General features: G+C 66.6%; 89 protein-coding genes, 1 tRNA gene and 1 pseudogene (1 of these 91 cut by a window edge). 39 read left to right on the plus strand and 52 right to left on the minus strand.

What is annotated here, in order from left to right; translation table 11 throughout:
* The 4 genes in view from ACXIZN_RS41335 to ACXIZN_RS41350 are tightly spaced (at most 55 nt apart) and all read left to right on the plus strand, a layout consistent with a single transcriptional unit that may run on beyond the window.
* Window positions 1-912 carry the end of a type IV secretory system conjugative DNA transfer family protein gene (locus ACXIZN_RS41335; protein ID WP_457960732.1) on the plus strand. The gene continues 918 nt to the left of window position 1, outside the view, so only the last 912 of its 1,830 coding nucleotides appear in the window; its start codon lies beyond the left edge, outside the window; the stop codon is at window positions 910-912.
* Window positions 909-1,574: a hypothetical protein gene (locus ACXIZN_RS41340; RefSeq protein ID WP_457960168.1), complete on the plus strand. Its 666-nt coding sequence runs from the start codon at window positions 909-911 to the stop codon at window positions 1,572-1,574. The genes ACXIZN_RS41335 and ACXIZN_RS41340 overlap by 4 nt, the downstream gene beginning before the upstream one ends.
* 55 nt (window positions 1,575-1,629) lie before the next feature.
* On the plus strand, window positions 1,630-2,091 hold the full coding sequence (locus ACXIZN_RS41345; protein ID WP_457960169.1) for a hypothetical protein: 462 nt from the start codon (window positions 1,630-1,632) through the stop codon (window positions 2,089-2,091).
* Window positions 2,069-2,467, plus strand: coding sequence for a hypothetical protein (locus ACXIZN_RS41350; RefSeq protein WP_457960170.1), 399 nt, complete (start codon window positions 2,069-2,071; stop codon window positions 2,465-2,467). Before ACXIZN_RS41345 ends, ACXIZN_RS41350 begins: the two co-directional genes overlap by 23 nt.
* 132 nt (window positions 2,468-2,599) lie before the next feature.
* On the opposite strand, the gene mobF is transcribed toward ACXIZN_RS41350, so the two are convergent.
* Genes mobF through ACXIZN_RS41365 form a run of 3 tightly spaced genes read right to left on the minus strand, consistent with a single transcriptional unit; the run spans window position 2,600 to window position 9,658 of the window.
* Window positions 2,600-8,158 carry a MobF family relaxase gene (mobF, locus tag ACXIZN_RS41355; protein WP_457960171.1) on the minus strand — a complete coding sequence of 1,853 codons (5,559 nt, stop codon included), beginning with the start codon at window positions 8,156-8,158 and terminating at the stop codon, window positions 2,600-2,602.
* A complete protein-coding gene (locus tag ACXIZN_RS41360; RefSeq protein ID WP_457960172.1) occupies window positions 8,067-8,276 on the minus strand; it encodes a hypothetical protein in 210 nt (69 codons plus the stop codon). Before ACXIZN_RS41360 ends, mobF begins: the two co-directional genes overlap by 92 nt.
* 59 nt (window positions 8,277-8,335) lie before the next feature.
* Window positions 8,336-9,658, minus strand: a complete 1,323-nt coding sequence (locus tag ACXIZN_RS41365; RefSeq protein WP_457960173.1) for a hypothetical protein — start codon at window positions 9,656-9,658, stop codon at window positions 8,336-8,338.
* An 829-nt stretch (window positions 9,659-10,487) separates the two neighbouring features.
* Here ACXIZN_RS41365 and ACXIZN_RS41370 point away from each other — a divergent pair.
* Window positions 10,488-11,138: a hypothetical protein gene (locus tag ACXIZN_RS41370; protein ID WP_457960174.1), complete on the plus strand. Its 651-nt coding sequence runs from the start codon at window positions 10,488-10,490 to the stop codon at window positions 11,136-11,138.
* Window positions 11,139-11,229: 91 nt separating this feature from the next.
* Here ACXIZN_RS41370 and ACXIZN_RS41375 read toward each other — a convergent pair whose 3' ends face one another.
* The 10 genes from ACXIZN_RS41375 to ACXIZN_RS41420 all read right to left on the minus strand — a co-directional run bounded on the left by ACXIZN_RS41375 (window position 11,230) and on the right by ACXIZN_RS41420 (window position 20,490).
* Window positions 11,230-11,688 (minus strand): hypothetical protein, encoded by a 459-nt coding sequence (locus tag ACXIZN_RS41375; RefSeq protein WP_457960175.1) that lies wholly within the window; start codon window positions 11,686-11,688, stop codon window positions 11,230-11,232.
* Window positions 11,689-11,776: 88 nt separating this feature from the next.
* Complete coding sequence (locus ACXIZN_RS41380; RefSeq protein WP_457960176.1) at window positions 11,777-12,868, minus strand: DNA-processing protein DprA; 1,092 nt, start codon at window positions 12,866-12,868, stop codon at window positions 11,777-11,779.
* 94 nt (window positions 12,869-12,962) lie between these two features.
* Window positions 12,963-13,949 carry a DUF4192 domain-containing protein gene (locus ACXIZN_RS41385; RefSeq protein ID WP_457960177.1) on the minus strand — a complete coding sequence of 329 codons (987 nt, stop codon included), beginning with the start codon at window positions 13,947-13,949 and terminating at the stop codon, window positions 12,963-12,965.
* 718 nt (window positions 13,950-14,667) lie between these two features.
* Window positions 14,668-15,483, minus strand: coding sequence for a hypothetical protein (locus ACXIZN_RS41390; protein WP_457960178.1), 816 nt, complete (start codon window positions 15,481-15,483; stop codon window positions 14,668-14,670).
* Window positions 15,477-16,775, minus strand: a complete 1,299-nt coding sequence (locus tag ACXIZN_RS41395) for a hypothetical protein (protein ID WP_457960179.1) — start codon at window positions 16,773-16,775, stop codon at window positions 15,477-15,479. The genes ACXIZN_RS41390 and ACXIZN_RS41395 overlap by 7 nt, the downstream gene beginning before the upstream one ends.
* 207 nt (window positions 16,776-16,982) lie before the next feature.
* Entirely contained in the window at window positions 16,983-17,726 is a 744-nt protein-coding gene (locus ACXIZN_RS41400) for a hypothetical protein (protein ID WP_457960180.1), read from the minus strand.
* Window positions 17,727-17,814: 88 nt separating this feature from the next.
* Entirely contained in the window at window positions 17,815-18,255 is a 441-nt protein-coding gene (locus ACXIZN_RS41405; RefSeq protein WP_457960181.1) for a hypothetical protein, read from the minus strand.
* A gap of 2 nt (window positions 18,256-18,257) precedes the next feature.
* Window positions 18,258-18,659, minus strand: a complete 402-nt coding sequence (locus ACXIZN_RS41410) for a hypothetical protein (RefSeq protein WP_457960182.1) — start codon at window positions 18,657-18,659, stop codon at window positions 18,258-18,260.
* A gap of 356 nt (window positions 18,660-19,015) precedes the next feature.
* Entirely contained in the window at window positions 19,016-19,981 is a 966-nt protein-coding gene (locus tag ACXIZN_RS41415) for a bifunctional DNA primase/polymerase (RefSeq protein ID WP_457960183.1), read from the minus strand.
* Window positions 19,978-20,490: a PP2C family protein-serine/threonine phosphatase gene (locus ACXIZN_RS41420; protein WP_457960184.1), complete on the minus strand. Its 513-nt coding sequence runs from the start codon at window positions 20,488-20,490 to the stop codon at window positions 19,978-19,980. The genes ACXIZN_RS41415 and ACXIZN_RS41420 overlap by 4 nt, the downstream gene beginning before the upstream one ends.
* Window positions 20,491-20,586: 96 nt before the next feature.
* Between ACXIZN_RS41420 and ACXIZN_RS41425 the strand changes: the two genes are divergently transcribed.
* A complete protein-coding gene (locus ACXIZN_RS41425) occupies window positions 20,587-20,769 on the plus strand; it encodes a hypothetical protein (protein WP_457960185.1) in 183 nt (60 codons plus the stop codon).
* 260 nt (window positions 20,770-21,029) lie between these two features.
* Here ACXIZN_RS41425 and ACXIZN_RS41430 read toward each other — a convergent pair whose 3' ends face one another.
* The 14 genes and pseudogenes from ACXIZN_RS41430 to ACXIZN_RS41495 all read right to left on the minus strand — a co-directional run bounded on the left by ACXIZN_RS41430 (window position 21,030) and on the right by ACXIZN_RS41495 (window position 37,801).
* A complete protein-coding gene (locus ACXIZN_RS41430) occupies window positions 21,030-22,931 on the minus strand; it encodes a hypothetical protein (RefSeq protein ID WP_457960186.1) in 1,902 nt (633 codons plus the stop codon).
* A 433-nt stretch (window positions 22,932-23,364) separates the two neighbouring features.
* A pseudogene (locus ACXIZN_RS41435) lies at window positions 23,365-24,126 on the minus strand (deazapurine DNA modification protein DpdA family protein); the annotation flags it as partial.
* A 1,190-nt stretch (window positions 24,127-25,316) separates the two neighbouring features.
* Complete coding sequence (locus ACXIZN_RS41440) at window positions 25,317-28,088, minus strand: tetratricopeptide repeat protein (protein ID WP_457960187.1); 2,772 nt, start codon at window positions 28,086-28,088, stop codon at window positions 25,317-25,319.
* A gap of 365 nt (window positions 28,089-28,453) precedes the next feature.
* Window positions 28,454-28,783, minus strand: coding sequence for a trypco2 family protein (locus tag ACXIZN_RS41445; RefSeq protein ID WP_457960188.1), 330 nt, complete (start codon window positions 28,781-28,783; stop codon window positions 28,454-28,456).
* 344 nt (window positions 28,784-29,127) lie between these two features.
* Window positions 29,128-30,300 carry a site-specific integrase gene (locus ACXIZN_RS41450; RefSeq protein ID WP_457960189.1) on the minus strand — a complete coding sequence of 391 codons (1,173 nt, stop codon included), beginning with the start codon at window positions 30,298-30,300 and terminating at the stop codon, window positions 29,128-29,130.
* Window positions 30,301-30,422: 122 nt separating this feature from the next.
* Window positions 30,423-30,926, minus strand: coding sequence for a VUT family protein (locus tag ACXIZN_RS41455; protein WP_457960190.1), 504 nt, complete (start codon window positions 30,924-30,926; stop codon window positions 30,423-30,425).
* A gap of 299 nt (window positions 30,927-31,225) precedes the next feature.
* Window positions 31,226-31,870, minus strand: a complete 645-nt coding sequence (locus ACXIZN_RS41460) for a hypothetical protein (RefSeq protein WP_457960191.1) — start codon at window positions 31,868-31,870, stop codon at window positions 31,226-31,228.
* A 193-nt stretch (window positions 31,871-32,063) separates the two neighbouring features.
* Complete coding sequence (locus ACXIZN_RS41465; protein ID WP_457960192.1) at window positions 32,064-32,684, minus strand: hypothetical protein; 621 nt, start codon at window positions 32,682-32,684, stop codon at window positions 32,064-32,066.
* 29 nt (window positions 32,685-32,713) lie between these two features.
* A complete protein-coding gene (locus ACXIZN_RS41470) occupies window positions 32,714-32,929 on the minus strand; it encodes a hypothetical protein (RefSeq protein ID WP_457960193.1) in 216 nt (71 codons plus the stop codon).
* A gap of 62 nt (window positions 32,930-32,991) precedes the next feature.
* Complete coding sequence (locus ACXIZN_RS41475; protein ID WP_457960733.1) at window positions 32,992-33,732, minus strand: GP88 family protein; 741 nt, start codon at window positions 33,730-33,732, stop codon at window positions 32,992-32,994.
* Window positions 33,733-34,613: 881 nt separating this feature from the next.
* Window positions 34,614-35,177: a hypothetical protein gene (locus ACXIZN_RS41480; RefSeq protein WP_457960194.1), complete on the minus strand. Its 564-nt coding sequence runs from the start codon at window positions 35,175-35,177 to the stop codon at window positions 34,614-34,616.
* Complete coding sequence (locus ACXIZN_RS41485) at window positions 35,174-36,094, minus strand: DNA-processing protein DprA (protein WP_457960195.1); 921 nt, start codon at window positions 36,092-36,094, stop codon at window positions 35,174-35,176. Before ACXIZN_RS41485 ends, ACXIZN_RS41480 begins: the two co-directional genes overlap by 4 nt.
* Before the next feature lie 139 nt (window positions 36,095-36,233).
* Window positions 36,234-37,412, minus strand: a complete 1,179-nt coding sequence (locus ACXIZN_RS41490) for a hypothetical protein (protein WP_457960196.1) — start codon at window positions 37,410-37,412, stop codon at window positions 36,234-36,236.
* On the minus strand, window positions 37,409-37,801 hold the full coding sequence (locus tag ACXIZN_RS41495) for a response regulator transcription factor (protein WP_457960197.1): 393 nt from the start codon (window positions 37,799-37,801) through the stop codon (window positions 37,409-37,411). Before ACXIZN_RS41495 ends, ACXIZN_RS41490 begins: the two co-directional genes overlap by 4 nt.
* A 975-nt stretch (window positions 37,802-38,776) precedes the next feature.
* On the opposite strand from ACXIZN_RS41495, the gene ACXIZN_RS41500 reads away from it, so the two are divergent.
* On the plus strand, window positions 38,777-39,184 hold the full coding sequence (locus ACXIZN_RS41500) for a hypothetical protein (protein WP_457960198.1): 408 nt from the start codon (window positions 38,777-38,779) through the stop codon (window positions 39,182-39,184).
* 796 nt (window positions 39,185-39,980) lie between these two features.
* On the opposite strand, the gene ACXIZN_RS41505 is transcribed toward ACXIZN_RS41500, so the two are convergent.
* The 9 genes from ACXIZN_RS41505 to ACXIZN_RS41545 form a co-directional block, all read right to left on the minus strand.
* Complete coding sequence (locus tag ACXIZN_RS41505) at window positions 39,981-40,628, minus strand: HAD family hydrolase (RefSeq protein ID WP_457960199.1); 648 nt, start codon at window positions 40,626-40,628, stop codon at window positions 39,981-39,983.
* Window positions 40,622-41,443, minus strand: coding sequence for a trypsin-like serine protease (locus tag ACXIZN_RS41510; protein WP_457960200.1), 822 nt, complete (start codon window positions 41,441-41,443; stop codon window positions 40,622-40,624). The genes ACXIZN_RS41505 and ACXIZN_RS41510 overlap by 7 nt, the downstream gene beginning before the upstream one ends.
* A 106-nt stretch (window positions 41,444-41,549) precedes the next feature.
* Complete coding sequence (locus ACXIZN_RS41515; RefSeq protein WP_457960201.1) at window positions 41,550-42,626, minus strand: S1 family peptidase; 1,077 nt, start codon at window positions 42,624-42,626, stop codon at window positions 41,550-41,552.
* Window positions 42,627-42,844: 218 nt separating this feature from the next.
* On the minus strand, window positions 42,845-43,324 hold the full coding sequence (locus ACXIZN_RS41520) for a hypothetical protein (RefSeq protein ID WP_457960202.1): 480 nt from the start codon (window positions 43,322-43,324) through the stop codon (window positions 42,845-42,847).
* Entirely contained in the window at window positions 43,291-44,178 is an 888-nt protein-coding gene (locus tag ACXIZN_RS41525; protein ID WP_457960203.1) for an SAM-dependent methyltransferase, read from the minus strand. The genes ACXIZN_RS41520 and ACXIZN_RS41525 overlap by 34 nt, the downstream gene beginning before the upstream one ends.
* Window positions 44,175-45,083 (minus strand): SAM-dependent methyltransferase, encoded by a 909-nt coding sequence (locus ACXIZN_RS41530; RefSeq protein WP_457960204.1) that lies wholly within the window; start codon window positions 45,081-45,083, stop codon window positions 44,175-44,177. Before ACXIZN_RS41530 ends, ACXIZN_RS41525 begins: the two co-directional genes overlap by 4 nt.
* Window positions 45,084-45,167: 84 nt before the next feature.
* The gene (locus tag ACXIZN_RS41535) at window positions 45,168-46,175 is read right to left on the minus strand and encodes an ABC transporter substrate-binding protein (protein WP_457960205.1); all 1,008 of its coding nucleotides are present in this window, start codon (window positions 46,173-46,175) and stop codon (window positions 45,168-45,170) included.
* 98 nt (window positions 46,176-46,273) lie between these two features.
* Window positions 46,274-46,906: a hypothetical protein gene (locus ACXIZN_RS41540; RefSeq protein ID WP_457960206.1), complete on the minus strand. Its 633-nt coding sequence runs from the start codon at window positions 46,904-46,906 to the stop codon at window positions 46,274-46,276.
* A gap of 64 nt (window positions 46,907-46,970) precedes the next feature.
* Window positions 46,971-47,816, minus strand: coding sequence for an SAM-dependent methyltransferase (locus tag ACXIZN_RS41545; protein WP_457960207.1), 846 nt, complete (start codon window positions 47,814-47,816; stop codon window positions 46,971-46,973).
* A gap of 427 nt (window positions 47,817-48,243) precedes the next feature.
* Here ACXIZN_RS41545 and ACXIZN_RS41550 point away from each other — a divergent pair, with 427 nt between their 5' ends.
* Complete coding sequence (locus ACXIZN_RS41550; RefSeq protein ID WP_457960208.1) at window positions 48,244-48,885, plus strand: HAD family hydrolase; 642 nt, start codon at window positions 48,244-48,246, stop codon at window positions 48,883-48,885.
* Here the strand turns inward: ACXIZN_RS41550 and ACXIZN_RS41555 are convergent, their stop codons facing one another.
* Window positions 48,886-50,244: a helix-turn-helix domain-containing protein gene (locus ACXIZN_RS41555; protein WP_457960209.1), complete on the minus strand. Its 1,359-nt coding sequence runs from the start codon at window positions 50,242-50,244 to the stop codon at window positions 48,886-48,888.
* A 561-nt stretch (window positions 50,245-50,805) separates the two neighbouring features.
* On the opposite strand from ACXIZN_RS41555, the gene ACXIZN_RS41560 reads away from it, so the two are divergent.
* From ACXIZN_RS41560 to ACXIZN_RS41585, 6 genes are all read left to right on the plus strand, one after another.
* Window positions 50,806-51,168 (plus strand): hypothetical protein, encoded by a 363-nt coding sequence (locus ACXIZN_RS41560; RefSeq protein WP_457960210.1) that lies wholly within the window; start codon window positions 50,806-50,808, stop codon window positions 51,166-51,168.
* 68 nt (window positions 51,169-51,236) lie between these two features.
* Window positions 51,237-51,587 carry a hypothetical protein gene (locus ACXIZN_RS41565; RefSeq protein ID WP_457960211.1) on the plus strand — a complete coding sequence of 117 codons (351 nt, stop codon included), beginning with the start codon at window positions 51,237-51,239 and terminating at the stop codon, window positions 51,585-51,587.
* The gene (locus ACXIZN_RS41570; protein WP_457960212.1) at window positions 51,584-52,222 is read left to right on the plus strand and encodes a DUF3558 family protein; all 639 of its coding nucleotides are present in this window, start codon (window positions 51,584-51,586) and stop codon (window positions 52,220-52,222) included. The genes ACXIZN_RS41565 and ACXIZN_RS41570 overlap by 4 nt, the downstream gene beginning before the upstream one ends.
* A gap of 143 nt (window positions 52,223-52,365) precedes the next feature.
* The gene (locus ACXIZN_RS41575) at window positions 52,366-53,079 is read left to right on the plus strand and encodes a hypothetical protein (protein ID WP_457960213.1); all 714 of its coding nucleotides are present in this window, start codon (window positions 52,366-52,368) and stop codon (window positions 53,077-53,079) included.
* Window positions 53,080-53,153: 74 nt separating this feature from the next.
* Window positions 53,154-53,318 carry a hypothetical protein gene (locus tag ACXIZN_RS41580; protein WP_457960214.1) on the plus strand — a complete coding sequence of 55 codons (165 nt, stop codon included), beginning with the start codon at window positions 53,154-53,156 and terminating at the stop codon, window positions 53,316-53,318.
* Between the two features lie 50 nt (window positions 53,319-53,368).
* Entirely contained in the window at window positions 53,369-55,234 is a 1,866-nt protein-coding gene (locus ACXIZN_RS41585; RefSeq protein WP_457960215.1) for a S9 family peptidase, read from the plus strand.
* Between the two features lie 335 nt (window positions 55,235-55,569).
* Here the strand turns inward: ACXIZN_RS41585 and ACXIZN_RS41590 are convergent, their stop codons facing one another.
* Together ACXIZN_RS41590 and ACXIZN_RS41595 are read right to left on the minus strand one after the other, a co-directional pair.
* Window positions 55,570-56,373, minus strand: coding sequence for a hypothetical protein (locus ACXIZN_RS41590; protein WP_457960216.1), 804 nt, complete (start codon window positions 56,371-56,373; stop codon window positions 55,570-55,572).
* The gene (locus ACXIZN_RS41595) at window positions 56,367-57,242 is read right to left on the minus strand and encodes a hypothetical protein (RefSeq protein WP_457960217.1); all 876 of its coding nucleotides are present in this window, start codon (window positions 57,240-57,242) and stop codon (window positions 56,367-56,369) included. The genes ACXIZN_RS41590 and ACXIZN_RS41595 overlap by 7 nt, the downstream gene beginning before the upstream one ends.
* Before the next feature lie 493 nt (window positions 57,243-57,735).
* Here ACXIZN_RS41595 and ACXIZN_RS41600 point away from each other — a divergent pair, with 493 nt between their 5' ends.
* From ACXIZN_RS41600 to ACXIZN_RS41610, 3 genes are all read left to right on the plus strand, one after another.
* On the plus strand, window positions 57,736-58,200 hold the full coding sequence (locus ACXIZN_RS41600; RefSeq protein WP_457960218.1) for a DUF4254 domain-containing protein: 465 nt from the start codon (window positions 57,736-57,738) through the stop codon (window positions 58,198-58,200).
* A 321-nt stretch (window positions 58,201-58,521) separates the two neighbouring features.
* Window positions 58,522-58,836: a hypothetical protein gene (locus tag ACXIZN_RS41605; protein WP_457960219.1), complete on the plus strand. Its 315-nt coding sequence runs from the start codon at window positions 58,522-58,524 to the stop codon at window positions 58,834-58,836.
* A gap of 163 nt (window positions 58,837-58,999) precedes the next feature.
* Window positions 59,000-59,317: a hypothetical protein gene (locus ACXIZN_RS41610; RefSeq protein ID WP_457960220.1), complete on the plus strand. Its 318-nt coding sequence runs from the start codon at window positions 59,000-59,002 to the stop codon at window positions 59,315-59,317.
* Between the two features lie 51 nt (window positions 59,318-59,368).
* Here ACXIZN_RS41610 and ACXIZN_RS41615 read toward each other — a convergent pair whose 3' ends face one another.
* Complete coding sequence (locus ACXIZN_RS41615) at window positions 59,369-59,605, minus strand: hypothetical protein (protein ID WP_457960221.1); 237 nt, start codon at window positions 59,603-59,605, stop codon at window positions 59,369-59,371.
* Window positions 59,606-59,850: 245 nt separating this feature from the next.
* On the opposite strand from ACXIZN_RS41615, the gene ACXIZN_RS41620 reads away from it, so the two are divergent.
* Both ACXIZN_RS41620 and ACXIZN_RS41625 read left to right on the plus strand, forming a co-directional pair.
* Window positions 59,851-60,789, plus strand: a complete 939-nt coding sequence (locus tag ACXIZN_RS41620; protein ID WP_457960222.1) for an ATP-dependent DNA ligase — start codon at window positions 59,851-59,853, stop codon at window positions 60,787-60,789.
* Window positions 60,790-61,260: 471 nt separating this feature from the next.
* Window positions 61,261-61,755, plus strand: coding sequence for a hypothetical protein (locus ACXIZN_RS41625; protein WP_457960223.1), 495 nt, complete (start codon window positions 61,261-61,263; stop codon window positions 61,753-61,755).
* A gap of 333 nt (window positions 61,756-62,088) precedes the next feature.
* Here the strand turns inward: ACXIZN_RS41625 and ACXIZN_RS41630 are convergent, their stop codons facing one another.
* Window positions 62,089-63,147, minus strand: coding sequence for a LysR family transcriptional regulator (locus ACXIZN_RS41630; RefSeq protein WP_457960224.1), 1,059 nt, complete (start codon window positions 63,145-63,147; stop codon window positions 62,089-62,091).
* Window positions 63,148-63,369: 222 nt separating this feature from the next.
* Between ACXIZN_RS41630 and ACXIZN_RS41635 the strand changes: the two genes are divergently transcribed.
* The 4 genes from ACXIZN_RS41635 to ACXIZN_RS41650 all read left to right on the plus strand — a co-directional run bounded on the left by ACXIZN_RS41635 (window position 63,370) and on the right by ACXIZN_RS41650 (window position 66,541).
* Window positions 63,370-64,488: a radical SAM/SPASM domain-containing protein gene (locus ACXIZN_RS41635; protein ID WP_457960225.1), complete on the plus strand. Its 1,119-nt coding sequence runs from the start codon at window positions 63,370-63,372 to the stop codon at window positions 64,486-64,488.
* Entirely contained in the window at window positions 64,485-65,141 is a 657-nt protein-coding gene (tmk, locus tag ACXIZN_RS41640) for a dTMP kinase (protein WP_457960226.1), read from the plus strand. Before ACXIZN_RS41635 ends, tmk begins: the two co-directional genes overlap by 4 nt.
* Window positions 65,132-65,971, plus strand: a complete 840-nt coding sequence (locus tag ACXIZN_RS41645; RefSeq protein WP_457960227.1) for an exodeoxyribonuclease III — start codon at window positions 65,132-65,134, stop codon at window positions 65,969-65,971. Before tmk ends, ACXIZN_RS41645 begins: the two co-directional genes overlap by 10 nt.
* A 72-nt stretch (window positions 65,972-66,043) precedes the next feature.
* Window positions 66,044-66,541, plus strand: coding sequence for an NUDIX hydrolase (locus tag ACXIZN_RS41650; protein WP_457960228.1), 498 nt, complete (start codon window positions 66,044-66,046; stop codon window positions 66,539-66,541).
* A 46-nt stretch (window positions 66,542-66,587) separates the two neighbouring features.
* Here ACXIZN_RS41650 and ACXIZN_RS41655 read toward each other — a convergent pair whose 3' ends face one another.
* Entirely contained in the window at window positions 66,588-66,827 is a 240-nt protein-coding gene (locus ACXIZN_RS41655; RefSeq protein ID WP_457960229.1) for a hypothetical protein, read from the minus strand.
* A 395-nt stretch (window positions 66,828-67,222) separates the two neighbouring features.
* Here ACXIZN_RS41655 and ACXIZN_RS41660 point away from each other — a divergent pair, with 395 nt between their 5' ends.
* On the plus strand, window positions 67,223-67,744 hold the full coding sequence (locus ACXIZN_RS41660) for an ATP-dependent DNA ligase (protein ID WP_457960230.1): 522 nt from the start codon (window positions 67,223-67,225) through the stop codon (window positions 67,742-67,744).
* 193 nt (window positions 67,745-67,937) lie between these two features.
* Here ACXIZN_RS41660 and ACXIZN_RS41665 read toward each other — a convergent pair whose 3' ends face one another.
* Entirely contained in the window at window positions 67,938-69,200 is a 1,263-nt protein-coding gene (locus ACXIZN_RS41665; protein WP_457960231.1) for a hypothetical protein, read from the minus strand.
* 119 nt (window positions 69,201-69,319) lie between these two features.
* On the opposite strand from ACXIZN_RS41665, the gene ACXIZN_RS41670 reads away from it, so the two are divergent.
* On the plus strand, window positions 69,320-69,709 hold the full coding sequence (locus ACXIZN_RS41670; protein ID WP_457960232.1) for a hypothetical protein: 390 nt from the start codon (window positions 69,320-69,322) through the stop codon (window positions 69,707-69,709).
* Between the two features lie 1,132 nt (window positions 69,710-70,841).
* Here the strand turns inward: ACXIZN_RS41670 and ACXIZN_RS41675 are convergent.
* Entirely contained in the window at window positions 70,842-70,988 is a 147-nt protein-coding gene (locus ACXIZN_RS41675; RefSeq protein WP_457960233.1) for a hypothetical protein, read from the minus strand.
* 1,513 nt (window positions 70,989-72,501) lie between these two features.
* Here ACXIZN_RS41675 and ACXIZN_RS41680 point away from each other — a divergent pair.
* Window positions 72,502-73,179: a pentapeptide repeat-containing protein gene (locus ACXIZN_RS41680; protein ID WP_457960234.1), complete on the plus strand. Its 678-nt coding sequence runs from the start codon at window positions 72,502-72,504 to the stop codon at window positions 73,177-73,179.
* A gap of 346 nt (window positions 73,180-73,525) precedes the next feature.
* Here ACXIZN_RS41680 and ACXIZN_RS41685 read toward each other — a convergent pair whose 3' ends face one another.
* The 3 genes from ACXIZN_RS41685 to ACXIZN_RS41695 all read right to left on the minus strand — a co-directional run bounded on the left by ACXIZN_RS41685 (window position 73,526) and on the right by ACXIZN_RS41695 (window position 75,891).
* Window positions 73,526-74,662: an AAA family ATPase gene (locus ACXIZN_RS41685; RefSeq protein ID WP_457960235.1), complete on the minus strand. Its 1,137-nt coding sequence runs from the start codon at window positions 74,660-74,662 to the stop codon at window positions 73,526-73,528.
* Between the two features lie 305 nt (window positions 74,663-74,967).
* Window positions 74,968-75,336 carry a hypothetical protein gene (locus ACXIZN_RS41690; RefSeq protein WP_457960236.1) on the minus strand — a complete coding sequence of 123 codons (369 nt, stop codon included), beginning with the start codon at window positions 75,334-75,336 and terminating at the stop codon, window positions 74,968-74,970.
* A 363-nt stretch (window positions 75,337-75,699) separates the two neighbouring features.
* The gene (locus ACXIZN_RS41695; protein ID WP_457960237.1) at window positions 75,700-75,891 is read right to left on the minus strand and encodes a hypothetical protein; all 192 of its coding nucleotides are present in this window, start codon (window positions 75,889-75,891) and stop codon (window positions 75,700-75,702) included.
* A gap of 237 nt (window positions 75,892-76,128) precedes the next feature.
* On the opposite strand from ACXIZN_RS41695, the gene ACXIZN_RS41700 reads away from it, so the two are divergent.
* From ACXIZN_RS41700 to ACXIZN_RS41720, 5 genes are all read left to right on the plus strand, one after another.
* Entirely contained in the window at window positions 76,129-79,452 is a 3,324-nt protein-coding gene (locus ACXIZN_RS41700) for an error-prone DNA polymerase (RefSeq protein WP_457960238.1), read from the plus strand.
* The gene (locus tag ACXIZN_RS41705) at window positions 79,449-80,066 is read left to right on the plus strand and encodes a hypothetical protein (protein WP_457960239.1); all 618 of its coding nucleotides are present in this window, start codon (window positions 79,449-79,451) and stop codon (window positions 80,064-80,066) included. The genes ACXIZN_RS41700 and ACXIZN_RS41705 overlap by 4 nt, the downstream gene beginning before the upstream one ends.
* An 806-nt stretch (window positions 80,067-80,872) precedes the next feature.
* Window positions 80,873-81,094 carry a hypothetical protein gene (locus ACXIZN_RS41710; protein ID WP_457960240.1) on the plus strand — a complete coding sequence of 74 codons (222 nt, stop codon included), beginning with the start codon at window positions 80,873-80,875 and terminating at the stop codon, window positions 81,092-81,094.
* Between the two features lie 220 nt (window positions 81,095-81,314).
* Window positions 81,315-82,013, plus strand: a complete 699-nt coding sequence (locus ACXIZN_RS41715; RefSeq protein WP_457960241.1) for a LuxR C-terminal-related transcriptional regulator — start codon at window positions 81,315-81,317, stop codon at window positions 82,011-82,013.
* A 425-nt stretch (window positions 82,014-82,438) separates the two neighbouring features.
* Window positions 82,439-83,056, plus strand: coding sequence for a hypothetical protein (locus tag ACXIZN_RS41720; protein ID WP_457960242.1), 618 nt, complete (start codon window positions 82,439-82,441; stop codon window positions 83,054-83,056).
* Between the two features lie 8 nt (window positions 83,057-83,064).
* Here the strand turns inward: ACXIZN_RS41720 and ACXIZN_RS41725 are convergent, their stop codons facing one another.
* From ACXIZN_RS41725 to ACXIZN_RS41735, 3 genes are all read right to left on the minus strand, one after another.
* A complete protein-coding gene (locus tag ACXIZN_RS41725; RefSeq protein ID WP_457960243.1) occupies window positions 83,065-83,355 on the minus strand; it encodes a hypothetical protein in 291 nt (96 codons plus the stop codon).
* Between the two features lie 371 nt (window positions 83,356-83,726).
* Window positions 83,727-85,529, minus strand: a complete 1,803-nt coding sequence (locus tag ACXIZN_RS41730; protein ID WP_457960244.1) for a tyrosine-type recombinase/integrase — start codon at window positions 85,527-85,529, stop codon at window positions 83,727-83,729.
* A gap of 82 nt (window positions 85,530-85,611) precedes the next feature.
* Window positions 85,612-85,684, minus strand: a tRNA-Arg gene (locus ACXIZN_RS41735).
* 166 nt (window positions 85,685-85,850) lie between these two features.
* Here ACXIZN_RS41735 and ACXIZN_RS41740 point away from each other — a divergent pair.
* Together ACXIZN_RS41740 and ACXIZN_RS41745 are read left to right on the plus strand one after the other, a co-directional pair.
* Window positions 85,851-86,975, plus strand: coding sequence for an epoxide hydrolase family protein (locus tag ACXIZN_RS41740; RefSeq protein WP_457960245.1), 1,125 nt, complete (start codon window positions 85,851-85,853; stop codon window positions 86,973-86,975).
* A gap of 151 nt (window positions 86,976-87,126) precedes the next feature.
* Window positions 87,127-88,044, plus strand: a complete 918-nt coding sequence (locus tag ACXIZN_RS41745; protein ID WP_457960246.1) for a cation diffusion facilitator family transporter — start codon at window positions 87,127-87,129, stop codon at window positions 88,042-88,044.
* A 268-nt stretch (window positions 88,045-88,312) separates the two neighbouring features.
* On the opposite strand, the gene ACXIZN_RS41750 is transcribed toward ACXIZN_RS41745, so the two are convergent.
* Both ACXIZN_RS41750 and ACXIZN_RS41755 read right to left on the minus strand, forming a co-directional pair.
* The gene (locus tag ACXIZN_RS41750; protein ID WP_457960734.1) at window positions 88,313-89,014 is read right to left on the minus strand and encodes a DUF305 domain-containing protein; all 702 of its coding nucleotides are present in this window, start codon (window positions 89,012-89,014) and stop codon (window positions 88,313-88,315) included.
* Between the two features lie 8 nt (window positions 89,015-89,022).
* Window positions 89,023-89,823, minus strand: coding sequence for a DUF3105 domain-containing protein (locus tag ACXIZN_RS41755; protein ID WP_457960735.1), 801 nt, complete (start codon window positions 89,821-89,823; stop codon window positions 89,023-89,025).
* 203 nt (window positions 89,824-90,026) lie between these two features.
* On the opposite strand from ACXIZN_RS41755, the gene argS reads away from it, so the two are divergent.
* The 6 genes from argS to rho all read left to right on the plus strand — a co-directional run bounded on the left by argS (window position 90,027) and on the right by rho (window position 98,783).
* Window positions 90,027-91,682, plus strand: coding sequence for an arginine--tRNA ligase (gene argS, locus ACXIZN_RS41760; RefSeq protein WP_457960247.1), 1,656 nt, complete (start codon window positions 90,027-90,029; stop codon window positions 91,680-91,682).
* Between the two features lie 6 nt (window positions 91,683-91,688).
* Window positions 91,689-93,122 carry a diaminopimelate decarboxylase gene (gene lysA, locus ACXIZN_RS41765; RefSeq protein WP_192743244.1) on the plus strand — a complete coding sequence of 478 codons (1,434 nt, stop codon included), beginning with the start codon at window positions 91,689-91,691 and terminating at the stop codon, window positions 93,120-93,122.
* A 3-nt stretch (window positions 93,123-93,125) separates the two neighbouring features.
* The gene (locus ACXIZN_RS41770; protein ID WP_378438368.1) at window positions 93,126-94,436 is read left to right on the plus strand and encodes a homoserine dehydrogenase; all 1,311 of its coding nucleotides are present in this window, start codon (window positions 93,126-93,128) and stop codon (window positions 94,434-94,436) included.
* Window positions 94,433-95,494, plus strand: a complete 1,062-nt coding sequence (thrC, locus tag ACXIZN_RS41775; RefSeq protein ID WP_126732636.1) for a threonine synthase — start codon at window positions 94,433-94,435, stop codon at window positions 95,492-95,494. Before ACXIZN_RS41770 ends, thrC begins: the two co-directional genes overlap by 4 nt.
* On the plus strand, window positions 95,491-96,372 hold the full coding sequence (gene thrB, locus ACXIZN_RS41780) for a homoserine kinase (protein ID WP_457960248.1): 882 nt from the start codon (window positions 95,491-95,493) through the stop codon (window positions 96,370-96,372). Before thrC ends, thrB begins: the two co-directional genes overlap by 4 nt.
* Window positions 96,373-96,791: 419 nt before the next feature.
* Window positions 96,792-98,783, plus strand: coding sequence for a transcription termination factor Rho (rho, locus tag ACXIZN_RS41785; RefSeq protein ID WP_457960249.1), 1,992 nt, complete (start codon window positions 96,792-96,794; stop codon window positions 98,781-98,783).
* The last annotated feature ends 208 nt before the right edge of the window (window positions 98,784-98,991 follow it).

The raw sequence follows: 98,991 nt of genomic DNA on the forward strand, positions 1-98,991 counted from the left end.
GCTGACCAAGAGCCGGTCGAGCTCCTCAGCGCCCGATATCCGAACTTCGCCTACAACCTCGCCTCGGAGATCGGCATGGTCGCCGAGACCTCCGACGCAGTCTGGATGTCGGTACGCCGTGCCCTGGAACCCTTCATGAATCCCGCGATCCGAGACTTCGCCACGCCACCGCCCGGCGAAGAGCTCGACATCCGCGACTTCCTCCTGCGCAAAGGGTCCATGTTCGTCATCGCAGGCGAACACCAAGCACCGCAGGCCCGGCCAGTGCTGACCGCGATGGGAGAGCAAGTCGTCACCACCGCCCAGGACCTCGCCCTCGAGCAAGACCGCCGACGACTCGAACCGGCCGCCACCATGATCTTCGACGAACTCTTCGACGGAACACCGGTACCGCGGCTACCTGGCCTGATCGCCGACACGTCCGGACGCGGCGTGCTCATCCACTGGTCCGCACAGTCCCGCTCCCAGCTCGACGAACTCTACGGCGAACACGGCCGACGGCAGCTGATCGACAACACCCTCACCTTGACGATTTTCGACAGCATCAAAGACGACAAGACCCTGGAATGGCTCTCCACCCTCGCGGGACACCATCGGCGCAAGACCTACCAGCAACACAGTGACGGCTGGCTCGGCGCCGGCCGCACCGCCACCGGCACGGAAGACGCCTTGACCTACCGGCCCGGCGCTATCCGCACCCTCGACAAGGGCCGCGTCCTGATCATCCACTCCAACCTCCGCCCCATCCTCGGCCGCACAGTCGACGTATCCCGCCGACAGGACTGGGACCAGCTCAAGGCCGACGTCGACACCATCCGGTCCGGCAACGCACAAATCACCACCGACGGCTACACCTACGACCGGGCGCAGCAACTTCGTGCCGCCACCACCGCGATCGGCGGCTCGCGATGAGCAACGACGACATCCCCCAACCCCCGCGGCGACAACCGGACGACCACCACGACCAGCAGGAACCGGCGGCAGGCACCACACCCGAACAACAGATCGCGGTCCTGCGTGCCGCGGTCAGCGACCTACGGCGGCAGGTCGCGCAGCAGCACGACCTGGCCAAGGATCTCGCGATACAGCTGCAAAGGCTCGTCGCGGAGGACGAGTCAGACCCGGACCAAAGAAGGAACCGGCCGGCTCCCTGGGTGCCATTCGAACCCCCGGGCCGCACCGAACCTGATTCAGGAGCCCGCGACCCGCTGGTCGGCATCGCCCTCTTCGTCGAGTACTACAACAACACCTACGTCGGCCTCCCCGGCTCGCGCGCCGTTGCCATCCCGGACTGCTGGCTGAGTCACCCCGGACTCCTGGCCGAGGTCGCCACGCTCGCCTACTTCTGGCGCGCGGCGAACACCGGCCCCAGAGCCAACGTCAAGGACGCCCAGTACTGGCACCACACGTTCCGGCCCGGCTTCGCCGCTCGCCTGACCAGTGAATGGACACACGCTCACTGCCGCGCCAGCAGCCACAAAGACGCCGGCGCACCCGCCCGACCCGATCGCTACTCCGCGCCCGGAAGCAATCCCAACGACGCAGCGGAAGCGCAGGCAACCCCGACCCCGTAGCCGCAGCCCGGCCGCAACCAGACAAACCACCGATAGCGAGAGAGAGGAATAGGCCGTGGCATACCCGAACAACCGTGTCGCCCTCACGCCACGAGACACGACCGCAAACCCGCATCAGGAGATCGTCGTCGGATGGGACCGAGGAATGCAAACCTACTTCGCCCAAGTTTTCAACGGCCTTAACGAATACGGCGAAGACAACATGCTGGTCGACATCGGCAACCGGGTCGGCGAGATCACCTATCCCGGCGCCGTCATCGACGCCGTCCGACCGTACGCAGACATCCCCGACGATCTCGGACGAACGCTGGCCGCGCAACGAGAAGCCGACACCTCAACGTACCGCCAGCTGCGTGGGGAAGCCGGGCATGTCGCACGCGCCGCAGATCTCGCGGGGATCGATATCACGGTCGCGCTGACCACCGCCTCCCAATCAGACCCTCGCATACAGGCCTTCGACGCGACCGAGGACGACGTGGACGGAGGTGAGCATCTTGGACGCGGAATGGGTTACTGACACCGGTAATCGATACGTGCGGTACCAAGCAGACGACGCGATCGATGAGTTCGAAGCACTGACCACCGCTGGCATCGCTGCCCCCGTTGCCCGGCAGCAAGTGGCGATCGATAGCCCCATGACCTATGACGGCAGAACGATCGCCGAACACGCCATCGACCAATACACCAGCCTGCTCGACCAGAATTTCGGTGCAGACGAAGCTCAGGAACACGCTGCGAACGTCACCAGCTACGCGGTCACAGACTTCGACGACGACGCTCACCTGCACAGTTCTACGGCCGAGATCTCCGAGGATGACATCGTCGCCGATCTCGACGATCCCCTGAACTCCGGAAACATCGAAGACCTCGGCCGTGGGCTCGGCTACACCTGATCACTCGGGACCTCGCGAACCAATCATCGTTTCCGTGTCCACAAAGGGCGCTCGAAGAACGTGCAGGGCGGGCCCGGCGCGCTGAGGGGGAGGGTGCGCACCGGGCCCGCGAGGGTGAGGGTACAGCGGCTGTCAGAAGCCCATGCCGTGTCGTAGGTCCGCGGCCTCGGTGTGAGCCGCGTCCATGTCCTCGTCGTAGTGCTGATCGCGCTCGTCGTCGAGCCTGCCCCGGTCGGCTGCCGATGCGTCGCTGAGCGCGGCTGCCTCGACGCCGTCGAGGGTGTCTCGCGCGGCCTCGACGCTGAGCAACGCGTCGGACTGCTGGTCTTCGGGATCGTGCGGTATGGCCATGATGCTCCTCCATGTGTCAGTGACGGTTTTCCAGGCCTGGGCTCTGGTGCCCGGACGACCGGGTTGAGAGCCCAGGGGCATGTGCGGGTCGTTGCTCGTGACATGGAAGTTCTCGCGGTAGGCGGCGGCGAGACCGATGGCCGCATCCCAGCGCTCGGCCGCGGCTACGTCGCCGGGCCGCTGCCCGATGTGCTCAGCCCACGAGGGACGCTGCCGAAGCACCTGTTCACGGAGTTGGTGGACTCGCTCGGTGATCTCGGCGTTGAGTGCGTCGAGGCGTTCGATCCGGCTGGCGGGTTCGCTGGTGTGGCCGTGGTCGGCGACGGCCTGCCAGGGCAACGGGAGATGGTGGCCATCGCCCGCGTCGAACCGCTTCGCTAGGACGGCGACCAGCGCTTCCCCTATGTCCCGTGGCTCGACGCTGCGGGTGAGCGGGGCGGTCGCAGCGACCTGTTCTGTGGCTTCTGCCAGCGCCGTATCGGCAACCAGGCCGCGGAGTCCGCCGCCGGCCGCGTGCCGCCACACGATGCCCCATCGCTCGTCGTCGACGTCGGCGTCCGGAAGCCGCTCGGCGACGATGGTCCGCCACAGCCGGACCTGTTCGTCGCCCGGGACGCCGATCAGGGCAGGTGGGTCGTGGGCGGCGACATGAGCGGAGACGCGCTTCGCGAGCACGGCCGCTGGGTCATCCGCCCAGCCGAAACCGGTGTTGTCGGTGACGGCGCGGACGAGACGCTCGGCTTGCCAGCCGAGATCCTGAGCTCGAGATAGGGCGGCGAGTGCGGCAGGTTCTGCGCCGGCGTTGATCGCGCCCGGGACGTAGCGGGCGAGGATGTCCAGGTAGCGGTCCTCGTCGCCGTCGCGAGCGTGCATGTCGTACTTACGCACCAGGACGTCCAGCGTCTCGATCACGTAGCTGTTCTCGACGGGCTCGAACTCGGTGACTGCTTCCTCAACCTCGACGGATTCGTCCGCAACCCGAGCGCCTTGGCCAGGAGCGGTGGTGGTCGTTCCCTGGGCCAGGGCATCCCATCGGGAGGTCAACGCGTGCCACGCATGAGCGCGGGCACCGTGGCTGTCGGGCGCGGGGCCAAGCGGCTCGATGGGGTCGGCACTGGTGATTCGGAAGGTTTCGCGGTAGCCCGCGGCGAGGCCTACCAGTTCGTCCCATTCTTCCGCGGTGATCGGGTTGTCGGGACGTGGTCCGAGTTGTGCTGTCCACGGCGGTGGTGTGCGGATGGCGGCGGCACGGAGTTCGTCGACGCGGCCCGCGATTGCGGTGTTCGTCTCGGCGAGATACTGGGCATGCCCGGGGACGTGGCGGACGTGCGCGAAGTCCGGTCGCGCTAGCCACGGCACAGCGGGCCGATGGGCTTCGCCGAGCTCTGCGCGGCGCTCCAGTTCGCTGGTCAGGACCGCGTCCGCATACAGGTGATCGGGCATGGGATCCGGCCCGGACGGGCGGCCAGCGAGGTGGTGTGCGACCAGCGTTACTGCCGCGTCGATGTCGAATCCGGCCGCCAGCGCGCCGGTGGCGCGTTGCCAGACCCGCGTCCACTGAGGCTCTTCGACAGCGACGTGAGGAGCGATCGCGTCGATGATGACGCGCCATCGCGCGATGTCCTCGCTCGCGGCCGGCGCCAGCGGGTGCGGCGGCGACTGTTGTTCGACCCGTGTGGCGATGCGCTTCTGAAGTACCGCGCCCGGGTCATCGACCTTGTGCAGTGGACCACCACGTAACGACTCCCGCACCAGCGGGTCTGGTTGCCAGCCGAGATCGTGCGCGTTGCGCAGTGTCTGGATCAGGGCGGCTTCGCTGTCCAGATCGACGGTCGTCGGCGCATGCCGGGCGAGCACGGCGCGATAGCGGTCGTCGTCGCGATAGGTGGCGGTGTAGTTGTAGCGGAGCACGAGCGTGCCCAGCGAGACCTCGACGTCCTGCGCCTCGCGCAGTGTCTCGGTGGCCGAGACCTCGGCCCCGGAGTGGTTCAGGACGCCGGTCAGCACGGATTCCGGCGTTTGCACCTGCGGGGTCTCTTGATGCTGATCGATCACGTGATGGACCGTGATCACGTACATGAAGTTCTGCAACATCGCGCGGGTGATGCCGGGATAGAACTGCTCTCGGGTCATCGTCGGAGGGACCAGCAGGTGCGCGTTTCCGGTACTGGTCATGCCCTGTACACGGTTCACTGTCGCCGCGTACGCCAATTCGACGTGGGCTTTCACGTAGTTGGAGGGGAGGGTGATCGTCCCCTTGTGAGATCGATGGGTGACCGTGATGCGCCCGTCGCGGTGCACGGATTTCACGGTCCACACGTCGCCGTTCTTCACGAAGTCCTGGCCGCCGTACAGGCTCAGCAGGCGTTGGTTGTGCCGAGTGACGACCCAGTCGCCGACACCGGCGGTCGTGGTGTCGTGCAGGTCGACCTCGCGACCGCGGACGATGGCGCCGCGCCGAAGCCGGACGTCACGCGCTTCGGTGTTCAGCGCGACGGTGTCCTCGTTGGTCGGGACGATCAGCAGCGACTGCACGCCACGGTCGAGGTCAGCCCGCCAGTTGGCGTGCGCGGCGTCGCGCATGGTCTCCAGCGAACCGTCGAAAACCCGGTTGGTCTCGAAGTAGTAGTTGAGTCCCTTCGGGTTGGCGTTGCGGATTTGGAGCGACGCGGCCGCTTGGTCAAGACGGTCCTCGCCTTGGAAACGCACGATCTCCCGGAATCGCACGGCACCGACGTCGTGCGCGATCAGCCGGATCGCGCCACCGGCTTCCACGGCGGCGAGCTGTGCGTCGTCACCGATCAACCGGACATCGGCGCCGCGTCGTAGCGCGTACTTGACGACCGCGTGCAGCGTGTGCGTGCCCGCCATGGCCGCCTCATCGATGATGACCAGATCCCCGGCGGCGATCGGGAACGCGCGCTCGACGAACCCGAACCGTTGCGCCGTGGTCAGCTGGTGCAGCGTGTGTGGCCGGGCGCCGATCGAGGCACCAAGTTCTTGAGCTGCGCGCGCGGACGGGCCGAAGGCGTACACGCGGTGGCCTGTCCGACGCCACGCCGTGGCGAGCACCTTCATAGCGGTGGTCTTCCCGGCGCCGGCCGGAGCCAGCGCCAGCTGCAGACGGCGACCAGAGCGGGCGAACTCGGTCACCATCCGCCGTTGTCCGGCGTTGAGCTTCTGCCCCGCCATCGCCTTGTCGACGGTGTCGGAGCGCAGACGGTGACCGCCGCGGCGACGGGCCCAGGCGACCAGGTCTGCCTCGGCGGCGAGCGTGGCGGTGGTGGTGTAGCGCGGTGACCGATGCTCGACGAAGACCGATTCGCCGTCCCGGCGGCGCAACGACATCGGTTCCGAGACCGCGACAGGTCCGGTCAGCGCGAGAGTGTCCGGCTCTGCCAGCACCGCGGCGACCACGTCGTCGACGAGCTGTTCACGCGTCGCGGTCGGCACCGTGAGATGCGCGGACTGCCGGTGCGCCTCGGCAGCGAGGTTCCACCACGAGAAGTGGCTGTAGTGGTCGGAGACGACCTGGCGGGTGACCCGGGCTAGCCTCGCGACGTCGACCGGCGACGATTCCTTGGTGCCGGTCAGGAACACTCGTCGCCCGAGGACGTCCAGGATGCTCGGCGGAACGATGGTGATCGCGTGTTCGCGCCAGACGCGCAGGTGCTCCGCCAGTGTCCGGGGAGGCTGCTTCCCGGGGCGATTGTCGTACTGCGCGGCCCGGTCGATCGCGAAGATCTCTTTCGGTTTCGGTTCGCGGCCGTGGGCTTTGGTGAACTCCACGATCCGCTTCGCGCGCGCCGCTTCGAATTGCTTGTGTCGCTGAGAGAACGCCTTCACCAGCGACACAGGGATTCCGGCGAGCTGCCACACTGGCCGGGTCATGTCGACGCCGTGCGCGCCGCGCTGCGTCCAGGACGCGCCCTGTTCGCGGAACAGGTCGCGCACGCGGCTGTCGAAGTACTCGCTCGCGGTGACGGTGGCCGCCAGGATGGTGCGACCATCCAGCGCTGTCCACTCGCCGTCGTCGCTGCGCTGTACCTTTGAGGAGATCAGCGCATGGATGTGCAGGTGCGGGTCCGAAGCGCGGGAATCCCAATGCTCGAACAGCGCGGCGGTGATGCCGTTGACGTCCACCTGCGCCTCGCCCAGGTTGCCCCGGCGCGTGAACGCCGCGTGGCGCTCCACATAGGACAGCGTGTCGCGGGCCGCCTGACGCACGATGGCGACGATCAGATCGCGCTCGATGGGCTTGGCGTTGGCCCAGGCGAGGGACACCGATTTGTCTGGCGCGAACACCATCTCGTATCCGGACACCGCGCTCTTCAAGCTGCGCTTCTGTTCAGCGAGCCACTTCTGAAGCTCCTTCTCATCCTCGGGGTCGGCGCCATCGTGCGCCTTCGTATACGCGGCAGTCTGAACGGCGTGACGTAGCTCGACGCGCTTCGCCGCGGGAATCGGTGCCCCAACGGGACGACCGTTCTCGTGGTTGTAGTCCTTGTAGGCCTGCGAGACCTGGCTTCGCATGTGGTCAAGCTCGGAGTACTGCGGGAACCGGCGGCCCAGCCGGGTCGCCCGCAGCGCCTCTTCCGCTGTGGCCCCATCGGCGATCTTCTCGTTCTCGATGGCATCGGCGTGCGGATGCCGGCCCTCGCCGAACAGCGCGTTCATCTGCGCAGCAGTGACTTCGCCGGACAGTCCTAATCGGTCTGCTCCGGCGCCGAACCATTCGCCTGCCGGGTAACCACGGGAGAGGTAGTAATCACTCAACAGCTCGCCGGACTCGAGCTCCCGGTCGCGATCGGCGCACGCGACCGAGTTCGTGAGGTACTCATGACCACCAGGGCTCAGCTTGCGTAAGCCCATCACCACCTTCGAGCGTACGCGCGAAATCCGAGGATGCCCACCCGGTTCAGATGATCTGCAAGACGTGCTGTGTGCGGTAGGGGGCCTGCTGGGTGGTGAGGTGGTGGCGGTGGGGGTGTGGTCGGCGGTGGCGGGGCGGAGTGGTGGTGTAGTGCGGAGGTGGCGTGCGGTAGGTGAGCGGGCTGGTAGGTGAGTGGGCGTGGTCGGTGAGCGGGGCCACGTCGCGCGCTGGCCGCGCGGCGGGTTTGCCTCGGCGCCGCCTGCCGGAGTGAAGCGTAGGCCGGTGGCGCCGAGGCAAACCCTGGTGACCAACACAAATAAGCGGCCCCCGTCAGCCTGTGGCTGACGGGGGCCGCTTAGCGTCGTTGCTGGTGGTCTACTGCTGGGTGAGGTGGGCGGCTTCGCGTCGGATGGTGTCGGCGGTGACCACTTCGGACACCTGTCCCTGGACGGTGGACCACTGGCCATGTCGGGTGAGTAGTTCGCGGAGATAGGTGGCGACTGCTGCGGGCTCTTTGGTCGGGATGTGCTCGGCGTCGGTGAGCTGCTGGTCTATGTCGGCAAGTACTTCGGTAAGTGAACGCACGGGTTCGGCTCCTGCCGGGTGGGGCCTGGCACCCGTGCGGATGCCAGGCCGTTCGGGGGTCAGGCTGCGGCGAGTGCTGGCGCGGTGCGCGGGCGGGCCTGGAGGCTGCGCAGGACGTCCACCGCGTCGAGTCCGTACAGGGTGTCAATGATCGCGTTGCCGGGGTTCGGGCGCTGGGCGGCGATCGCGACTTCACACCGAATGACGTCGAGCGGAACGCGGTCCCGGTCCTGGCATTCCTGGCATCGGTCGTCGTTGCTGTCGAGGGTGTGCGTCTCGCGGGTGGGGCGTTCGAGATTGCACGCTGAACACTGGGCGTTCGGCCGGATGGGACGCAACGCCATGCGGTCGTAATCGTGATCGGTCACGCGGTGGCCGGTGAGGTCGTCGACTCCGTCCCGGCTGTCGTCAAGGTCGCGTGCCCGCTGCCGTTCTTCCTCGTACCGGTCGGCGGTGCCTTCGTTCTTGCGGACCACTCCGGCGCTCGGGATCGCGCGCACAACGGCGCGGTAGTGCTCGTCGTACTGCTGTTCCAATTCGCCGACAACGGTCTTTGCCTGTGCGCGTTGTTCGGCGGCCTGCCGCTTCCGTTTGGTCGCCTTGGCTTCCGGCGGTGCTGGGGCTGAGGTGGTGTGCTGCTCGGGCGCTGGGCGCTCGGCTGCTTCGGCGTCGCGTCGGCAGTTCTCGGAACAGTAGTTCATGTCTTCGGGCAATTGGCCGTCACAGTTGCCGCACCGGTGCGCCTCGTCGGGCGTCTGGGCTTCGATCCGTGCGTGTCGCTTGGCGGCGCGGGCGCGCGCGATCTCCGCGCGTGCCTTGCTGGCGTACACGCACGCCATGAACAGCGTCCGGTTCTGCTCGTCAAGCTTCGGCCACACCCGGTAGCCGGTTTGGATGGCCTCGACTACTGCGGGGTGGTCCGCGCTCGGGTTCGACAGCAGGGCGGAGCACGCCATGTACGCCTCACGGTGTGCGCCTTGGGTTACGGCGTTGAGCCAGCGCAACGCGGTTGCGGCGTCTTTGACGCGTGGCGGAGTCGCGCGCAGCATGACGGTAATGTCATTCGGCTCCGTCGCCGTGATCGCGTTCCGGGAATCTGTCGAGTAGACGCACGCGCTGTAGAGCTTCCGCTCTAGCTCGCCGTAGCTGTCCCACTCGGCGTGTGCGGTGCGCACTCCGGCCAGAATGTCGGCGCTGATCTGGGCGTTTGTCTTGAGTGCTGCGGCGCACGCGGTGAGGATGGCGGGCGGTTGCTCGGAGCTGCTGACGAAGATGCGTTGTAGCTCGGTCAGCGCGGAACGGACGCGCGGAGGTTGGGACTGCAACGCGGTGACGATTTTTTCCACGCTCGCGCGGTGTGTTTCATGAATGGTCGAAACCATGATGAGTGATCCTTAACTGTGTTTTTTGTGGCGCTCGGGCTTGGCGTCCCGATTGCCTTACATGATCGATGCTAGTCGGTGTTTTCGCAGGTCACAAGGCTAACGCGGGTTTCTCGGGTACTCTTTTTCGGTGAATTATTGGAACGTTTTTCGGTGACTATCAGTAGGTTGTGGCTCGAATATTGGCCCCGTTTGGGTCGGGTTTGTGTCCGTGTTTCTGCTGGTGGATTTGCCGTGTTTCGGTAGAGGTGACCGGGTGCTGAGTGGGTGGTGGGTGGCCCCGGCGCACCTGGGGGCAGGCCTCCGGCCTGCCCCTTAATGCCTGTCCAAGGGAGCAAGGGGACCCGAATACAAGGGTGGGGCCTCAAGATGTTTTTTGACCACGCTTTTCGGTCAAAAAACATCTTGGGGTGCCCTTGTATTTGGGGCAGCGACCGGCACAATGCCGGGGCCACCCACCACCCGCGGACGGGACATCCGAAGTGAACCGAGCCACCGTCAGATGCCGACCGCGCGGCCGGATGCTGGCCGGACCAGAAAGCTGGTCGGCTCATCCCGCTGGAGCAGCGACGGCTATCCTGGCCTGAGCGCTCCGTAGGCTGACTGTGCCTTTTGGCGGAGCGTCAGCGGGTCTGCCGCGGCCTTGGCGGACCACCGCATGCGGTGGGAGCCCTCCGGGGCTGTCGCGGTGGTCCCGCGCCCGACGTGACGAGGAGCGTCCGCGCAGAACTCGCCACGACTGTGCCCGCTCCGCGTCGTCGTCGCGCCGATGGTCGTGACGGTAACCTCGGACTCATGACCGCAGCCCTCCCCAGCGGGGAGGTTCGGCATGGCCGAGAACACGGCGAGGCCACGGCGGCGGCGATCCACGGCGGCGCTGGAGCGTCTGGAGTCGGCACGCCGGCGACGCGTGGAACAACTGGAACGCGACCGGGCCAACGAGCGCCGTATCGACGAGGCACTGGGGCCGTTCGCGGAAGCGGCGGCCGCGGTGGAGAGCATCGAACGCAAGCGGGACGGCCGGATCTCCGCGCTGGAGGAGCAGCTGGACCGCAGGCTCGCTGAGCTGGACCGGCAGAAAGAAGTCAAGACCGGCGAACACCATCGACGGTGCGACGAAGTCCGCGCGGACGCGGAGATGGAGATCGCCGAATGGCGTCGGGTAATGAGCGCCTCGGTGCGGCAGATCCGCGCGGCCGAGGTGACGCTCAACGCGACAGCGACGCTGCTGGGCCTGCCAGTCAAAGCCGTTACAGCTCTTCTGCGCGATAGCGCCGACGACGAAGCGGAGGCGACGGCTCTGACGAGCACGGCCCCGGAGAGGAGTTCCGGACGAGTGGGTGCGTCCGGCGTAGACGGTGGGACGCCGGTGAACGCTGCTGGTCCGGCCAGCGAACTACTGGATCGGTCAGTGCCCGATCTGGGTGGCAAGGGAGTCGGCCCTGACGGGCATACCGCCGACCAGGAGATGTCGGACTAGCGATGGATGTGTGGATGCCGCCGGTGGCGGGGCCACGGTGTCAGGGGTGGTGGTCAGCACTTCCAGGTGCGCCACCACCCCTGACTGTCGGTCAGGCGACTGTGGTGTGCTGTCGCGCGCGGCTCTGGGCGGCGCGGCGGGCGGCCTGTTCGAGCGTGCGCCGCTTGCGCCAGCGGTAGTGGACGGCGATTGCGGCGAGCCCGCAGCCGAGGATGAACCCGATCGCCCACCGGCTTGGCTCGGGGCCGCTGGTGAGCTCCTCGATGCGGCCGATGAAGAAAAATCCGGGCATCGTGATCAGCCCGGCGATGACGAAGCGCCGGTAGCGGTGGGTCATTCTCGGGCGGATCGTGTTGCGGGTGCCGTAGGCGACCAGGATTCCGGCGAGCGCGCCGAGGACGAGCGCGCCGGGCAGGGCTGCCAGCAGGGCCGGATTGGTGAAGACGGCCGCGAGCATGGCGGCGTAGCCCAGGGGGACCACGCCGCAGAACACTCCGGCGCCGGCGGCGAGGGTCAGGCCCGAGAACGTGATCCCGTAGCGTGTGCTCATCAACCGAGCGTAAAGCACCCGGAGCACGCTTGAGGGTGATCTTCCGGCCGGTACGCGCCGAGTTGAACGCGTAGTTCGGTCTTGCCGGTCAGGCACGGTGTGCTTCATAGCGAGCCCATCGTCTGGGGGGCGGCAGCGCTTCGACCGGATATTCGCCGGGGCGGAGCCACAGTTCATTCCAGCCGTCGACGGGGCCGCGTCCAGCGTGACGCAGCAGGTACACGGCGAGGTAGCCGAGCGCCCGGCGGTCCGAGGGGAGAGTGAAGTCGGGATCGGGTTCGAGCTGGCGCCACAGCCGTCGTGGATTGTCCGGGATCGAACCGGTGGCCACGAAGCCGTAGGACTCGTCGTCGCCGCCGGAGTAGAAGCGAGCGGCGATCGTGCGAACGAAAGCGTCGCTGGCTCGGTCCTCGAGGCCGGTCGGCGATTCGATGGCAGTGCGCAGGGCGGCTTGGATCAGGCTGGCGTCGTCCATGCGGGCCCTCCGGGGCGGTGAGAAGGGGATGACACGAGGCGAGACCGGTGGGCCAGCCGGTACGGCTGGCCCACCGGCCTCCGGGGCGGGTCGTGGGCCGCCNATGGAGCGCAACAGGGTCTCGTGCGCCATCGGGTACACGACGTCGACTCCGCAGGCGAGCACGGCGATCGTCGTACCGTCCGCACTCAGCGCGCCCCGGTGGGCCGCGCCGTCGATGCCGTACGCCGCCCCCGAGAACACCGGGATCCCCCGGCTCGCCAGGTGGTAGCCCACCTCGGCTGCGTTGTGCTCGCCATAGCTGGTTGCCGCGCGGGCACCGACGATCGCGATCGCCTGGTCCACGGCCTCGTCGAGCCTCGCGGGGCCGCGTACCCATAGCGCCAGCGGCGGAGTCAAACGGGCGTTGTCACGGCCGGAGGCGGTCACGACGGACCGCAGGGAACTAGTCGGCCATTCGTCGTCCTCAGGTGTGACGAGCCTGGCCTCGGTGGCCGCGGCCCGCTCCAGGTCGCGCTCGGCGTCGTCGTAGTCCCGGCGTCCGTTGGTCTCCTCGAGCACAGCCAGCGGACATTCCGCGCGCTTGACTCGTTCGGCAGCCTCGACCACGCCGTACTCTGTGACGAACTCGACCAAGGCCGGGGCCGGAGGTTCGGCGACACGCAGCAGGTACGCCCGCGCGATCTGGCCATCTTCGAAGGTCATTGCACACCTTTCTGGCTATAGGGCGGGAGGTCACTGCTGCGCTGGAGGTGTCGTCTTGGGCGCTGTGAGGTGGGAGCGTGCCTCGACGGCACCATCACCGATCACTGATTTCAGCTGGTGCGGCGGCGGCTGGACTTCGACGATGTGCCGGAGGAGTGTGAGCAGTGGCAGACGCGCGGTGCCAGCGTCGGCGGCGAATCTGGCGGTGGGGCCGCCGTCGAGAACATAGGCGTGGAGGCCGGCCACCGCGGCGAGGTGGCTCGCGCATGGTTCGGGAGCGAATCGCCAGAGGTAGGTCGTGAGCGCGATGCATCCACGCAGATGACCGGTCGAACTGGCGCTGAACATTGGCGCTGCGGAAGGGCTCGACGCTGAAGGTGGCGATCAGGTCGGAGATCTCACGATCTTGTACCGGCAGGTCGCCGTTCACGGCCGCTGTGATCGCGGAGTCTGCGCGGTCGAGTCGATCACTTGCGGCATCCGGCAGTGCTCGATCGGCCCGGGCCTGCGCAACCGCGGATTGGACTTGCGGCTCCAGCCGCGCCCTGTCTTCAGGTGGGGCAGGGGTGAACACAGCGGCGAGTTCATCGCGAGAGCGCGCTGTCACGAACCCTTCGGAGACCATTGTGGCGGCGACGGCGGTGGTGCAGGGATCAGGCAGCACGCCTGTTCGCTCACTGGACAGGTAGGAGTGCCACGGGGCGCCTTCGATGAAATCGGGGATATGACCGACTTCGCTGACGCGGAAGCCGAGCTGCTCGATCGCGCGCGTGAGCGCGAGTATCTCCGTTCGATAGGGCAGGGGCGAGTCTGGGGCCGGAGAGTTCGGGCAGACGACGAGGCCGATGGCGGCATGTACCGGAAGATCCATCGCGCGGCGAGTGAGTGCATGCGCGAGCGCGGCGGGATCGCGGCCGAGTTGATCGAGGTCAACCCTAGCGACCAGTCGACTGCGGATGGTTCGATCCGGACCGTTGCAGAAAAAGATAAGCACAAATGACCTGTGCGGTACGTATCCGAGTAAGGGCGGGATCGCTGCGAACACATCGCTCGTCGAGGCCAACCTGACTGTACGGGGCATGGAACGGTCCTTCCAGGACAAGGTAAGGCGGTGAACGGGTCTCGCCGTCACCGCAGCGGTATGTCAGCGGTTCGCGCGACCGACACCGGAGTGCGCTGGCTCTCCTGCCGGGCGGCTGTCGTTTCCATGTTCAGATAGGACGTATTCGCCGTGGTGTCGTGAGCAGGTAGGAGGCAGCGGGGTTGCCGTAGAGCGTGGTCACGTCGTAGCGACTGAGCCAGACTGCGAACCATTTCTCGGCGGCGGAACCGAGCCTGGTGGCGGAGTCAGCTCCGGCGACCATGTGAGGATCCAAGGCGCGCGGACTGGACCTGTAGTGGTCGAGACGTCCTGCGACCATGGGGCACGCGGAGGATGTGTAGGCCGCACACACAGGGTGCAGTGCGGGTTCAGTGCTCGCGCGCAGGGGCAGGTCGGACTCGCGAAGAAGGAGAACGAGAGGCCGTGTGAGAGCACGGCCGCAGACTCCGCACAGCCGGTACCGGATCGCCCGCAGGGTCAGGTCCGCGCTGACGGTGCCGAAAAGATAGCGGCCGCTGGCGGACTGAGGTGTGGTCCAGGGGACCACGAGGCCGGCGTGAAGGGGGCGGTGAGCTAGCGCGGCAGGCCTCGGGGGCAGATTGGCACTGTCGCCATAGGACGGTGGCATGACTATCTTCCCCGCTTTCCAGGCCAGTGAAACAGCCTCGGAAAGCGTAGAGATCAGTTACCGGCGTGGTCAGATGGTGACGTACCCGTCAGGGAGCGGACAGGGGCACAGGCGAATATCTGAGCCGCATTCACCGCATCGAACCGCCAAAAGCAGGCGGTAGCAGCCACGGCCGCAGTCGTTCGCGTCGGCCCCGCAGACAGGACAGAAGTTGCAGGCGAGGCAGACGCCGTCCTCGGGATCGAGGGCGTCGGCGACACCGCAGTATGCGCAGCCTTCATCAAGGCCCCACCAAGCGGCATACTCTGACGATCGGTAGGAGCGGTGGTACGTGAAGTCGTGGTTGGAATACCAGCTGCCGTCGCTCCATAGTCCAGTGTGCTCGTTGAATATGTAGCTGTTCCTGCGATAGCGGGTATTGGTGGTGAGAATGACGACCTTGTTGGACGGGCCGAGCCAGTGTTCGATGAGTTTGCGAGTGCCGGGCCGGTCGAATGAGGAGAACCGCTTGCTGGGGAAGATGTCGTCCGCAGCGATGCGCGTGTCCGAGCGGCTGTCGCCCTTGCCGGGTTGCGCTGTGGTGGGAAGAACTCCGTTGTGGGCCAGAACCGTCTGTGGATCCGCCCCTACGGGGAACGGGTGAGTGTTGGACTCGGAGATTGAGCCGTGAGTGGCGAATCGGCTATGGAACAGTGCTGGGCCTTCACGATGGAGGCGCCGGAGGCTGGCGAACTCGTCGATGACAGTCGACGCACGCATGCCGCGGCCGGAAATGATGTGCGTGTCAGCGACGATCGCGTAGCCGTGGCCATGGTCGTTGACAGTCGCTCCGTTGCGGAGAGCGTCGATGTCGGGCTGAATCCCTCCGGGAAGGTACGTCAGCATGCACACGCGAGGCTCCCCAGTTCGTGGGTCAGCGGAGAGTACTTCTGTTGTGTGAGTAGCCATTGCGTGAAACTGTCCCAGTTCCAGGCCTCGCGATACGTGAGGTCGGCGATGGTCAGATCGCGCGTGTAGCTGACGGAGGCGTCCGCGAACGCGAGCGCGGCCTGGACCTGCCCCGGATCGAGACTGGAGGCGAAGATGCGCAGTTCGAGTGTGTCTTTCGGCTGCGCGTTGATCGCGAGATCTCGGCGTGACCAACGCTCTCCCTTGCAAGTTTCTTTGACTTTGAAGCGCTCGTCGGTGTCGAACTCGGCGTAGCCGGAGCGGCGCCTGGCGAGTGCCTGGACATCAGAGTCGTTGCGGTAGATGAACTTCATCCATCGATACACGTGGCAAGGGCCCGCGAAGGCCGCGCGGCTGATGTGGACGTGCATGCCGATGCCGTCTCCGGTGCAGCCTTTGGTGCCCAGGTCGTGGAGAAGCCCCCAGGGAAAGGACTCAAGGGCCCACCGGTAGGACATCGGGTGTGTCACGAGTTCGAAGCCGTAGGGGATGGATCCGTCCGCCTTGAGGTAGCCGAGGCCGCCCAGTGTGTCGGTCGCGCGGTCGACGCAGTCTGAGAGCGCGCCGCGAGGGACGTTGATCTCCAGTTCCAAGCCGAGGTAGCGTGGGCCGATGCCGTGAAAGAACGGGTCCGGTTTGTAGCAGTAGTCGTGAATTGCGTCGCGCCCGGCGGCGTCAGTGTGATAGTTGCAGTGTGAACCCTGGTTGATGAGTGTGTCGCAGGACAGGCATTCGTAATAGTCCCGGTTGAGGGCACAGGAACGGCAGTAACGCTCCGTGGCGTTGTTGTCGTCGGTAGCTGTGCTGTATTCATCGAACAGATTGCATTCATTGCACAACTGGTAGTAGTCCACGCAGCGGAAACACAGCTCGCGCTCGTCGGTTGCGAGCGACGCGGTCTCGTCGGTGCGGAGAGTGCGGCAGTGGTCACAGGTGAACTCGGGCGGCCGCAAGGCGGAGTGAACGCTGCACATGTCGCCATGGTCGATGAGCGTCGGGCACTCATCGCAGGGATAGAGGTCGAGGGAGTTGGTGCACACGGCACACAGATCGCCGTGGTCGTCCGATGGCAACGCGGCAGCGGTTGGCAGGTCGCAATAGTCGCACGGCGGCATGGCTTCGACACACGAGGCGCAAGCCTGTTGCCCGGCGGCGGTGAGCTGTGTCTCGGTGGTGGGACTGCTGCAAAGTCCGCATGGCAGGGGGTGGAGATCGACGGTGATCGTCAATGTTCTTCCCTTCAATCAGACGAAAAACGCCCTCGCGGGACGAGTCCGCGAGGGCAGGCGTGAGTGGTGCAAGAGACGTTGGCGTGTGAAATGTGGTTGCCGCGCGCCAGTTATGCGGGCATAACGACTTCGTGCCGGCCGCACGCGGCTAGCTGCGGTCCGATCGGTATTCGCGATCTGTGGGAGAGCCCGAACTTTCGGCCGGCCCTATGCGGTTTCCCACACCCAACCTCGCCATCCGATGGCGTACCGACCGTCGGCACCGGGTTCGACGCGGTCGGGACGGTACCCCTCTAGGGCGGCGGCATTGCTCTCGACGACAATGAGGGTGTCACCTTCCCAATACGTGCGGCTGTACGCGTCATCGAGTGTCAAATGGGCGTAGTTCAGCCAAGCGGCGACGATCTTCGCGATCTCCGGCCGGAAGTACGGTACTGCGGCCTGGTTCCAGGGTTCGTCGTCCACGATCGCGGGGAACGCGACTTTAGCGTTCGCGAGCGTGACGAGGACCTCTCCCGGTGCGGGACGCAGATGCGACGGCTTGTGGAGCTTTCGGTGGATTGACTTGGTCACCGCGGCGGTCGCCGTCGGGACGGACAGCTGCAGGAACCAGGTCGTGTCGCCGTGGAGTCCGTAGAGGCCGTTCTCGTCCGGCCAGACTTTGAGCGCGCGCTCCCACCGAGTTCCTGTCGTGTGGAGTGTGAGGACCTGGTCGTTCGGGCGGTTGTAGTCGCAGGGACCCAGTTGCAGCTGCATTCCTAGCGCGGGATTGTCGAGCATCCAGCGCTGTATGGCTGGGAGGACTTCGGCGCGTAGGTGCACGCGAGCGCCGAAGCGTGAGCTCCTCAGCGGGGTGTCGTCGATGAGGGCGGGGAAGCCGGGGTGGTCATCGGGATCGACACCTTCGGTGACGAATTCGATGTAGTGTTCTCCGGGAAGTGCTTGCAGCATCGTGTTCTCCAGGAGTTCGCGGACGAATGCCTGAGTGCAGTAAATGTGGTGATCGGTTGTGCTGAACCGGTTCGTGCCGGGAGCCGTGTCAGGTATCGAGGCCGGTGTTGAGTGCTTCGCGAGCGAGTTGAGCGATCGTCCTCGGCAGAGGGCGCGTGGTGCTCACGCGCCAGGCGGGAATCAGTCCGTTGATAGCGACGGACCATCGACCGCAGGACGTGGCATTGTGTGCGGACTCGCTGCGATAGATGACGATCAGGTCGTTCCCGCGCTGCGATCGCGCTCGTGCGGTGATTCTCAACTCGATGAAGGCGCGGCTTCGCTGGTGAGTGAGTTCTTGATAGAGCAGTGAAATCGGTTCCGCTCGGAGTTCGTGGCACAGCTCGCTGAGGATTCCTCGGGCGACTGCCCATGCGGCGGGGTCAGCGACGTTCCATTCACGCGGGATGTTGCTGTCGACGGAAGCCGATAGGTTGTAGTGCGGGCAAAAGCTGAGAGGTGCGGGTCCGCTGTTGTTGTGTTCGCTCATGGTCAGGCTGTCCTCGCTTTGAGGACTTCGGCGAGCGCTTTGGTCAGTAGTGAGCGGGCTTCGTGGCGGAGCATCGTCTGTGTGGCTGGCCGGTAGTGGTCGAGGCCGCCGTAGAGCGGTCCGCACGCGGAGAGCACGGCGGCCTCGGTGCACTGTCCGGTCACGGTGAGATCGGGGTAGGCGGCGTCGACGACGCGGAAGGCGTCGGTAATTCCGTGAATGTGCACGGACCGGTGGACTTGAGCGATCAGTGCGGCCTTGAAGGCAGTGGTGAGTTGGGGAGGTTCTTTGACTTGAGGGGAAAAGCGGCTGAGCGGGACCGCGTTCAGTTCAGCGATGATCAGGCGGCAAGCCCGTTCGAACGCGTCGTCGTCCGCTGCGCCTGCGAGTGTCGCTGTGGTCACGATCGATCCTCCGGTGTCGGTGCGGGTGAACACCGCCCGGCAGCACACCTGGCCCCGGGCGCGCGTCGGGATCCCAACCGCGAGGTCGGCGGGATGTGGGGCGCCCGGGGCCAGGTGTGCTTTGATGCGGCTATGTCACCCGCGCGGCGTCGGAGGAACAGCCGCTCTCCAGATTTTGCTGTTGACCCGGCTGTGGAGTGCCGGCGGTCCTGCTGCTCCTAACCGTCCATGTGGATGGGTTCGTAGGTTCCCGCAGGACATGGGCTGGGTTGTGTGGGTGACGCGTGCGCAGAGTTGCCGCACGACGCCATTGGGCGTGATAGAGGCTTGCGGCCGAGGTCAGTCCCGGGTGGGAGTCAGTGGTGCGTGGTGTAGGGGCGGTCGCTGAGTACGCGGCGGGTGCGGCGGCCTTTGGCGATGCCATCGCGGATGGTGGTGGTGAGTTCGTCCCAGCTGAAGTCGGCGACGCCGAGGTGGTGGCGGGCTGCTTCGGTGAGGTGGTGGGTGATCGCGGGCTCGGTGATCCAGCCGTTGGCGAGGAGTTCACCGAGCGCGGCCGCTGCGGCGTAGAGGGCGATGTGGCGCTGTCCCTCTTCAGCGGTCGCGACGTTGCGCGACTCGGCGGCGACGGCGGCGTTGACGTAGGCGACCACTCGCCTGCTGGTTGTCGGGTGCAGCGGTGCGGATAGCGGACGCGGCGGTGGCGGCGGTGGTGTGAGTGCCGCGACGAGCCAGTCGGGCAGTTCGGCGATGGGCAGATCGCGGACGATGACGTAGGGGACCCCGGTGCTGCCGATGGAGCCGGGAGCAGTGACCGCCGCCCCGGGGCCGCGGGTGTCGGCACGCCAGCCGAGGCCGCGTCCGCGGTCACCGATCGTGCTCCTGAGCGTGGTGCCCGGCGGGCGACGGAAATACCAGTGCACACCGCCGCGTGGAGTGGCGACCACGAGGGTGTCGGTGGGAATGCGTTCGCGGGCGCGTGCGGCGAGCAGAGCGATGACGTCGGAACCGTGTGCGACGCCGAGGTTCGCCCAGGAGGCGGGGACTGGCCCGTGCGCCGCGTCGAGGTCGAGCACCAGCAGGCCGGAGGGGCCGCAGGCGATCCCGACGTTGCTGTCGGGGAAACGGCCCCACCAGCGGTTGACCGTTTCGGGGTCCAGTGTCGCGCGCTGTTCCCACCGTTTGATGGCCGGTCGTTTGCTCCTCGGTGCTTGAGGAAAGACCCGCCAGCCGCGTCGGATGGCGTCCAGCGCGGAGTCGTGAAGGGACGTGATGGTGGGAACTACGGTAAGGCCTGGGGTTGACGCGGATACCGCGGTCACGGGTAGATGTCCTGTGGTGCGGGGTCGATGACCATGGCTGTGGCGTTGCCGGTGCCGCCGAAGTACTTGGCGGCGAGGGTGAGTCGGTGCGCGCAGGCACGTGGATCAGTGAAGGTCCGCGCTGCGCGGGTGATGGAACGCAGCGGGACCGGTTGGTGGACGCCGTCGGTCGTGAGGATGAGTCGCGCGCGCGGCGAGTAGGTGGTGGTGTGTCCAATGGTCGTGACGGAGGCGGTGGCGACCGAGCTGGTAACGATGTGATCGGCTCGGCGCGCGACGGACTCGAGCTCTTCAGGCCGTCCCTGGTAGGAGGCGGCCAGGGCAGTGCGCAGTTCCTGACCTCGAGTGTGGTCGACGGTCAGCTGTATGCACTGGTCTGTTTCGGCGCGGTACTCGTAGGCGCGGCAGTCACCGACCCAGGCCACGTCCCAGCCAGTTCCTTCCGCGCTTGGCATGGGCGAGGCGACAACCATGACGGTGTCCTCTTCGTCGGACAGGCCGGCGAGCATGACTGTAGCGGAGAGGAGACCGGCGATGGCGCCGCAGCGGGCTGCGACTCGTGCGGCGGCCGCCGCTGCCGTTGACGCAGCCTCGGTGGCTAGCGGATGATCACCGATTCCATCGGCTACCGCCCAGGCGTGGTCTTCGCTGTCGAGGGAGACATCCACTGCGATCGCATCGGCTTGGTGGCGACGGCTGTTGATGCGGGATGCCCAGCCGGGATAGAAAGCGTTGGTGTTGGCGGTGCGGCGGTGCCGCCGAGCCAGGACGCGGGCGTCGTGCAGTGATTCGGCACAATCGGTCCAGCCGCAACGGCAGACCGCGTGCGCCCAGCGGGGGCCTGCCGGTAGCTCGGTGTGCGGCCAATGCGGATGATGGTGAGCGGGGAACACGGACGTCGGATGGGCCTGCGTTGGCGACGTTGTTCGAAGGATGTGCATCAACGACTCCGTTCTACGGATTGGCGGAATTTGTACACCTGGCCCACGTTGAGCCACGCCAAGCGGGGTGTGGACGCGACGTGCGCCCACACCCCGCGGAAATGCCGTTAAGCGACGACCTCGTTGCCTGTGGCCTCCGAGTCCTCCGTGGAGGAGTCCACAGAGGAATCGGGGACGCTGCGAGAGAGTTCGATGGTCGACGGGTCGAAATCCTCGTCGTCGGAGTCGTCGTCTTCGATTGTGTGATCGTCGTCGCCACCGGCGGGGCCGGCGGACTCGGAATTCTCGCCATCGTCGGCGGCCTCGGACGCCGGGTCGGGTCCGAGCTTCTCCGCGATGACGTCTTCCACACGCTGGGGCTCCAGCACCCTGGATTCGATCGAGGAGGGTTCGTAGCCCCAGCCCACCAGTGCACTCAGGTATTCCTGGTTCTCCGGATACGGTGTGCGCCACGCGTCGCGATGCAGATCTTCTTCCATCGCGCACAGGGTGAGGAACACGTCGAAGCGAGTTGCCTTCGCGGTGCTCGCCGTTTTGATGCGCTCGGCCAGCGACCTTTGACCGGTCTCCGAGGTTTTCAGCAACTTGTTCGCCAGCAGGTGCTTGCGTTCCATCGTGCGGCGCAGAGCTCGGCCGCCTTTCAGCTTCTGCGTCGCGAGGAACACTTGGGCTCCCTTGGGAACCGTGGACTTGGCGACGAACGCCGCGAGCCACTCGCGCCGCTTCTCACCGGAGCTGTCCCACTCCTGGTTGCTGTCCCGAACCCAGCGGTGCTTGATCGAGTTGGCGCGCCGCTGCCACTCGGCGGCGGCGTGGGCCTTGTGGGCCGCCTCGAAGGCCGCCGCGGCAGACTCGTCCGGATCGTCGTCTTCCTCGTCGTCGGTGGCGTACGGGGTGAAGTCGGAACGGCCGGCGGGAGCGTTCGACAGGGCATGATCGTGTTCCAGGAAGTCGGCGCAGCCGTACTCCGCGGTCATGACGGTGTGCCCGTCCTGATAGTCCTCGTGCAGCCAGGCGGCGTGTCCCGGGCAGCTGCTGTGCTCCGCGACGGTGATCGTGCTGCCGGGCTCGCTGTCAGGGGTCTGGCGCAGACGGTCCAGCGACCGCGCCGGCCCGGTGTCGGCGTCGATCGTGTCGTCGAGAATCGTGACGCCCGCGTCGGTCAGTTCCCGGGTGAGCTGCTCGGTCAGGGCCTGCAAGCGCTCGGCTTCGGCGTGCTTGCGGCGCTGGACGTCGGCGAAGACCCGGAAGTTGTTCGGTTCGGCGACGGCGAGCCGGATGAGTTCCTTCGCCGTGGCGAGGTCTCCCCGGCCGTCGAACTCAGCGACGACGGCGGCCTGGTCGAGCGTCAGGTCGTACCGGTCGGTCGCGGCGCGTGCCAGGTCACTGGCACCGGCCTGGAGGACGTTCTCCACGTATTTCTTGCCGCCCTTGCCGCGGCCGAGTTTCCGGGCGATCTGGGTGGGCTGGAGGTCGAACGCTGCCAGCTGCTGGAAGGCGTTGTACCGGTCGCCGAGGGTCAGTCCCTCCCGGAGGTCGTTCTCGTTGAGCTGACCGACGATCCGCTCGATGGTGGCCGTGCGCTCGTCATCGGACGGCGGCGCCTGCATCCAGACGGGCACGTCACACTTCGCTTTGCGGGCGTTGAGCACGCGACGCTGGCCCATCGTGATCGTCACGGTGCCGTCATCGGCGCGATAGCCCTTGACAGGCATGTGAACGCCCCACTGCTTCATGTCCTGCACCGTCGTGGGATCGGTGTTGGCGTTCTGGGTCCGGACGTTGACACCGATGACGACCTCGGCCGGATCACACCTGACGATGGTGTCGTACTCGGCTTCCCACTCCGCGCGTCGCGCACGCAGCTCGGTGTCCTCCAGGGCCTCGGCGGAGGTGGACTTATCGGCGTCGCCGGGGTCGCCGGTGCGGGAATCGTCGGAAGTGTCCAGGGGCTCGATGATCTGGCTGTTGTCGTCGCGCTGGGCCGGGATTTCCACAGTGCTGGTCACTGAGGCTCCTTCACAGAAATCGGCCGGTGGCCGCTCGCGGCGGCCACCGGTCCTCCGCCCGCGTGGATCTGACCTCATCCGTCTTGATGAGTCTCGGAACGCGGGTGTCCCGGTCGGGACGCACTCGATCCAGCGGTGCCGCCTGCGACGGGAGGAAGCCCGCCTCTCCGCGACAGGTGTGCTTCGTCGCTGAGCACGGGCTTCCTCCCGTGCCAGGCGCCGCTAGAGTGCGGCGTTCCGACCGGGAGCCGGCGTGCCGGACACATCGGCCCGGCCCGCTTGCTTCTCGTTCTTGCTGGTCGCCACCGTGGGCGACCTGTTCCCGACCTTCGTGCGCGTGGCACTAGCCGGGCGGCGCACTGGTGCGTCGAGGCGCCCGGCAGCGGTGCTTTCCGGGCAGCAGGCCGCTCAGAGACGGGTGTGGAGGCGCTGGTCAGTTGCCTGCGGTAGCTCGACGACTTCGAGAACGGCCAGGCTCGCAGCTGTGGTCGGTCGGCTCTAAGATCGTCTGGATCTTCTGGTACCAATCCAGCGCAAAGCGGAGACAGTTGGACTCCGTGCGGTGGCTTGGACCGCATCCGGGGACGTAGCGGCCGCGTCGGCTCCACGCCATCGAGTCCGAGCTGGTGAGTGCACCGGCGTACTGGTTGAGCCCGGCGGTCTTGATGCCGAAGCCGTGCAATTTGAGTCGGCGCGCCGCAAAGGTACGCACGATGTGTTCGACGTCGGCACTGCTCTGGCGGCGGCACACCGAACCGATCCCCACGAGCGGCTCGGCGGCCAGCGCGATCCCGGCACATTCGTAGAGGTCGGCACATCGTTGGTAGTCCGACGAGGTCCAGCCTTGCAGCGTGGGAAGCCAGGGGACATCGGGTGCCAATTCGCGGAGCCGGACGAAGTTGCGCACCGTGCGACGCTGGTGGTCGTGGACGGTCAGGCCGGTCCGCTGGAGGATGTGCGGCTCGCACATCCAGTCTTGGGCCGCGGCCCAGTTGAGGTTGCCGATCTCGTCGGCGTAGCGGCGGACAGCCCGAATGTAGCCCTTCTCGTCGGCTTGCCAGCGCCCGTGGAGTTGCAGCTCGGTGAATCCGCCGGAGTCGAGTGCCCATTCGGTGACGGCTCGGGGCAGCGTGCGGCGGTGGCCAAGCCGACGGTGTGACACCAGCAGCGGGATCTCCGGTAAGCGCGTGAGCCAGACGGGCTGGTACGCGCTTTAGTGAGCGCGCGACATGTCCAGCGGATTCGTGTCGCTGCGAACCCGCGTACTGGCCTGCAGCGAGCTCCACTGGTGTTCGGCGCCGAGTGTCGCGAATGGAACGTCCCATGTGTGATGGAGGTCACGCAGTCTTCGTGGTCGTCGGGGGCGAGGACTTTGGTGCAGTCGGCAGTGCGGTGGTTGGGGTTGTCGGTCGGATGCGCCCGCGTTTCTCGGCGACAACCGACCGCACGCGGTTCGGTACGGAGGCTTGTGATCGTGGGTCTGGTCTGATCGGTCCCGATTCCCGCTTGCTAGCCCAGCGCACACCCCCCTTCCTTGATCCACGCCGCCACCCTTGGCTGTAGCGAAAGCACAGGTCCACGTGGTGCCGTTGCCACCTGTTGCGAGATCACCACATTGCCAGTCGGTGGGCCATTAGCGGCAGCTGGTCCGCCGACAGACGTTATTCCAGGGTCTATCGTGGAGGCCGATCACGACGACGGTCTTTGAACGCACGCTCATGCCGGTGAGCGGATTTCGATCTGGTCGACGGTTAAGGTCGACTGATGGGCTGCCGACAACTTTGACCGTGTGGGCAGCGCGAGGGTGAAGCGACGGAAGGCGGAACTCGCCTTCGCGACGTCGCTGAACGCGCTGGTTTCAAGACTGGATTACTGGCTACACGCCGATGACGACGGTATTCTCTCGCTCCTGGTGGCCCTTGATTCGTCGAGGGCCACGCCGTTCTCGCGACACTCTGCGCCCTGCCGCGGCTGCCGCGGCATCTGCGTTGGCTGGAGTCCGTCATGCGTCAACTGGGACGACAGGGTACAGGCCGAGGAGGCTTTGATCGACCTGTCGGAGCCTGGCGGTCTGGTTTGCCCGCCGAACGGGTAATCGGTCGAGGATCTGGCCCGCCGCGCTGCGCAATGGTTCGCCATGCGGAAGAAGAGACGGTGGGCCGACGACCCCGGTTCGTGAGCAGCGCTCTGTCGTCACCACTCCTGCGGTGCCCCCTCGCACCGATTGTGACGCTGTCGCATCCACAAGAGAGAAATGCTCCATTGTGATCGCGAGCCCATTACGGATACTCTGCTTCAACCTGCCGGTGCGATCGTCGCGGAATGTGTTGGGACAGCTGTCCGATCCTTCGCTCATTCCGGACCACCTGATGACCGCGGTAGAACCTAAAGGTTGTTCAGCCAGTCAACAACGCGGAGGGATTCCTCAAGTTTTTTCTGGTGCGCTGCTGGGCGCTGCCTGGCCAACCGGCGCCGGATGTCGACAGCCTCGCCGATCGCGATCAACCCCTCTGCGCGCCGGTCCAACGCACCTAACACAAGCGAGAGGCTGTGTAAACTGCTGCCGAGACCGGGCGGAGAATTATCCGAGCGTTGGTCGGCCAACCTGCGCTGGATATCGACCGCTTCGCTGATCGCAGTCAATGCCTCCTCGTTCCGCCCTAGAGCACACAGTCGGTTTGAAAGATCGATCAGGCCGTAGGCCAGGTCGCGCAGGAAGGTGTCGGGGCGCTTCTCGGCTAACTGGCGGTTGATGTCAATGGCTTCGTTGATCGCGGGCAGCGCCTCATCGATCCGCCCTACATCGCTTAGCCGTTTCGAGAAGTTTTTCAAACCCTCGGCGAGGTCAGTCAAGAAAGTGTCCGGGCGCTGTTCTGTCAACCGACGGTACATCTCAACGGCTTCGCTGCTCGCAGCCAGCGCCTCGTCAAGCCGACCCAAGTGGCCCAAGTCAATCGAGAGGTTATCCAACGTTAGGGCGAGGTCGGGCAGGAATGTGTCCGGGCGTTCCTTGGTCAACTGCCGGTACAGCTCGACTGCTTCCCGGCGCACGGTCAGCACTTCCTCGTGTCGATTCACATCACTCAGTCGATTTGAAAGGTGGTTCAAACTGTCGGCTAGGTCGGGCTGGAAAGTGTCCGGGCACTGTTCCGCTAAGTGGCGTTGGATGGTGACGGCTTCTCTGCTCGCGTATACCCCTTCCTTTCGATGCCCCGCGCCACCCAAGTGAATCGAGAGGTTGATCAAACTGTTGGCGAGGTTAGTCAAGAAGGTTTCCGGGCGCTTTTCCGCCAACTGCCGGTACAGCTCAACGGCTTCACTGCTTGCAGTCAGCGACTCCTCGCGGCGTCCAATATTTCGCAGCCTGATTGAGAGGTTATTCAAACTTTTGGCAAGGTGGTTGCCGTCTTGATGAGAATCCCCGACGAGCGCTTGCCTGTATTTGCCGACCAGCGTTTGTTCGATGCTGACCGCAGTATCTGCAAGCATTTCGGTCCGCTGTGGTAGCGCGTCGGATAGGCGCTGTAGAATGGTGATGTTAGCGGCTGGATCCTTCGCTAGTTGGTCGAGTGCTCGTAGCAGGGGGCGAGGCTGCTCGATTCGGGGGGCCGCGCGCAGCGCCGACACTAGCAATGCGGGATGGCGCAGGCACAACGCAGTAATCATGTCACCGACCCGAGAGTCCAGCGTGCTATGTGCTGCGGCTCGGGTGGCCACTGTCAGCAGCTGTTCCGCCTCTGGTTCGGTAGCCTGTGCGGCAACGACTTCGACGATGCACGGTCTGGTGGTGTCCAGAAGCAGACGTCCTATTAGCCGTTCCGCGAGCCGGTCTGGTGCTAGTCCCGCAAATCCGCCCTTCTCTCCTCCGGGGTAGAGGTGTAGCAGCCACCCGCGCACCGCGTCCCGGCGATCGAGGGGAAGGTCGGCGACGGCGGGCACCCGTGCCAGGACCCCGGTGAGCTCGTCGGTATTAGTTGGACCGAGTAAAGTTACAGCGGCAACCACGTCCGCGAGTGTTGCCAGACCCACGCCAAGTTGGTGGGCCTGGGCGGTGACGGCCCAATAGCCGCGTTCATGATCGAGTAACCGGTCTTCCGGCCCCTGTTTCCGAGGTTCATCGGCCGGTCCAGTCGTGGGGGCGGCATTGTCGAGCAGGTCAGCCAACGCGGTCATTTGGACGGCCAGCACAGTCTGTCCGCCCGTGTTCGGCGCAGGCCTGCTGGCCAGAGTGGCTGCCGTGGCTTCCCATGAGCTGTGTTCGTGGCTGGAGGCACGGCTCAGCGCGGCGGCGAAAGCCGTCACTGCGGCCCGATAGCTGTCCTGCATGTTGGTAGCGGGGTCATCCAGCACTGGCAACGGCACTACCCGGGCCGCGTCGATCAGGTCCCGCACCGTGTCACCCGCAGCGGCCAGGGTATCGGTCCACCAGGCACCGGCGGTGCGGGCGAGCAACAGTAGCTTCACTGGCGCCGAACTGTCCCGCCGGGCCAGGACGTCGGCGATCGCGGCGAGCTGGGTTGTACGGCTCTCGGCGTAGTCAACCACTACCAGCGCTGGAACGCGCACGTCCGCCAGGACCGGCAACTGCTCCGCCGGGATGCGCGGGTCGAGCCATAGGGTTGTCCAACCTTCCCGGGTGAGGTATTCGTCGAACTGGTGGGCTAGACGGGTCTTGCCCTGTCCAGCCTGCCCGTGTAGTAGCCATACCCCCACGCCCGGCATCCGCACCCAGTCGCAGAGATCGACGAGCAGGTCTTCCCTGCCATGGAAGGGGACCACCGCGCGCCGCGCCGGCAGCAAGCCCGCCGGAGATAGTGCAGGCCTGCCGGTCAGTGCCCTGGTCTGCGCGTCGGCCAGTGGCCACAACTCGATCGCTGCACACCTGGGCTCCGTGGCGTCGGTGTGTGCATGGATGGTGGCGACGAAGCTCGGGTTGCGCAGCAATAGCGACACCGGCACCGCCTCAAGCGCCGCGTGGCTTCGGTCGGCCGGGTCGGTGGTGACAACGCCGGCGAGTAGGCCGTCGCAGAGCATTGCCGCGCCCGACATCCCACCCCATGGCGAGGTACCCTCAGGCGGAAAGCTTGTCAGTTTCATTACATAGCGGTTGCCGACCAGCCGGTCACCGGGATTGAGAGTCCCCGACAGCTGCTCCACGTCGATCGGCCGGTCCGGTCGCTGTACGAGGTTCGGTAGGCCCCAGCTCTCACACGCGATCCCTGGGCGATGCGTGACCGAACGCCCCCACACGACCACGCCGGCCGGTAGCGGCTCCCAGCCAGGGTCGTCTACCACTACCAGCGCCGCGTCATCCTCACCGCCCGGGGTGCCGCACCATGCCACGGTGGCAGTGAACATACCCGCCCTTCCTGGCCGGAACACCGTCACCGACGCACCGGCCTCGACCACGACGTGCGCGGAGGTCAGCAACAACCGGGGCGCCACCACGTACCCCGACCCCGGGCCACCCGGTCCGGTGACTGCGCCGACCCTCTCCCACACCACCCCTCACGCCCCTGTTTTCAACGTTCGCTGATTCCGGTCACGTCACCCGGACCAGCCCGCCGACCTTCATCACCCGTGACCAGCAGATCACCACCACCGGGCTGGCGCGGGTTGAGTGTCATCTTCACCTTGTGAGTCCGCCCCAGCGCCACCCCACCTTCGCCATCGGCGGAGACCACCCACGCCTTGAACCCGGTTTTCATCTTCGCGTCCCGGCGCAACTCCACCGCGAACTCCAACTCGATCGGTCCAACCACGAACTCCACCCCGGCACCAACACCCTGCGCCGCCGCCAGCAACAGCTCATCCCGCACCGACGCGACCGCATCCGCCAACTCAATCTCCATTGCTACACAGTCGCACCGCATATCAACCGCTGCAACCACGCCATCCGGCAGACACGGCCCGCCAGAGCCGAGCATTCGCTCATACCCCCACGTTGCCAGGCGCGGGGTTACAGACAGCGGTTGAAGTGGAACCGGTTATCGCGCTGGCGATTGGCGAGGGCTGCATTCTCGAACCCTCAATGGGGTCCAGCAACGGGCAAGCGGCGTGTGGAGCGTCCGGTGCGAAGCGGAGGGCGCACGACCTGGAGGCACGTCGAGTAGCGGCCCGACTTGATCACGGGGAACGCCATGGTGCGGTCGAAACTCAGCGACATTTGCTCACTGCAGGTGATCAACATGTGCGTTCAGAATTCACGCACAAGTGCGGTAGAAATTCGCGGACATACTCCGGGACGGAGCTGGAGCAGTTCCTCGTGCTGTGCGGCGGGTTGAGAGATCGCGCTGGTCTGTTCCGCTTTGAGCTCGCCGACCTGCAGCGTCAGCTCGCTGATACGGGCCTTGAGGCGGACGTTCTCGTCTTTGAGCCGGGTGATCTGGGCTTCGCGCGGGTCTGGTCGGTGATGGTTGTCGCGCAGGCGGGCACCGACTCCGTCAGCTCCGGTCACCACCAGCGGCGGCCCCAGCTTCGGGTCCGGGTGCCACGAGGAGCCCGCTGCCGCCAGCGGTCGCTCGAGCGCGATGTAGCGGTGCAGCGCGGACAATGCCTCGTAGGACACCCATGTTGTCCTCTGCTTGCGGCCCTTGGCGATCGCCGCCGCAACCGGCAACGGAATCGGCACCATCGTCGGATCCGGCGGCAACGAAGGCACCTCATGGACGAGCAGATAAGTGAACTCCTGACGCCTCAAGCCGCTACTGAGCACCAACTGCGCCACCGCTGTGTTGCGGCCTGGCTCGAGCCCCCGGAACCCAGGGTCTGCTGTCCCGTCGGGCCGTAGACCTTCCAGCGCTTGGACGAACAGCTCAGCGAAGTCCGGTTCGAGGTGCTTGACCGTCACGTGCGCCTTCGGCGCACGGACCTTGGCCAGATTCCGTTCGACCCGTCGGGGCATGTCCCGGACCACGCGCAGCGCGGTCGCGTAGCTGAACGGTTCGGCCAATGTCAGTCCTTCAAGGACTGCCCAGCGATAGAAGGCCGCCACCACGCCGACGTGCAGGTTCCAGGTCGCCGGCGCGAACCGCGCCGCCAGCTCGCCGGTGAACCTGTGTTCCGCGTAGGAACTCAACGCGCCACGCAGACGCGGCCGGCCTTCGAACACACCCACCCCGCGGTCAGCCAGGAATTCCATCCATGCGCGCAACGCTCGCGCATAGACCTCCCAGCTGTTAGGCGAATGCACCCCGGCCGACGGTAGTTCCCGCAGCCACCGATTCACGGTCACTGTCGGACGCTGATCGACGCCGTCCTCGAACTGAAGGTCCTCGTCGATCAGGATCGGCATGCCATCGGGCAGGACAGGACGATGCTCCAGGCTCCACGTCTCCCAGCCCGAGGACGAATAAAAGATCAACTTCATGGGCGGAGAAGCTAGAACCGCGACATGCCCTGCCGCAAACGACAAGCACTGGCCGAAGCCCAGCTCCAGCCTCAATGCGAGACACGCAGATTGTGCCGACACAAGAGCGCCCAGGTAGAACTTCACGGCGGCGCCGGTCTGCGGTGCGTGAGGGAGAGCAGCGTGACCGCGAGGACGGTGGTGACGACTTTCCCGACGAGCTGGTCCAACGAACCGAAGGCCAGCGGGAGGAACACCAGGGTGTCGACAAGGAGGCCAAGCACGTTCGAGAGGCCAACGGCGGCGAGTTGGCTTCGCCGCCGAAGCGGGGTGTAGACGGCGAGGTCGGCGAGCTCGGACAGGGCGAAGGCGGCAGCGCTTGCTAGCGCGACGCGTGGTTCCGCGATCAGGCCGGATACAGCCGCGCCGCTGGCGACGGCGAACAGTGCGGTCCGGGAACCGGCTGCGTCCTGCAGCAGGTCTCGCATGGTGAAGATGAGCCCGGTAAGTAGCGCGCCGGCGGGAAGAAGCAGTCCAGCGATCGTCACTGCGGGCCAGAGGGAGGTGGTCCAGTTCGCGGCAGCGATCGTCATCGTGTACCCGGCGAACAGGATCGTTCCGGTGAGCGAAAACCGATCGCTGCTCACGGCGTTCTCGAAGCGAAGTCGATGTCAGTCGTGGCCGCAAAGGAGAGCGCTGAACGGTGGCGCGGGGCGACGCGCGAAGCGGGAACGAGGTGCGCGCACGCAGTGGGCTGCAGGCGGGGGACCGGCGGGGGTGGGGAGACCGGAGCCGGAGGGCTACGCGATGGTGGGTGCCGTGGCGTGGTCACAGGCAACCTGCGCGGCTTGCTCGGCGAGCAGATCAGCGAGGGCTAATGCGATGTCGGGGCGAGTGTCGNTGCAGGCGGGGGACCGGCGGGGGTGGGGAGACCGGAGCCGGAGGGCTACGCGATGGTGGGTGCCGTGGCGTGGTCACAGGCAACCTGCGCGGCTTGCTCGGCGAGCAGATCAGCGAGGGCTAATGCGATGTCGGGGCGAGTGTCGATGCTCCACCGGACGACGTGTTCGCCTTGGCGCCACAACGGCTGAATGACTTGAGCTGTAGCGAACAGCGGCTGTCCGAACTTTCCAATCCCGGCGGACTTCGCTTCCGGTTTGACGTCTGTGCCTAGCTTGATCGCGACCGATTCGAGGACACTGTGCAGGTCGGTGGCGTCGCGGCGGCGGCGGTCGGCGAGGTCGCGCGCGTCGCCGAAGAACTGGATCACCTTCGGCACGAGCCGCCGTCGCAGGTCCTTTCCTACGTCCTGCGGGAGCCGTGTCGGGGACACGGTGACGAGGGGGCGGGCAGCGCCTTTGGGTTGGTGAGGGCTGAGGTCGGTGGACAGCCAGGTCTCGAACACGAGCCTCTCCCCGCCGGTACGTTGCTCGAGCGCGATGGCGACGAAGCCGCCTTCAGGGCCGGTTAGCGTGGCGACCTCACCGGTGCTGTGCGGAGGCGAGATCTGCCACGGTGGCCCCAGCGCGTCGGCGACAGCGCGCAGGTATTCGCTGAGTTCTGGGACGGCGCTCCCTTTTCGATGGCTCATTGATCCTTCTTCAATCGTGGAGGCAGCGATGCGGCTGCTTCGTGAGGGCATTGGTTGATGTGTCGTGATCTTGAGGTCAAGGCCGCGGCAGGCTTCCGTCCCTGTGCACGGGCGACACGATGCGTTGCACTTTCCCTGCGACCGCGGCGCTGGAGCGTGGACGTAGACGTGGCAGGCCTGTAGTTCGGGACGGTTAGGGAAGTTCGGCCGCCGAGGTTGCCGACGTGCGAGGAATGTCGGCGCTCCGGGATAGTGCGTAGATCGTCTCGGCGAGGCTGAACGCCAGTTCTTTGGTCGTGTGAAGCGTCCACTCGACCTCGGAGTTGGACCGGACGCGGATCCGGCCGCCGATCGGCGGGGAGTGGCGCCCTCCTCCGAAATCCATCGCATCCTGATCGTGCTCGAAGTGGTGGACGTCGGGCAGGATGCCGACCAACGTCTTGATCGTGTGCGACTTCTCGGCTTCACGGAGTTCGTGGCGCACCTTCGCCGCGGCCGCGAAGACCAAGCCTTCGCGGTATGCGGGTAGGAGGCGCCGGGTGATGTCGCCCGCGATCCGTGCGGCGGCCTTGTCCCGGCTGACGGTGATGAGGTGACGAGGTTCGTTGTATCGCTGAAACTGGTAGTCGAGCGATCCGTAGACCTCGAGTCGGTCTCGTGTTGCAGTCGTGGTTCCTGGTCGGATATGGATCTTCTCGCCGTCGGTTCCGTACAGGTAGGCGTCGGTCCCGTTGTCGCGAACACCGTTTCCTGTCTGCCAGTCGCCTTCGAGGTGTCGCGCGATCTCTCGAGCAAAGTGGCGCATGCCGTTCATGGATTCTCCTGCCGTGTCAGGGATTTGGGTCATGAAGTGAGGAAGGTGGCGACGAGGCTCGCGACTCCTTCCTCGTCGCGTGTGACGGTTAGGAGGTGCGTCGATCCCTTCCGGAGCGTGCATACGTATTGGCCGTTGTCCAGGACGATGTCGAGATCGAAGAGGCCGCCGGAGGTGAGGTTCTGACGGGTCCAGGTGCCGCGCTTGCGGGTGAACCCGTTGGCGCGCAGAACAAGGTCGAGCATGGTGGGAACTCCAAACGGGAGTCAGAGTGGCCATCGCGGCAGAGGGCTACGGGCCGATTCAACTAGGCGTTGGTGTCGGCGGAGGCCGCGGTGCTACTGGCCCGTGCGCGACGCTCGGCGCGCGCGGCCTCGACGCTGGCCTGCCAGTGGCTCCAACGGCGACCGGCCTGCTTGGCCTTGAAATGAGCGATGTTATTGGCCGGGATTCCGACCGGTGCTGGTCCGATGACGGCGAGTAGGTCCGAGTGGGACTGCGAATGCCACCCCGCGTCATCGATGGCGGCCTCGTCGGCGAACACATCGGCGACACGGTCGACGGCGGGATCTAGTGTGTGGTCCTGGGTGCCGCCGTAGGAATACACCCACCAGAAGTTTCTGGGTGGGCGTGGCTCGACGAGATCCCGGAACATCGCTACTTCCTTGGTGTAGGCGTAGAAGCGAGTTTCGGGCCGGGCCGCCATAACTTCGAGCCAGGCTGCGAGGTAGGCGCGGGAGAAGAAGTCGCCGCTGTCGTGGATCCTCACCCAAGCGCCGGTGAACTTGTTGTGGGACAGCTCTTCCTGCATCGCTGTCGTCCAGCCGGGAAGATCGTCCAGAACCAGCATGAGGTTCTTCTGATGGCGCGCTTTGACGTTCGGGAAGAGGTAGGTTCCGTTGCGGGCGTAGCACGCCTGTGCGCATACGCCGGCTGATGGGCAGGTGTTGTAGTTCCGCCCGTCGGGTAGTTTTCCCGCGAAGGCGGGAAGTGACCAGTTCCAGATTCCGAGCTTCTTCAGTTCGCTGTTCTGCCGCAGCAACGTCATCATGACCTCCGTCCTCATGCGACTCGATGCATGGGGAGGCCACACCAAGATCCTTCAACTCCACCGTACACCGATCTCGCGGGGTGATGGACGCTGTTTGCGCCTGCGGGTGCTTAGCCTTCGCCCAACGGTGCAGTGCTGTGCGCGATGCTGGCGATCTGGTCACCTGCGAGGTCGAATAGGGCAGCGGTGGTGTTCTCGCCTAGCTCCTGGATCAGTCGGGCTATGCGGGGGCGCACAAGATCCAGGGGGCGCTGATGGTCGGTGCGCAGATGGATGACCACGGTTGGCTTTGCGGGGCCCGGCACCTTTGAGCGCGCGTGCGAGCCAGGTGGGAGCGTGGAGGTCCTTGGCGGCGGCCGCCTCGTCGGAGTCGACGTCGATGCCGAACTCGGCGAACCAAGAGTTGAGTATTTCCATGACGTCCCCGCCGCTCCAGCCAGTCCCCTTGTCGAGCCGCTTGAGGCGCGCGAACAAGTCCAGGACGGCGGCAGAAACAGCGAGTCCGCCGATATCGGGCGACACGGAGCCCGACCTCGCGGCGGACGTCGGGTTGCCTTCGGCCTGGTCGGCGTGGAGCCCGGCGAGTTCATCGTAGATCGGGGTGGAGAGGTCTTCGCCTGGAGTGGTCACGTCGCGCTCGTGGTACGTCATGCGGCTATTCCATTCCGGGTTGGTGGGGTCAAGCTGGCAATAGGTGAGGTTGTAGGTGACGACGGTTGTGGGGTGCTCGGTTAAGGCCGTGAATCTGGGCGGGAGCGAAACTCCGCGGCGGCCGATTCCTGTACGGCATCGGCGAGCTGGACGGGAGGAGCGTGGCTGTGAGTCGCCGCCGGAACCGGGACCTGAAGCATGGGCCGGTTGAGGAGAGTGCACGGCCGTTAGGCGTGGCGCGGCAGGAGGCGGGGGATCTGGCCGTGTCGCTCCTCGTACGCTGCGAGGCGCGCGACCGCGGCCTCCCAGTCGTTAGCGCGTTCGGACTGGTGCACTTCGACGAAGGCGTAGGACAGTTCGTTGCGGAGCTCCGGGCACACGGTGCGCGCTAGGTGCATGCACCGCCGGTGCATGGCGCCGCCAGCCGCGACCTCACCCTGCAGGACGGCAATCCAAGCGTTTGAGGCGGAGGCGAGGCAGCAGCCGCACACCTGACACAGCCAGCGCTGTTCGGCTTCGTCGAGCCGGCCCGAGTTGAGTGCGGCCCACGCGACGCGATCACCGATGATGGGAGCCAGCCACGGAACCGGGCGGCCGTCGACGACCTGCCGAGGCCAGCCGCGGGCAGACTGGCCCTTCTCGCTCACAACGTATCCCGCCGAGATCCCGTCGCACGAGCATCCTTCGGTGAGGCAGTACACGTATTTCGTGTCGTAGAGCTCGGCGTCGTATTGGAGTGTCAGCGGGCCATGATATTCAGGACAGGCCGGGAACGGCGCCTTGAGGGTCATGATTCCGGCGTCTTGTCCGGCGTGGGGCGCTCGCGTCGAGTCAGCGCAGGAACACACTTGAGAATATCTTCGGCGTCGGTGATCAGCGTGGCCCGCCCCGTGCGGATCAGGTAGTGAGACTGATTGAACGTCGAGGTGTTGACGGGGCCGGGAAACGCCAGAATAGGACGACCGATGATCTCGGCCTGCTCGACCACACGCATGACACCATCGCTGGATCCGGGCTCGATGATGACGCATGCGCTGGTCAAGGCGACCAAGAGCCGGTAGTGGGCGTCGGCATGCGATGTTGGGGAAATCGTCAGTGGGTTGTGCTCGCTGACGACCAGAGTGTCGGGAGACCGGCCAAGGACGAGGGTTTCGTGGTGGGCGGGGTAGTCATTGCGGATCCCGCTCCCCAGCACGGCGACCGAGGCTGCCCGGGCGTTGTGAGCTCCGCGGAGCGCCAGGCTGGCGATACCGGAGATGCCGCCGCTCCAAACGTTGATTCCGTGCCTGGACAGGCCTGCGGCGATGTCCATCGCGTAGATCTCGCCGTAGGTGGTCGGGCGGCGGGTGCCGACGATCGCGACCGAACGCTGGGCAAGTTCGTTCAAGCGTCCGGTGCCGTTGACCCAGAGTGCGAGCGGCGGGCAGAAGGTGTTGACCCTACTTTGCTTTGTCGGCCATTCGTCGTCGAGCGGGGTGACAAGGCGGTGGCCGTGCAGCGCGGCGGCCGCGACGGCGTCGTGTGCGGCGCTGTCGTGGTCGCCTGGCCGCTGCTCGGCCAGCACCGTCAGGGGCGCGCGGTCGGCGGAGATCTGCCGGACAGCTTCGATGGCGCCGACCTCCCTGACGAATATGGCCGTAGCGTTCGCGGGCGGCGCCGCCGATGAGAGTAGGTATGCGTAGGCATGCTGGAGTGTCGCGGGACGCATGGTGTGCTCCTATCGAGAAATGGTGTGAGTGGGGTCGGCATATGCAGCGACAGCGTGGCGGTGAGTGGATGGGCGGCGCGAGCTATCGCGGTGAAGCTGGGCGGCCGGTGAGCGCCGAGCATCGGTGCCCGTGGGAGGTTCAGGGCAGGTCGAATAAGGTCTCTCCGGTGAACGCCGCCCAGTGCTTGGCAAAGTTTCGGCGTTCCTTGTCCGCGGTTCCGGCGAGAGTCGCGCCGATGAAGTGTTCGGTGCGCGGATAGGGGCCGTCTGTAGCTTGCCGGCGGATCCATACCCGGCCGGTTTCCTCGGGGACACCGACGTTGTCGCGTATCCATGCGAGTGCATCGTTGCGGGTCCCGGTGAATCTCACGCGCGTTGAGCGCCAGCCAGGCCCCTTCTTGTTCGGGTCCGCCGCTTGCGGGAAGAACAGACGTCGGACTTCGTAGACACTCCACTGTGAACGGTCGAGCTGTCGCTCGAACCGCGTCAAAGCGACGACGTTGTCGTCTTCGACGAGGCGGTCGTAGAGACTGTGGCGGCCGAACATGCGGCTGCGGGGATTGAAGAACAGCGCGCGAAACTCGGTGAGCAGTGCCTCGACCGCCTTGTCGGGGAAGAGTCGCATCCGGTCTTTGAGGTCGGGAAGTGAGGCTTGTGAGCCGGCGAAGGGGCAGAACGAGCATGCGGACTTTTTCCACGTGACACGGAAGGCCTTGTGCAGGCGGGCGAGGCATCGGGAGCGGGACCAGTCCCAGTCGATGAGCGGATGGAACGGCTTGCGTGTCTGGGTGGCGTAGACGTCGTCCTTGTCGGCGCGGCCGGTTTCGTCGCGGTTGTAGCCGATCGCATGCCGGTACTCGCGGTCGGGAAAGGCGGTGAGAATGAAGCGGTCGAGCACGAAGCCCTTGAATTGGAGCGAACAGCGGCGGTCTGATAGTTGGGGAGTGATGCCGTTGACCGCGTTGTGTTGCGCCAGCGTCCACGGGCCCTTGCTGTGCATGGTTCTGGGACTTCGTGTGTCGTCTAGGATTTCAATGCCGTCAGACTCAAGCGGGCCGCGGCGCGACAACTGAATCAGGCGGACACCTCGGTCGCGCAGCAGCGGCAAGATGTAGCGTTCGGAGTCGCGGAGCGTGTCATTGAACTCCGAGCCGACAACGGCGTGCAGCACCACCAAGTTCGCCGGATCAGTACCGTGGTCTTCAGGGTTCGAAAGTATTTCGGTCAGGTAGGCGGAACTTTCCACCCCTGCTCCCCATGACACGATGTCGGGCGGCGGGTCGACAGCGGGTAGCGGAAACAGCGTCGCGGCTGTCATAGCCGACGCTGGCTTCGTGGACGGGGCGGCTGTGTTGTGTCCGATGTGGCCGTGCGTTGTCTGGCAGGCCGATCGCTCGGTGGCGGCGAATCTGCGGCGGGATGTCCGGGCGGAATCTGCACCGTGAGGTTTGGTGCGGGGGGTGTCAACGGGGACGTGGCTTGCTCGTCTGTTGAGTGAAGCCCCTGGAAGATTCCAACGTGATAGGCGATCGCGACGGCGTGGGTCCGGTTGCTGGCCTTGAGCTTGTACAGAATGCTCTTCATGTGAGTGCGGATGGTCTCGGTGGAGCGAAAGGTCTTGTCGGCGATCTCACGATTCCCAAGGCCTCGCGCGACGTGCTGGAGGACTTCCAATTCGGTTGGTGAAAGGGGCATTCTGTTCCGCATCGTTCGGCCCTTCGCTGGAGGGGCTGGCTGGTCGTCGCGGCGCGGTGCGACGACCAGCCAGCCGAGCCGGGGCGCGGCACGTTGGGGGGACGTGCGCGGCTCGGGACCCGGCTCATTCGGGTGGCTTCAGCAAGCGATCCCGGTTCGTAGGGACGGAGTGTGACGAGCAGTCCCTGTCTCCCAGGCGCTGTCTGGATCAGGAACGAGGCGACTGCCGATCATCATTGAAAATTGCGTTGTCTCGTCAGAGGATCGGACCGTGCATTTGGAAGGCAGCACGGCGCTGCAACACTTAGGAGACCGCCTTGGGGGTGTGCGAGGTGGACAACGCGGTCTCGAAGCAGGCCCACCTGCGGCGGCCTGCCGACGTAAAGGGCTGAGACTCCCTGGCCGGCCGCCGCGGGTGGGTCTGCTTGAATGCCGTGTCCACCTCGTACACGCACGAGGCGTGAATCCCACTCGTCAATTCACTACTCGCAGGCCCGGTGCGCTGGAAAGGTTCCTAGGTTGTTGCGCACGAAGCTGGCGCAGACCGAACGGGTTTAGCTCTGCTACGCCGTTCGGCTCGGGGGCAGTCTGCTGAGACTCTGCTGACAGGTCGCGGCGCCGGGAAGGCTTCAGCGCCGAGGCGGCAACCTAGCGCACGCGTGGCAGTCACCGATGTACACAGAGTGATAGTCAAGATATCGTCTGAAAAAGTTGACGATATGGCGTGTTGTCGGCACACTGGGCTTAGAGGGTCGTTACGGAGTTACCCGTTCGGGACGGTGCTCCAGGCCTTCGAAGCGGCGCCTCCTCTACCCCCTGGTGGGCGCCGTAGTCCGGGAGGCGGTTCCAGGGGAGGGCGCCGTCTCCCGGACTCCCTCATGTCATTTCATTTGGTGTCGGTGCGGCGCGTGACTCGACAAGCGGTACTTGTCTGGTTTGTGTCGTCGGTCCTCCCTGTAATCAGTCGTCTCTTTGGGAGGAAGGGCTATGGGCAACGGTTTTCGTGATCTGGGTGCTGCGCGGATCCTCGCGACGGTCTCGGCGGTGGGTGCGCTGGCGTGCGGAGTTACGTCGCTCGCCGCGCCAGGTGCCGCGGCGGCGGAGCAGCCTGTCGTGTCGGCGGCGGCATCGGATTCCTCGGTAGCCGTCGACGTGACGGCGTCGAGTTCTCTGGCTGTCAAGGCGAAGGGCGCTGGTGCGCAGTCGCGTTACCAGTGCATCGCGCGGGACAACACGCCACTGTGGTACCACGGTGCGATCTTGAGTTGGTCCAACGCCGGACAGGGGCTATATGACTTGATGGACTTCGGTGGGCAGCGGATTTGGGCCAGGCTCTGGGGCGGTGGCGGGACGTCATACCAGATCGACCGATGGAACGTGGGCTGGTGCGGCTGAGGCGAACTCCAGACCTTTCGGGTTAGGAAGCTGCCGTTGATGAGTGTCTGGCGCCCCGCCACGTGAATGGCGGGGCGCCAGAGACTCATTGGAGCTATGGCTGCCAGCGGACGCGAAATTAAGCTGGGGCTGCTCCAGAACGGGCGTCGCTGGAGCGACAGGCAAGCCGAAGCCGAGGCCAACCGCGCGCACTGGCGCCCACGGCTCGCGTCAGGTACCTGACCTGGGACGACATGCCGAACCGGCCCGGCCGCGTCTGCCCGACCGCCGACGCGCCGTCCCTACCGGTCCGTGCCTGACCTGCCGACGCGAACAACGGCGCCACACCGACCAGGTCTGAGGCGCCGCCGCCGAACGCGGCTACGGCCGAGACTGGAAGAAGAACCGGGCCGCCTACCTCGCGAACATTGGCTGTGTGCGCAGTGCCGGGCCGGTCCCGGTCGGTGGCGGGTGGCCACAAACGGACTCTCCCGTACTGCCTCCCGCTCGACAGCCTGCTGTCGCCGGTGGTATCCGGGCATAGGGCAGGTGGGTTGGGATCGTTCACGCTGTGCTCCTTTCCCTGCCGCAGAAGCGGAGTTGGTGCCACAGCAGCGGGAGTTCGGGCATGGCGGTGTCGGCCGGATGAGGTGTTGTCGTGCACGTCAAGGTCGACGGGATGCCGGCTGCGCGACGTCGCGGACCCGGCTGTGGCCGCGAGGTGTTCGCAGTCGGCGGCGGAGGAAGATCACGACCGATAGGGTCATGGCCACGATGGCCGGGAGGTGTCCGGGGCGGGCCGGCCGGTGCCTGGTGCTCACGCGGCCTCACCCGCCATCGCGGCGATCGCGGTGGCGGCGCCGCCGAGGTCGGGGACCGACGTGGCGCGGGGAACCTGACGAAGATCGGCGGGCAGGGTTTCCCGGGTGGTGACTAGGATCGCGGCTGCGCAGTCGGCGGTGAGTGCGCCGCGGATGTCGTCGTCGACGCGATCACCGATATGCACGATCTCGCGGACACTGATGCCGTGCGTGGCGGCGATGGTGTTCCAGCCGTGGGGTTGGGGTTTGCGGGAGCCGAGCTGGTAGCTGGCGAACACTCCGTCCAGATACTGTCCACAGTGGAGTCGGAGGTCGTCGAGCCGTCGTGGTCCGGCGATACAGGACACGTTCGTCAGCGCGACCACGGGCGCGATCGCGGCCAGGCGAGGCAAGGCGGCGAGTGTGCCGGGGTAGGGCGTGAAACCTCCGGTGTGCCAGGTTTCGGGCCAGGCGTGCTCGGGGATGAGCAGAAGTTCGCGCACGTGCCGGGCGATCCCGGGAGTTAGCTCGGGGGTGACGTGGAGGAGGGTGCGGTCGACCTCGGCGGCGTACGTGGGCGCCTCGGCGATCTCGCGGAGTAGGTCGGCGGTGCCGGGCCGGTCGAACTCGCCGAGTGTGTGTCCGACGTCGACGGTGATCAGCACGGGGTCACCAGGCCGGAGGTGGTGGCGGTGGTCCATGCCAGGTGCGCGGTGATGTCGGTGAGGATCATCGGGACGGCGAACGACAGTTCTTCGACTGGTCCGCGGGAGATGAGGCCGACTACCTCAGGCTCACCGGCGTCCGTGGTGTCCGGCACCCGCAGGACTGGTTGTCCGGAGAATCCCGGTCCGAGGACAGAGCCGGTCGGGAGCGCGGCGGCGAGTTCGCCGTGGCTGAGGCCGAGGTTGAGGCCGCTGCGGGGGTCGACGATCGCGGTGTCGATCTGAGTGAGGGTCCCGTCTCCGTCGTTGCCGCCGCGCCAGCCGAAGGTGCGCACGGCCTGGCCTACTTGGGCGGGGGTCGTCGCGATCTTGATCGGTGGCAGGTCGACGGGTTCGGCGAGCCCGACGAGGCAGATGTCGCCGACGGCGCCGGGCAACCGTCCCAACCGGTGGGGCCGGAACGGGCCGGGAGTGGGTGCGTTGATGCGGCGTGTGGTGCCGGAGTGGAGGTCGCGCCCGCCGATTCGGGCGTAGAAGTTCTTCTCCGCCAGCGGGGGTTCGTCCCGTTTGCGGCGGATGTCGCTGAAGATGTGCGCACAGGTCAGGATCCAGCGATCCGAGATCAGGACACCGCCGCCGCTGAGACGGTCGCTGTGGCCAGGCCGGTTGGGGCAGTCGTAGTAGAAGGCGACCGACCAGGGGACCTCGTCAGTGGCGGGGCCGAGGTCGGGCTGGCGGGCGAGCGTGTCGAGTGCCGCTTGGTAGAAGCGTGCGCTGTCGCCGCCGGGGGTGGCCTTCTGGAAAAGCTTGAGCACGAGAAGTCCTTGTGATGGGTTGGACGTTGGGCTGTCGAGGGAGAGAAAAGCGGGTGGTGCGGATCGGTGACAGCGGGACTGAGCTGCCACCGATCCGCTGTAGTGCTTATCGCGCGAGCGTCAGATCCGCCTGCGTGACCTGGGTGTGCGGGTCACGCTTGTGCATGGCGCGGATCATCCAGAGCAGGAACCGCGGTTCGGCGACCTTGGTGTAGATCGTGGAGCTGACGCAGGATTGCGTGTGCGACCGCGACCCGAGCCCGATCAGGACCCAGTCCCGCCCCTGCCGCTGCAGGGCGCCGCCACCGGAATCACCGGCACACGCGGTCCCGCCGCCCGGGGAGGTGCCCAGGCAGGTCTCGCCACGGCCGATGCCCGCTTCGGCGCAGTCGCCGTTCGGGGCGATCGGGACGTCGAGCTGCCGCAGCCACCGGGGTGCCGGGGCACCCCAGTGAGACGGGTCCGGGTCGGTCATGCCCCACCCGATGATCCGGGCCGGTTTCCCGGCCCTCGGAGCACCGAGCTTCGCCGGCTTGACCATCCATCCCGGGACCGGCTGATCCAGCTGAATCAACGCGATATCCCAGATGTAGCCGCCCGCGTCCGGCATACCCCACTCCCAGCCCTGCGGAAGCGAGATCGACGCGACGCGGCGGACGGCGCCACCGGAATGCCGGTCGGTCGAGCCGATCCGCAGCGTGTACTGGGACGGATCCTGCGGTTCCGCCTGCGTCCCCACTCCGGCCCGCCGCGGGGCCGGCGCCTGCTGGAACGCCCGCCACGCCAGCTCGCCTGCCTTGTCCGCGCGCTTCGGCGCGGGCGGCTGGATGGACAGGCAGTGCGACGCGGTGAGCACGTACCGCGGGTGGATGAGCGCACCGTTGCAGGTGTGCCAGTCTTTCCAGCCGTTCTTCAGCAGCTGGATCGACCCGGCGCCGGCGTAGGCTTCCGGCGCGCGTTCGCCACCGACGATCATCGGCGACACATCGTTGCCTCCGGGGTCGGTGGCGGCCGGGCTGGTGGTGCTGGCGGGCGCGGCGATCGCCGCACCGTGGTTCCCGCCGTCGGCGGCAGCGACCGGCGCGCCACCGAGACCGAGGCCAGCGGCGAGGAACGCCGCCAGGGCGGCCACGGCGACGCGGAACCCGCCACGGCGGCGGGCTCTCGTTCGTAGTTCTGTCACTATTTCCCTTCTCGAGTTGCTTCCTGACGCTCTCCGCGGGCTTGCGGGGAGCGCGCCTGTGGGCCACCGGGAACACCGGTGGGCGCGGTGGGACCGACGTCATCGCAGCGTCGGAGATGTCGATCAGCTCGACACGACGCGTCCGGTAGGCGTGATCCCGTCGCGGTCGTGGCGCTGCTTCCGGCCACGTCGTTTCGACGTCCCGCGGTAGCCATGTCTCAGCCGTGGTCGTCGCCCGTGCTGTGGGTTGCCGGATTCGGAACGGCTACGGGGCTTGGTCCGTTGACGCGGGGTGGACTGGCGGTGCGGGCGGCGTCGACGAGCTGCCGATACAGATCCGGCTCGGAACCGACGCGTGGAGTCTGCGCCACGAACGTCACCGGTTCACCGACCTCGGAACGGGCCACGACGATCCGGACCGCCTGCTCGGTGTCTGCGGCCACGAACAGGTGCTCGCTCGGACCGCAACGGTGCGCGATCCGGCGATCCAACAGACCGGACAACCACGCGCCGGCGTCCTCGCGGTCCAGCACCACGGCATCGGTGACCTCAGTCAAACTGCAGCCGTTCACTTCCATCGCGGCGTGGTCGACAAGATCTGCGAGCAGGCCGTGCGGCTCGGACACTTGGCTGTCGACGGACGTGGTCCCCGCCGCTAAGGCGGTCACGACGAGGCCCGCGTCGCGATCGCGCACCACACCGGCAGTTCCGGTCCCGCCAAATCCGCGGGCGGAGGCCCAGCCCACCGCGAGACTGGCGCGACGCCGGGGAACTCGACATCCCAACCCGTGCCGTCGAACCAGCCTTCGATCTCAGCGGGGGTTCGCAGGGTCAACTCCGGTTCGGGTGTCGCTCTCAGGTGCCTGGCGAGGTCATCGAGCGCGGCGGCCGCCGCGCTCCCCGCGGGGGCGGCACCCAGCGCGCTCACGCCGAGCACGCTGCCCTCGGCAAGCTCGTGGTCGTAGGCGCGGATGAGGTCGCCGCCGTCACCGGGCCAGTGCGACGGGTCGCCGACCATCGTCAGGCACACCGGCTTACCGAGGTCCAGAGCCCAGCCGTCGCGGTCGTGCATCGTGTGCAGCGGCCGGTGGACGTCGTGGACCGGGGCCAGGATTGTCGCGGCGCGGTGCTGCTCGCGGAGTGCGCCCTTCTGCTGGGCGCACGGGATAGTCTCCCGGGCGACCAGGATCGTGGTGGGTGACGCGGTGTGGGCTTTGGCCATGCTGTGCGGGGTCGCTTGGTCCGGGCCCAGGGGCAGCTCGGCGCGTAAGACGACGAACTGCGTGATCCCCTTGACCTCGGCCGCATGGGAAATGACCTCCTTGAGGAACAGTCGCTGCGCGAACACGCTCCAGCCATATCCCGGGACGTCGGCATCGATCCATGCGGCCAGCTCCCGGTCGGCGACGAAGGTCCCGTCGGATCGTGTGCCCAGCAGCCGGTCGAGGAGGGCACCGTTGACGCGCGCGACGGTCGGGTTGTCGGCCTCGGCTTCCTCATTAGGGACGGTTCCCTTCGGGGTGAGGAAGTACGGGTCAGGCGGTGCGGTCATGCCGGGTTCTCCTGGATACGGGCTGGTTCGCTGCGTCGGGGACTGCGACGGGGATGTCCCTTGCGGGGCGGGCGGCGGGCCACCACCGTGAGCAACTGCGGAGATGCGCGCCCGGCGGGCAGGGCCGGGCCCGCGCCCCGAGCGGACAGGCACTCGACGCCGCCGAACCGGAGGAGCTCCCACGCATGTGGAACGGTGAAAAGCTGCTCCAGCTCTGCGGCGCCGCGCAGTACCAGCGGCGAGTCCAGGCAGCTGGTGAACGCGATCTCCACGGGCAGCGCCGGCCTCCCTGCGCCGGTTGCCGGGGCCGGGGACGAGATCTGAGTGACCGCCACCCAGCTGCCCGCGGGCAGGACGTTCCACAGCTGGGACAGAACCACCTCCGGGTCACGGGTGTGCTGGAGCGCGGGGGAGAGCAGCACACAGATCGGCTCGTCGAGCGTGATGTCCCTGTTCAACGCGGCTGTGCGCAGACACATCTCGATGTCGGGATAAGACGATGTGCAGTCGACGCGTGGGAGGTCCTGGCAGATCGTGAGCAACCACGTACGGACGGCGCGTTCGATGTCATCGACCAGATACAGCACCCGACAGCCCGCGTCGGCCGGGAGTGCTTCGTGTACCGGCCGCCACGGCGGCAGGTCCGGATCGACGACGACGAACTGCCGCAACCCACCAGCACGGTGAGCCTGGTCGGCGAGCTGGTCCCGGAACTCGTATTCGGCTGCGATCGTCGCCTCGATGCCGGGCATGCACGCGCGGAGCCGCCACGCCGCCGACAAAGCACCGAGGTCATCCCACCGGCCCCCGAGCGCGGCGCGCACCCCTGCACGGGTCACGATCCACTGTGGACCGTCCAGGGCGGACACGGCGGCGGTGTCGGGGTCACGAGGGTGTTCTGGCATCGTGGTGCGCTTTCCTGCTCGTAGACGTCGAATACGGGCGGCACGTGCGCGGTGCACACCCTCAGGCAGAACGGGGAAGGTGGGTTACCGGTTCGGCGGAGGTGCGATGATCAGATCAGCCATCCTGACCGGATGGCCGATCACGCCCTGCGTGTGCATCAGATCGGCCCACCGCTGCAATTGCGGCGCGGACGACGCGAGCGGATACAGCGGCATGGTCATCGTCTGGGCGTCGGCTGGGTCGACTTTCAAGTCCGTGACCGCGATGTCCCGGACGAGCCCTGGATTGGTGGTGGCTTCGGCCGCTGCCCGGCGCAGAACCGTCTGGAACGCGGCGATCTCCGCCGGATGCTGGCGTGCCCAGTCTCCGGTGGCAACATAGCTCCCGGTCGAGATCGCTTGCTCGAAGCCACCTCCGGCGACCGGGTCGATCAGCGGCATCAGGCCCAGCTTGGTGGCTTTGCCGATGTAGGGCTCGGTCAGCAGGGCGGCGTCGACCTCGTTGCGGGCGAGCAGCCCTGCCATGTCGGGGAATTTCGCCGTCGTCCACTTCACCGTCGAGGCATCGACGCGGTGGGTGGCCATCACGGTCCTGGTGAGCATGTGGCTCACCCCGTTGTTGCCGTTGTGCGCGATCCGCCGCCCGGCCAGCTCCGCCACAGAGCGCACCGAACCGTCGTTACGGACCATGATCCACATGTGTTTCGGTCCGGCCATCGCCGCTTCGGCGACGATCCGCAGGTCCAGGCCGGAATTCGCGACAGCGGTGATGATCGCGACGTCGCCCGCGTAGGCCAGGTTGACCTCCCCGGCGTTCAGCTTCGTGATACCGACTTGTCCGCTATCCGCGTCCACGAGGCTGACGGAGAGCCCGGCCTCGGTGAAATAGCCTCGTGCGATCGCATGCCGCAGGGGACCGGTGTCCAGCACCTGCATCGCGGTTACCTTCACCGCCCCGATCCGGCCAGGAGCTGGATCAGAGTCTCCTCCGAGTGCGCCGCACGCGGACGTCGACAGCAGGACTGCCGCGCCCAGCAGGGAGCCGAGGACTGTGGAGAAGCGCTTATGCCGCAAGCGAGATGATCTCATCATGGTGTCTCCGACATGGAACGAATGGGGAACGGGGACGGGGCGGAAGAACAGCCGAAACAGAGCCGGCGGCGAAGAACAACTGGGTGTGTGGCGGCGGCTCAGTGGTGCTGACGCTGCCGGAACGGGATTCTGCGGTGATGCTCGTGCTTCCTCAGCAAGCCGCGGAGGGCATCAGGACACCCACTGCGAGGCTGCAGACCCGGCGAGCTCAGCTGATCGCTGTGGAGCCCAGCTTCGGTGAGCAGCAGCCAAAGCACTGCGGCGCGGGAAGCTTCCGGGTCGCGGTCCTGGTGGGCGGAGGCGAGCATGCAATGCCACAGAAAGGTCGCTTCGGGATCCATGACCCAACCCCGGATTAGACTCTTGCGGGCCAAGTTCACGCGCTGCAGTGCTGTCCAGGCCACCGTGTACGCCGGCCTCTCGAGTTCGGCGAGCATGTCACCGACCGGCAGATCTCTCGACAGTGTCGCGCGGACCGCTAGGCCACACGGCTCGGCCTGCCGGGCGACCTCCACACCATCGGCGACGTCGAGCCGATCACCACGAATCTTCACCGCGCACTCGAGGACGAGCTCGGCCACCAGCGCGACCGCGACCGCACGTCTGTCCCGATGAGACTGACGCGTGAACACGTGGTCACGGCGATCTTCCCCGACGGCCGACAGCACCAGCGCAGGCAGAGACTTCGGGCCCTCGTAATTCAAAAGCGCCGTGGAATCCGTTGTGTTCAAGGTGTTCCTCCCCTACGAGTGAGAGAGCCGGTCGGGGCGGCCTCTCCGAAATGTGGGTGGGTGACTACGCGATCGGCCAGGACCGTCCCTTGTGCGCGACGCCGGCGAGGTTGAACCGATCGCTCGCAACCCGCTGACGGAACGGGCCGGGCGGATACCACTCCGGACACGGAACAGGTACGCGGTCGTCGGTCAACGCGTGAGGAACAACCAGAGGAAGGTCGCCGAACAACGCCTCGATGTCTGTCTGCGGAAGAAACGGGCGAGTCCCCAGACCGCGAGCCTCGAGTTCCTTGCCCGCCCGCCGCGCCGCCTCGGCGTCATCAGGGTCCTCAGGCGCGCACAGATGCGTCAGCGCCAGAAACGAACCGTCCGGAAGCCCGTCGATCTGTCCAGCCATGATGTCCTGCGCTGTCCGCCCCGTGCCGTCAGGAACGAACGGCAAGGTCGCGCAGTGCAGCAGCGCCACCGGCTCCCGCGGGTAGAGAGGGACGTGCGCTTCCTCATACAGCCGCCGGAAAAGGTCGGGATCGAACATGTCGGCGTCGACAACACGGACAACGGAATTGGCCGAGTTGGTGGACGTGTCGTACTGGGACAGTGCATGGGCGACGATGACCGGTTCAGATTCAACATAAACAACGACAGCATCAGGGTTGGCCCGGTGAATACGCTTGTGCAGCGGGTCCCCGTCCACCGCCCACTGGTCAGCTCCGCAGACAACGAACGTTCGGACCGGTGTACGCCGGAGCATCATCTCGCAGACCCGTACCTGAAACCGACGGTCTTCCTGAAACAGGCGCCTCGCCGTAGCCGCCCCGTCCGGCAGCGTCGCACGGACCGCATTTGCAGCCTGCCGGTCCTCCTCGTAGTGGTCCTTGCCGCCCACCAGCGCGTCGATCAACCGCACACGACTGGGCCCCTGGTGAAGCGCCAACAGCTCTGACGGCATCTGCCGCGGTATGGCGACGTCGGAAGCCACATGCATCAACCCCTCAAAATGTGATGGGGTGATCTTGGTAAGGGGACAGGCCGGGGACCAGGAAGGTCAACCGGGCGGTGACCGGAAGCAACCGGAAGGTCAGATAGGTTGACCTGCGGAAATAGCGGCTTTCGTTCGGTGAACTCTCGACGGACCACCCATCCGGCGTAGCCTCTGGATTAGGCGGCTTGCTCCCTGAATGACGGCTATGGGCATCGTGGGCCTTTGGGTGTCAACGTGCCCGATAGGGTCGAGCAAGATATGGGTGACCCCACGGGCTGCTGCGCGGTGAGGAGTTCAGGACGGATGGCGAGCCCGGTAGTCAGTGGTGGACGATCAGAGAGGTAGAAGCTGCGTGATCCGCTCCGTGGTGTTCGACGTCGGCGAAACTCTCATCAAGGACGACCGGGAGTGGGGGGCGTGGGCGGATTGGCTGGGCGTGCCGTTGAACACGTTGTCCGGCCTTGTGGGCGCGGTCACGGCGTCTGGTCGCAACAACGCTGAGGCGTTTGAACTCATTCGCCCCGGCTTCGATCTGGCGGCCGAGCGTCAGCTGCGGGAAGAATCCGGTGTTGGAGAGCGGATCGAAGAAACAGATCTCTACCCCGACGTACGGCAGGCACTCGAAGCCCTAAGAGCGGCGGGCTACTGGCTGGGGATCGCGGGCAACCAAACCGACCGTGCCGCCGGGCTGCTTCGTCGACTTACCCTGCCCGTCGACGCCATCGCCACGTCCGGTGAGTGGGGAGTCGCGAAACCGGACGCCGAGTTCTTCAAGAAGATCGTCGAGCTCGCCCCGGGGGAGCCGCACGAGATCCTCTACGTCGGCGATCATCGGGACAACGACGTGGTACCCGCCCGCGCTGCAGGTCTGCGATCTGGGCTGATCCGCCGCGGCCCGTGGGGATACTTGTGGGCTGATGACCCAATCGTACGCAAGAACGCTGACTGGGTGATCGACTCGCTCGTCGAACTCCCTGGTCTGCTCGCTTCCTGACTACGATCTGAAGGCGCTTCGGTCCTGCGGCTTTACCAGCCCGGCCGCGAAGCCTCGGAAGGCATCACGCAAGTTGCCGTGGGTCGTGAGTTCGAGGTGATCGACTACGTCGATGACCTGCGGATGTTCGCGAACGTGCTCAGGTGCGATGCGCCTCGCCTCCCTGAACGCCCTCAGTACCCGTTCGGACTGATCGGCGAGGTGGAACGCGCGTCCTAGATCGATGTAGAAGTGCGAGCGGCGCTCCGCGGGCATCGTGGTCGGCGGTGTCCAGCCGCTGGCGAGTCGTAAGGCGGCGCCGACGTCGCCGAGTTCGACGGCGAGTGCTAACTGATGGATACGTACCGACGGCGGCCCGAACGCTGTTCCCAGGTGGACGCCCTCGTTCACTAGCTGCGCTACCTGCTGCGCCTCCTGGATGTGGTCGCGTGCTCGTAGCGCACCCCCCGCCCGCGCGGCCATAACGGCCGCGCGCATGTGCAGCGTGCCGTATGTTGCCGCGGCGGTTTCAGACGCACTAGCGCGGATCTTGTCGGCCGCCACCGTCAGCATGCGAGCACCAGCGTCCAAGTCCTGCGAGGCGAAGTAGACCTCGCCCCGGACATACGCGGCACTTCCAACGAGTAGCTCGTCTCCGGACAGCTGAGCCGCATCTCGCATCAAATCGATAATCCGCGCCGAGAGGTCGTAGTACCCGAATTTGTCGGCGATGGCATCAGCCGCCCGATAGGCGCGCGTGAGCAGCGCGGCATACTGCTGTTCAAGCCCAGCAGGGGCAGAGAGGATTGCTCTGTGCAGTTCGGGCAGGAGGTCGTTGACGTCGGCCGCAAGAACGGCGTAGTCCGATTGCAGCCGCCGCCCCACGACCGCTCGAACCGCCAGCGTCAGCTCGGGAAACGAACGAACAGGTCCATCGTCGGGAAGATCCCGAGTGTCCAGAACACGACGAAGCTGCGGTATATCCGAATGCACCACACTGGGGGCGCGGCTCCCGTGCCGTGTCACATCTTCTCGTCGACCCACGACGAACTCAGCACCGTTTATCAGGTCATGGGCAGCGTCGAGTCGATCCTGCGTTGACGGCGCGTCGCTGGCCGTAGGTTCAATGCCGACCCGGTCATCATCGTGTCGGTCTATTGTGTTCTCGGTGGCCGGCTCCAGATACAGAGTGAGCTGGCGGCGAGTAATGCGAAGTTCCTCGGCGAAGCGCCGGTGAAGGTCAGGTTTGCCCGGCTTGTAGGTGCCGTTCTCCCAGTTACGGACCGTCTTCACATCGACGCCCAGGGCCGCAGCCAGGCTTTCCTGCGTGTGACCTGCTGCATCACGGGCAGTAACCAACCCGGGGCGGGGGAGTTTCACGAGGCACCTCTCGGCCACTTGTGACCTGCATTGTCGCTGGTCAACGGTACCAAACTTCCGGTTCGCTTTCGGTTACGGCTGACCGGACGCCCTGGTGCGGGTCAGCTGTCGCACCGCAAGATCAAGTGTCTGTCGGAGGTGTTTCCCGCAGTTCTACATCGTGCAGGCCGACGCCTTCGCTGCTCAGCGGTGACCGGCGGAATCGATTAGGTCGGCTTGTGAAGGAAGCACAATGAAAGCCTCGCGATGCTTAGGACGTCACGTTCCGGGGAAGAGATTTCAGGTAGCTCACCAGTGCTCATGCCGCAACAGCGATCTGTTGAGCCAGAACGCGGAGGAAGGGTTCGACGGACCCCGCCTTCGCCGGTGGAATGGCCTGTCGGTACCTGTGGTGTATCAGCGGCTGAGTCGAGCGTCGTCCACGTGCTTGATCTTGATGCGTGGTACCAAAGTCAGATCCTTATTCCGCTTTGTCTGTCGGCGTCTGTTCGTGCAGACCACGTCCACAGGGGGCGTCGAGGCGCACCGTCATTTCGCGTACGACCATCCCCTGTGGACTGTGTGCGCTGCCTGGGTGAGGCCTCAGAAGCCGCCACCACCTGGTTTCCGTTCGTCACCTCAGACAGCTCATCGTCTGCAAATCCCCGGATCTGGTGGTCGTTGGTGCGCGTTGATCGGCCGCTGCTGGCCTATCAACAGGTCGTTCGAGCGAACAAGCTGAGGTGCGCCGAGCATGCTGTGTCCAACGACGACGCCCAGGCGGTGATGACGCGGTCGTCGACGGTCATGTCATTGATCAACGCCGAAGGCGACGTGCTGTCGCACAGCGGAGACCTGGTCGACTGCGGATCCGAAGAAGGAAGCCTCGCGACTCTGGTCCGCTGCGTCATGACAGGCGTTTTAACGATTGCAGAGGGGATTTAGCATGCGCGGGCCCGCAGCGCGGTCCGGTCATTTTCAGATAGTGACCTACGAACTACGGCGAGGATCCTGTGCGGGCTGAACCGGCCTACAGGATGATCCGTCAGGGTCGGGCGGAGACGATCGGTGACCTCGTCATCGAGTCGCACGGCAACGGCGCCCCAGACGCCGACTGGTTCGGGCCGGGGGAGGGCAGCGCGGCGTTTGTGCGCTGGATACCACGTTATGAGCGGTCGCCGGACCGGATGTGGGCGGTCCTGGAGTGGCGAGCGCACCGGATTCCCGTCGTCGATATCGCGGTGCTTGTCGGTGTGCCGGAGGCGAGAGTGCGGTCGTGGCTACGACGAAACGTGCGTGAGGCGCGGAAGGAACGGGAAACGGCCGCGCTGATGCCGCGGTCGACGAGGGGAGAGACGACTTGACGGGCACCGTGTTGCGGCTACGGACCGCGGCCGGGGCGAGCGTGATGCTGCTGATCGCGACGGTCGTGGTCGGATGCAGCCCAGCCCCGGTGAGCCCCCCGTCACCGACGACAACCCGGACGATCGGGTTGACGACCCGGGTCCCGCCGTACGCGGGAGCGCCTCCGGTGCGTGATCCGTTGCCGGTCACGGCGGTGTCGGGCTCGCCGTGCACGACAGCTCTCACACCCGGACAGGTTCGGCAGGTGCTGGGTGTCGAGGTCGCGGGGAAGATCGACCGTGCGGAGTCGCCGGGCCCGACGTGCCTGTGGGAGAACCCGGTGACCGGAATGATCATCAGGGTCGCTTATGCGACGAAGCGTCGCCAGGGTCTGAGTGCGGTCTATCCGTCACGGCCTGCGGGTGAGGGGTGGATGTGGCGGGAACAGCGGATAGCGGGATTCCCGGCGGTCGCCACGACCTCAGAGCAACGCTCGTTCTGCACGGTCATCGTCGGCCTGGCCGACGACGTGGCAGTGGAGGTCTCGATGGCCGCCCGCGACGGCGACGAGGTTGAGGGCCGCGATATGTGCACACTGACGGGACAGACGGCCGAGCTGGTCGTGGCCACGGCGCGGACGCGGGCGGGCCGGTGACCGCCCCCTCCACACCCACCGGTCACCACGTCGTGGGGGCGGGGCGGCGGCCGGCGGTGATGGCGGATCACCCAGGGTGGCGGCGTGATGGCCAGGGCCGGTTGCGGCGGCTTCTGCGGTCACCGGACGCGGTGTGGCTTGCCGTGGCCACCCCATCCCCATGCGGTGGTCACGAGATCGACGTCGAGCTCGTCGACGGACCGCCCGGCGCCGCACCGCGGGTCGACGTCGTCGACCCTGCCATGCTCACCGACACTGGCTCCCGGCTGCGTGAGGTCCTGCTCGCGACGGGCCCGGTGACGCGAGTCCGGTCAAGGGATCTGTGGGACGCGCTTGCCGGAGCGGTCTTCCGGTCCACGACGCCCGTAGAACAGGCACGTGGGTTGTACCGGGACGCCGCGAAAGGGCTGGGCGAGTGTTATGACACCCGCCTGGGGCGGGAGCATCTTTTTCCCGAGCCCGCACAGGTTCTCGACCTGTCCGACGACGTGTTCGACGTGTACGGGCTGGCGCTGGTCCGCGATCGGCTGCGCACCGCGGCGTCGACCGTTCGCGCGCTGCAGTCCGGTTGGCAGCGGCTGTCGTGGGATGTTCTCTTCACCTGCCTCGCGCAGCTGCCGCGGGACGGCTCGCTGATCGCGGGTGCCGCCGTCGCCGACCTGTCCGGGGATTTCCGTTTCGTTGTCAGCAGCGACTTCCTGGTGAGAAATCGAGTCCACAGGCTGGATCCCGCGTCGTCCTGGCCCCAGGACGCGTTGCGGTTCAGCCTCCGGTGGCAGGCGATGACCGGCATCCAGAGATCGGACTGGACTCTGCTGGTCCTCGCCGACCCGGTCCGCCACGCCACCGAACCGTGACAGCACGTCCCGGCCCTGGCGACGCGGTTGCGGTGGCCGCGCCAGGCGCACGGAACCACCTGATGATGAGCGGAGTGACCATTGTGGACATTGTTGATGTTGGTCGTGCCGGTGCGCTGGACCGCTGCCTGGCCGAGGAAACGGCGGTGATGATCCGCCGCCGCAGCGGGCCGAACGTTCCGCCTCGTCCGGAGACCAGGGGACGGGCAGTGGCTGTTCTGCGTGCCAGCGCGAGCTGACCTGCACGCGACGCAAACCCAAGTATCCAAAAGTAAGGAGAACTCGTAGCGTGACTAGTACGGCCCAGCACCCGAAGACAGGTGCAGGACGCGTCATTCCGCGTGTCGATCTGTTCGGCAACCCGGAACACATAACGCCGTCGATCTCGCCAGATGGCCGGTGGCTGGCGTGGGTCGCGCCCCACGAGGGCGTGCTCAACGTGTGGGTGAGGCACGTCGACACCGACGATGATGCCCGGCCAGTTACGGCCGATCGCGACCGAGGTATCCGCGAGTACGCGTGGGCGCCGGACAGCGACCACATCCTCTACCTGCGGGATCAGGGCGGTGACGAAAACTCGCACCTCTACACCGTGTCGGTGCGCAGCGGCGATGTCCGAGACCTGACACCGTTCGACGGTGTCAAAGCAGTGCTGCTTGCCCAGGACCTCCAGATCACCGACCGAGTGCTGATCGGACTCAACGACACCAATCCCCAGCTGCACGACGTCTACGAGCTGCATTTGGAGACCGGCGACTTAGTCAAGGTGCTCGACAACCCGGGGCTTCTCGGTTTCGTGGCCGACAGCCAGCTGAACGTGCGGGCCGGCGTCCGGCCGAACCAGGATGGCGGCCGGACGATCATGGTGCGCGAGGTCGACGGCGAGTGGCGCCCCGTGCTGACGGTCGACCCGATCGACGCTCCGAGCACCGAGCCGCTCGGGTTCGACCGAGACGGTCGCCAACTGCTTGTGAAGACGTCAATGGACGTCAACGCCACACGGCTGGTCTGGATCGACGTGGAGTCCGGCTCGCACGAGGTCGTCGCCGAGGACCCGACCTACGACGTAGGTTCAGTCTTTACCGACGACTCGACGAAACGGCCGGTCCTGGTGTCGTTCCAGCGTGAACGCTTGCGCACGCAGGCCCTTGTCCCCGAGATCCAGCGTGATCTGGACACGCTGGCCGTTCTGGATGACGGAGACCTTCACGTCGTATCCGCTGACCGCGCGAACACCATCTGGGTCGTGTCCTACGTCCATGCCGACGGACCGACCGCCAGCTACATGTACGACCGGGCCACCCGCCGAGCAGAATTTCTGTTCCATGACCGCCCCTGTCTCGCTACCAGGCTGAAGGATGTCGAGCCGTTCTCTTTCACTGCTCGCGATGGCCTGGAGATCCACGGGTACCTGACGTTCCCGGCCGGGAACGCCGAGAAGCTCCCGGCCGTGCTCCTGGTGCACGGTGGACCGCGTTGGCGGGACACGTGGCGGCTGAATCCGGAAGCCCAGTGGCTGGCCGATCGTGGCTACCTCTGCATTCAGGTCAACTTCCGCGGCTCGACCGGCTACGGCAAGGCGTTCACCGCCGCCGGTAACCGCGAATGGGGCGGCAAGATGCACGACGACCTCCTGGACGCCATCACGTACGCGGTTGAGTCCGGGTATGCAGACCCGGACAGGATCGGAATCTACGGCGGCTCCTACGGCGGGTACGCGGCCCTGGCCGCCGCGGCGATCACCCCTGAGGTATTTCGCTGCGCCATCTCCCTATGCGGGCCGAGCAACCTCGAGACGCTCCTGCGTGCGATACCGTCCGACTGGACCCCGATGATCGCCGAGATGTACACGGCGGTGGGCAACCCGGACACCGAGCCCGAATTCCTGTGGGAGCGATCGCCGCTCTCGCGGGTCGACCGTATGACAATCCCGTTGTTGATCGTGCAGGGTGCCAACGACCCCCGGGTCCCGCAAGCTGAGAGCGACCAGATCGTCGCTGCGCTGCGGGACAAGGGCCTACCTCCCGAGTATTTGCTGTTCGACGACGAAGGCCACGGGCTGGAGAAGCCCGCAAACAGGCTGGCGTTCTATGCCAGGGCGGAGCGGTTCCTGGGCCAGCATCTCGGCGGCCAGTACGAACCCGAAGCCGGGTAGTCCGTGCGGCGGTGCATACAGTCCCGGATCGGTACGGGACTGTATGCCCGCACGCGCGGCGCAGCGGTGCCCGCCAGCAGATGGGCCGCCGAATACCGCATGGGTGACGGCCAGGCCACTTCCCGCGTGCGGGCTAGCGACGTTCTCGGTGACGATCCCGACGGCAGGCGCCGAGTCCGCGCTGACTTCACGACCTGCTGCCACCGAACACAGGCAGCGGTCGCCAGGTCGTACGGGTGGCGGACTGGCGGCCGGACGGGCCGTTCCAGGATCGGTATTCGCCAGCGATCGCGCCCCTGCTGTGGGGCGGCGGCTGGCGTCGGCGACCTCTGTGGCTATTCGAACCGTACTGTGACAAGGGTTTTGTCGTCGTGGCGTTTCGCCCGCGGCAGGGCCCGCGCGTCTGGGTCGATGTCGTGTTCCCAGCTGTGGCAGCGGGTCAGGATGTCATGAAGGCCTGATGCCGTCATGGTGTTGATGGCAGGCCAGTCGGTGATTCCCAGCTGGGTCATGGGTGTGTAGGCGCCGTCGGTGGCCACGACCGCCCACGGAAGTTCCTGGACGGGGATAGTGGCGCGGATGGCCTCATAGGACGCTGCCGGGTCGGCTTCGGCGATCCAGTAGCCGCCGGGCCGGTTCCGGTGCTGCGCTTGCCGGCGCTGCAATGCGGCCAGCAAGGCCTGGTGGGTGTTGTCGAACCCGGTGCCGTGGGTGAGGCGTTGGCGGTACTGCCGGCGTTCGGGGATATCGAGGCGGTCGAGGCGTGGATCGGTGATCGTCTGTCCGGGCAGGATCAGGAGGTTGTCGCCGAGCATGACCACGTCGACGTGTTCTCCGTGGCGGCGCAGGATGGTCACCGTGCTGGACGGGGACGCACCCGGAGTCAGGTTCAGCTGTCGGGTGGTGGCGGCGATCGCGTCGGCGAGGGCGTCGGCCAGATCCATACCGGCGTGGTGATCAAGGAGATCGCGCAGGTGCGTGCCCAGGGTTTCGGCATACCTGGAGGGGCTGACTGGGACGGGTGCGTAGGCGCTGGCGCCGTCGAGCACGATGACCGCGTCTCGCGTGGTGAACACCTTGTCATCGCTGTCGTGGAACGGCGGAAGCTGGGCCGCTGCGGCGGAGATAGAGGTCACCATGCGAACGGGCCGGCGACGAGTTCGCTGGTGGTGATGTTCGTGCCGTCGTGGGTACAGCCGATGATCGCGGAGAACGGCGTGGCGCCGGTGGTCGAGAACAGTGCGGGCAGGTTGGCCGCGAGGTAGTGGGCGGCGCCGAGGGAACCGATGCTGTGGATCCCCGCGATGTGGACGATGGCATGGCCGTTGATGATCTGCCTGGCGAGATAGGCGATGTCGGCCTGGCGTGGCTCGGGTTGGTCCGCGGGTGAGCCACGACGGGTACTGCTCCCGGTCTCCTCGATCCACCACCGGCCGCCGTCCTCGATCATGGCCAGCGCGGGGTCGCGTTCGAGCAGGCGTGCGGCGACTGGAGCCGATTTCGGCCCGCACACCACGATCGTGTCCGCGTCGGGCAGCTCACGGTGGCCGGGTTCGATCGCGACCCGGTCGACCTCGAGATCCAGCCCTTCGAGCAGCGTCGCGAGGGTGTTGGCGGTGGCGGCGTCCTCCGCGGCGATCATGGGCCGCTCCCGGTCGGTGCTCAGATGCCGGAGCGGGTACGCCACCCGGACGGTGTCCGATCCGAAGAACACCCGGTGTTTGGCGGGATCATTGGCCAGTTGCGACACCCGGCCAGGGGTCAGGCGAAGTTCTTTGGCGACCGCGTCATTGCCGCGCGCGGCGACCGCTTCGGCCATGCTCCGCCGGCGGAGGCGAGTGGACTTCGTTCCGACTGCCTGGCACACCCCGAACAGTTCCTGGGCCAGACGCGTCCTCCAGACCGGATCATCCAGGCCCTTTGCCGCGGCCATCGCGTCAGCACCGGCCGCCCGGAAGCGGGCGACGATCTCCGCCACGCGGGCCTCGTAGTCGAAGTCTTCGCTCACCCGACGGAGTTTAGCCCCTCTTGACGACGGCGCCCAAGTGCGCTTAATCTCGGTTTATACCCCCCTAAAATCGCAGCTCATTTAGCTAAAGCTCGACTGATTTAGCAGGGGGTAAACTTATCGAGTGAAGGAGGGAGGGGCGAGTGTCGCCACGGGAGGCTCCTCGGCGCCCCCTCCGTGGCAGCCAGGTGCTCCGTGCCGGATCGACGCGACGTGACGCTGTGCTGTGCGGGCGCCCCGACGCCCCGGCCAGCGGTGGCGGCCGCCTCCGTCGGCGTCTTCCCCCGTCCGGCGCGGAGCACCGTCCCCTCCGGGTATCCGTTGAGGAGCTGTTGTCTCATGCACCACGCCACACCTCTCGGATCGCCGCCTGTCGCGGCGATCGGCACGCTGTCCTCCGGACGTTGCGCGCGGTGAGCCGGCCATGACCACTCCCGCACTCTCGGCAGATTCGCAGTCCCGTGTCCCGTGTGTGCCTGCGGGACACACGGTTGTGCTGGCTTTTCAGGTCTGTGGCGGGAGCGGGGATCCGGTGCTGGCGGCCGCGCGCGAGCTCGCGGTCCTGACTCTCGCTCGCGCCGACACCACTTGCGCGCTCGATGACCCGGTGGCCGATGACAGAAGCATCGCCGCGGCCGCGCGCAAGCAACGTCGCCTGGATCGCGAGATCGCGCGGCAGACCGCCCGGATCGACGACTACGTCACAGGCACCGTGCACGCCTGCCGTAGAGGTGCCCTCCACACCGAAACCATCGGCGCGCTGATCGCCCGGCTGGCGACGACGTGGCAGCACTGGCAGCAGCTGGCTTCCCTGCCCGTCCAGGACGAGCGCGTCCGCGCCGCGTCCGCCGCGCTGGCCGAGCTCATCGACGCCTACGACGACCTGATCCGCGACATCCACACCGGACGCCGCTCCCTGCCCCGGCGCCAGAACCCGGCCTCGGACCGGAGGGAGTGACCGCATGGACGACACCGTGGGCGACCCCTCGGCGTACGCGACACCGCCCGTGCTCTTCGTGTGCGTAGCGCAATCCAGCCCGATCGGCCGTCACCGGCTTCCGATTGAGCGACTCACCGAGCACCTCCCGACACCAGGGCAAGCCAGACAGTGCTCGTTCTGCTGGCCGCCGTCCTTCTGGCCGTGCGAACCGTTCGACATGGCCATTCACCAGATTGAGAACGCGGGCTTAAGGCCCGCTGACTTGGTCCCGGGCGGGCTGCACCGGCGGCTCTGGCCCTCCTCACCGCCACCTCGGCCCCCTCGCCCCACGGAGACCTCATGAACTACGCCCTCACCCACGTCTTCGCCGACGAGGTCGGGAAACGCCTCGACGACTACGAGGCCGCCGCCGACCGAGGTGATCCAGCGTCCCTGGCACAGCTGGCCCGCGGAGTTCCGCTCCTGACAGGTGCACTACGCACAATGCTGCACCAGCACCAGGTCGACAGCCACGGCGACTGCGCGGCATGCCCCCGGCCTCCGTGGAGGCGCCGAACCCGATGCCGGTTTCCGCGTGACCTCGCCGTTCTGCTCGCTGACCTGGACACCCTCGGCAACACCACGGGAAGGCACGCGCTGCGCGAGCGACTGTGAGCGACCGCCGTAGCTTTCTCCTGCGTTCGATGCCTGTTTCCTTGGCTGGTCTACATGACGACGTGTCCGGACAAGGCTCCCGTACAACGTCGGCCGTTCCTCTGGCGTGGGCCCTGGCCGTATTTCCCTGGTACACCAGGGAAATACGTTCGGATTCCTCGACGTGTCGCTGTGCCGGGCGTGCTCGAAGGCCGTGGTCCTGGCGCTCGACGTGGCGACGGACCGGCGGCAGCTGGGCGTCGGGCGGGTTCTTGTCTCCGCGGCCCGCAAGCGGTGCGAGGCCTACACGGTCATGATGGCGGCCCACCAGCCCGACCCTGTTGCACGGCTGTTCTGGGCCCGGGTGGGGCTCCTGGGCGCGATCGGCCCGAAGGCGTGCAGGCACCAGTGGGACGCCGGGATCGACGGCGGCGATGACTGGGAGTTCGCGGCCTACCGCGCGAACTCGAATGATCCAGTGTGCATCACCCGGCCGGACTGAGTCGAGGTAGTCCGCGGCGCCGCGCGAACGGGGGATGGACTTCCAGCCGGGTCAGGCCGCTTTTCGGCTCCAGGACCATGCGGCGCGGAGTGCGGCGATCAGGGCTTCGTCGTCGGCGTAGCTGGGGGCTTCACCGACGGGGAGCCAGACCTCGCTGACAAGGCGATCGCCGTGGTGATGGAGAAGCGCGACGCCGGGGTGGGTGAGCGTTTCGGCGCGGCCGTTGACGTCGTCGACCGCCACCGTCTTGTTCAGCAACCGCACCTGGACAATTCGATCAGACCGCACAGGCCACACCTCCCTGGTTCATCGTCCCGGTTATGTCGCATCCCGGCGTGCGTATGTAACAGGCTGCCGCCTGGCCCTGGGCGGGATACCGCTGTGGCCACCAGGCCGGGTTACGAAATCGGGCGCTTTTAGGCCGTTCGGGCTACCGTGGCCGGACCGGCGGAAAGGGTGCCCGGAGCGGACCAGAGCGGGCACCGGCGGGGCTCGCGGGAGGTCGACATGCGTCCTCGATGGACGGCCTAGTGATGGCTGTGCTCCGGCCACCGGTCTCGCTGCCGCTGGCTCAAGCGGTGCGAGACGTTCCGACCTCCCAGCCCGGCCGAGAGTGGCTGTACCAAGCGAAATTCGACGGCTGGCGCTCGCTGCTTTTCGCCGCTGACGGCGTCCTGCAGTCGCGTCGGGACAACGACCTGGCCGACAGGTTTCCGGAGATCGTCGACGCCGGCGCGCAGCTCGGTGACGTCGTGCTGGACGGCGAGATCGTGGCTCTGCGCGAGGGACGGCTGGACTTCGGCGCGTTAACCTCCGCCCCGGGCACCCGCGGCGTCGAGGGCATCGGCATCTACTTCGTGGCCTTCGACCTGCTCGCCGACGAACGCACCGACTACCGGACTACACCGTGCCGCGAACGATGGGACCGGCTGCAACGCCGGTTCGCCGGTGTCGAACCGCCGTTGCAGCTGGTGCCGAGCACGACAGACCGGGACGCGGCGATGGCGTGGATGCGCCCGGAGGCGAGTCAGGTGGGCATTGAGGGGATCGTCGCCAAGCGCGCGGACTCGCCGTACCGGCCCGGTCGGACGGGATCGTCGTGGGTGAAGATCCGGACGATGGTCGTCGTTGACGCGGTCGTGGTGGGCGTAACCGGTTCACCGGAGCGGCCCGACGAGCTGGTCCTGGCCCGCCCCGACGACACCGGCGAGCTACGCACGATCGGACTGTCCCAGCCGATCACCCCGGCGATGGCGCGTCAGGTCGGCGAGCACGTCACGCTGACCGGGGAACCAGCCCGGAAAGTCTCGTCCGGGGCGTTCGGCCGCGGCCGAACCGAATTCCGACCGGTGCGGCCCGAGCTGGTCGTGGAAGTCGCGATCGAGGCGTCGGTGGCGACGTTCAGCAGCCGGTTGCGGCCGAGAGTGCACCGGATACGGGCCGATCTCGCGGTTGAGGACCTGAACGGCTGAGAAGTCGAGCCGGTGCGCCCCGTGATCCACGCTGCATCACCTCGGTCATGCTCGCTCTGGTTTCGCGCAGTGAGGGCATGGGGCTCTTGGTGCGAGCGCGCGAGACCGGTTTGACCGCACTGCTCTCTTCCGAGACTCACGACCGCGGCGCAGGCGGTCGCCGCCGAACACCTCGGCGCGGCCGCTAATCTCTCAGCCGCCATGCCTTCGCTCGTTCCAGGGACGCCTACGACGGCTCGCCGATATCGTTGACCGGCTCGTCGCGCCGAGTGTGGGCCGTAACGACCTTACAGCGATCGGCGACGCTCGGTAACAGCATCGCGAGTGCTGACCGCCCTGTGCCTGAGAGGAACAATCTTGCCTGACCCTCAGCCCTCCGACAAAGGCGAGCCCGATCCGCCCGGCGCCCCTCAACGGGGACGAGCTGCAAAACGGCGCCTATTTGGCGCTTTGGATCGCCTTCGCGGAGTCGTGATTCTCCTGTTCGCCGTCACTGTATCTCTTGTGGTAGCTGAATCAGCCCGACCTCATGACGGTGGTACTTCGAGTGTGGCCCCGATTTTCTTCTCTATTTCTGGTGTGGTCTTCGTTGCGATGGGGTCTGCTTTCCTCGTCTGGGTTAGGCGCCGAGAATCCCCGCCCCGGGAAGTGACCTTTCGTGACCGGGTCAAAGCGGTCAAGAGTCACCTCGAATCCTCTGGAAACCTGCTGCGTGAGCTTGAGGACGACTTGGCCACCCGTACAGCGATCCTTGAGCAGCGCCAGGCAGAAGCGGACCGGTACGAGAAGCTGGCATCTCTCAACGAAGCGCAGGCGAAGGCCGTCGAGGATCTAGTCGGCAGGCAGTTCGAGCGCCAGGACAAGGCCAGCGCGATCTATTGGTGGTCCGGGATCGCGATCGCGTTCGTGCTGGGCCTCGTTGTCAACTGGATCAGCGGGCCTCTGTGGGCATGGATCACCCGATAGCGTCCCGTTGAGTGGTCTCGACGGGGCGACCTGAACAGCTAAGAAGCCGGGCGTCGATGGGCAAGTGATCCACGCTGCATCATCGGGATGCTGGTCGCGCTTCGTTCGGCACGCCAAAACCGGGGGCAGCGCAGCGCCCTGAGTAGGATCACGGTCATGGGTACCTGCGAGTTGGCGAGGTCCGGCGTGGGCGCCGGTCTGCCGGCGGTCGCTGCCGTACTTTTGCGCCCGCATATCAGCTGCACTATTTGGATTCCTCGCGCGCCTCAATTGAGCGGCAAGGACGCGAGTCCCGGTCGCTGAGAGCTGCGCCCGACATGCAGTCCGGGCAGGTTAGTCGGGCAGTGCTGCGGGCACGGCACGGGCGGGAGAGGCGTCGCGGAAAGCGTTCCACAACTGGTTGAGTGGATGGTCGCCGGCGTAGCGGTCGCGTTCGCCTTGGCGGGCGAAGATGCCGGTCACGATCTCCAGTTGAGGCTGGTAGTCATCAGCGAGGTCGATTTTGCGAAGGCCTTGGCCTGGGAGGCGGCCTTCGAGGGCGGCGTCGGCGACGCGGTCGGTGGTGAGCAGGCATCCGTGCAGCAGCTGGCTGGTGAGCAGGTTGAGGCCGTAGTTGAGGGAGTCGATGTCGGCGATGACGCACAGGGTGCCTCGGTAGCCGGGGCCGTACCAGCGGCTGAGGAACTGGCTGAGCAGTCCGGCGGTGGGGGCGAGCAGCGGCAACCCGGGGAGTCTGTCGGCGGTGACGGGGGTCGAGGGCAGTTCGCGGGTGGTGAGGTTGGTGAGCAGGGCGACGCGTTCGCGGTGCCATTCCAAAAAGTCATAGTCCAGTGTGGGCGGCCGGCCGGGTTCGGCGGCGAGGCTGCCGCACACCAAGTCCACTTTCTTGCCGTCGAGTTTGCGCCATAAGTCGCGTGTGCGGACGTGTTCGATGTTGAGTTGCACGCCGCGGCGTTCGAAGTCGTCCCGCAGGGTGGGCCATACGGCGCCGAGGAACTGCACGGTGAACTCGGTGGTGCCGAAGGTGATGGTGGAGCCGACCCGGCGTCGGGCGTGGTGCAGGCTGTCGGTCCACGACAGCAGGGTCTTCCGCGCGAGCGCGACGGCTTCCTCGCCGGAGGGGGTGAACAAGAAGTCCTTGCCTCTGCCCTGCTTGACCACCAACGCTTCGCCGACGAGGCGGGTCGCGGCCTTGTTGAGGGTGTCGAGCTGTTTCTGCACGGCGGATTGCTCGCGGCCCAGCACGCGGGCGGCGCGGGCCGCGGTGCCGGTGGTGTGCACGACGGCCAGGGTGCGCAGCTGGTCCAGGCTGACGTTGAGCAATTCCGGCGGGCTCCCGAGCAGGGTGGCCAAGATGCTCTCCGCCTCGACATCGTCGGCGGTCTCCGACACCTGCGCCTCCTCGCTTCGCGCTGCCTGTGCCCGCACAGCCTGGCATGGAAGTTGTCCGTGCGGACAGCTGAATTGTCACTGCGCGCATTTCACGCTGAACTATTCCAACTGTTCGGGCGAACAACTTGAGTTGAGTTAATGTTCGGACGAACATTAATGGCGGGGCCCACCCGGGCGCTCCCGCCGGTGCCAGCCGGCGTCCGACACGCGGAGGTCCAGCTGGTGATCGCGCGCAGTATCGCTACCGACGAGGTCGCCTCGTCTTGTTACTTCCGCACTACAGTCGAAGCCCCGTACCGCAAGGCGCTGGTCCAGATCAACGAGGACTGCAACCTGCGCTGCGCCCACTGCTTCGTGTCCGCGACCCGGGTCGGCAAGCAGATGCCGCTGGACGAGGTGGTGGAGAAGGTGATCCCGCGCCTGGCCGCGAGCCAGGTCCGCCGTGTCACCCTCACCGGCGGAGAACCCACGATCCACCCCGACTTCCTGGACATCGTGCGCGCGTTCCGGGCGGCAGGGATGGACGTTGGGATCTGCACCAACGCCACAACGCTCACTACGGTCCAAATCGCGGAGCTGGTGGAGCTCGGCGTGCACTGCAACGTGTCGCTGGACGGGTTCGCCGCCGAGTCGCACGGCAAGTTCCGGGGCGACCGGGGCAGCTTCGCCGTCACCGTGGCCACCGTGGAGAAGCTCGGCCTGGCCGGCATCCTGCAGGGCCTGCTGTGCACCCCGAACACCTTGGCCCAGAACGGGGAATACAGCCGGTTGTGCGCGTTCGCCCGTGCCAACGGCGCCCGCTACGTGCTGCTCAACCCACTGGGCAGCATGGGACGCGGCGTGAAATCGAAGGCCAAGCTGGCCAAGACCACGCTGCACATGCAGGAGATCTTCGAACGGACCGCGCCGTTCGACGGACCGGATCTGGACATCGCCCACATCCGATTCCCCAACACCGAAGCCCGACCGCTGGCAGGATGCGAAGCCGGAACGATCATCTACGTATTCACCCCTGGCGAGGTCACCGTCTGCCCGTACCTGGTGTTCGCCGCCCGCACCCCGCAAGCACGCCACACCGACACGGAGTTCATCGTCGGCAACATCTTCAGCGACCCCGACATCGCGCAGCGGCTGGAGGACTACCGCTTCCACGATCGCTATCAGGTCGGCACGAATCCCACCTGCACGGCGTGTTCGCTCAGCTCCGGTTGCGGCAAGGGATGCCCGGCCGCAGTGGTCGCCGCCGGTGGCCGCATCGGTGACGTCGATGCCGAGCAGTGCCCGGTCGTCGACGGCGATCAGGCCGGGGGACGACGGCTGCTGCCGCTGATGCCTGCATGACCGGCCCGATGCCGAACGAGGTGGATCGCCTGCCGGGCACGCTGATCACCCTGGATGGGCCCGGGGGAGTCGGGAAGTCCACCACCGCGCGCCTGGTCACCGAGACGCTGGGCACGTCAGGGCTGGCGGTGCACGCGACCACCCAGCCGTCCCGGGCGCCACTGGGGGAACTTGCCCGGCACGGCACCGACACCTACCGGGGCATGGCGCTGGCCTGCCTGTGCGCCGCCGACCGGCACCACCAGCTCGCTACCGAGATCCTCCCCGCTCTGCGCGAGGGCGGGGTCGTCGTCTGCGACCGCTACGTCGCGTCGTCCCTGGTGCTTCAAGGGCTCGACGGGCTGCCCGCCGAACTGGTGTGGCGGCTCAACCACGGTGTCTACCGTCCAGACCTATCGGTCATCCTCACCGGAGACGCCAGCGTGATCGACGTCCGGCTGCGGGCACGTGGCGGGCACAGCCGCTTCGAGCGCGCCGAGGACAACAGCATCCGGGAGAGCATGCTCTACGGCCACGCCCTGACCGAGCTGCAGCGCCGCGGCTGGCCGGTCACCACACTGGAAGCCACCACCGACCCGCCCGACGCCATCGCCGCCGCGGTGGTATCCCTCATCCAGTACGTCCTGACCGAGAAGAGCGCGGCATGCCTTTGAGCCTGATCACCGTTAACGTCGGCGCTCCCTCGCTGGAGCGCGCCCACCGCCAGCTGCGCTGGCTGGCCGCCCGCCCCGAGGACCTCTTCGTGCTGACCGAAACGAAAGCCACCGCGGGCAGTCAGTTCCTCGCCGAGGCTTTCACCGCCGCCGGCTACGCGGTCGCCTTTCCCGAGCACGCGCCCGGCGAGCTCGGCGTCATGATCGTCAGCAAGCTCGCCGCCGCACCGGACCCGCTCGGAGCGGCCATGGACTACCTGCCCGCTCGCGCCGCCGGGGTCATCGTCGACACCACCGACGGTCCGCTGCGCGTCATCGGCGCCTACGTGCCCTCCCGCGACGCCACCGCCGAGAAAACCGAGCGCAAGAAGACCTGGATCCAGGCCTTCGACCGCGCCCTGGCCGCTACCGCGTGCGATGCGCCGCTGGTGCTGCTCGGTGATCTCAACGTGCTCGAGCCCGACCACACCCCGGCGCACCGGGGCCAGTTCGCGCCGTTCGAGTACTCCTTCTACACCGGACTCACCGAGTGGCATGGGTTGGTCGACCTGTTCCGCTGCCTGCATCCCGGCACGGTCGAGCACAGCTGGGCCCGCCGAGCGGAACTGGGCTACCGCTACGACCACGCCCACGCCTCCGGCCTCCTGGCCGAGCGGCTCACCGACTGCGACTACGTCCACGAAACCAGGGCAGTCGCCGAGGACGGCACCCGGCTCACCGATCATTCAGGACTCGCCGTGCGGCTAGCACTGACCGCCACCGGCGCGCTGCTAACGTCGGATCCCGCCACGGCGGCCAGCGCTGCCGAGCCGGAACCCACCCTTTTCTGACCCACACCGGCCGGTTCGCGGCCGGCTGCCGGACCAACTCCGTCAGCCGAGAACGCGAGGACCAGCCGCAGAATGTCCATCCCGACCACTACCGCCACACCCCGCATCGGCGCCCGCGTCCTTCTCCTGGACCCCGCCGATCGCGTGCTGCTCATCCACGCCCTCGACCCGGCCGACCTTGACCACCATTGGTGGGAACTGCCCGGCGGCCGCCCCGAAGAAGGCGAGGACCTTCCGGCCGCGGCCCGCCGCGAGGTCGAAGAGGAGACCGGGATCGTACTCGCCGACCTCGGCCGCGAGCTGTGGCAGCGCGAGTCCCGGTTCCGGTATCAGGGCCGCGACCACCACCGCATCGAGCACGTCTTCCTCGGCCGCACCACCGTGACTACGCCGCAGGTCGCGCTTCAGCCCACCGAGAACGAGAAAGCCGGGCTGATCGAACGCCGGTGGTGGTCAGCGGGGGAGCTGCGGCAGTGCCGCGACAAACTCCTACCCGCCGAGCTACCCGTGTTGCTCGACGACCTGCTCGCAGGCCGATTCAGCCCCACACCGCTGCACCTCGTCGGCTAGCGGGCCACCGAATCATCGGCGAAGGCCCGGGCAGGCACACGAGGCCTCAGGCCGCTGATCTGCTCCAGTGCCAAGCGGTGCGCAGGGCGGCGGTCAAGGCCTCGTCATCAGCGTGGGTGGGCTCGGTGGAGCCGACCGGCAGCCAGACCTCGCCGACCGGCCGTCCGCCACGACGGCGGGTGATCGCGATACCGGGATAGCTCAGGTCGTGGGTCCAGCCCTCGCGGTCGTCGATGACCGCCGTCCGCCGCGCCCAGGTCACGTGGACCTCACGTTCGGATCTCACCCACGCCCCCTCCTCGATGTGTTCCCTGTGGTGTCGCACCGTGCCCCGCGCGTGTAACAGGCCACGGCAACAGAAGCGCCACGATTCTCGTGGCCAGTCCAGGCCCAGCTTGCGGAATCCGGCGGCATTGTGCCGTTCGGGTTACGCTGCGTCGCAGAGGCAGGGGGTAGCGAGCGGGTCGCTCGTCGGGAGGCCGCCATGACACACGACATCGCCGTTGCGCGGCGGCCTGCGACTGGGGTGCGGCCACGACCACCGTGCCGACACCGGGCCGCGCGGCCCGGGGCGCTCCCCGAAACGGCTGAGGAGCTCGGCGGCGCGAGCGCGCCGTGGGCTCAAATCGGCGGACTCGTCGACGGCCGAACCTCGCGTCGTGCGTGCGGGGCGGAGTGGTGATGGCTGCGCTGCGGCCACCGGTCCCGGTGATGGAGGCGCGAGCGCAGCGCAAGGTGCCGGCCTCGACACCAGCACGGACCTACGGCTTCGAGCCGAAGTGGGACGGGTACCGCTGCCTGCTCTTCAGCGCGTCCGGATATCTCCAGTCCCGGCGGGAGACCGACCTCACCGCGCGCTTCCCGGAGATCGTGCAAGCCGCGGGACAACTCGGCGACCTCGTTCTGGATGGCGAGCTCGTGGCCCTGCGCGAGGGCAGGCTCGACTTCGGCGCGTTGACCTCCGGGCCACGTACGCGCGCCGCCGAGGGCATTGGGATCTACTACGTGGCCTTCGACCTGCTCTCTGTGGACCGCCGGGACCTGAGACGCCAGCCGTACCAGGAGCGCCGCGAGCAGCTGATCGCCGCGCTCGTCGGCGTCCGGCCGCCGCTGCAGCTCACCCCCGCCACCACCGATCGCGACGCCGCGATGGACTGGATGACCCTCGACGCCGCCCGGGTAGGGGTCGAGGGCGTGTTCTAGACAGGGTTTCGTGTTGACCGTTGACCGGTTGCCGTTGGCGAAGTTCGTGCACGAGGTGGCCGCCGTCGTGTTGGGGGAAGCGGTGCACGATCGGCACTTCAACGAGCCCACCATGCCAGAGCGCCGGGGCATGGCGACTCCCAAGACGCCGTGCGAGCCAGCGTCCGCCAGCTGAACAGCTGGCACCGAACGATCATGTAGAGCCTTCTAGATCCTGCAACATCAATCGACGAGCCCGGTCGGTCTTCGCGGGGAGTAGCGCCGAGTGGGTGGTTGACATGGCGACGAACGCCCGTCGAAGCCATTCGAGGAGCTCTTCAGCAGCGTCTTCGATCTCTCTGCGGCCTTTCACCTCGCCGCCGTGCACGAGCTTCGACCGCATTTGATAGATCTTCTTGGCTCGCTTCGCGATCTTTGCGCGCTCGACGTGGTCGTCCGGCGCCAGCAGCCATGCCATGGCGAATGCGAGCTGGACTGTGAGCTGATCGTGGTTCTGGGAACCGAACAGAGCCTCCCAGGCGATGGCCGCGTCGATCAGCCTGTCCTCGGGCGGCTTGCCGTACACGAGTGCGGCCGACACCCACCGCTTCACCGCCACTTCGGCGGAGGTCAGCAGCGGCGAAACCAACGGGAGCAACCGGCGTGCCTCCTCGGCGACAGCCGGAGTCACCACGACATCGAAGATCGGAGATTCTTTGCGCCAGTGCAGATCGGGGTTGTCCCCGCCGCCGGATCCGCCGCCCTGGAAAAAGTACGGTGTCGTCCGGTTCCACACGATATGTGGTGCTCGCAGGCGATGCCGCGCGTTACGGGTCTCGGCGAGCAGGAGCAATGTGGCCAGCAGGTCCGACGCCAGCGGGGCAGTGTGCGGGTTCGGCAAAGTGCCGCTAGGCAGTTCGTCGGTGACGCTCCACCTTGCTTCGCCTGCCACCACCGCACAGAGGTCGTTCCCGCGAGAACTCCACGTGTGCCCGGCCGCCTCGAAGGCACGCACCTCCTCGGGCTGTAGTCGGCGTACGACGGCCACACCGAGGTCGGCGGTTTCGAGGCCCTCTTGCAGCGCGAGCCCCCGCAGTCCCAGGTAAGCGGTGAACTGGGATCGTCCGGTGGTGAGGGCGGCACGAAGCCCGTCGAGGGCCTGCGTGACGCCCTGGTGCACGGCTTCGCGGTCGGAACGTCCCTTTGCGGCCGCCAGGAGTACACCGTCATTGAGGAGGCGGTTTACCAGCCAGGCGCCGTCCTCGGTGCGGGTGGAATAGCCGCCCAGGTCATGCTGGACGTTGAGGGCCGCACCCGCCATCAGCCGGCCAAGCGCTGGGCTCGCCGCTGTCGCGGCGGCGGCGAACGCCGAGTAAGACTTGCTCGCCCGGATCGCCGCATGTCGCTCTCCAGGCCAGGTCGAATCGGTCGCTTGGGCTCGGGCCTTCTCGTCGCTCAGCGCGAGAAGAGGTGCCATGAGGGGGCCTTGTTCCACGCTCCGCATCTTCGCGCAACCTGCCCGGCTTCGCCCACGAAGCGCTCCGGCGCTGAGAATGGCTCGCTTACCCCACCGAGGTTTGCTGCTGAGGTCAGGGTTTGAGTTCGTCCACGGAGTGGGTCAAGGTCCGCTCGATGGCGGTCGTCGACGCTGTCGTGGTGGGAGTGACCGGCCGGGCGGCCCAGCCGCAGGAGCTGGTGCTGGCCCGGCCTGACACCTCCGGAGCCCTGCGCCCGATCGGCCTGTCCCTGCCGATCCGCTCCGCGACCCGGACCGAGATCGGGGAGCAGATGAGGCCGATCGGCGAGCCGCCGCAACAGCTGTCCGGCGGGGCATTCGGACGCGGGCGGACAGAGTTCCGCCCGGTCCACCCGGAGGTGATCGTCGAGGTGGAGGCCGAAACAGCGGTCGCCATCTTCGCCAACCGGCTCAGGCCGAGAGTGCATCGCGTCCGGACCGACCTCACCGTCGAGGACCTCGAACCATAGCGCCCCCTCCGTCGCGATCCCAGCGAGACGCCAACACCGGCACCGGGCGCAGCTAAAAAGAATTCCTCAGAAAATAACTCCTATTCCATTCATATTCAGCCTCGCCTGCGAATATATTTTTAATCCGCTTCTTGTTCGTCCGCGCTTACATTTGTTCATCAAGTTGTTACATTTCTCCGTTTGCGTCCCGGGAAAATAGTGCAGCCTATAATGCCAGCTCAGGGCCCACTTTGCGCATTCATGGATCGCGCCCCCGCGACTTGCTTCATGCGCTATGGTTCCTGTCCTTGACGCTGATCCGGCATCATTTTTACCAAAGAAAGGAATGCAATATGACTGAAACTTTTAACGAGGAAACCGGGCGGGAGTGCCCTGCTGTCAGGTACTGCTTCCGATGCCAGAACTACACCGAAACCGTGCCCAACGGAGGAATGTGGGAATGCAAGGACTGCGGAGCACACCGGCGCACCCGGCGAGCACGACAAATCCGCAACAGGCACCAGCGGTAGCCCGCAACGTCCCCTCGCGCGCTCCACCGGCGCGAGGGGAATCTCGTTCCGGTGGCGCGGACCTCTGCGTCGCCGGGACGAAGGCTTTCGCCGCCAGGAGGGTTCACCGAGCGTTCGTCACGGTTCCTGCCCGGGCGGAGGCGGCCGCATCTCGCCGACACACCGCCGGATCGGCATCCGGGAGCAGCCGTCGTTGCAGTTCTGCTGTACCCAGCTTGATCTGGTCGCGACCGCACGAACGGTGGGACCCAGCTAGGCAGGGAGTCCGGAATAGCTGCGCGCCACAACGGATGACACCGCAGCAGCGGGATGGTAGGGGCGGACGTCGCGCGAACTCACTCGGCCCGCGCGGTCATTCACCACTCCGACAGACGAGGCCCAACATCTGCAGCGAGGTCAATCGGCAACCACACCGCCGACGCGCGCTATACAACGTATGTCCGCGTCCTGGTGCCACGATGTTTCTCCCGTCGCTGTGGAACACCGGAGCGACGGGAAAACGGGTGGGACGGCGGGAATTCGACCGCTCGACCGGTCGTGGAGGTGGCGTGTAGGGGCCGGCGCCCCAGAGATTCCGGCTGCCGGCTGACCGTGCGTTCGGACTGAGATCTTCGCAGCCCGGCTCAACCTGCTTGGCCTTTGATCTGGTGGAACAGGTTGATGACCCGCTCGACCAGCGTCAAAACGAAGGCGATGTGCGCAAGGACTGCTGCGACGCGCAGCCTCGTCGTCTTCGTGGCCTTCTTCCGATTTTCTCTCCGGTGCGCCATGGACTTCTCCGTGATTCAGGTCTGCTCGCACAGACCGTGACCCCGGGGTTCCCCGGGGCTCGCGGGCGTGGTGCCCGGAGTTGACGGGGAGAAGCCCAGCCGCACAGCCAGGTTATCGCCGCTCTCCTGCCTCGCGCCACCGTGAGAGCACAACCGTCTGGGTGAACGTTGACTGTGATTGCTGGCTCCGGACGTACACGTCGACGTGTCGGATCATGCGAACTCCAGGCGTTCGGCGGCGGCCCGGGTCGCCTCCTCGCTGCCGTGCCGGCCATATCGCTGCTGCGTCGGTTCGTCAACGAGGTGCCACTGCGCTCTGGCGCCGATGCGTTCCGGGCTTTCCGGAGCGCAGGAACGGGAACAGGGCAGGCAAGTCGATCGTGGCGCGTGTGACCAGGGCGGCCGGGTTGGGACCGGCCCACTGATGCAGCGCCCCAGGTGGGGCGCCGTGACTGGCAGGGGTGGGCGTCCACGCCCCTCGCCTGGGGACAGCGCGGACGAACGACGTGGTGGTGACGCTGATCCACCAGGTCACCTCAGCCGGGCGGGTGTCAGCAGAATCGGGTGATCGGACCGCCGAAGCGGGCGAGGTGGGTGTCGGTGGGCCTGGTCCAGAATCCGGTGGGAGGCCTGTGCCCGGCATAGAGCACCAACCAGGGGGTGACCGGGCCGTCGACGTCGGGGTCGTGGCCGAGCAGTAGCGCGTGCAGGCCGCGAGGGGATCGGATCCCGGGGTGCGTTTACGCTCTACCAACTACTCGCTGATAGCTACGACACAGAGACTCCTGACTGGCTGTCCTTTGGCTAGCCGGTCGCCCCGTCAATGAGAACGCCGACGCAATCGCCGCAGTGGATTCAGCTGATCGTCTATTCGAGCAGGGACAGTTGGAGCAACTGCGCGAGCGTGCCGACAACAACGATTGGGCTGCCGCTGAGCGGTTGGCGCTGCTGCTGGCGGGCTTGCCGGGCGGAAGCAGGCAGGTGCAAGGTCACCGCGGAACGCAGGAGCAGAGACGACCCGTGCACATGACACGCGATATTGCCTGTTGAGAGGGCCTATCGCCGCCTTCCATCAGCTGCGCCTGCGGCCCATGGGAGAGAGGTCAGCTATCGGCGCTTCAAGACGTTGCAGCCTGTAGCGCCAGCCGCACAGGGAACGACTACAGTGCATGTCGCCTAAACCTGCACGCAACCGATCGATCGTCGCTCTCGTCGCAGCGGGTGCGTCGACGGCAATGATTGCTATTACTAATCGAGATCAGCTTGTCGAAATTAGTAAATCTTTCGCATATAAGGCGGCAATGGGGGTAAGATGGGAGATAGCTGGCCCAATCATACTTCTTGGCTTCGCATTAGCATTGTTGGTGTTTCCGAAAAATCTTGGCAGAAGCAGACCTAGTTCACCCAAGCGCATGTCAACCCGCATGCTGACCAGAGAAGCTACGCTCGGCGCAAAGCTGCGAAGGCTCCATTCGCCTTCGCTCAAACGGGAATTGGTCAACATGTTGCGTCGATGACTGCGGTTGGTGCACTAATATTCACTGGACTTTCGTTTGGTGCAACCCAGGATCAGTTAGATATCGCCCAGCAGGTGCGGGTCGCAGATCGTTTTACTAAATCAATCAGCCAGATCGGCGACAAGTCTGCAGACGTGCGCCTGGGGGGAATATACGGACTGGAGCGAATCATGCGAGATGCACCCCAGGATCAACCGACAGTGCTAGACGTCCTGATTGCCTTCATTCGAAGCCATGCGGCCATGAGCACTAGCAAGATGCCGGCATCAGATTGCCTGCCGGGTCCGGTTGGTGCGGACGTTCAGACTGCCCTGGATATCATTGGTCGCCGAAACAAAGACCACGATTTCAGAGATATTGGCAATTCCGACTATCGGGAGGGAGTGCGTATCGAGCTTAGTGACCTATGTCTTCCCGGTGCAGAAATAGAGGGAGAATTCAATTTTGTTCAGTTTCAAGGGGCTAATCTTAAGGGGGCAAAGTTCCGCGGCGCTAAGCTGCGGGCTGCACAGTTTGACAATTCGATACTAGTGGAAGTCAGCTTCAAGTTGTCAGACCTGATGTATTCATCGTTTCGCGATGCCGATTTAAGTAGCGCAGACCTCAATGGCGTAATGCGCGTCGCGAACCCCGATCTTACCGGAGCGAATCTGACCGGCGCCACAGGGCGCTGAAGCTGATTGCTCGCAAGCCTTTCGCGTCGCGTTACTCAACCTCAAGCACGCAGGCAATTACTTCAAATGGCACGAGTTCGCAAGTTCTGCAACTCGCGTCCTCTGGCACGCATAGTGAGCATTATGCGTGTTATACAGGCCTAAAGAATCTGAGTATATGCCACTGTGGACCAGTGAGTGGTGCCTGCTTCCGATCTCAGTCAGCATATGACCGAGTGCTAATAATGGCTGTTCCGGCGAGTGTCAAAAGCTTTAGGTGAAGCTTTTGTGAGGTTACGCTATGAAAGTCTGTGCTACTCGGGGCGTGAGGAGTGGCGTCGGGACCACGGGGTACTGCCTGAAGGGCTCAGGGCCAGGGGTCGAGAACGCTGCTCAGCGATCCTGGGTGGCCGCCGAGGATGTTCTTCTCCCATAGTTCGCCAAGTGAGTACTCGGCTAGCCAGTTCTGGAGGTTGGCGGTGTTCGGCCGGATGAACGCCGAATTGCCGTCGCGGAGTCCGGCGATGACTACATCCTCAGCTGAGAACTGGTTCAGCAGCGTCACCGACTGCGTCGCGATCAGGACCTGGCTGCGTGTCGAGGCCACCTTCAGTAGATCCGCGAGTTGGCCGACAGCTACCGGGTGAAGCCCGAGCTCCGGTTCGTCGATGATGGCAAGCCTCGGTAACTCCGGCTGGAGCAACAAGGTGGCTAGGCAAGCGAAACGGAGAGTCCCGTCGGACAGCTGGTTTCCGGGGTAGATGGTATCTGATGCCACATCTCGCCACTGGAGCGAGATCCGGCCGTTTTTGTCTGGTTGGAGAACGAAGTCGCCGAAGAGCGGTGCGATTAACCGGACCGCGCCGATGATCCTTCGGTACGCGGCTTTGTCCTCCCGGCGGCCGCTGTCCCGGATTCGCAACAGAACTGCCGCGATGTTCCCGGCGTCCGCGTGCAAGGTGAGGTTGTCCGCTGTGGGGGTCGGCCGCTTGACTGGTGCGTCGAAGCTGGTGTCGTGAAAGTGGTACGTGCGGCAACCGCGGAGCAGGGTCGCGATCTGTTCGGCCGCAGAGGCGACGGGTGGGTCATCGGAGGTGAGCGTGAGGCGGCTTTCCCGATGCCCTCGACCAAGCGATGTCGTCCACGGGCGCTGCTTGCCACTGCCGTGGTACGAGATCACCTCGTCGTCGAAGAGCATCTCCTCGTTCGAGTCTGCCGTGAGGCACACCTGGTAGTTCTGTAGCGGAGTCTCCAGCGTCAGAGTGATCCGCTGCGTGTTTGCTCCCCCGTTGATCAGGGCGGAGGCGCCGCCGTTGAGTCCTACGAACAGGTTCAGCATGCCGTCGCCAATGTTACCCAGCAGATCGAAGGCTTTGATGAAGTTGCTCTTGCCCGAACCGTTCGCGCCCACAAGTACGTTCAGTGCGCCGAGTTCGACGCGCGCTGAACGAATCGAGGTGAAGCCCTCGATCTCGATCGACGTTAACTGCTGGGGCCCGGCCACATCTCGACTCTACGTCGTAGACCACGACGACGCCTGGCCCAGGTAACGACCGATGCCGTGGAGCCACGGCGGCATGTGACGATCTCGGCGACGAGGCGGGTTCTGTACAGCGACACGGCTAGCCTGCTCCGTCGGCATGCCAGAGGCCAACGCGCTTCTGGGGCAGGCTCGTGCGGTGGTGCGACGAGTTGACACAACGCGCAGGCGTATAGTGCTCGTCGTTCCCCGCTCCAGCGGGGCTGGAAAGAATCCCGGCTTCCTGGATCGGAACTATGAAACGTCAAACCTTCAGCAAGTTCATGGACTCAGTGGGCGTTGAGCCTGATGAGTACCAGCAGGCCTTCGACGCGGCCCGTCGCGCTGGACATCCGGCCTTCAGCGATTATCTCGAAGCCTCTGGTGCAGCCGACGACCCTGAGACCTATCGCGTCGATCACCTCGAAGCATTCTGGAGCGATCAATGCCAGCAGAGCTTGGTAGAGCACTTCGCCCGCTGGTTGACCGAGACCGACTCCTTCGGTGACTCGTCGAAGAAATGGGACGTCCTGCAGCGCCGGTTCGACTACCCGGTCGAGCTCGCTGCCCTGGCCGAACGAAGCTCCCGGGCTCGCGGCCGAGCTGAGCTCGTCGATGTCCGACTCGACAATGCGCTGCTGATCCTCCGAAGCGCTCATTCGCGCGACGCTGCCGAATTTGCTTCATGTACAGCCAAAAAGCTGTACATGACACCACCGATACGCGCTCTAGTCGACCGGGGCTAAGCGGCCTCTACTCCCTTCCGGCCAGCACGCGGAAGGCCGGGCGCTTGCCCCAGGCGTCGTGTCCACGAGTCTGAACCGCGCGAGTTGCTTGGCGTCGGTCAGTGCCGCAGGCAGCTCAGCTGGCCATCACGTTGCGGGATGCTAGTCGGTCAGCCGCCCCTCGCATCGCTCACAGCGTCGCGGCCAGCGCGCTGAATCGCACTCGCGCCTGTGGTGGGACTCGAACGCCTGAAGGATTCGTCGACGACCAACCTGCCGCGGCGGCCCGGCGAGGTCCTAACTCAACACTTCGGTCCATGTCGACTGGTCGCGCAGCGTCGATGCGGGAACCAGAGCGGGCCGGGGAATGCCGTCGAAGGGCTGGTAGTAAGTGGTGTCGTCGGGTAGGACGTACCAGCGGCCGCCGCCGAGGGAGGGCTTGTCGGCGGCTTCGTACACGGTCGCGCCGGTCAGGTCGGGTTCGTCCACTGCGGCTCCAAATTCACTCTTGCGGTCTAGCGCGTTACCAAGTCGAGTCAACCATGCCAGTCGCTGCGCGTGCCCTACTGGTCAGGGTGGTGTCGGGTTCACTACCTGGTGCTATGTCAGGCGCAGGGCTTGACGGGAGCAAGTTCGGCGTTCAGGATCGTTGACAGAGTTCGTGCGTATGTTCGAGTGTTTGTCGCTGGCTTCCCCCCACGGCAGAGCGTGTGGTGTGGAGCTGGTGTGGCGTTCAACAATCCTGCTGTCCCGTGGCGTGAGATCCAGCGGGTCGCGTCGGGTCGTCCTCGTGTGGAGGGTGATGGGAACGATTCGCCGGCGTGGTCGCGTAAGCGCGAGGGCTACGCCGGTCCGCCGGTGGATTTGCGGGTCCGTGAGGGTGACGACGACGGTGGAGCGGTGCCGCGGGTGCCGTATGCGGAGTTGCACGCGCATTCGAACTTCAGCTTCCTCGACGGCGCCAGTCACCCGGAAGAGCTGGTCGAGGAGGCCGCCCGCCAGGGTTTGGACGCGATCTTCCTGACCGATCACGACGGCATGTACGGGGCGGTCCGGTTCAACGAGGCCGCCCGCGAACTCGGGGTCCGCGTGGGTTTCGGGGCTGAGTTGTCGCTGGATCTGCCCGCACCGCAGAACGGCGTGGCGGACCCGGGTGGCGCGCATCTGCTGGTGCTGGCCCGCGGCCTGGAAGGGTATCGCCGGTTGTGCCGGGTGATCTCGCGGGCGCAGCTGGCCGGCGGGGAGAAGGGCCGGCCGGTTTACGACGAGACCGCGCTGGTCGATGATCTTGCGGGGCATGTGCTGGTGCTGACCGGCTGCCGCAAGGGCCGGATCCGCCGCGCCCTCGCCGCGGACGACAAGGTCAAGGCGATGTCGGAGCTGGTGTCCCTGGTGGACAAGTTCGGACGCCACAACGTGGCGGTGGAGCTGATCGATCACAGCCTGCCTCTCGATTCGACCTTCAACGACACGTTGGCGTCGATGGCGGAGGCGGCGGGGGTGGTGACGGTGGCGACGAACAACGTCCACTACGCCCACCCCGGGAGGGGCCCGCTCGGGGACGCGGTCGCCGCGGTCCGCGCCCGCCGGTCACTGGATGACATGGAGGGCTGGCTCCCGGCCGCGCACATGGCATTCGTGCGCTCCGGCGCCGAGCAAGCCGAGGTCTTCGCGCGCTATCCCGGCGCGGTCACCCGCGCCGCCCTGCTCGGCGTCGAATGCGCCTTCGACCTCAACCTCGTCGCACCGGACCTGCCGCCATTCCCGGTCCCAGCAGGGCATGACGAGATGTCCTTCCTGCGGGAGCTGACGTGGGCGGGCGCGGCGAAACGCTACGGGCACCGGGGCGACTACCCGAAGGCCTACACCCAGCTCGAACACGAGCTGGACGTGATCGAGAAGCTGAGGTTCCCGGGCTATTTCCTGGTGGTGTGGGACATCGTCCGGTTCTGCCGCGAAGCCAACATCCTCTGCCAGGGCCGGGGATCCGCGGCGAACTCCGCAGTCTGCTACGCGCTGGAGATCTGCCACGCGGACCCGGTGAAGTGGGGCCTGTTGTTCGAGCGGTTCCTCGCTCCCGAGCGGGACGGGCCGCCGGACATCGACATCGACATCGAGTCCGACCGCCGTGAAGAGGCGATCCAGTACGTCTATGACAAACACGGCCGTTTCCATGCGGCGCAGGTGGCGAACGTGATCACCTACCGGGCGCCGTCGGCGATCCGGGACGCCGCCAAAGCCTTGGGTTTCAGCCCTGGCCAGCAGGACGCCTACAGCAAGATCGTCAACCGCTGGGCCGGCGTGAAGAAAGCCAGCGAGGAAGCGGCGGGGGAGATCCCGGGCGAGATCCTCGAACTCGCCGACGCCCTCGAAGACTTCCCCCGCCATCTGGGGATCCACTCCGGTGGGATGGTGATCTCGAAGGAACCGGTGTCGGAGGTGGTGCCGGTCGAGTGGGCCCGCATGCCCGGCAGGTCGGTGTTGCAATGGGACAAGGACGACTGCGCCGCCGTCGGCCTGGTGAAGTTCGACCTGCTCGGCCTCGGCATGCTCTCCGCCCTGCACTACATGATCGACCTCATCGCCGAACACCACGGCGAGACGGTCGACATCGGCAAGCTCGACCTCGCCGACCCGGCCGTGTACGACATGTTGTGCGCGGCGGACGCGATCGGTGTGTTCCAGGTCGAGTCCCGGGCGCAGTTGGCGACGTTGCCGCGGTTGCGGCCGCGGAAGTTCTACGATCTCGTCGTCGAAGTCGCCCTCATCCGGCCGGGCCCGATCCAGGGCGGCTCCGTCCACCCCTACATTGCCCGCCGCCGCGGCGAGGAAACCTGGAAGCACAAGCATCCCCTGCTGGCCCGGTCCTTGGACCGGACACTCGGGGTGCCGTTGTTTCAGGAGCAGGTCATGCAGATGGCCGTCGACGTCGCCTCCTTCACCCCGGCCGAGGCGGATCTGTTGCGGCGGGCGATGGGCGCGAAACGCTCCAGCGCCAAAATGCGCAAACTCGCGAAACGGTTCTTCGAGGGCGCGGCGGCGAACGGGGTCGACCGCGACACCGCCGTGTCCGTGTTCGAGCAGATCCACGCGTTCTCCGGCTACGGCTTCCCCGAAGCGCACTCCATGTCCTTCGCGCTGCTCGTGTACGCCTCGGCGCATCTCAAGTACTACTGGCCGGCGGCGTTCTGCGCGGGCCTGTTGCGGGCGCAGCCGATGGGGTTCTACTCGCCGCAATCGCTGGTGGCCGATGCCCGCCGCCACGGCGTCATCGTGCGTGAGCCGGACATCAACGCCAGCCTCCCGCACGCCACCCTCGAACCCGAGCCCGAAAGCACCGGTGGCCACGCCATTCGGCTCGGCCTCGCCGCGATCAGGAACGTCGGCGACAACGCCGCCGAGGAGATCGTCACCGAACGGCAGGCCAACGGCCCGTACACCAGCATCGGTGAGTTGACCGAACGCGTCCGGCTCAAGAAGCCCGCGATCGAGGCGTTGGCCACGGCCGGGGCGTTCACCAGCCTTGGCCCCGAGCGACGCCAAGCACTCTGGGCCGCCGGTGCGGCGGCCACCACCCGGCCCGAGCACCTCCCCGGTCTCGCGCCCGGCCTGGACGCACCGGCGCTGCCGGGGATGACCCGGTTCGAGGTCACCGCCGCCGACCTGTGGGCCACCGGCATCTCACCCGGCACCCACCCCGTCGAATACCTCCGGACCTGGCTCACCGAGCGCGGCGCCATCAGCGCCGCCCAGCTCGGCCAGGCCGAAGACGGGACACGGGTGTGGATCGGGGGAGCGGTCACCCACCGGCAACGCCCCGCGACCGCCGGCGGGATCACTTTCTTCAACCTCGAGGACGAGACCGGCATGGCCAACATTCTCGTGTCCCCGGGACTGTTTCACCGGAGTAGGAGAGTGCTGCTGGCGAGCAACGCCTTGCTGTTCCGCGGCATCGCCCAGGTGACCGAGGGAACGTGCACGGTGGTCGCGGACCAGGTGCAGCCGTTGGACCTGCAAGGCCTGGCGTCGAAGTCGCGTGACTTCCGATGACCGGAGCGAACCGGGAATGGCGAACGCTGGAAGTGCCCATCCGGCCCGGCTCAGGCGCACCGAAGCGGTGCCCGTGGGGGCATGAGTTGGCGGTCGGCGGCGTGCGGCAGAGCTGGTCGCAGGACTACCGGGCACCGGAATGGCTGTGCGAGGCCTGCCACGCCCTAACGGGTAAGGGCGGTGTCTGGGCGGTGATCGACACCGCTGTCGAGTGGCAGGTCATGGAATCCGGGGTGGACGAGTACGGTCTGCGCCTGGTCGTTCTGCCGCCACCGGTATCCGCCGGGATCGGCGTCATCCAGCTTCGCTTGGGGCGCACGGTCTTTGGTGAGGTGCGCTTGTCGCTGTGCCCGGTCGACCGGCGTGCGATTCTCGTCCATGTCGAGGTCGAGGAGAAGCATCGACGTCGTGGCGCGGGCCGTGTGCTGGTGAACGCCGCCATGACGCGGGGTGCCAAGTTCGACTGGTCGATGCTGCCCATCGGGCGTGACCCGGTCGCTGTCGCGTTCTGGGCCCGGGTCGGAGCGGCCGGGCCAGCGACCCCGCATCCCTGCACGCATCAGGTCAATGCGAACGTCGTCCCTGCCGAGTCGCGGTGGACGAAGTGGTGGTGAGCTGTTCACTCGGCAGGCGAGGGGAGTGGCGCGTGGGGTTTCTGGTCGTGGTGTCCGATCGATCGGGTGGTGCTCGTTGAGCACGCCCGGGTTGACGACTGACTATGGCGGTGGTCTTGGGCTCGGTTCTGCTCACCGCAGCACTGTGGCGAGCAGCGAGCTGCTGGCAGTCCGGCGCGGAAGCGGCAGCGTTTCGGGCGGCGCAGCAGTTGTCCAACGGCACGATCCAGGGACCATTTGGCTTGCAGGCACATGTGCGCGTGCAGATGAATCGGCACGCCAGGCCGGCCGTGGTCACGTTTCGTGATAGGACACGTCGACATCGAGCGGTTTGCCGACGTAGCCGTCTCAATACCCGCTTGGAAGCTCAGCTCGCGGTCTTTGAACGTCTGTGCACGCGAGCTCGTGATGCTCACGCTGCCGACTCGGGCGAGGGTTGCCAGGCCGTCGGTGGAAGTGTATTCACATGCGTGTGGCCACAACGGAATTCAGAGCCGGGCCGACTTCCATGGTCAATACGACCTTGACCGCACAGGAACCCAACACGACCTGCGCCAGCGCGGGGCGGGGACGAGGAGGGACAGACCGGTCGCCTTGGCCCTCGAACTGCTCGCTGACGTTACGGAATGCTCCCGGACACGGTCAGGTGGTGATCGATCGGCTACGGTCAGCAAGTGTGGCTTGATGCGCTATGGGGACTTCTCGGCTCCGCGACCAACTGCGGCGTCGTGTTCATCGAGGCCAGTAGACGGGTTAAGGGATGGCCATGGGCTGAACCCGATGGCCCCGGGGGCGGAGTCTATGCCGTGTCGATCGGCATCCACTTGTTCGTCGGCACAGCCACGACAACTGCGGTGGCGACCACCCCGTTGGTCAGCAGCGGCTTAATCGCCTTCGGAATCGGAGTCAGCGCGCCTACGGTCGTCAAGAAGGTCGCCGCCTATGCCGAGTCCCTGTTGCCTCCCTCGGAAGGAAGCGACAAACCCAAGCAGGTGGAACAGGAAGGTGGTGGTGGAAGTGGCACGTAGGCCCCGTTTCCGCCGCTTGCTGTCCGCGCTGGCTGGAACAACGCCCGCATTCTCACCAACCTCCCCCTTCGCACGTGGGCGGACTCCAGGCGCTCGCCTGCTCTCGGCGCTAGCTGGTACGACGCCCGCCTTCATCTCAGGCACACCGCCTGATGCGTATACTGCACGTCCGGAACCGGACGCCGGTCAAGAATCACCACCGCTGGCCAGTGATCGGGCCATGGGCGACGAGCCGCCCCCGGAGTCCACCCTCGCCGAACCCACGACAGCGGATTTCCGACGTCCGATCGCGGTGTTGGTGGTAGACGACCACCCCATGTGGCGTGACAGATTGGCTCATGATCTGGGCGCCCGTGGTTTCACCGTGGCGGGGACGGCGACGGACGCGGAGTCGGCTACTCGGACCGCTCGGACTGTCCGCCCTGATGTGGTGTTGATCGATCTGTACCTGCCCGCCGTCCTGGACGCGATCATGGGTATCGCACTCGAACTGCCGGACAGCAGGGTGGTTGTGCTGTCCGCGAGCGGGCCGTCTCAGGACGTGGTGGAAGCGGTGAAGGGCGGAGCGTCCGGCTATCTGGACAAGTCGGCATCCGTGGAGGACTTAGTAAACGCTGTGCAGCGGGTTGCTGCGGGTGACGCGGTGTTCCCCGCCGGGCTTGCCGGACTGTTACTGCGCGAGTTCGGCAGGATGTCAGCTGACCCTCAGAGTCCGTGGTTGACCGGCCGAGAGTCGGAAGTGCTGCGCCTGATGGGGAAAGGCCTAACGGTCCGGCAGGTTGCCGACCGGCTGGTTATCTCTCAGCGGACTGTGGAGAACCACGTGCAGGGGGTTTTTCGGAAGCTGCAACTGCACAACCGGGTGGAGCTTGCGCGCTACGCCATCGAGCACGGCCTGGATGGCGAATCAGAGGAATAGCCACGGGTTTGAGGTGCGGCTGTGAGCGGTGATTGTTTCGGACTCCAGCCAGTGCGACGGTGGCGTGTGCGTGGCGAATAGTTCCCCGCGGTGGAGTCCGCCAGGAACATCTCCATCGGCCACACGGGGTTGTTTACATTGTCGACAAGCAGCCACGGCTCGGCAGCCGACCATGTAACCACGCGCCACCAACGGAGCAACTGTTCTCATCGCCGAGCTAGAGATCGAACGGCGACCCCATCGGCGTCTCGGTTCTTAGTAGTCCGGTCAACGGTGTGGGCTCGGCACAAAGTCATCGCCCGATCCAGCGCCGCGTTGCTGATCCGTGGGCAGGTCCAGGCCGCTGAGGGCGTGGTCACCCTCGTCGCGGACAAACTCGAACGCCTCGACTTGTCCATGACCACCGGCCCGTCCCGGGACTTCCGGTGACCGGTGCGAATCGGCACTGGCGCACTCTGGAGATCCCGATCCGCCCCGGCGCCGGGGCACCGGCGCGGTGCCCGTGGGGCCACGACTTCGCGATCGCCGGAGTCCGGCAGAGCTGGTCCCAGGACTACCGAGCACCGGAATGGCTCTGCGAAGCCTGCTACGCCCTCCCCGGCCGAGCAGGCACCTGGGCGATGATCGACCCCGCGCCCGCGCGACACGTCACCGAAGACCAGGCCGACGAATACGGACTGCGCCTGGTGCTGCTGCGACCGGCCACGGCCGCCGGAATCGGCGCCATCCAACTACGCCTGGGGCACACCGTCTTCGGCGAAATCCGCTTCTCCTTGTGCGGCATCGATCGCCGCGCGGTCCTTATCCACGTCGAGGTCGAGGAGAAGCACCGGCGCCGCGGCGCCGGCCGGGTACTAGTCGCCGCCGCGGCCGCCCGGGCGCCACGCTATGACTGGACAACACTCCCGATCGGACACGACCCGATCACAGTCGCGTTCTGGGCACGCGTCGGAGCCATCGGCCCACCCAGCCCGTACCCCTGCACACACCAGACCGAACAAGGAGTCGTCCCCGGCGAATCGCGCTGGACGAAGTGGTGGTGATCTGTCTGTTAGCCGACGTCCGGGGTCGGGGTGTGGTGGTGTGGGATGCCGCTGTCGGCGAAGGCGTTCTCTGGCAGGCCTTCGCGCAAAAGTCGCATGTCGTCGAGGTGTTGGTCGAACAGGACGGTGACGGCTCCGCGGCGGGCCTCGAATTCAGCCAGGTAGTCCGGCGTGAAGGCGATCCCGAGGTAGGCGCGACCCGCGTCATCCCACGTTGGATCTTCGACTGTACCGTCGGGGTGGGCACACCAGGCATGAGGCGCGACGAGTCCGGCGTCGGTGAGCGCGAACCCTTCCACGTAGCTCAGCCCGTGACGGCGGCTGTGGCTGGTCGCGTTGGCGAAACACATTCCGTGAGGGCCGCGAGAATGTCCAGGCGGGAGGGTGGCGGGGGTGAACCAGCGGCCCACCGAGATCACAAGAGCCTCGGTGCTCGGATACCTCAAGTGCTCATGAGGGGAGCGAAGATCGACAACTTGGCCTAGCCAGTTCAGCAGTTCCTGCTTGGGTTGTACGGGCACGCCGGTATCTTCTCGCGTCGTCCTGGTGACTGCGCAAGCACCTTCCCTCCCAACCTCTACCGGCACATGTCATGCAGGCAACTGCGGTGTTCATTCGGGTCTAGCTACATATTGAAGCTTTCTTGTAACGATAGAAGATGCATGGCCACTCAGCAGGCAAGAAATGTGGTAAGCAGGGTTGGGTCGCCAGCCCTGCGGACTTCAAGTTCAAGATCGTCGAAGTCGCCCGGCAAGATGCCTTGGCGCTTTGCCGCGCGCTTGAGAAGTCGTTGTAGATGTGTGGGATTTGTGGGGTCTGCTGCTGTTGAGAACGAGAACAGGGCGGCTCCGTCTTTCAGTAGGCGCAAATCAAGTAGTGCAACGTCCTCCTCTTTTGTCCCTGGCGCAGCATTCGTTTGCGTCGGGATGTCCAACGTTGTGCTATCTGATTTAGTCGTATAGGTAACCTTTGAGCGGATTCCGCGGCTGGTGTCGCTTACAAGGCCCCAAGTTCTGAGAAGTCCCAGCGCGCGGTGCGCGGTTCCGGTACTGGCGTTGTGGTTGGCCGAGATGGATTTGACTGTCGGAGCGGGGCTGCCGTCGCAGAGCGCTCCCGACATGATTTGGCGGCGGATCTCCGCGGCGATTACCTCGTAGGGTGCCTGTGGGTCGGTCTTTGCGCGCTCAATGGGATTGTGAGGTGCGGACGGTCGCAGTGGTACGTGCTCCATGAGAATTTTCGAGGCTCGTTGGTCGGCCTCCGAGACCCATGCGGCATATACCTTGAGGGTGGTCGTTCCGCCTCCGGAATGGCCGAGTCGGCCGGCGACGGTGCGAATGTCGACCCCGGCAATGATGAGTTCGGTCGCTGAGTAGTGCCGTACCCGGCGGATGGTCGTGTTGATGCCGAGCCGGTCGGCCAGGCGGTTGTACCGCTGGGTCAGGGTCTCCGGTTTGTACGGTGTGCTGCCGTCCGGTGAAAGCGAAAATATGTATGACTCGTCCGTGACTTTCAGGCCGACTTTGGCGGCTTCTGTTACGCAGTAGTCGTAGTAGTCCTCGAGGACGGCGACTGTCTCGTTGTCCAATGCGATGTTCCGGCGGTGACTGTTTTTGGGCGGTTTCACCCACATGTCTTTGCCGTCCTGGACGACATTTCGCCGTACGGCCAGCACCTTTCTTTTGCTGTTGAAGTCTTTCCAGCGGAACCCGCAGATTTCGGCTCGGCGAGGACTGGTTGTGAACGCGGTCCAGACGAGAGTGCCGAAGAAGATGTCCTTCCATGCGGCATTGAGGATGAGAGCGGCTTCTTCTGGGGAGGGCGGCTCGGGGTCAGGGGCGGGCGCCGTGGGCGCTTCCGCCAGGTCGTTGAAGTCGACCGAGACCCATTCCCAGCGCTTCGCACGCTTGTAAGCGCCTGACAGCAAAGAGTGAGTTTTCCGGATGGTCCAATCGCCGAGGCCTTTGCACTGGTGCGGTCTGCATCGCGCGTCACACGTATGGCGACGCCCAGTCCGGTGTTGTGTGAAGTTCGGGTTCGCGCAGTGGTCACGGCAACGGCGTAGCTCGGCGTAGTACCTGTCCCATCGCTCCGCGTCCATCGCCCCGGCCTGCTCGGCACCGATGAGGGGACGGATGTGTGTCTTTGCGAGGCGCACGAGGCGGATCTTCGTGCTCCTCTCCACGTCGAGATGCTCGAAGTGTTCGTCGAGGATGCGATCGATCGTCGCCCTGGTCTTCGGGTGGCGCTTCTCGTCGATCGACGTCAGCAGCCGCCGCTGGACCTGATCCGCGATCCGCTCGGCATCAGGGCCGGCGGGAACTGTCTCCTGAAGATAGTTCGGCTTGCCGGTGAGCTTGTCGGCTCCGGCATACACCCTGACCCGTAGTGCGCCGCTGGGGAGCGTGTCAACTGAACCCTTGCTGCGCTTGGTCCTGACGGGTGGCTTTGCCTCGACGGTCATGCTGGACATAAATCCAGGCTAGACACGTTTCATGTCATGATCCATGTCATGACCGGCCGTCAGGTAAGGCTCTGAGGCCTCCTGACCTGTGTGCCCTCGGCAGGATTCGAACCTGCGACACCTGCCTCCGGAGGGCAGTGCTCTATCCCCTGAGCTACGAGGGCGTTGCCGCCTGGGCGACGTTGGAAGCTTAGCGCATGTCTCCGCGAGCTCTCCCGAGTGGTGGTCGTTAGGTGTCGTGGTGCTCGACCTGGGTGTCTTGCGTGGCTCTGACCAGGTCATCCGGCCGCACGGCGTAACTTCGGTGTCATCGACGAACCGGGAGGCCCGATGATCGAGCAGTTCGAGGTGCGGATCGCCGAATCCGCCATCGCCGACCTGCGCACCCGGCTGCGCGCCACGCGCTGGCCCGAGCCGGCCACCGTGGACGGCTGGGAGCAGGGGGTTCCGCTGGAGTTCGCGCGGGAGCTCTGCCGGTACTGGGCGGAGGACTACGACTTCGGTTTGGCCGATCGTGTCAACGCTTTCCCGGGTTTCAAGACCACTGTGGACGGTGTGGGGATCCACTTCCTCCACGTTCGCTCGCCGGAGCCGGACGCGACGCCGCTCGTGCTCACGCACGGCTGGCCGGGATCGGTCGTGGAGTTCCTCGACGTGCTCGGGCCGCTGGCCGACCCCGCCGCGCACGGAGGTGATCCGGCGGACGCGTTCCACGTCGTGGCGCCGTCGCTGCCGGGGTTCGGCTGGAGTGACAAGCCGTCGTCGACGGGATGGAACGTCGAGCGCATCGCCCGGGCCTGGGACGAGCTGATGGGCCAGCTCGGCTACGAGCGTTACGTCGCGCAGGGCGGCGACTGGGGCGCGGGGGTGACGAACATGCTCGCCAAGGTCGCGCCGGAGCGGCTGATCGGCGTCCACGTGAACATGGCGGGTGTCCCGTACGACGAGGCCGTCCTCGGTGAGCCGACGGCCGAGGAGAAGGCGGCACTCAGTGACCTGGCGCGGTTCCGCGAGGCCGGGTCCGCGTACTCGCGGCAGCAGGCCACGAGGCCGCAAACGCTCGGCTACGGCCTCACCGATTCGCCGGCCGCGCAGGCGGCGTGGATCGCGGAGAAGTTCCGGGAGTGGACCGACAACGACGGTTCGCCGGAGACCGCGCTGTCGTGGCGGCAGATGATCGACGCGATCTCCGTCTACTGGTTCACCGCGACGGCGGCTTCGTCGGCGCGGATCTACTGGGAGAGCAGGGCGCGGGACGTCTCGGTCGTTGAAGTTCCTTCGGGTATCTCGATCTTCCCGCGCGAGATCATCCGGCCGTCGCGGCGCTGGGCGGAGCTGCGCTACACCGATCTCCGCTGGTACGAGGTGCTGCCCGCGGGCGGCCACTTCGCCGCCTTCGAGCGGCCGGACGTCTTCGTCGGCCAGCTGCGGGGGTTCTTCCGCTCGCTTCGGTAGCGGTGCGTGGCGATTCCAGGTTTCGGGAAGGCCCTCCTGGGGGATGGCTTCCTTGTGTGGCTTAGGACATGGTGAACTTAGGCTCACCTGTATTGCACATATGCGCATGTGACAATATATTCGGCCTGTCGACTTCACGAGAGGCGGAGCAATGGGTCACGGGCACGGGCATGGAACGGCCTCGCCGTCGAGCGCGTCAGGCCGCTACCTCAAGAGCCTGACGATCGCGCTGGTCATCGGCGCCGGCTTCATGGTCATGGAGTTCGTCGTCGGGTTCGCCACCGGCTCGCTCGCGCTGATCTCCGACGCCGCGCACATGTTCACCGATGTCCTCGGTGTCGGCATGGCGCTGGCGGCCATCCTGCTCGCCCGGCGCAGCGGCCCGACGCTGACCCGCACGTTCGGGTTCTACCGGGCCGAAGTGCTCGCGGCCCTGGCCAACGCCATCCTGCTGTTCGGCGTCGCGGGTTACGTCCTGGTCGAGGCCATCGGCCGGATCAGCGACCCGCCCGCCGTGCCCGGCCTGCCCGTCCTGCTGGCCGCGGCCGCCGGTCTCGTCGCGAACATCGTCTCGTTCCTGATCCTGCGCAAGGGCGCTGAGGAGAGCATCAACGTCCGCGGCGCGTACCTCGAAGTCCTCGCCGACCTCATCGGTTCCGTGGGTGTGCTGCTGAGCGGCGCGATCACGCTGCTGACCGGCTGGCGCTACGCCGACCCGATCATCGGTGTCGCGATCGGCCTGTTCGTCCTGCCCCGCACCTACGCCCTCGCCCGCCGCGCGCTGCGGATCCTGTTCCAGCACGCGCCGAAGGGCGTCGACGTCGCCGGGATCCAGGCCGAACTCGGCGAGCTGAAGGGCGTCGAGGACGTCCACGACCTGCACGTCTGGACGCTGACCTCGGGGATGGAGGTCGCTTCGGCGCACCTCACCATCGCGCCGACCGTGGAGCAGGCCGAGGTGCTGACCGAGGCGCAGAACCTCCTGGCGGACCGCTACTCCATCGAGCACGCGACCCTGCAGATAGAAGTGCCCCAATGTGCTCAACGCTGCCGGGAACTCTCCTGGTGACCCCCTCCTGACGCGTTTCGTCCTCTAAATGCGGTAGTTCGCATCACCAACCACCGCATCCAGAGGACGAATTGCGTCAGGAGGAGTTCCTCGCCGCCGAAGCCGCTCACGCTGCGTATGCGCTGTGCGGGGATAGGGACACTCAACGTCTCTATTTCCATACACCCCGCCTCGGCCGGGCGCCTGCCCCATACGCGTTTCGTCCTCTAAGCGCGGTAGTTGGCAAAGCGAACTACCGCACTTAGAGGACGAAACGCATAAGGAGGTGTCACGCGGGAAGGGGTGCCGCACCGCGTTCCTGAAGGAGGCCCTTCATCAGCGTGACCTCGGCCCCCTGCGAGACCAGCATGCTCTGCGTCAGTGACTTCACGTCCGCGATCGACGTGTGGTCGTGGCCGTACTGGGCCATCGCCGTCCCGCCCTCGTGGTGCCGCAGCATCAGCTGGAGGAAGAAGACGTCCATCTCCTTGCCGGTCAGCGACCGCAGTTTGGCCAGTTCGGCCGACGTCGCCATCCCGGGCATCGGCGCGCCGTTCGACGGCTTCATGTCGCCGCCACCGTGCCCGCCGTGGCCGGACGGCTCGGTCATCCAGGTCATGTAGGCGCCGGTCGTCTGCTCGGGCTGGCCCCACAGGCCCAGCCAGCCCTTCATCCGCCCCACCTGGCCGGTCTGCGTGCGCTCGATGTCGAACGCGAGGGTCTTGATCGCCGGATCGGTCGTGTGGTCCCGCGCCCAGCCCGCCATGGTGACGGCCTGGAGGTGGTGCACCGACATGTCCTGCGCGAAGCCGACCTCGACCGAGCCCGCGCCCGGCGTCGTCCGCTCGGGTTCGGAGTCGATCAGCCTGGTCGTCAGCGCGCCGAGGCCGAAGCCGAGGATCAGCATGACGACCAGGGCGGCCCCGATCACCAGCCATCGGCTCTTGGCCGACCGCGAAACGTCGTCGACGGTCTGGAGATCGGGGTCCACTTGGCTCACTAGTTGCTCGCGGGCGCCGAGGGCTGGGTGGCGGGCACGGACGGCACGCCGCTCTGGCCGGTGCCGGGCTGGTCCTGCTGTGTGCCCGCGGTGCCCTTGTAGTCCATCGGCTTCGCGTCCGGACCCGGCGGCGTCGGGTCGAAGTCGCCCGGCTCGATCTGCGCGTCGCAGGTGGCGTCACGCTCGGGGTACGCGCCGAACGGGTTGGTGCGCAGGGCGGCGACGAACTGGTCGATCCGCTCGTCGGAGGCGGAGTCCAGCTTCAGCTGGTGGCCCCAGGACTGCACGGAGATCGGCTTGTCCAGGTTCGGGTACGGCGACATCACCATGTACGGCTTGCCCTCGACACGCACCTTCAGCAGGTCCAGCGCCTCGCCGGTGATCTGCGCCGGGTTGTAGGCGATCCAGACCGCGCCGTGCTCGAGACCGTGGACCATGTTCTCGTTGCGGACGGCCTTCTCGTACACGACGCCGTTGCACGCGGCCCAGGCCTGGTCGTGCGGACCGCCGAAGGGCGGGGTCTTGTCGTACGCGACACGCTCGGCGGCCGAGACGTGCACGGAGCCTTCGTAGGTGGCCGTGGTCACGCCGGCGATCCGCTTGGAGGGGTCCGGGTCCTGCTGCGAGGGCGCGAAGGCGGCCGCGGCCTCTTCGCGGGTCTTCTGGTCGCGCTTCGGCGCGGAAGCGACCATGTAATAGGTGACCACCGAGGCCGCCAGGGCGACGATCGCGACGACGGCGATGATCGTGCCCCAGGGCGTGCCCTTCTTGGACACGACGGAACTACGGGCGGCCTTCATGGCGTTCTTCGACGACGCGCCCTTTTTTCTGGTTGTCCCGTTAGCCATGGCTCCTGCGTTCTCCAAAGGGGGTGGTCCCTGCGCGGGCCAGTGTAGAGACCGCGCGTCTGATCACCGTGAACAGCCGGAAGATCACCGGCTTGGCTCACACCTTCCGGCGGTCGCTGCGAAGCCCGGACCAGGTCACACCTAGAATTCCGCGAGTGACTCCCGCAGCTCTCGCCGACCTGGTCCGTAACTCCGCCGTGCAGGTTCTCACCGCGCGCGGCCTCGACGATTCCGTGCTGCCGGAGAAGGTGACGATCGAACGTCCCCGCAACCCCGAGCACGGCGATTACGCGACCAACCTGGCGCTGCAGGTGGCCAAGAAGGCGGGGATGAAGCCCCGCGACTTCGCCGACGCGCTGGCCGAGGCGCTCTCGGCCACCGACGGCATCGACTCGGCCGAGGTCGCCGGTCCGGGCTTCCTCAACCTGCGGCTCGCCGCCGACGCGCAGGGCCAGATCGTCCAGCAGGTGCTCGACGCCGGTGAGAAGTACGGCCTCGGCGACGCGCTGGCGGGCGTCAAGATCAACCTCGAGTTCGTCTCGGCGAACCCGACCGGCCCCATCCACCTCGGCGGCACCCGCTGGGCCGCGGTCGGTGACGCGCTGGGCCGCGTGCTGTCCGCGCAGGGCGGCCAGGTCACCCGCGAGTACTACTTCAACGACCACGGCGCGCAGATCGACCGCTTCGTCCGGTCCCTGATCGCCGCCGCCAAGGGCGAGCCCGCCCCCGAGGACGGCTACGCGGGCGGCTACATCAACGACATCGCCGCCGAGGTCATCCGCCAGGAGCCGAGCGCGCTCTCGCTGCCCGAAGACGAGCGGGCCGAGACCTTCCGCCGGGTGGGCATCGAGCTGATGTTCACCGAGATCAAGCAGAGCCTGCACGATTTCGGCACCGATTTCGACGTCTACTTCCACGAGAACTCGCTGCACGAGTCCGGCGCCGTGGCGTCCTCGGTCCAGCAGCTGAAGGACTCCGGGAACCTGTACTTCGAGGACGGCGCCTGGTGGCTCAAGTCCAAGGAGCACGGCGACGACAAGGACCGCGTCGTCATCAAGAAGGACGGCAACCCGGCCTACATCGCCGGCGACCTCGCCTACTTCCAGGACAAGCGCAAACGCGGCTTCGACCTCTGTATCTACATGCTCGGCGCGGACCACCACGGCTACATCGCCCGGCTCAAGGCCGCCGCGGCCGCCTTCGGCGACGACCCGGCCGTGGTCGAGGTGCTGATCGGCCAGATGGTCAACCTGGTCTCCGAGGGCAAGCCGGTCCGGATGAGCAAGCGCGCGGGCACCGTGATCACCATGGAGGACCTGGTCGGCACCGTCGGCGTCGACGCGGCCCGCTACGAGCTGATCCGCTACTCCGTCGATTCCACTTTGGACATCGACCTGGATCTGCTTCGCAAGCACTCCAACGACAACCCGGTCTACTACGTCCAGTACGCCCACGCGCGGCTGGCCTCGTTGCAGCGCAACGCTACCGACCTCGGCCTGAAATCCGATGGCGAAGTGGACTTCGGCCTGCTTACGCTGCCGGCCGAGGGCGATCTGATCCGCACGATCGGCGAATTCCCGACCGTCCTCCGCCGGGCCGCACAGCTGCGCGAACCGCACCGCGTCGCCCGGTACCTCGAAGAACTCGCCGGCGCGTACCACAAGTTCTACACCGTGGGCCGTGTTCTTCCCCAGGGCGACGAGGAGGCCACCCCCCTCACGTTCGCCCGGCTCGCGCTGTGCCAGGCCGCCCGCCAGGTGCTGGCGAACGGCCTCAACGTGCTCGGTGTCTCTGCTCCGGAACGGATGTAACCCAGAATGGCTCACCCCGCGGGCCCCCGCCACGCCGACGTCTACCCCCACGCCGACGCCTCCGGTTTCCCGCCATCGAGTCCCGAAGAACTCGACAGGCTGTACCCGAAAGTCTGGCCCCGCAACACTTTCCGCGGCGGTGACGGCGTCGTCCGCATCGCCGGTGTCGACGTCCGCGAGCTCGCCGAGAAGTACGGCACGCCGCTGTTCGTCGTCGACGAGGCCGACTTCAAGTCCCGCTGCGCCGACTACGCCGAGGCGTTCGACGACCCGGCGCTCGTGCACTACGCGTCCAAGGCCTTCCTCTCCATCGAGATCGCCCGCTGGGTGGCCGAGCAGGGGCTGAGCCTGGACGTCTGCAGCGGCGGCGAGCTCGCCGTGGCGCAGCGCGCGGACTTCCCGGCGGAGCGGATCACCTTCCACGGCAACAACAAGTCGCTGCCCGAGCTGGAAGCCGCCGTCGAAGCGGGCGTCGGCACGGTCGTGGTCGACTCCTACTACGAGATCGCGCGGCTGGCCGACGTCGCCGCCCGGCACGACGTCGTGCAGAACGTCCTCATCCGGGTGACCGTCGGCGTCGAGGCGCACACCCACGAGTTCATCGCGACCGCGCACGAGGACCAGAAGTTCGGTTTCTCGCTGGCTTCCGGTGACGCGGCCGAGGCCGTGCGCCGCGTGCTCAACGCGCCGTCGCTGAAGCTGATCGGCCTGCACAGCCACATCGGTTCGCAGATCTTCGACGCCGACGGTTTCGAGGTCGCCGCCCGCCGCGTGGTCGGCCTGCTGGCCGAACTCGCCAAGGAGCACGGCACCGACCTGCTCGACCAGCTGTCGATCGTCGACCTCGGCGGTGGTTTCGGTATCGCCTACACCGACAAGGACAACCCGCCCCCGCCCGCGCAGATGATCACGCAGATCCGCGAGATCGTCCGCAAGGAATGCGAGTACGCGGGCCTTCCGGTGCCGAAGATCGCCGGCGAGCCGGGCCGCGCCATCGCCGGCCCCGGCACGATCACGCTGTACGAGGTCGGCACCATCAAGGACGTCTCGCTCGGCGACAAGGCCGCCCGCCGCTACGTCAGTGTCGACGGCGGTATGAGCGACAACATCCGCACCGCGCTCTACGACGCGGTGTACGACTGCCGTCTCGTATCCCGGTCCGCGGACGACGACGGGGACGGCCAGGCCGCCGCCGCGCTGTCCCGGGTCGTGGGAAAACACTGTGAGTCCGGCGACATCGTCGTCCGTGACTGCTGGCTCCCGGACACCCTTGCTCCCGGCGACCTGCTCGCCGTGGCGGCCACCGGGGCGTATTGCTACTCGATGGCCAGCGGGTACAACCGGCAGCCGCGGCCCGCGGTGGTGGCCGTGCGCAACGGCAGCGCCCGCGTGCTGCTGCGGCGGGAGACGACGGACGACATGCTGCGCCTGGAGGTCTAGCAAGTGTCTACTGTGGACGAACGCGTGATCAGGGTCGCCCTGCTGGGCTGCGGGACCGTCGGCGGCGAGGTCGTCCGGCTGCTCACCGAGCAGGCCGGGGAACTCGCGGCGAGGGCGGGCGCCAGGGTGGAGCTGGCCGGGATCGCGGTGCGACGCCCCGACAAGCACCCCGAGCTGCCGCCGGAACTGGTCACCTCCGACGTGACGAAGCTCGTCACCTCCCCGGACGTCGACGTCGTCGTAGAGCTGGTCGGCGGTATCGAGCCGGTGCGGGAGTGGCTGCTCGACGCGCTCAAGGCCGGGAAATCCGTTGTCACGGCGAACAAAGCGCTGCTCGCCGAGCATTCCGCGGAGCTGTTCGAGGCCGCCGACGCGGCGGGCGTCGACCTGTACTTCGAGGCGGCCGTGGCCGGGGCGATCCCGTTGCTGCGCCCGCTGCGCGAATCGCTGGCCGGTGACCGCATCACCCGCGTGATGGGCATCGTCAACGGCACCACCAACTACATCCTCTCCGCGATGGACTCCACCGGCGCCGGTTACGCGGAAACGCTGGAAGAGGCCAGCAGGCTCGGCTACGCGGAGGCCGACCCGACGGCCGACGTCGACGGTTACGACGCGGCGTCCAAGGCCGCGATCCTCGCGTCGCTCGCGTTCCACACCCGGGTGACCGCGTCCGACGTGCACCGCGAGGGCATCGCCGACGTCACCGCGTCGGACCTCGCCGCGGCGAACGTGCTGGGCCGTACGGTGAAACTGCTCGCCATCTGCGAACGCGTCACCGCCGACGACGGCACCGAATCCGTTTCGGCGCGCGTGCATCCGGTGATGATCCCGCGCAACCACCAGCTCGCCGGCGTCGGCGGCGCGTACAACGCCGTCTACGTCGAGGCCGACGCGGCCGGTGAGCTCATGTTCTACGGTCAGGGCGCCGGTGGCGCGCCGACCGCGAGTGCCGTGCTCGGCGACCTCGTCGCGGTGGCTCGGAACCGGGTCGTCGGCGGCCGTGGCCCGCGCGAATCCGCGCACGCCGCGCTCCCGGTCAGGCCGATGGGCCAGACGCCGACGCGGTACCACGTCAGTCTCGACGTGGCCGATCGGGCGGGCGTCCTCGCCCAGGTGGCCCAGGCGTTCGCCGGGCACGGCGTCAGCATCGCCGCGGTGCGGCAGCGCGACGCGAACGACACGGCCAGCCTGGTCGTGGTCACCCACCTGGCGCCGGACGCGGCATTGCGGTCCACTGTGGACGACATTGCCGAACTCGATGTGGTGAACCAGGTCGTCAGTGTGATGCGGGTGGAAGGCGAAGACCAGTGATTTCCCAACCGTGGCCGGGGATCATCCAGGCTTATCCGGACCGGATCCCGGTCCCCTCCGGCGCGAAGGTGATCACGCTCGGCGAAGGCAACACGCCGCTGCTGCCCGCCCCGCACCTCTCGGAACTGACCGGCTGCGAGGTCCACCTCAAGGTCGAAGGCGCGAACCCGACCGGGTCGTTCAAGGACCGCGGGATGACCGTGGCCATCACGCACGCGCTCGCCAGCGGGCTGCAGGCCGTCATCTGCGCCTCCACCGGCAACACCTCGGCGTCGGCCGCTGCCTACGCCGCCCGCGCAGGGCTCACCTGCGCGGTGCTCGTCCCGCAGGGCAAGATCGCGATGGGCAAACTCGCCCAGGCCGTCCTGCACGGCGCGCGGATCCTGCAGGTGGACGGCAACTTCGACGACTGCCTCGAACTCGCGCAGAAGACCGCGATCGACTACCCGGTGACCTTGGTCAACTCGGTCAACCCGGTGCGCATCGCCGGCCAGAAGTCGGCCGCGTTCGAGATCTGCGACGTCCTCGGCCGGGCCCCGGACATCCACTGCCTGCCGGTCGGCAACGCGGGCAACATCACCGCCTACTGGGCCGGGTATTCCGAGTACGCGGGCGACGGTGTGGTGAAGAACACCCCGCGGATGTTCGGCTTCCAGGCGGCCGGTGCCGCGCCTCTCGTGCACGGCGAGCCGGTGGCCGATCCCGACACCATCGCGACCGCGATCCGCATCGGCAGCCCCGCGTCCTGGGACGGCGCCATGAAGGCGAAGAACGCGTCCGCCGGCCTGTTCGAGGCGATCACCGACGAGAAGATCCTCGAGGCGTACCGGCTGCTCGCCCGCAAGGAAGGCGTGTTCGTCGAGCCCGCTTCGGCGACCAGCGTCGCGGGCCTGCTCGCCACGGCCGCCGACGGGCGCCTGCCGAAGGGGTCGACCGTCGTGTGCACCGTCACCGGACACGGTCTGAAGGATCCGGCCACCGCCTTGGAGGGCAACGTCGAGGTCGAGCCGCTCGCCGTCGACCCGACCGCCGTCGCCGCCGCGCTGGACCTGCGATGACGCTGATCGAGGTCAAGGTCCCGGCGTCGTCGGCGAACCTCGGCCCGGGATTCGACTCGCTCGGCCTCGCGCTGGCGTTGTACGACCGGGTCGAACTCCGGATCACCGACGCCGGCCTCAAGATCGAGGTGATCGACGTCGGCGCGGGCGGCGTGGACGACGTCCCGACCGACGAGTCGCACCTGGTCGTCCGCGCTTTCCGGCGGGCTTGCGAGCACCTCGGCCTCCGCCCGCCGGGCCTGCACCTGCGCTGCTTCAACGCCATCCCGCACGCTCGCGGCCTCGGCTCGTCCGCGGCCGCCGTCGTGACCGGTGTCGCGGCGGCGTACGCGCTGGCTGAGAAGGCCCTGGACGACGACGCGCTGCAGCTGGCCGCCGGGTTCGAGGGACACGCCGACAACGCCGCGGCGAGCCTGCTGGGCGGCTTCGTGGTCGCCTGGACCGAGGGCGAGCGGTTCCGCGCCGAACGGCTCCAGCCGCATCACGACATCCGGCCCGTGGTCGCCGTCCCGGCGCTGCGGTCCTCGACCGACGCCACGCGCGGGCTGCTTCCCGCCCAGGTCCCGCACGCCGACGCGGCGTTCACGGCCGGCCGCGCGGCGCTCGCGGTCCACGCGCTCACCTCGCGCCCGGACCTGTTGCTCTCCGCGACCGAAGATCGGCTCCATCAGCACTACCGGGCGCCCGCGTACCCGGCGAGCAGCGAACTGGTGCGCGCGCTGAGGGCCGAAGGAGTGGCCGCGGCCATCTCCGGAGCCGGTCCGACCGTGCTCGCGCTGACCACCGGCGGAATACTCCCGGCGGGCGTCGACCTTACGTCTTTCGACGTCACCGAGCTGCCGATCGATCCGGGCGGCGTTCAGGTTGCGGCTCAGTAAAGCCTCGGTCACATGCGAGAGCCTCGCCCCGCCACGCGGGGGGTGGTTGTTGCACCCGGCCGTGGCGCGGTCTACCCTCGGGGGCGTTCGATCACCGTGCGTTTCCGCACCCGGTGCCGGTCCAGGTGACCAGTGTCATCCTTGGCCCGCATCCTTCGTTGATCCGCCAGTTCCGTACACCGCCTGGCAAGCGGGGAGTAGCGGATGGACGCAGGCGGGTTCCCGGTTCCGGCGGTGCCGAATTCCGCTTCCTCCGTTTGGAGGACGCAAATCCCTGTGCTGGAGGCCTTCTAGCTGTGTTCAACACGGCCGAGGAGCTGATCGCCCGTATCGGGGGCCAATTACGCCGTTTCGCAATCGGACGCGAGCGGCGGTCCGCTGATCCACCTGGAGGCGTGGATCGGTCAGGAAGGACATTTGTGAGCAACACCGATCTTTTGAGCGACGTCGAAGGTGGCGCCGCCGAGTCGAACGGCGCCGTCGCTCCCAAGCGCACGGTCGGCGGATTGACCGGCAAGACCGTCGCCGAGCTGCGCTCGATCGCTGGGGACCTTGGCATCGGCGAGACCACGGGTATGCGCAAGGGCGATCTGATCGCGGCCATCCGCGAGCGCCAGGGCAAGACCAAGCGCAAGACCCCCGCCGCGGCGAGCGAAACGCTTCCGCTCGAGGGGATCGATGCACCGCGTAAGGCCCCCAAGGCCGAAGCGCCCAAGCAGGAGGCCCCGAAGCAGGAGGCCCCGAAGGCCGAAACGGCTCCGGCCGAGGCTCCTCGCGCCGAGAAGGCCGAGAAGACCGAAAAGGTCTCGGAGAACGGCTCCGCGCCGGCCGCCGAGCGGCCCGCGCAGCAGGAGAACACCCAGCAGGACGGCCAGCCGCAGCAGGAAGAGGGCGGCCGCAACCGTCGTCGCCGCGGCTCCAACCGTGCCGCGGGCTCGCCCGAGCAGGGCGGTCAGCAGCGTGAGCGCGGTGAACAGCGCGAGCGCGGCGAGCGTGGTGACCGTGGTGACCAGCGCGAGCGTGGTGACCGCGGCGAAGGCGGCAACCGTCAGGGCAACCGCGACGGCCGTGGCCAGGACAACCGTCAGCGCAACCAGCAGGGCGGCGGCCAGGACAACAGCCAGCGCCAGGGCCAGGGCCAGGGCCCGCAGGGCGACGACGACGAGGAAGGCGGCCGTCGCGGCCGTCGCTTCCGCGACCGTCGCCGCCGCGGTTCCGGCGGTGGCCGTGAACAGGGCGGTTCGCCCGACACCGAGATCCGCGAGGACGACGTCCTGCTGCCCGTCGCGGGCATCCTGGACGTGCTCGACAACTACGCGTTCGTGCGTACCTCGGGCTACCTCGCCGGGCCGAACGACGTGTACGTCTCGCTTTCGCTGGTCCGCAAGTACGGCCTGCGCCGCGGTGACGCCATCACCGGTGTCGTGCGCCAGCCGCGTGACGGCGAGCAGCAGCGGCAGAAGTTCAACCCGCTGGTGCGCGTCGACTCGATCAACGGCCTGGACCCGGACGAGTCCAAGCGTCGTCCCGAGTTCACCAAGCTGACGCCGCTGTACCCGAACGAGCGGCTGCGCCTCGAGACCGAGCCGCACAAGCTCACCACCCGCGTCATCGACCTGGTGATGCCGGTGGGCAAGGGGCAGCGCGCCCTGATCGTGTCGCCGCCGAAGGCCGGCAAGACGACGATCATGCAGGACATCGCGAACGCGATCTCGACGAACAACCCCGAGTGCCACCTGATGGTCGTGCTCGTGGACGAGCGTCCGGAAGAGGTCACCGACATGCAGCGGTCGGTGAAGGGTGAGGTCATCGCCTCGACCTTCGACCGCCCGCCGTCCGACCACACCTCGGTCGCGGAGCTGGCCATCGAGCGGGCGAAGCGCCTGGTCGAGATGGGCCACGACGTCGTCGTGCTGCTCGACTCGATCACCCGTCTGGGCCGCGCGTACAACCTGGCGGCCCCGGCGTCCGGCCGGATCCTCTCCGGTGGTGTCGACTCGACGGCGCTGTTCCCGCCGAAGCGGTTCCTCGGCGCGGCGCGCAACATCGAGAACGGCGGTTCGCTGACGATCTTCGCCACGACGATGGTCGAAACCGGGTCCACCGGTGACACGGTCATCTTCGAAGAGTTCAAGGGCACCGCGAACGCGGACCTCAAGCTCGACCGGAAGATCGCCGAGCGGCGCGTGTTCCCCGCGGTGGACATCAACCCGTCCGGTACCCGCAAGGAAGACCTGCTGCTTTCGCCGGACGAGCTCGCGGTCACCCACAAGCTGCACCGGGTGCTGCACGCGCTGGACTCGCAGCAGGCCATCGACCTGCTGATCTCGCGTCTGCGCAAGACGAAGACCAACATCGAGTTCCTCATGCAGGTCTCGAAGACGGCCCTCGGCTCGAACGACGACGACTGAGTTTCGTTTCGTAAGTACATGAAGGCCCCCTTCACTGCGCTAGGCGCAAGGAAGGGGGCCTTCACGTACTTCAGGCGGTGGGCCTCGTGAGTGCCCCCGCGTGTTGCGAAAGCCACTTTCGCAACGTTGTAGGTTGCGAAAGTGGCTTTCGCAACACGCGGGGGCACTCACGAGGCCCACCGCCTGAAGTACGTGAAGGCCCCCTTCC

The organism is Amycolatopsis sp. TRM77291 (assembly GCF_054166285.1).

What these genes read in the sequence shown, in the direction of transcription:
- ACXIZN_RS41340 (WP_457960168.1), top strand. Translation starts at nt 909, where the DNA reads ATGAGCAACGACGACATCCCCCAACCCCCGCGGCGACAACCGGACGAC.
- mobF (WP_457960171.1), bottom strand. Translation starts at nt 8,158, where the DNA reads ATGGCCAGTGGTCCACCGTCCAGGGACAGGTGTCCGAAGTGGTCACCG.
- ACXIZN_RS41365 (WP_457960173.1), bottom strand. Translation starts at nt 9,658, where the DNA reads ATGGTTTCGACCATTCATGAAACACACCGCGCGAGCGTGGAAAAAATC.
- ACXIZN_RS41370 (WP_457960174.1), top strand. Translation starts at nt 10,488, where the DNA reads ATGGCCGAGAACACGGCGAGGCCACGGCGGCGGCGATCCACGGCGGCG.
- ACXIZN_RS41375 (WP_457960175.1), bottom strand. Translation starts at nt 11,688, where the DNA reads ATGAGCACACGCTACGGGATCACGTTCTCGGGCCTGACCCTCGCCGCC.
- ACXIZN_RS41385 (WP_457960177.1), bottom strand. Translation starts at nt 13,949, where the DNA reads ATGCCCCGTACAGTCAGGTTGGCCTCGACGAGCGATGTGTTCGCAGCG.
- ACXIZN_RS41390 (WP_457960178.1), bottom strand. Translation starts at nt 15,483, where the DNA reads ATGCTGACGTACCTTCCCGGAGGGATTCAGCCCGACATCGACGCTCTC.
- ACXIZN_RS41400 (WP_457960180.1), bottom strand. Translation starts at nt 17,726, where the DNA reads ATGCTGCAAGCACTTCCCGGAGAACACTACATCGAATTCGTCACCGAA.
- ACXIZN_RS41405 (WP_457960181.1), bottom strand. Translation starts at nt 18,255, where the DNA reads ATGAGCGAACACAACAACAGCGGACCCGCACCTCTCAGCTTTTGCCCG.
- ACXIZN_RS41420 (WP_457960184.1), bottom strand. Translation starts at nt 20,490, where the DNA reads ATGCTCGCCGGCCTGTCCGACGAAGAGGACACCGTCATGGTTGTCGCC.
- ACXIZN_RS41425 (WP_457960185.1), top strand. Translation starts at nt 20,587, where the DNA reads ATGATCACCGATTCCATCGGCTACCGCCCAGGCGTGGTCTTCGCTGTC.
- ACXIZN_RS41445 (WP_457960188.1), bottom strand. Translation starts at nt 28,783, where the DNA reads ATGGAGATTGAGTTGGCGGATGCGGTCGCGTCGGTGCGGGATGAGCTG.
- ACXIZN_RS41450 (WP_457960189.1), bottom strand. Translation starts at nt 30,300, where the DNA reads ATGAAGTTGATCTTTTATTCGTCCTCGGGCTGGGAGACGTGGAGCCTG.
- ACXIZN_RS41460 (WP_457960191.1), bottom strand. Translation starts at nt 31,870, where the DNA reads ATGAGCCATCGAAAAGGGAGCGCCGTCCCAGAACTCAGCGAATACCTG.
- ACXIZN_RS41465 (WP_457960192.1), bottom strand. Translation starts at nt 32,684, where the DNA reads ATGAACGGCATGCGCCACTTTGCTCGAGAGATCGCGCGACACCTCGAA.
- ACXIZN_RS41470 (WP_457960193.1), bottom strand. Translation starts at nt 32,929, where the DNA reads ATGCTCGACCTTGTTCTGCGCGCCAACGGGTTCACCCGCAAGCGCGGC.
- ACXIZN_RS41475 (WP_457960733.1), bottom strand. Translation starts at nt 33,732, where the DNA reads ATGACGTTGCTGCGGCAGAACAGCGAACTGAAGAAGCTCGGAATCTGG.
- ACXIZN_RS41480 (WP_457960194.1), bottom strand. Translation starts at nt 35,177, where the DNA reads ATGACCCTCAAGGCGCCGTTCCCGGCCTGTCCTGAATATCATGGCCCG.
- ACXIZN_RS41485 (WP_457960195.1), bottom strand. Translation starts at nt 36,094, where the DNA reads ATGCGTCCCGCGACACTCCAGCATGCCTACGCATACCTACTCTCATCG.
- ACXIZN_RS41490 (WP_457960196.1), bottom strand. Translation starts at nt 37,412, where the DNA reads ATGACAGCCGCGACGCTGTTTCCGCTACCCGCTGTCGACCCGCCGCCC.
- ACXIZN_RS41495 (WP_457960197.1), bottom strand. Translation starts at nt 37,801, where the DNA reads ATGCGGAACAGAATGCCCCTTTCACCAACCGAATTGGAAGTCCTCCAG.
- ACXIZN_RS41500 (WP_457960198.1), top strand. Translation starts at nt 38,777, where the DNA reads ATGGGCAACGGTTTTCGTGATCTGGGTGCTGCGCGGATCCTCGCGACG.
- ACXIZN_RS41525 (WP_457960203.1), bottom strand. Translation starts at nt 44,178, where the DNA reads ATGACCGCACCGCCTGACCCGTACTTCCTCACCCCGAAGGGAACCGTC.
- ACXIZN_RS41530 (WP_457960204.1), bottom strand. Translation starts at nt 45,083, where the DNA reads ATGCCAGAACACCCTCGTGACCCCGACACCGCCGCCGTGTCCGCCCTG.
- ACXIZN_RS41535 (WP_457960205.1), bottom strand. Translation starts at nt 46,175, where the DNA reads ATGATGAGATCATCTCGCTTGCGGCATAAGCGCTTCTCCACAGTCCTC.
- ACXIZN_RS41590 (WP_457960216.1), bottom strand. Translation starts at nt 56,373, where the DNA reads ATGGTGACCTCTATCTCCGCCGCAGCGGCCCAGCTTCCGCCGTTCCAC.
- ACXIZN_RS41605 (WP_457960219.1), top strand. Translation starts at nt 58,522, where the DNA reads ATGAACTACGCCCTCACCCACGTCTTCGCCGACGAGGTCGGGAAACGC.
- ACXIZN_RS41620 (WP_457960222.1), top strand. Translation starts at nt 59,851, where the DNA reads ATGGCTGTGCTCCGGCCACCGGTCTCGCTGCCGCTGGCTCAAGCGGTG.
- tmk (WP_457960226.1), top strand. Translation starts at nt 64,485, where the DNA reads ATGACCGGCCCGATGCCGAACGAGGTGGATCGCCTGCCGGGCACGCTG.
- ACXIZN_RS41645 (WP_457960227.1), top strand. Translation starts at nt 65,132, where the DNA reads ATGCCTTTGAGCCTGATCACCGTTAACGTCGGCGCTCCCTCGCTGGAG.
- ACXIZN_RS41650 (WP_457960228.1), top strand. Translation starts at nt 66,044, where the DNA reads ATGTCCATCCCGACCACTACCGCCACACCCCGCATCGGCGCCCGCGTC.
- ACXIZN_RS41660 (WP_457960230.1), top strand. Translation starts at nt 67,223, where the DNA reads ATGGCTGCGCTGCGGCCACCGGTCCCGGTGATGGAGGCGCGAGCGCAG.
- ACXIZN_RS41665 (WP_457960231.1), bottom strand. Translation starts at nt 69,200, where the DNA reads ATGGCACCTCTTCTCGCGCTGAGCGACGAGAAGGCCCGAGCCCAAGCG.
- ACXIZN_RS41675 (WP_457960233.1), bottom strand. Translation starts at nt 70,988, where the DNA reads ATGGCGCACCGGAGAGAAAATCGGAAGAAGGCCACGAAGACGACGAGG.
- ACXIZN_RS41680 (WP_457960234.1), top strand. Translation starts at nt 72,502, where the DNA reads ATGACTGCGGTTGGTGCACTAATATTCACTGGACTTTCGTTTGGTGCA.
- ACXIZN_RS41690 (WP_457960236.1), bottom strand. Translation starts at nt 75,336, where the DNA reads ATGAGCGCTTCGGAGGATCAGCAGCGCATTGTCGAGTCGGACATCGAC.
- ACXIZN_RS41705 (WP_457960239.1), top strand. Translation starts at nt 79,449, where the DNA reads ATGACCGGAGCGAACCGGGAATGGCGAACGCTGGAAGTGCCCATCCGG.
- ACXIZN_RS41715 (WP_457960241.1), top strand. Translation starts at nt 81,315, where the DNA reads ATGGGCGACGAGCCGCCCCCGGAGTCCACCCTCGCCGAACCCACGACA.
- ACXIZN_RS41730 (WP_457960244.1), bottom strand. Translation starts at nt 85,529, where the DNA reads ATGTCCAGCATGACCGTCGAGGCAAAGCCACCCGTCAGGACCAAGCGC.
- ACXIZN_RS41740 (WP_457960245.1), top strand. Translation starts at nt 85,851, where the DNA reads ATGATCGAGCAGTTCGAGGTGCGGATCGCCGAATCCGCCATCGCCGAC.
- ACXIZN_RS41745 (WP_457960246.1), top strand. Translation starts at nt 87,127, where the DNA reads ATGGGTCACGGGCACGGGCATGGAACGGCCTCGCCGTCGAGCGCGTCA.
- ACXIZN_RS41755 (WP_457960735.1), bottom strand. Translation starts at nt 89,823, where the DNA reads ATGAAGGCCGCCCGTAGTTCCGTCGTGTCCAAGAAGGGCACGCCCTGG.
- lysA (WP_192743244.1), top strand. Translation starts at nt 91,689, where the DNA reads ATGGCTCACCCCGCGGGCCCCCGCCACGCCGACGTCTACCCCCACGCC.
- thrB (WP_457960248.1), top strand. Translation starts at nt 95,491, where the DNA reads ATGACGCTGATCGAGGTCAAGGTCCCGGCGTCGTCGGCGAACCTCGGC.